The organism is Legionella nigrisilvae (assembly GCF_977063395.2).
In genome coordinates, this window is record NZ_CDRUGZ020000023.1 from 115,343 (window position 1) to 230,685 (window position 115,343).

Consider the following 115,343-nt stretch of genomic DNA (forward strand, 5'->3'; position numbering starts at 1 on the left):
CAAGTTCAGACACTTGCACACCTATTGGCCCTAAAGCCAACCACCGTCGGCTGCCATTAACTGACCGACCTATTCCGGGAATCAACACAATGACTAACATAAACAAACAAATTAGCAACATCGGCATGCTGATTCGTTCCCAAACACTACTATCTGTCCTAATCACGATAAGAGCAATCATTAGACCCGCAAATAAATAACATGCTTGGCGAATCAGAAAATGAAATGGTTGGTGGAAATATTTGGTAGAAATCATGACCGAACTTGAGGCCACCATCATCAGCCCGATGATCAGCAAACCGATAACCACACTAATTAGCCATTTATCATAAAGCGAAATAGGTCTACTTACAGGTTTGCCTCGTTGATTCACATGTCTTGGCCGCATTGATTACAATCCATTTACTAAAGACGCAAACGATTCACCGCGATGATTAAAATCACGGAACATATCTAAACTGGCACATGCAGGAGACAATAAAACAACATCGCCCGGTTTTGCCTGTGACTTAGCTACAACTACAGCATTATCCAAAGAAGAAGCGCGCGAAATAGGTACTACATTAGCTAATGCAGCTTCAATCTTATCTGCATCTTCACCAATTAAAATAATAGATCTTACATAATCAGCTATAGGTTGGGCCAGTTCACTAAAATCAGCGCCCTTTCCTTGCCCACCGGCAATAAGTACAATCTTACCTTCCATAGAACCTCCTATTCCATTAATAGCAGATATAGTTGCACCAATATTCGTCCCTTTAGAATCATTAATCCAGTCTACGCCATCGAGAGTTCGCACCCATTGGGATCGATGCGGCAAACCCGTGAAAGAACTTAACACCTTGATGATATGATGATGTGAAATTCCTGCAGCATCCGCTAAAGCAGAAGCAGCAAGCGCATTAAGCCAATTATGAACTCCTTTGATTAATACAGACTCAACAGGCAAAATGCAAGTACTACCTTTTGCCAAATACATTTTATCTTTTTGGGTAATCAAACCCCAATTGTTTTTTTCAGGAGCATCAACGCCAAAAGAAATATGATTCACTCCTGAAGTTGGAATAGTATAATGATCACCACGATTAAACAAAGCAACTTGTGCTTGATGATACACTCGTTGTTTCGCTTGTGCATAAGCTTCCATTGTATGATGTCTATCTAAATGATCAGGAGATACATTCAGAATGGTAGCTGCGATTGGTGCTAAAGAATAAGTTAAGTCCAATTGAAAGCTGGACAATTCCAGAACCCACAAATCGTATTGATGCTCGTCATCAAGCATATCAAGAACTGGCGTCCCTATATTTCCGGCCACAGCAACTTTGAATCCTGCTGCCTTTGCCATTTCTCCTACTAAAGTAGTCACCGTTGATTTTCCATTAGTTCCAGTAATTGCGATCACTGGAGCATGAATCTCTCGAGCCAAACACTCAATATCACCATAAACAGGGATACCTATTTGCATGGCTTTTTTTAAAAAAGGTATCTCCAACGGCAAGCCGGGGCTTGCAATTATATCTGACAGTTGGGTTAGTACTTCATCAGGGATATGCTGAGTATAAACAAGAACATCGGGGAATTCTTTTGTGAATTCAGCCACACTTGGAGCTTGTGCACGCGTATCAAATGCAATAAAAGGTTTATTTTTTCTACGTAAATATCGCGCTACCGATATTCCAGTTTTACCCAAACCTGCAACTAAATACAAAGGAGAATTCATGAATGCACCTTTTTATCGAAGTTTTAAAGTGGCTAACCCGCATAGCACAAAAACAACAGTAATAATCCAGAATCTGACAATTATCTTAGGCTCTGACCATCCTTTTAATTCAAAATGATGATGTAACGGTGCCATTCTGAATAAGCGTTTACCATGAGTATATTTAAAATAACCTACCTGTAAAATGACCGAAATTGTCTCGATGACAAATAAGCCACCCATCATTAATAAAACCAGTTCTTCTCTAATGACTACTGCGACAATACCCAAAGCAGCCCCTAAAGCTAAAGAGCCCACATCGCCCATAAATAACTGAGCAGGATAACTATTGTACCAAAGAAATCCAAGTCCTGCGCCCACAATCGAAGAGCAAAAAATGGTTAATTCTCCGGTATTTGGAACATAAGGTATACCCAGATAAGGTGCATAAACCGAATTGCCAGAGGCATAAGTAAAAATCCCCAAAGCACCTGCAACCATGACGATAGGCATAATCGCCAAACCATCCAATCCATCAGTCAAATTTACTGCATTGGAGCTTCCCACAATTACAAAATAACCTAAAACAGGAAAGAGAATACCTAAACCTATCGTTAACGATTTAAAAAAAGGAACGGTTAATTGAGTATGGACCGGTAATGTAGCATGCATGTATAAATAAATTACAGCAATAAGCGCAATGACTGATTGCCAAAAATACTTCCAACGTGCAGGCAATCCTTTACTATTTTTTAATACCAATTTGCGGTAATCATCAACCCAGCCTACTACCCCATTTGCCAGAGTCACCAAAAGCACAAGCCATAAGCTGGATTGTTGCAAATCACCCCAAAGCAAACAACTTACCGTGATTGCCAATAAGATTAAAACTCCTCCCATAGTGGGAGTTCCTGCTTTGGATAAATGTGATTGAGGACCATCATCTCGTACCATCTGACCAATCTGTAAGCCTCGCAACCAACGAATCATCGCAGGTCCACACAATAAACCCACTAAAAGTGCAGTTAGAGAAGCTAAAATGGATCTGAAAGTCAGGTATTGAAAAACTCTTAACGCATGATATTGCCCTTGAAATAGCTGCGTTAGCCAGTAGAGCATAATTGTTCCTCTTGGTTAACCCAATTATGGGTTTGTGTTAAATATCGTCCAATAGAATAATGGGCCAAAAAAGCGGCCAAGCATACCACAAACCTACATACCATTCAGCATCATACAAAAAAAATTTCTTTGCTTTTTTATCATCATATAGACAGGTCGCTAGAACTCCTCAATCTAGCAGTTGGTGCACAATTTTTTCCATTGCACTGGCTCGAGACCCTTTCACCAAAACAACAACATCTGGGGCTAATTTTTCTACTAGATTGTGCACCAGTAACTCTTGGCTGGAAAAATGCTCACCTCCGACACCAAACGACTCAGCCGCCAATTTGCTGTAAGAGCCACAACTTAGTAACTGATCAATTCCTAATCGTCGCGCTGCAAATCCAACTTCCTGATGGTGCTGAGTTGCCCAAGTCCCCAATTCCCCCATATCGCCAAACACAAAGATTTTTTTATCAGGACGTTCTGCCAATACTTCTAAAGCGGCTAGAACAGAACGTAAATTTGCATTATATGTATCATCGATTATTGTTGATTGATTTTTTCCTTTAAGAACTGTCAAACGTCCTTTTACACCGCCAAAGCTATTTAGCCCCTGTTGAATCTCTTTTATGGCAATTCCAACTGCATAACAGCAAGCTGCAGCAGCTAGCGCATTGCGAACATTATGCAAGCCAGGAATTTTTAAATGAATATCGGCCTGTCCATTAGGTACAATTAAAGAAAATTGACCACAACCTTGCTCATCTAGAACAACATCTTGAGCATAGATATCAGCAGGGTGATCTAGAGAAAAACGAAGAACCTTTTTCTCAATCAATAATTCATCCCAAAAATGAGCATAAGCATCATCATCATTAACTACTGCTACACCGGCAAGAGATAAACCTTGATGTATTTCTCCTTTGGCGCGAGCCACACCATCTATAGAACCAAATCCTTCCACATGGGCTGGAGCTATATTGTTAATTAATGTCACATCGGGATGAACAATTGCAACAGTGTGTGCGATTTCACCAGGGTGATTTGCACCCAGCTCAAAAACTGCATAACGGTGTTGGTTATTTAATTGTAAAATGCTCAGGGGAGCACCAATATGATTATTGAAGTTTCCCTTAGTAGCATGAGAAGGAGGGGGTAAAATGGCAGCAATCATTTCTTTGGTTGTTGTTTTTCCATTAGATCCAGTCAAAGCGATGACAGGGCAATGGATATTTTGTCGATGCGCTGCCGCTATTTTAGCTAATGCTTGTATGGGATCTGCAACAACAAATTGCGGTATACGTACTCCATCTACAGCATGACTTACTATGGCAGCGACTGCACCTCGAGTTTCTGCTTCTTTTACAAAGTCGTGTCCATCAAAACGCTCACCACAAATGGCAATAAACAAACTTCCTGGCTTGAGTTCACGAGTATCTGTAGAAATTCCAGTAAGTTCAGTATTAATCTGACATGGTTGGGCAAGTAATGCAGCAACAGTATTTAGGTTCATAGTATTCAGACATAGCTAAAAGTCTAGTGTACTAAGACTTGTGCTTAGAGTTCAAGTGGGTAATAACAGTAAAAAAAGTTTAATTTTTTTTCCTTACCAAACGCTATCTTGGATGCGGGTGTACCATGTAGGTTTCAAGAAAATGAGTAGCGTATCAATTCCCGGATTCATCTAGACACCCGGGCTAAATGAGGCCTATCCAGCAGCAAATTCAAAATGAGACTGATTAATTTGTAATAGGCGATAATAGCGAGCAATACGATCTTCAGTTAAGGGTTTACGCTGATCATCCAGTAAGTGCGCATCCAAACCTTCACTTAATTGCCTTGCTGTTTCTAACATCACTGTAAATCGTTCCATATCGATACCGGGATTTTTTGAGGAGTGCATGTACAAACAAAGACCACGCACACTAAAGGCACCAATATTTTGTAAATCAAAAACGCCTGTCGCAGTTGCAGCTGCCAAACTACATAAAACAGGGCCTTGACCATTAGAAAATTGATGGCGGTGAAATAATTGTCCTTCGCCAAAACGTAAACCGGCAGCTAAAACGGTTTGTAATAATTCATATCCAGCGAATTGTCTGTTTTCTTTTGCCAGCAAAAACATCATCAAAGTAGGCTGATGATCTGTTTGACCTTTCGTCTCAACTTCTATTTTAGGCGTGGATTTTGACTCAATTTCTATCTTTAGTTTATGGTCCTCTTCATCATCCAAAGGCATTAAACGGGGCTGTGATGGCTTTGTAGTCGTTTTCTTTGTTAATTGTAAATTCTTATCCACTTCAATTTTATTCTCCATTGCCGCAGCATTAACCTTACGCACAGCAATAATGTCATCAGTATAATTTTGTGTGCTATCGGAAGTCCTTTCTGGTGTTCCCAAATTAGGTTGATAACGTTCTGGACTTAAGCTCTGTCTTCGAGCTTTCATTAAGCGCCCAATTGCTACGATAACGCCAATTAACAACAGGACATTAAGAATTAAGCTCCAATTTGCCTGCATCATTTACTCCATAGCCAAAGCTTGTGTTACATCAACCGCAACCAAGCGAGATACTCCAGGTTCACGCATAGTTACCCCAATCAAATGATCTGCCAATTCCATTGTAACTTTATTATGTGTAATAAAAAGAAACTGTACGAATTGTGACATCTCTTTCACTAAAGCGCAAAAACGCCCCACGTTTACATCATCTAAAGGTGCATCCACTTCATCTAACATACAAAAAGGCGAAGGATTTAACTGAAAAATAGCAAAAACTAATGCTACCGCAGTCATTGCCTTCTCTCCCCCGGATAACAAATGAATGGTACTGTTTCGTTTTCCAGGAGGTTGTGCCATTACTACAATACCAGCTTCCAACAGGTTATCACAAGTCAATTCCAGCTGCGCTCTCCCCCCGCCAAATAAACGCGGAAATAGGGCTTTGAATGAAGAGTTGACTTGATCAAAGGTATTTTCCAAACGTGAGCGGGTTTCTTTATCCATTTTTTCAATGGCAGTTTCCAGTGTTGCCAACGCTTGATTTAAATCATTATATTGCTCATCCAAATACACTTTACGCTGTTGTTCTGCAGTAAATTCTTCAATTGCAGCAAGGTTAATAGCCCCTAAGCGTTTTATTTTTTCAGAAAGAGCAATTAATTCATCTTCCCGCATAACCTGAGTGATCTCAGCAGGAATCAACTCAAGTAATGAGGATGCTTGTAAACCTAATTCATCAAGCGATTCATGTACGGAGCTAGCACGCACAGCCAAAGCCTGCTCTTCCATTCGAGCTTGGCTTATTTGTTCTTGGATCCGTTTTACCTCGAAATCACAGTTTAAAATATTTTTCTCACATTCTTCAAGCTCCATCCTTAATTGTGAGGACTGCTCCCTACTTAGAGTCAATTGCAATTCTACTTCATTATGTTTTTGTAACAGTACACTCAATTGTTCGTTGAGCTCTTCTCCTGGACCTTCTGTTTGCAGGCAAAGCATTGCTAAATGTTCCAGCCGCTCCTCCAAAATATTCAACCGCTCTTGTTCTCGCTGAATACGATCGTTTATTTGCTGTATTTTATTTCGCTCTCTATCATATTCCAGTTCTGCCTGATGGAGCATAACGCGAGACTCTTCTACTTGTTTATTTCTTAGAGCCAAAGTGTGTACCCATTCTTGTTTTTCACGTAGGCAATGCTCATGTTGTTGCTCATACTCTCGACATTGTTCTTCTAAAGAATGTAATTTCGCTTTTATATCATATTCTTCTGCAGCCATTGCTTCCAAAGTTAGAGTTAACTCTTCGCACTCGGAGGCAAGTGCTAGTGCTTGTTGTTCTGCATGAATAATGGCTTGTTCATTTGCGCTTCTTGCCACACTATTTACTCTTAATGCCTCATTACTGGCATTTACATTGAGCTGTTGTAATTCGATTTCCTTTAAACTTCGTTGGACCTGCAGATGGGTCTCATCACGTTCGGTCCTTAAAATCGCAATTTTTTGTTGTTGCTCCTCAACAACTAGAGATAAATCAGAGATTTTTTGTTGTCTTGCCAATAAGCCTAACTCATCCTGAGTTTCTGGAATAACAAATTTCACCCAGCCCCTTCCCAACCAAAAACCGTCGGGAGTTATAATTGACTCATACTCGGCTAATTCAAGTAACCAGCTCAATGCCTCATCAATATCTTCGGCAGTGTAAATATGTTCCAAGGGGGATGCATGTGCGGGAATATCACCTTTTATTTTATCTATGAGACGTGGGTGAGCCCCAGATTGAAGCTCTTTTTTTCTCAGAGTGACAATGTGTTCGCCTTGCCGTTCACAAATTGCTCGCTGCGGCCATAGTTCATCAAAAGTTTCTAGGACATAGGCATGTAGTGCTTCATTAAGCACACGCTCACAAGCAGATTGCCATTTGGGCTCCACCTGTAAAACATCCATTAATCGAGGTTTTTCTGACCATTCCTTAATTGTATTCTTGTTGCTTTGCATACCTTGTTTTGCGGCACGCTGGGCTGCCATCAATGCGGCATATTCACTATTTGCATGATGGAAATCATCTTGTAATCCATGTAAGTTTTGTTCTACATCTTGTAATTGGGCGCGTAACCGTTCGGCATTCTCATGACTTTGTTTGAGTTGAAGCTGATCAAACTCTTGATCTGCAATTAATTTAATATGTTGAATCTGTAAATTTTCTCGAGTTTGTTGTAAATCTGCTACGGAAATTCGTTCTTGCTCTAATTGAAGTTTTTCTAATCTTAATAGGGTTTGCTGATGTTTCTCCTCCAGATGCTGTGCTTTAACTTGTGCTACTTGAAATTCCCTTTTTAGGGTACTTCCTTGTGTCTGAGCCTCTTGCCAACGAAGTTCCCATTCTGTCTGTTGTTTTTGCGTATCTAGCCAATTCGTTTCTTGTTCTTTAAACTGATTCTTTAATTGCTCAAGTTTCTTTTCTAAATCGCATGCATGCTGTTGACTATGCGCTAACTCTTCTCTATCGTGTTTGTGTTGTTCCGTAGCAACCCGCCAATCCTCTTGCATTTGCTGTTGATCTTGCTCCAAACGTTTTTTTTCACGTGTCTGCTGTTGTATGGTCTCTTCCAAACGTGCTATTTCAGTTCCCAACTGATAGAAGCTCGCTTGAATTTGCTGCGATTGGGCATCTGCATCATGCAGAGTTTCATTCAAAATGATCCGGTCTTTATTTGCTTTTGCTAATGCACTTTGCTGATGTTCGTAGCCCACTGCTAATTCTTGTATTTGGCGTTGTTTTATTTCTTGTTGGGCAATAAAATCTCGCCATTTTAGCGCTAAAATTTCTGCACGACATAACCGCTCTTCATCTTTAAGAATAAGATAACGTTCCGCCGCTTTAGCTTGACGCTCTAAGCGTTGTAATTGTTTGTCTAGTTCTTCTCGGATATCGGCAACACGAGTTAGATTCTCACGCGTATGTTCAATACGTTGTAAGGTCTCGCGTCGTCGCTCTTTATATTTGGAAACACCTGCCGCTTCCTCGAGGTGCGCTCTTAGATCTTCCGGTCTGGCTTCAATCAGCTGAGAAATAGTACCCTGACCAATGATTGAATAACCACGAGCTCCAGCTCCTGTACCAAGAAAAATATCGGTTATGTCTTTACGCCGACAACGACTGCCATTCAAATAATAAGAAGAATCACCATCACGAGTTACAACGCGCTTTACAGCGATTTCGCCATAACTCGCGAAAGGACCGGCCAAACGCCCAAGACTATTATCGAAAACCAGTTCAACCGAAGCCTGGCCTACAGATTTACGATTAGAAGAACCATTAAAAATCACATCGGCCATAGATTCACCCCGCAAGTTTCGTGCGGAACTTTCTCCCATGACCCAACGTACAGCATCGATAATATTCGATTTTCCACAACCATTAGGTCCAACAACTGCAACCAATTGGCTCGGAAAATGAACCACTGTAGGATCCACAAAAGATTTGAAACCGGCTAGTTTTAATTGCTTCAAATGCATAGGTCGGGGCAATTTAAAAAAAATAAGCTGGCATTATAACTGAGGATGAGCAGGCTATCCACATAAGTACAAAACCTCTTTCCAATTAAGACCGGATGAAAATAACTTAGATCTATGTAGCGATTACCTAAAGGCTAATTGACAAACAAATGAACAAGGATATAATTTGGGCATTTAGTAAAAATGGATAGATAATGAAGCGTGTACTCAATAAATCACTCTCCCTCCTTATACTCAGCACTGCTTTTCTTTTTTCAAATCCAATTTTTTCAGATCCACCGAATCTTACTTTAGTAAAAAATGAACTCAAAAATTATTATGATTCAGGCCTATATCAAAAAGAGTTAACTCAAGAGATAAAAAAAGCCCAAAATTATATTGATCAACAAGCCGAAATCAATCAAAAAGAAAAATCACCTAAAAAGCTTGCTTTAATTCTAGACATCGATGAAACCAGTTTATCGAATTATCAATATATGATTAAACGTGATTTTGGTGGGAACCGGGAAGCATATCATCAAGACATAATGGCTGCTAATGCTCCAGCGATTGAGCCTATGCTCACTTTATATCGAGATGCACAAGACCATGGTATAGAAGTATTCTTTGTTACCGGTAGAAATGAATCTGAACGCAAGGCCACGGAAGAAAATTTGCAAAAAGCAGGTTATACTGGATGGTCCGGTCTGTATTTGCGGCCTATGAACTATTCCTCAAAATCAATTATTCCCTTTAAATCCAATACCCGAAAGATGCTCACTGAAAAAGGCTACATCATTGTGGCATCGATAGGAGATCAATATAGTGATCTTAAAGGTGGGTATGCGCAAAAGATATTTAAGTTACCCAACCCCTTTTATTATTTACCGTAGGTATTTGACTATATGCTGCACCGCAGGCGAATAAAGCCGGTTATTCATAGTTTTTTAGAACTATCAGGTACAATTTCATTTGTATCCTGATGGACTATATCTTTTAAAACAAGTGACATTAACAATTGAATTTGTTGCTCATACATTTCTCGATCATATCCTCCTTCTAATCCCCAATATAATTTTTCGATGCAGCTTTTATTCTCTTGATATAATCTGAATAAACTCTCATAAAAATAGGTTAAGTCGGTTTCGTTAAAACGAGTTTTTCGTGCTTCAGCAGTCCCCATTAACTGACCGTCAACAAATTTCCCACAATAAGCTGTTTCCGCTTCATGAGAATCCCAACCTGTAGGTAAAAATAGAGCTACTTTCTGCTGATTGGTTTTCGCTTGTTTGATTTGTTCTTCAATTTTTTCTAATGCAAAAACTAAAGCTGGATGTACTAAACCGGGTTTGCGTACGGTACTACTTAAATCTACTGCAAAATATTCGAAACTTCCTCGTTGCCACGCCTGAATTTTTTGTCCTACATCTGTTGCACTCTGTTTAAAGGTTTTAGTAATAAATGCATTATCTTGTTGGGGATAAACCCTGGAGTCAAAAATATCAATATGGCATATATCCATATCTGAAGCAGAATTCATCAAAATATAACATAGGCCATTGTCTCGATTTACGTCAGTTCCAACAATAATATGTTTCAATGGTTTACTCGATAAATGCTCCAGATATTTAATTAGAACCGCTGACTTATTTAAAATACAAAAACCACTACCCTCGTCACTGTATGCATGATGCGTCGGCAAGCCAAAAGAAAAGTGTATTTTTCCCGAATTAAATAAAGTCATCGCAATATCTTTGATTAATACCTCAAACGTTCCAGGGGTAATGATGATATCTGGAGATAATTGTTTCCATCCTTTTTTTTGCGCTTGGATGCAGTAAATAATAATTTGTTCAAGATATTTTAATGGGTGTACTGCTAATAGAGCCTGGAGTATTTCATCTTCTTCGGGAAATTGCGCAAGAAGTGCCAGAGCGATTTCTGCATCCCCCTTTTTTATTGCAGTAAATAATTGTGTCCAGTGTTTCGGTAGGTTTACAAAATTAGTGGTAGCTACGGGTAAGGATGAGTCTGCTGATTGAATTTTTGTAATTACCTCGGTCATATGTTGGAGACGTTCAAATTGATCTTCGTCCGCACCTGCCGGCATGGCATGCATTTGATTTATATCTTGGGGGGAGGGAATTTGAATACAACATTCTTGAGCGTTATGCGTACTAGGAGAAACCTTAGGTCCAAAAAAATATTTATGCTTCATCTTCATTAATCCATATGAAAGTAAGGAGCAAAAGAGTTTCTGCTCCAAGCGAAACTCCTTTAATTTTTATTAGATTATAGCGTATAGGGGCATGATGCAATGAAGCGGGGCAATTAATTTAAGGCAACAGCACTATAAGGATAAGGTGGTGGTGCATCATAGCTCTCCATCCCATCTTTAATCTCTATAAGTTCTTGAGATAAACCTTTACGCCTTCCTGATTCAATAGCTTTAGGGCCCGCAAAGAAGGTTAATCCAACTCCAGAGGCTGCTGCTAGAGTAGAGGCAATTCCGAAAGCAAGCTCTGTTTCTAATAAGCTAAGTCCTAATGAAATACCCCAGGCACTTAGAACAGAGCTCGAGCCACAAGTAGTGATAAAACCAGCTATACTAGAGCAAATGAGCAGAGCACCCAATACAATAAGTAGACCACCTAAAACTTGTTTACCCGTAGAGTTGCTTCCCGATGTATAAGCAGCGATATCTCCTAAACGTTGCGCTAGTTGTTTATCTGTAGGATTAACTAAAGCGGAATTTAAAATAAGAACAGTTCGCCCATAAAAATGATAATCAATGTCTTCATGCTTTTGCTTTTTTAATTTTACTTCGGCATCAATTAAATTGACTGCATTGATGATGTGTTTTTGAAGCGCGGTAGGCTTTAAGAGCTTATTCTGACTAATATATGCCAATCCATTGTTCAGGATTTCTTCTTCCAAAATAGGCAAAAAGTATTCTTGAATTGCAAAACATCCTGGTGCACTTTGTTTATTACTTTCAAACCAGGCAGTCGCACTATAACCAGTCCATAATGGATATGGTAAATCTCCATGTTGCGCAATATGAGTACTTTCAATAAGGCTCCCTAAAACCTTCTCAAACTCGGCATCTTTTTTTTCATTTTTTACGTTGGTGTACATATCCCATAAGAAACCACACAAACGAAGATAATTACTCCGATGGACTTGATTCAAATAGTCAGGATCGCTTACTCCGGGATATATCGTCAATTGATTCAAATACCGCACAGCTATCAAGCAAATACGTACCTGAGGAGAAAGGTCAAACAGGTGCGTGTCTTCGTAATTAGCCAATGCATCCCAAATTCTATTACTCAAATCCTGCACCGATTTCATTGGATTTTCTTGCAACGTTTCTAAAAATAACTGTGCTGCAGGAATATGCTCATTTAACCATGCTCGGCGAGAAAAAAGGTTCTGCAACAACTCCTGGGTTTCAATTATTGCTTGCTCATGAGGAATCATCTTGTGTTCGAGGATATTACGCTCCTCTTGCAAACGGCTTAACTCCAGTTGCAACTCAAAGGTTTCTAGTACCTGAATATTCTCTCCATAATAATGAATCTTGGGACGCATTAAATCCTGAGCCAGCACCATATCCATAGAAACCTGATGCTCTATTAAGGAAATACGTAAATTCAAAGACCGCAATTGTTCTTCATAGGGATGAAGTTGTTGCCTCTGGCTTTCAACGAATTGTAAATTCTCTGAGATTTGTTGTTCGAGTGGGGTTAATTCTTTTTGCCAGGATAGGAGATCAGCGTGATTGTAAACAACTGGGTTAGCTGTAGGCATAATGATTCTCACATGTGGGTTACATTAGAAGCGCATTCGATTATACACGGTGGGAACTATTGATTCAATTATTGCATTTTATACTCATAGTAAGTTCTAACTTATTGATTGTAAATGCAAAAAATTGGTTAGAAACCTTACCCATTTTCCACTTCCTCCATGCATCCACTAATATATTGGGCCTAAACAAAGTGCTCCTTATTTATTTCATTCAACTTACTTTTTAATCAGAATGGATCACTAGAAATCACCATTAAAATCAAAAATTACTTTTTTATTTATTCCAGAAAGTACCAATTTATGTCTTATAAAAAAATGTGTATTATGTGGCTCCATTAAATCATCGATAAAAGGAGTTTTGATGAGGTTTATCCAAATTTTCTCAGCTTTGGGATTGATGGCATTAGCTTGTCTACCCACTCCACTCCATGCTATTTCTGCTGCTGAAGTTAAACAGCTTTATGAAGAAGCAACTTTAACATTTGATAATGTTTTTATCGGTGATTCCATTACATTTCTGGGTTTATGGCCTGAACTGTTGAACCATAGAACAATTGGTAACCGTGGAATTGGTGGGGACACTACAAACGGTTTATATGAAAGAATGGGTAATATTTTAACAACAAATCCTAAACGTGTATTCATAATGATAGGGCTAAATGACGCCTACCAAGACAGGACCCCTGTAGATTATATGTTTCTAAATTATAAAAAAATTGTCGATTTATTAATAAATAATAATATAAATGTTGTTATAACTTCAACTGTAATTTGCAATCAAGTTCTTTCAGAAAAATGCCGTAATGCATTACCTAAGATTAATGAGCTTAATAAACGTTTACAGTCTCTGACCCAAGATTATAGAATTCCTTACCTGGATTTAAACTCATTGTTGTCCGGAAAAAACGGGCTTGACGAAAAGTTTACCTCCGATGGAGTCCATTTGAATTTGAATGCTTATAAAATATGGGCAGGGCTCGTAGCTCCTTATATCCTATAGTAGTTTTTTATTAAACTTAGGATGGTTGAAAGGAGCCTATTGGCAGTTTATTCAGAATTAAAAGAACATATGTATCGAAAAGATCTTAATCAAAATAACCTCCCCAATCCTGGCGAGGCAAAGATCATAATTTTATCAAAATTCAAATCACTACTTATAAGCATCCGAAATAATAACCATCCGCTAACTTTCTTTAAAACATTCACCAGGATATAGCATGCCCCCTAGGGAACCGATACAATGGAAACAGTTTCTAAAATTTCTAAGGACATCGGTTGAGCACCCAAAAAACTTTTGGACCTTATTTTTTCCCATTTATGTTACTCACAGCTATTTTGCTTGGAGGCCTCACAGGTTATTTTTGGGGGCCAGCTACTCTCTATTTAAAACCTTTTGGGGAAATTTTTCTTAACCTAATTTTTACGGCAATTGTCCCTTTAGTTTTTTTTAGTATTTCTTCCGCGATTGCACGCATGGGCTCAATGGGAAAACTCGGTAAGATCTCTTTTTATATGGCGATTGTATTTGTTTTTACCGGAATCATAGCAGCAGTTTATGCTCTTTTTATTGTCAGCCTATTTCCTCCCGCTGAAGGAGTCACATTAACACTTCATGCTCAAGAAAAAACCTCTGAATTAAGTTTTCTCAATCAAATTGCTGATATTTTTACGGTTCCTGAGTTTAGCAAACTTCTTTCCCAGCAGCATATTTTGGCACTTATTGTATTTTCAATTCTCGTAGGCCTAGCGGCATCGAATACCAATAATAAAGAGACCATATTTATAGATTTTTTGAAAGCGGGTGAAGAAATTTTCATGCGTGTTTTTTCTTTGGTAATGTATTACGCACCATTGGGTTTTTTTGCTTACTTTGCAGTTTTAGTCCATGACCTAGGTCCTCAATTGATGACTAATTACCTGCGAATTGGAGTTCTTTATTATACATCCGGCATGATTTATTTTATCCTTGCTTCGACAGCATTTGCCTATTTAGCTGGAAAAACTCAAGGTATAAAATTATTTTGGAGTAACATTTTTTTACCCGTAGTTACTGCAATTGCCACATGCAGCAGTGCCGCGAGCATTCCTGCTAATTTGCTGGCCGCAAAAAAAATGCGAGTTGCTCCTGAAGTTTATGAAACTGTAATTCCTTTGGGTACCATTATTCATAAAGATGGCTCAGTAATCGGTGGGGTGTTCAAGATCGCTTTTTTGTTTGGAATCTTCCACTTAAATTTTTCAAGTCCCAGTGTACTGCTAACCGCCTTAGGAATTTCATTATTAGTTGGTACGGTAATGGGCGCAATTCCAAGCGGAGGCATGCTTGGTGAATTACTTATCCTCAATGTTTATGGATTTCCTCCTTCAGTTTTAATAGCAATAGCGGCAATTAGTATTATCATTGATCCACTTGCAACAATGCTTAATGTAACATGTAATACAATAAGTAGTATGATGGTTGCACGTTTTGTGGAAGGAAAAACATGGTTAACTTAACGTATTGAAGGTAAATTATGAATCAATCCTACAAAAAATTATGGCGCTCTCGTAGAGATCGAAAAATTGCTGGCGTATGTGGTGGTTTAGGGGTCTATTTTGGCGTCGATCCTGTATGGGTAAGAATTATTTTTGTTATTTTTTTCCTCCTAGGTGGTGCTGCATTTATTGCCTATATTCTGTTATGGCTTCTCATTCCTTTAGAGCCTGAAGACTGGCAGGATGCATAAACCCGTATGCGACCTGTAAGGCTTGATAAGGAGTTTTTTTCTTTGTTTTTTACATTAGACTAATCAGATTGGATTTTTAGTTCTAGGTAAGCCTGTACCCACTTCTATGAAGTTAAGTTTAATCGTTCCCACGCAGAAGTAAATCTATTCTTAAAACACTATCTCTATCCAGAAAGGGTTTTCGCGTTTGTGGGAACAATCGATTTTTCCATAACTTCATGCCCGTAAGGTGCTTAAACCCTATCTAATCAGTTATTTGCAGTTCATTGTTGTGTAAAACAAAAGACAATGCATTTAAAATCGCTGCAATCCGAAGTACAGATTGTACTGCAACTTTATTTAACTCATGTTCCAACAATTGCTTCACATGTGAGTGAATGCACATTCCACAACCATTGATTGCGGATACTGCCAAAGCGAATAACTCAAAATCCGCTTTAGGTACCCCAGGATTTAACATGGCATTCATACGTAAATTAGCAGGCATTGCTGCAAGTTCCTTATTTTCTGCTAAATGGATAGCTCGATAATAGATATTATTCATTGCCATTAAAGCAGCTGCGGTTTTTACAGCCTGCTCTAATTCCACAGTAATGTATGATGAACCTTCTGTTTTGATGGCATCGATAATATGATTATCTTTTAAAGTATAAGCTACAGATAATGCAACTCCATAAAACTGGGCCTCGGTTAAACCTGATTGAGTCACATTACCAAATAAACTGCTCACATTAAGACGAATATCTTTAGCAAAATCAGGTATCATTTGTTTCAATTGTTCTATAGACATAGTACTCTCCTTTGCAGAAGTTCTTATCGATAAGAACTTCTGGATTTTGCTCAGGTTATAATGTTTCACCGCCAATAGGACGATTACAAGGACATAATTCGTCGGTTTGCAAGGCATCCAAAATACGCAATATTTCTTGAGGATTACGTCCAACGTTTAATGAATTAACACTCACGTGTTGAATCACATTATTCGGATCAATAATAAATGTTGCCCTTAAAGCGCAACCACTTTCCTCATCCCTAATACCTAAACCATCAGTTAATTTTCCGTGGACATCTGCAAAACTGTATTGATCTAACTGATGTAAATCCTTATGTTCTCTTCGCCACGCCAATTTAACAAACTCATTATCAGTACTTCCCCCGAGTACTACTGCATCTCTATCGTTAAATTCGTTATTTAATTTTGCAAACTCCACAATTTCTGTTGGGCATACGAAAGTAAAATCTTTAGGATAGAAAAATAGTATTTTCCATTTTCCTGGAAAACTTTGTTCAGTAATCTCTTCAAAAGCACTTACACCATTTTCTTCATGATTATTAAAACCAGGCTTAGCTGCAACAACAGAAAATTCTGGAATTTTTTGACCAACAGTTAACATACCATTCTCCTCATTCATTTCGTTCAGTTAAATTATAGTTATGGTATATAATTATTTAAAATGAATAAAACAGATAACTTTAATCGGAAAAATCGATGAGTAGATTAATAAGTCTCAAACAACTCCATTACCTTATCACTCTATATGATCACCAACATTTTGGCCGAGCTGCGGCTGCTTGTTTTATTAGTCAATCAACCTTAAGCGCAGCCATTACCAGTCTTGAAGAAACTTTGGAAGCTCAATTACTGGAGCGAGATCATAAAACATTTATATTCACCCCCTTAGGAGAAGAAATAGTCCGTCGCAGTCGATTTATTATTGAACAAAGTAATGATTTAGTGGACTACGCACGGAATCAGGGAAAAGTAATGCAAGGACCATTTTATTTGGGAGTAATTCCAACCATTGCCCCATTTATTTTAAGTGATTTACAAAATTTGTGTCAGCAACTTTATCCTGAACTTATTTTATTTATCAGGGAAGACACTACGGACAATGTTTTAGACGATTTAAGTAAAGGAAAACTTGATCTTGTTATTTTAGCACTTCCCTATCCTACCCAAGAATTCAAGACACATGTCTTATGCAAAGATTATTTTAAAATGGTCTTACCAAAAAGCTGGTCCAATAAAGAATTAGACAAAGAAATCAGTCAATTACCGGAAAATAGTATTTTTCTTCTGGAAAAAGAACACTGTTTAACAGGACATGCTTTACAAGCATGCCAATTAAAAGAAAGTAAACAAATTAATCGTTTCTTTGCTACTAGTCTGCATACTTTAATTCAAATGGTGAGTCACCAGCCCGGCATTACCTTTTTGCCTAACCTTGCAATTAACAGCGGAATTCTTACAAGTACTGATTTAGTCTCACTTCCTTTAAAAGGGGCTCACGCCTATAGAGAAATTGGTGTGGCCTGGCGCTCAACTTCCCATAAAAAACACGATTACACGCTATTAACAAAGTTAATTAAACAAATTGTTGTGGCAAAATGTGTCGATGCGATTGAAAAGCCTTCTGAACATACTCCCAATATATTATAGTATCCCACAATCATGGAGAACATTATGCGTAAATACTTAACTTTGAACCTTTTTATTCTTTCCCTTTCAACATCAATAAGTTCCTATGCTGAGGAACAAAACACGGTTCGCATTCCCCAGCTATCAAATAAAGAAGTCTCAATATGGACAACCGTTATCCATCCGAATCAAAAACATATTCTAAAAATGCATCGACATGACCATAATCGAGTCATTGTTGCCTTAGATGATGGGCTGCTCAAAGTAGTAAACAATAAAGGAAAAGAACATTTCTTAAAATTGGAAAAAGATAAAGCATATTATCTGTCTAAAGACGTACCGGGGGAATTACACACTGATGAAAACATGAGTAATCATCCGATAAAAGTTGTGGTCATTGAATTAAACAAATAAACGGTTTCGCAAAAGGAACGAAACCGTCCAATGCGCTTTATGATCTTTTAATAAGATTTTTATTCTGAAAACCACAATGATGACTATGGTGGACAGGCAATAAAACACCCAATTTTTGATAGGTTTGAAATTGGGTTTGAGCCCAGAGGGTACTTATCTTAGCATTGACGCGATTTCTTTTTTCTACCAAGCTCGATATATCACTCCATTTTGCATTTGGACTAGCTAATTTGCCTTTTATTTGCATACTTAGAGCTCGTTTTTCTTTAATTAATGGTGCCATTTGGGTGCGAAAAGTATTTTTAATTTTAGCCAACTCTGAGCGTTGCTCCGGGGTTAACAGCTTACCAACATGCTGTTTATAATGGCCTGTGTGATTTATCGAAACTGTCGCACCCGATGCCGCTGGTTGTGCTATTGCAATAGAGGTACTTAATACACTAAAAGCTAAACTATTAATTAAAAGGAAACGTTTTACGTTCATTTTATTTTCTCCTATTAGGTTTTCACAGATAGTGTAAGGAGACAATGTAATAGGAATATGACAAATGCACTGTTTGTTGTAACAACTCTGTTACAATGCTGAACATAGGTCGGTTTGCTGTTATAATAAAGCCGGCATAGTCATAACCTTAAACGTTATATTTTTTAAATTCTGCTTCCAGTACTTAGACTAAATTTCTTTTATCTGGTGATTCATGAGCACAAGAAAAAGCCACATATTGATTATTGATGATGATCAAGAAATTACGCATTTGATTAATGATTACTTGATTAAAAATGGTTTTCGCACCACCTGGACCTTGAATGGCTTAAACATCAAACAGCTATTAAGAGAACATAATTTTGATTTAATTATTTTAGATATCATGCTCCCAGGCATTGATGGATTAAATTTATGTCAAACAATTCGTCAAACTCATAGCATGCCCATAATCATGCTCAGCGCAGCAAACAGTATTGCAGATCGGGTTGCCGGCCTGGAGTTAGGCGCAGATGATTATATTTCCAAACCCTTCAGCTCTCGTGAATTACTCGCACGGATCAAAGCCCAATTAAGAAGAACGCAAGGCGAATTGGAACAGGATCGTAAAAAACTAACTCCACTACAACAAATTCATTTTGATAATTGGATACTTGATCGCAATACTCACTCATTAATCGATAAAGAATCTGTAGCCATCCCATTAAGTCATCGAGAATATGAGCTATTGATTATTTTCTTAGAACACCCTGGTCGAATTCTGAGCCGCGATCAATTGATGGACTTATTGTACGACAAAGACTGTGATTCGCAAGATAGAACAATTGATGTACTTATAGGCCGTTTGCGTAAAAAAATTGAGCTCGATCCGCGTAATCCACGCTCCTTATTAACGATTCGAGGAGGAGGCTATCAATTCAAAACTAAGGTTAATTTGGTATGACGCAATTAACCAAAACCGCAAAAAAAACCCTCATCGGATTAATTCTTGGTAACTTATTAATAATTTTTTCCCTCATGCAGCTAGGGAAATATTATTATGAAAACATCCGTTCGCCTCTTCCTCCTAAAGCAGTGCACTCATTGATTCATCTCGTCACCTTATTACAAAAAAATCCACAATCCATATGGCCCTTGATCTTACGAAATCAAAGTATTTCTTGGGCTGAAATAACTTTATCTCCTAAACCCTTGCATGATAAAAATGCATTGGTAACATTAAAAGCTCCGGTGCTTTTTAACTTAATCAAACAAAATAAAAAATTAGAATTCTCGGTTTTTATAAAAGAGAATAATTGGTTAAATATTAAGGTTATCTCTTTTTTTCCCGTCCAAGCAAACTCAGTGGTCAGCCTGTTTCTTATCTTAATTGGCGCGTTACTCTTCATCAATTATTGGGCCGTACGAACACTCAACCAACCCATTCATACCCTAATTCAAAGCCTTAATTACAGTGAGCACCAAGAAAATTGGTTACCTATCCCAGTGACTGGAAACCAGGATCAAAAAACTATTTTTAAGAAAATTAATGACTTACAAGAAAAAGTGAACAAGCTTTTAGCAAATCGAACTCGAGTAGTTACTGCAATTTCGCATGATCTGCGCACCCCATTAACTCGTTTAAAATTACGTGCTGAATATTTGGAGGATGATCCCAATTACAACAAAATAATGTCGGATATTAATGAGATGGAACTTATGATTCGTGAAACTCTAGATTATTTCCGGGACGTCAATGTTGAGGAAAAGCCCCAACTTTTTGACTTGGTAGCTCTGCTTTCATCACTGAAAGATGATGCGCTAGAACTAAGCTATGATGTCAGTTTTACTAGTGAACCCACGAAGCTGGTCTATTATGGTACGGTGAATTTATTAAAACGGGCGTTCAATAATTTAATTAATAATGCAGTTCATTATGGTTATAAGGCAATGATTCACCTAAATTCCCTAGCTAATAAAATAGAAATTACAATTACCGACCAGGGCCCAGGATTAGCGGAAGCCGATCTAGAACATGTTTTCTTGCCTTTTTACCGAGGTGAATATTCGCGTTCACGCAGTACCGGAGGCACCGGACTTGGATTAACTATTGCTAGAGAAATTATTCAAATGCATCAAGGCGATATTACCTTGACGAATAATTTACAAGGAGGCTTAAAAGTCATTGTAACTTTACCCATGAGAACAAATTAAAATTTGCGCATTCCGAAAAGATACTACCTCCCTAATGCAGTTAATGAGCTTCAGGAGATGGTATCGTCTTATAATGAAATAATTCACAATATTAAAGGCTGAAGAGCCCTCTTGCCAAACTCATGATGACTGCTCAGAAGAACACGTCATCTCAAATCCAGTAAGGGATCTCCAGTAAGTAGTATATCCTGCGCTAAGATATCAAATTAAATTCGCAGCCCCTTCCAGACGTGTCTTAAGTAAGAACAGTATTATATTTTTCTTCTCATTGGGTAGGGAATTGGATTGTACCAAACCCAAACAATATTCAGCGAAGGCTGCAAGTTTTTGCTGGTTTGTCTGTGTCGATTCCTCCAACATATGAGTTTTTCTATAATTATTTTCCAACTCGTTAGCAACAACATCCATCATCTTCGAATCCGGATTTTTTATTTTTTCTATCCCCGCTTGTTTACTAACTTCCGCAATTTGTTCTAAAAGATCGCTAACTTGTTCCGAGGTCACTTCGTTCGCTTGATTCGATTTGTTCGCAATGGACTTTAAGTCATTTCGATGCGTACTTTCCCAATATTCCCTATCGCCCTGGAATGCAATTACAGTCATCAGCACTCGAGAATCAATGTTTTTTTGATTAAATAACGCCCGGTCAGTAATATTAAAAGTCCAATCATTCTTCAGTCTAAAAAAGGGTCGATACAGAGTAGCCATTTGTCTATCGGTTACTGGATCATAGATTGTGAATGTCGTCCCCCAGAAGTTCATACTCGCCTTAGCCAATTTTGTATACCCGTCTGGTCCATAAACATCAAAGGTAGGAAAAAAGGCAAATAATCGTTCATCAGCAGCTCCAATAAAATTTTCATAATTATCGTACACATCAAAATGGGCAGTCAGCGAAAGAAATCTTGAGCGCGCATAAGCTAACTTATTATCAAAAGGATCAAAAAATTCATACGTTAATAACAGACTAAAGAACTTTCTATATAAAGTACCTAATTTTCGTGTTTTTGTTTCAATGTCATAGCTAGTGGTTAAACTGATCCAATGTTCTTTAATGAACATTTCATCTGGAATTTCCGTATTTATTTGGGCAAAACTTGTATTAATACCTATGAATAGTGAAAACAAAATAGCGACTGCATTGTTCATATAAAACTTCATCCTATGCTTCCTTTTTTATTATTTTTATTCGTTCCAGAATGAATTGAATACTGCATTTCATTCAAGATTCAGAAGGTTGATTATAGGGAAGTTCTCTTAAGAGAATATTAATTGCATGATGCTGTTTGATATAAGAATAATATTATTCTCTTAGCGGAGTGGGATTTTAAAAGAATCCCGTACAAATGCCAACTTAATACGGGATTACATTAAGCATAAAAAGATAAAAAGAGGAAAAGTCCAACTCAAGTTAATTTTGCAGGTAAACTCTTCACATCAGGATTTTTTGAATACGCTTCAAGAATTTCATTAATTAATTGTTCTACAATACTTTCTTTCAGTTCTTCTTCAATCAAACCCATTTTTTCTTTCATACTATTCAGCCGAGTTTCTAATTCTTTGGCAACTGAACCATTAGGAAAAAGTGCGGCCAAAACACGCCTAGCTTCCCCAGGGCCAAGATGACGATATAAGTGGTTTCTCACCGTAGCATCTTCAGCCGTGGTACTAAATGCCCAAAGTTCTACTGGCCCTAAGGTCAAGGTAAGCAACTGAACATTCACACCAGTTTTAGTAGCATATTGAGCTAAAAACGTTCCCCCACCTTGTCGTGGACCATGGACTCGGTTTCGTAAAGCAGTTTTTGCAGTATCCGAGAGTCCAAATATTGCAGTTGTTTTTTCAATCGCTTGTGAAGGTCCTGCATCCATGATGTAAATTGCAGTGGCAAAATCGATCATTACCGGATCAAAGTCATCAACTGACTGGGATAACAAGGCGATTTGTACTTTCCATTTACGTCCTTCCCGCATATCGATAATAACTTGTTCACGCACTGCAGCAGATTTGGAAGTACGATGGAACTCGTCATAAACAATACGTTTGTGATCTTCACGAATTTCTTGCACTCTTTCTTTATGATATTCCTTGTATTGCTCCGGGATATTATTTAGGCTCTCTTCAGTTAAATAATAATGTCTTGCCAACACATAACGTGCCAACATATACATAACCGCCGTCTGTCTGTCTGCGGCATCACCACCACTTTTTGCAACTTCATCGAGATCAAGCGATACTACCCGTGCATCACCAATATCAAAGGCACTCACACGTGATAAGATAGGATATTCCCGAACTGCAGCAGAGATCATTCGAGAAAACGCGTTAATTAAGGACTCACCAGTCGGTGCCGTTATTCGTTCATATAAATCTTCAATAGAGGGGGTACGACAAATGGATGCAGCATCAGCCAATAAAGGCATCGCATAGCGTTGAGCCAACATCGCCTCATGAACAAATCCTGCTGAATAAAGTGAGTCAGTTACTTCCCACCACGTTGATTTTGAATCACGAATAAAACCAATTTCTTCTAATATACTGTCAATAAATTCCTCAATCCCAGGGGAATACGGGGCAGGATTATACTCATCAGCCAAACTTTTATATAATTCATCTACGACCATACCCGCAAGATCGGGCATACCATCGTAGGGCCTTTCTGCCCCAAGCGGCGTAGTGAGTAACGTTATAAAGTTCACTAAAAAAGCACGTTCTAATGCAGTAGGATAACGACATCCTAATTGGGTATCAAAAGGATTAATGGAATACTCAGGGGTCATCCTTAAGCGATGATAAGCAACCAAATGACGTTTTGATGCGGGAAGCGCCTCTTTGAGTAGAGAGATAAGTCCACTACTTGAAGGTCCAATATCAATAATCGCAATACGTGGTAAACGTAACAATCCACCCGACAAGCATAATGCTAAATTAATCGCATTGGATAAAACTGACTTACCAGAACCAGGACGTGCATAAACCAAATCAATCCAAGTAGTTTGTTCTGTAGATCCAGGTTGAAATGGCCAAGGCTTACCATCCGGTGTTCTAAAAAGCAATGCGCCTTTTGTCCAAGGTGAAGCAGGACGAGTAATAGGTAATATAGAGATTACCGAACTGAGGGGAGCGACTGTAGGTACTGCAGTACTATTGAGCGTAGCTCCTAACATTGTGGAAACAAAACCACCAAAAGGGTCACCACAAATTTCAGAAACATCAGTTGATCCCCAGCCTTCAATTGCTTTTACTAACTCAGAACTACGTTGACGCAATAATGGCATTCTGTCTTCAGGTGCCCAAGTTGTAGCCACAACCCGCAAGCGTACTAGAGATTCATCCGTATTAAGCTGTATATATTTTAATAAATTTACTGAATCACTGATCAAACGATTTTGGGCAGAACTAAAAGTAAGAATCGCAGCCAGCATCCCTTTGAGCTTAATCGTGGCAAGCCCTTCACTTTCAATTAAGAAAGAAATTCGCCAAGGAACATGGGAAGGAAGTATGCGGGAAAATAACTGAATAAATGGTCTGAGATCCTTAGGAAATAAATCGATGTAGGTTGATGAATAAATCTTATCTCCAACCCTCACTGTGCGTAAGTCTAATACTTCAGCGTCACGAGGGAATACTTGTTTTGCCAATGATGGCCATAATAAATCAGAAGCATCGCCTTCAAAACTGTTTATTTCTCTAATTGTAACCTTATCTCCAGGCAAACTTGGGCGCCAATCATCAGCAGTATAATCTGGATCTGCAGTCATGCGAATTGCATGGATGGCATCATGAACCTCCAATAATTTGACAAACACATGATGCGAATCCATATCATTCACCACCGATCGCACATATGCGTCATGGGTGTCACGTAACTCTGGAATTGCGGCATAGATAGTCTGGCTGTTCTTAAAAGGTGGAGCCTTCATATCTTTAATCATCTTCATTTTAGTTTTGTTAGCAATTTTTAATTGCTCTGATGTTAAATTGAAGGGGCGTGTGAACAGCACAAAATATACGCGTTCTTCCGCGCACCAGGATGCCATATAATCAACTCGTTCTTGAAACAAGTCTTCTAAATTCAGTTCCAGTCGTTTGGCAGTAGCCGTAGCGGGTTGATAGGTATCTTGGATCAATTTCTTTATGTTTTGTTTATCATGACTAAAATAAACCTGCAAAGCATGTCCTGGACGCCCCATAGCAGCTTGAAATGAATTGGTTAGACCTGCAACCAAATTATCAAATTCAGCATTTCCTACAAGGGCTGATACGCCTTCAACCTTCAAAACTGATACTAAGGAGCCATCGTGATTAACCAACACTGTTGGACTATCAGCTGTTTCTAAATCAATATATGATTCTGTTGTTTGCTTGAGCGATGTACTTAGCCAGGCAAAGAAGGTATCTATTCCTTCAAAAAAAGATTCTGACCAATGCGCCATTCCGTTCCTCACATTAACTTGAAATTTCTTCTAATGCACTTGCAGCCCATTTTTCAATTTGTTTACGAAATTTGGCCCTTGATGGCAATAGAAGTATATCTTTAAATAATTGAGCTCTTCGCTCTTCGTCATTTACACCTGCATCAATCATTAACTGACCGAATATTGCAGGGTCGCTAGTTCCTTCACCAAATTTTTCTTCCACGAGTTGAGAACGAAACTTGAAAGCTCGATAAATATTTTGTGCACTGGATTTATACCCCGTATCATTAGTGATCGCACAAAATAGTACATGACATATGCTATTCAACTCAGCTTGGGTTAACTCAGGAAGATAGATTAAGGTACCTCCACCATATCCACCCACGCCAACAGATTCAACAAAAAAGCACTGGGCACAGAAACAACATGAGGTAACCAAGTTATCTAATTTGTTGTTAGCATAATTATTATCAATATTTACCACTTCTTGAAATAAGCGTGCTTGAAATCCACAAAACCTACACGTATACCTATCTCTTTGAAATACTTTTTGCTCGAACGACTTGAATCGCTCGTCTACCTTCCTGGCTGAATACAAACGCCATGAACCTGGCGTAGCCATTAATTTTAATTTGTTTTGTTCTAGATTAACTGCCATATTCTTAGGCTCACATTTATTACAATCAATTTTTGGCAATTATTCGTTTAACACTCATTAAAAGATCCTCTTCCCTTACGGGAGGAGGATCAGAAATGAATCTTACCATTATAAAGCAACTACTAAATTATTAGCCGCCGCTTGTATAAACTGTTCCGCTTGGGCCTGCAGTTTGACCACCACTACCGCCGAACATTGTTACTCCGGTTACCCCTAGAATAGAGGGAAGGAATAATAAGGCCGCAGCGATAAATACCAAAGCAATTGGTGTACCTATTGGAATCTGGGTGGGGTTATCTTTATGTTGTTTAAATTTCATAATAGCACCGATTGAGAATCCCAATCCAGCCAGATAAGAACCTGCAGTGATTAATTTGGTCAAATTTTCAAATGACCCAGTAATCGTTGAGGCCATCTTTCCTACAGACATCCCGCCTCCTGCTGCGGCCTCTGGACTTACCAAAGCCAATAAACTTAAACAAATAAAACTGCCTAACCAATATTTGTAGCTAGATTTACTAATGACTTTACTCTTCACCTTTTTCTCCCCAATTTTAAATTTACTCACAATTAAATCAAATTAATATCGTGCTTTGCCTTTCACGATGTCCCATATAAAGTATTATTAATCATCTCAATTGTACCTACAATGTTAATCGCTAATATCCCTCCAAACACGTGAACTAAACCTTTTCCTGTTCCTCCTGGTGGTTGTCCTTGCGAAGCAGAGCGTGCAATCAACACCCATCCTCTTACGAAGGCAACTAAACCGATGACCTGAATAATAATTGTCAAGGGTCTTCCCACAACACTTCCAGAACCGAATAAGGTATCAAGTGTCGTATTATTACCTCCGGTTGGAGCATACTGGAGAACATTTTGATAACCAAAAGTACTCACCATTAATGTTGAAAAAGCCGATGGAAAATAAATAAATAACGCGCCAACAAATAGATATACAATCGGTTCTTTCATACTCGTATTACTGGACATCATCGTACGAGCTTCACCATATGTCTTTAAACTATAGACTGCTTTGAACAAAAAAGCACAACCAATCAGATACGCACCTCCGGTAATAAGACGCTCTACAGGAATCAGCGAATTTGCAATATTATTTAATATATTAACTTGACCTGATATCCAGCAAGCTACACTTCCGCCCGTACATGTATCAGCCATACAACACCTCAACTATCTTCTTGACTAAATCTGATTACTCGCCCTGAACTGGTTAAGACCCTACCCTGCATCGAGTCAATAAGCTTAACAGTCCCATATCCTGCGATTTTTGTCCCTTCTCTTACTGTAAGTGTAGAACCATTTGTGCCAATTAGCCAAGCCCGACCAGGAATTACTGCATTTATATAATAATTTATTTGTGGGGCCACGTGTTGAATACGCACTACTCGCTTTACAGGTTTAGGTTTTGTACGTTCTATTAATACGTTAATTACTTCTGATTGTTTGACAACCTGATTATTTAAATCGGTAATCATTTGATTCAGTTTAGTAATCTGGGCATTCAATGCATTGACATTATTATTAACATTCCCCACTTGCTGGTTCATTGAACTAACCTCGGATTGAACCGATTGTTGACTGGCCTCAATAGATGCTACTTTTTGCTGTAGCGCCGCATTGCTCTCTTGGAGCGCCGAGGTTTGCGGAGATTGCTCTTGTACTACCGGTTTTGGTTGAATAGGTTCCTGTGGAATCTCAGTCACCGGTGGAGCCGGAGGCGGTGTGATTTCTGCTATAGGAGCAGGCGTTATGCTTTCCTTAGGAGGGGGAGGGCTTTTAGAAAACATGCCACCGATAAATTTATACATCAACATCGCAAAAACAATAACACCTACCGCAATTAAAGCATTTCGTTTGATATTCTTTTGGGGCCCCATTCCACCTGGACGTGCGGGAGCAGAGCTTTTTGTATCAAACTCTGAAGTATCTAATGATTCATTCTCAAGAGAATCTAATTCTTCGAATTTATATTCATCGTTTTGATCATTATCTGCCATTTTTACCTACCATCAAATTAAATAGATTTTATATCCTGAGTGAATAAGACCCCAACAGGAGTTCCTGCAAAAACCTCAACAGTTGTAGGTGTGTTAAATAATACTTGAGCTTGCTGCCCCCAAGTTTTACCCACGGTGGCTAAACCAATCACCGCATTTTCTAAAGTAGAACGACCTACACCATTGGCAATGGTTACGTTATTACCACCACCTGTACCACCTATGGTAACTGTAGTATTAGCAGACTGGAATGCATTACCAAAGCCCTCTAAAAATGAGGAAGCAAACAACGAGCCGTATCTTAATAAAAAGTGATGGTTTGTTTTACTTGAAAGAGCCGTTCTTGCTGTATTTGGATCAATTGCATAAGCTGAGATCGAAATCGTTTTTGGAGCGCCAGGAATTGACATGGAATTAAATGTAATGACCATTTTGTCGGCGTTGGAAGGTAAATTAAAGCTACCAATTAGTTTGGCTCCTTTAAGCCTACCTGCAACTATGGTTGCTAAAATCGGCCCTGGCTCATCACTATTAACTGAAGTATCGATTACAGCGAACAAAACATCACCTGTTTTAATCATATTTACTTCAGTAGTTGATGTGGTAGTCGTGGTCTGAGTAACAGTTGCTCCGGTACCAGGACCAATTCCTGCAGCTGCAGCAACTGCTTTATCTTCATTTCCTGAAGTGTAAGTCTGCGTGGGCACGTTTTTCCATTCTGAGATTAGTTGATTCGCCGCTGTTAACATGTCAGAACTTTTTTGCTGAATTTTTTGTTGATATTTTTGTTCAGCCAATTGCTGATTTTGTCTATTAATAATGTCTTGCAATTGTTGATTACTCGCGGCAGATCCTGGCGTTATAGTTCCTTCGGCTCCCCCTTGTCCTAGGGTAGGAACTCCGCCAACATTAAATGTACCTTGTTGGACATTTGGAGCACCCAAGCCAGCCACTTGGAAAGCATTTATTAACTCAGAAGGGCTGTAGCCAGCATTCTTTAAATCATCAGAGGTAAATCCTGCATTCGCTAAATCTTTAGCGCTATAACCCGCTGCCGCTAATTGTGCAGCTGTGAACCCGGCGTCTTTCAAATCTTTCGCACTAAAACCTGCTGCTCGTAGTTCTGCAGCTGAAAATCCTGCATCTTTAAGATCTTTAGCGCTAAAACCTGCGGCTCTTAATTCAGCAGCGGAAAATCCCGCATCCTTCAATTCTTTGGCACTAAACCCTGCATCTTTTAATTCTTGGGCAGTAAAACCAGCTGCTCTTAATTGTGCGGCTGTACATCCAGCATATTGTTTTATTGATGCAGCACTGACTCCTGCAGCTCGCTCCTTTTTTAACTGCTCAACACTACAACCTGCATTTTTTATACTATCCGGGGTCACCCCTGGAGGTAAAGTTGCTCCTGCTGCATTTATTTCCCCAGCAGAATAGCCCGCTTTCGCTAGTTGATCAGGTGTAAATCCGGCACTTAATAAATCTCCTGCAGAAAATCCTGCATTTTTTAATTCTTCAGCGGTAAAACCAGCATTTTTTAAATCCGCTGCACTAAATCCTGCATCTTTTAATTCCTTCGCATTAAAACCAGCTGCTTTTAACTGTGCGGCTGTAAATCCGGCATCCTTCAAATCCTTAGCACTAAAACCGGCATCTTTTAATTCTTTAGCGCTAAAACCTGCATCCTTCAATTCTTTCGCACTAAAACCCGCATCCTTTAATTCTTTAGCGCTAAAACCCGCATCTTTTAGGTCTTTAGCACTAAAACCCGCATTTTTTAGTTCAGCTGCTGTAAAACCGGCATCCTTAAGTTCTTTTGCAGTATAACCCGCATCTTTTAATGCTTTGGCGGAACATCCCAGGGTTTTTTTAATAGTTAAGGCACTAACCCCTGCTGCTCTTGCTTTTTTCAGTGATTCCACACTGCAATCTGCAACACGGCCAGCTGCGATGATATCTGCAGGACTCAATCCTGCATTTTGTAAATCTTTGGGGGTAAATCCCGCCGCAAGAAGTTGGGCCGGTGTATATCCCGCATCAAGTAAGGATTTAGCACCATACCCAGCATTTTTTAATGCTTCGGCACTACAGCCATTTAATTCTTTAATTTGTTTGGCAGAAACACCGGCGGCGAATAGTTTCTTCAGATTATCTGGATTACAACCCGCAGCTTTGATTTGCGCATCGGTCAACGGAATTGCACTACTGATTTGTTGTGGGGTAAAACCCGCATTTGCTAAATCTGCATCAGTAAAACCTGCAGCTTTTAATGCTTGAGCACTACAACCAGCATATTGTCTAATAAGGGCGGCGCTCACTCCCGCAGCCTTTTCCCTTTTTAAGGCATCAACATCACAGCCTGCTTTTTTTACATCATCAGAAGTAATACCTGGCGGCAATTCACCCTGGGCCGCCCTTATATCCGCCGCAGAATAGCCCGCCTTAGCAAGATCATCTGGCGTAAACCCAGCATTTAATAAATCCCTCGCGCTATATCCTGCAGCCTTCAATTCTTCCGGAGTAAAACCAGCTCGTTTTAGATCGGCCGCACTAAATCCGGCATCTCGCAACTCTTTAGCGGTAAATCCAGCAGCTTTTAATTGCGCTGCGCTACATCCACTGATGCGTCGAATTGCTGAGGCGGTCACTCCAGCTTTACGTAATTTAGTCAATGCATCTACACTACAACCTGCTTTTAATACGTCCGCAGCAGTCATCCCTGGTGGTAAACCACTTGCATTGGCGATTTCTTCTGGAGAATAACCAGCCCCTTTTAATTCATCATCAGAAAAACCAGCATCTTTAAGTTCTCGTGCAGTAAAACCCGCATTACGTAATTCGCAAGCATTATAACCACAGTCTCTTAAGCGTTCTGCATTATATCCTGCATCTTTGAGCTGTCTTGCATTGTATCCTGCAGCCTTTAGCTCTTTACAGGGGCAAACTTGATTCAAATCCTTTAAAGAATAACCATTATCTTTTAATTGGGCACAACTACACGCCTCTTTAAGATCGGATAATTGGGCTCCTTGGCTAACCACCTGATTAACCACTTTTTTTGAGCACCCCCCGTTTTGAAGTGCCTGCAGCCACAGACTTTTTTGAGACCCTTCTTCATTCTCTCGGGCTAAGGTAGCAAACCCTACGCCACTTTGCCCTCCTTGAGAACCGATAACGCCAACTCCCTCACCCAAAGCTTGGGTACGGATAATTGTAGGAATTGCACTTCCCCCAGTTTGCTCCGCTTTTTTGGCCTGATCAAGATTCTGCTCTTCCTGCAATTTGGCATATTGAGCCGTTGGATTGAGAACACCCGGGATAGACTGGATAGCTCCTGGTGTACTCCCAAGAGTAGCAACCGCTGAAGGACCGCTATTTATAGATCTCAATTTTATATAGCCTATCACCACAGCAATTAATAATAATGCCACTGTAAAAATGATAATCACTCGCGTACGCGTGTTTGAAAAAAGCGATTTTATATTTTCTTTTCTGCCAGCCATTTATAACCCTTCTACCTTGAGCTGCATGACCTTCCCATGCCAGGAAACTAATAACACCGGAGATTTTTGCATTTCATAAGCATGCGTCCCATCTGCGCTGGTCATACTTGCTAACCAGCCCGGCGACAATATAGTAAGATTTGTTCTAACATACATTCTGTCGTTAGCTAACCAAGCCCGCGCATCCCCTCCGGTGATACTTAATCGTTTACTTCCAGGAGGTGGTACACCATCTAAAACATGAAGAAGCAATTCACTTGCTGAGGGCGGAATCCCTGTTTCTAGGGGCATGCTTTTAGCATTTGGTCCATAACCTTGCACACGCAAATCAACTCGGTAATCAACAGCTTTTTGACCCGGTATAAGGGTCAACATCACCGGAGTATTCAAACCTCTCAAACGGACGGCCAAATTACCATAATTGTATAATTTTAGTGCTTGAATCATTATTGTATTGCTGGTTTTATCCCATTGAATATTAAATGAGTTTGGGTCTCCTAAATCATAAGCAGCAATTGGCCATGGAGCTCCTGATGAATCAAGAAAAACTAAGGAAGAAACAAACCCTTGCGCCAAACGAATGACAGGTGGGGTAGAGCCTGGAGATAAATTCACAAATTGAGAAGTTGCTGTAGGTTTTGGTGGTGTACCTACAGGTGAAGCTTTTGCATACTCCATAGTCTCATTTAATTGTTTTAAATGAACAATTTGTCCTGTATTCAAGGGATAAAGACTTTTTGTCATATCCTTATAGGCTTTATTATCAATAATCTCCTCATCATTGCGAGTAATGACCTCTGGAGCATTAGAATTATTGTTAGGAGTAGGTGGAGCAGTGGGTGCCGGGGGTTTATAAATATTATTCGCTAGAGGAATAGGAATATTTGCTTCTGGGCTTGGTGCTGAAGCTGGATTTTGGCCAAGAGGCTGATTTGGTCCTGCAGGAGGGTTCTGCCCTGCTTGCTGATTTTGTGCTGCGGGCTGATTTTGTGATAACCGCTGCTGCAATAAACGCAACTGTTGTAATGCCTGTTGCGCACTATCAGACTGATCCTGCGCATAAGAAGAACCAGGAACCCCATAAGCTATTCCGGAAAGCAAACAAAACTTTAAAAACCAGTTCAGCTTTTTCATTAAGACACTCCACCCGCGGCAGGTCCCACAACAAATTGCGATATACCTATTCCTCTAGGGGAATTCAAAGTAGATACACGTGTAATCAGCATAGTAACTACATTATTCTGTTGCGTAAACTCACTGGCACTCTGATAGGTTACTAATATTGGCATTTGGACTCGCCAAGAAAAACTGCCATTTAATACACCTTTTTGTAAGATAATGGGAGCGCGGGTTGCGACAGCCGAAACAATCAGCTTCTTGGCTTTGACTGCATCCAGGTTATTTGATTGTTGTAAAGCGCTTAAAAATTGATCCCAACCTTCAGGTGTAAAAAACCCAGATGAAGCCTGTAGTTCGTCTCTGTAATTCACGAAATTATAAGTAAAAGCTGCAATAGCTGCTTGGTTTGCCCATTGTAATACTGCAGAATCGGATTGGTTTGGTTCATTTAAAGGGAAAAGTGGTGTTATACGGCCATTTATACTCGTAGCAAAATACTTGGGCGCTGGCGGATGAGTAATCATATATACCAATAATGAAGCTAGAACTATATTGACAATAAGAGCTATTAACAATGCAAGCATTACTTTACGCTGGCTGTCTTTATAAAATTTGTTTCTTAGTGCGACAACTGTCAAGGCATCTTCAGCCATAATATCCTCTATTTATACTTATTGTGGTATCAATTTATCCTCACTCTCCGCTGGTGGATCAGGAGGAAGTAACGCATTAGGTGTATAATTCGGAGCCAAAAGAGGTTGCAACTGAATAGGGGGAGCTATTCCACTCGTTGCATAATAATCCCGCTCAGGTTCTGTTAAATGAAGGTAAGCGATCAAAACTCCAAAAATGCAATTCACTATTGAAGAGATAATTAAAGTAATTAATCCACGTCTAAAGGAGAGAACATAGAAATTTTTACTATTTTTTATCAATTCCCAAGTGTTACGACTCATTTTTTCCCCTATGCCACAGCTCGTCTAAATGTAATCTCTACCCTTGCATTAATTGAATTATCACCACCCTTAGTAAACCCAATAATAGGTTTATCACTACCCAAACCTTGTGTAAAGATAAAACGGCTATCTACCCCCTGAGACCAAAGGTATTCACTAACAACTCGCGATCGAGCTAAAGTCAACGCGTGTTCTCTTTGTGGAGAGACATATTTGTTACTGTAACTCGCCACATTAATTGCAATTTTTCGAAACTGTTTCAGGAATACAGCAATTTCATTGAGTAATGGGTAGGATTTCCATTTTAACCGTGGTGTTTCGGGTTCAAACAAATAATTAGCAGGAATACTGATCATATAATCCTGACCAATAGTAATTACTTTTACCCCTTTTTTATTTAATTTTTTAGCGAGTTTCATGATGGTAGCATCACAGGCACCAAGGACCTTACACGGATATTTAGGCTCCTCTTTATCCAGTGCCCAATAGTCACCTTTGCAGGCGGTCAACGTCAATAAGACAACCAATCCAACAGCCTGAATTAGATTAATACGTACTGATCTCACTCACTATCCTCATATTTCAAAATGACCATTTTAAAATGATTCTGACTGTAGTTCTGTTGTGTTCCATCTTTAAGAAAAGGATGCAAATCATTACGTTACAATGAATTCAATAAAATAGCTATTTTTTTAAAAATTTATTTATTGCTTTACATTTTTTTGAATAAAAACAGCGCCGATAGGCTCTTTTTTTTCCAAACGGTAAAATAGCCTTAGAAAGCTAAGTATTTATGAAATAGGGTTTTGTAATAATAAGTCTCAAGGTGTTCTAGCCATGTATCAACATGGCTAGCTTGCTTGCGAAGGCTCTGGGATTTAACAAAGCAGTGAAATCTAAATATTGCAGAAATAGTTTACTCTTCTTCACTTTTTTTCGCTGCTTTTTCACGTTCCGTAGCAATTTTTTCTGATAATGATCTAACCAGATCGGTTAACTCATTTGGAGCAATGAAATCTCTTTCCTCAGGCGGATAGCTGGTAGCCAATTGGAAATCCTTAATCAATTCATTTGCTACTGTCCCTGCATATTTATCCTTAGCTCCAGCTAAACGCTCAATATTCATCATCTGGTTACGTGTTTCATTAATGGGCAGTAAAGACTCAGAGAATGCGGCTTTATCACTAACCAATATCGGAGGCGCACCTTCATTTTCTCGTAGTGGGCTAAATATTGTTAATGCACCTTCGACTTCTTCTTCAATTAGATCTTCGACAGGCTCAGGCTCATTATGACCATGAAATGCAATCAAAGCAGAGACACCTCGCTCTATTGGCTCTTCTATGGGAGATTCTCGTAACAACTTAGAAATAAGCGTAATTTCTTCACTTTCTGCAGTTTTGTTAATTGATAAATCCCCGCTTTCCAATATGGCCTGAAAAGAAGTCAGTTGTTTTTGTAACTTCATTAAATAGTCGTCGGGTGGCGCTTCAACTTTCAAAAATTGATTCAGTTTCAATTTCTTCACAGGTTTTGGATTCGCATAAAACATACGAGCACGAACAATTTTTGACTTGAAGAATATATGTGCCTCACCTTCTGTTTGTTCTTTTAAATCCAAAAGATCCACACGTGCTCTCTTTTCAAAAGAAGAACTTTTACTATCCATATAGGTATTTGCTATGCTGGTATCTTTAGCCTGGAACGAATCCACTTTAGTCACATAGGCTTCCCCTGCTGTTTTGGTGAAGAAATCCCATGTTTCTGTTGGATCCTCCAATTTCATACATATTTTAATGTTCGTATTTGCACCGATTGATGCAGCTTCTTCTTTAGACGCCTTTTGGAATGCAGGTAAATCTTGCCCTGCGAAAATTGCAGAGAATCCCAGAGAACGCGCTTGTGCAGGGACAACTGCAAAGCCCTGAACTGCATAATACCCATACTCATCCAAAATGCACATATAAGGTGTAGGTGCATTCGTGGGCTTTCTCAAGATCACATCTCGATAATCCCCTTCAACGTCTTCTCCTAAACCTGCAGCCATCATTGCTTTTAATGAAGAAACAATAATCTTTCCAAGGTTAGACAACTCATCTGGAGATTTTTCTAAAGCGGGCAATAATACAACCAGAATCCTACGATTTAATACCACGTCCTTAAAATCTACCTCAGCCAAGTTCGTACGAACAATATGTCCATACGTATCCGCCAATGATGAAAACGCTCTAACCAACTGCATGGTAATAAAACCATGTTGTTCCAAAACCTGGGATACTTGCTTTCCTTTTTTCTCTTTATTGTAACCTGGCAAGGTACCTAAATAGTTACGTAAAGGGTCGGTAACCAGTTTTGGTATTTGTTCAATATTCACACTTTCTTGATTATCACGTGGGAAGATTTTATCAACAACGATGACTTCTAGCCGGTTTAAATCAAAATAGTTACGGATAGTATCCGCATCCAAGAGTATGGCACCTTCATCACGCATATAGACTAGAAGCCGCATCAAAGCTTCAACGAAGGCAATCGCACGACCCTTCCACATGTCTCCATCTCCGCCTCCTTTTGAGTCACCCATTAAACTTACTACAAGTTGGGTTAACATACTGGAAGAACCTTGAGAAAAAGGATTAAACGTATTAGACAGTCTTCGTTCTTGAGGACCAATAATGTCGCGGGCCCCAGTCATAAAGTTGATTAGAAGCAAATCGTCTTCACGCCCCATGCTCCGGACCATGGAAAAAACTTTTGCATAAAGTGAGTTATCCCCTTTGCCGTCCACATAAATGAAACCACTGCCTTGGACTAAAGCATTAAAAGCAAGAGAAACCAAACATTCCGTTTTACCGCTACCGGTTGAACCGAAGATTAATGCATGGGTACGCATATCATCATTAGCAAACCATAATTCATGGCCTGTTTTTCGATCGTTACCAAAAAAAGCGATGCCACGAGCCATATTAGGCTTGTTAACACCTGGCTTCATATCGTTGAAATCTTTTACTCTAGAAATTAGAGGAAGTCGGAATGGTAATTTTTGTTTCCGAGTATAACTGTAAAGAAAACTTCCAGCACCTACAAGCATTAAGAAAGTTGCGGCCTCGGAAAAATAATAAGACATCGCTGCTAGAGTAAAAAGTATAATCGAGATATTAGTTGGATCAGCGAAAAAATCCGCTAATCTCTGCGTCAAAGTCCGCGTATCCCTAAGTAAAAGGGTGGGATCTAACTCATGACGTGATTCGATACCACGCATCATGGCTCTAACTCCTGCATTTGTCGGGGTGTTAACTTAACTTCTTTTATGGCTATTTCCAAAGCTTTAATCGCCTCATCTATCATTGGCACCAAAGAACGCCGGCCCATTTCTTTCTCAGCTTTCCAGTGAGCGTACGGGCCTGCAACTTCTGAAAAAGGTGTTTGTCTACCAACACAATTAAGCATATACCATAAACGTCTATCAACCGGTCTTAACCATAAAAATTCCGAGCTCGGAACAACCCCATCATCCCGGGCTTTTTCTAGTAATGAAGCCATTACACTTAAAGTATAGGCGTGTTTTGTAACAACTTCCTGTATAATTTCTGTGTTTTTATATTTTTCTATTGTGGGTCTAGCAACAGAATAGTCAAGTTTTCCTGCAACATAAGTTCTATCTAAAGTTGTTAAAATATTATTTGCAGCATCTCTATCCCGATTAATACGAGCAAGGAAAACAGCAGCTAACGCGTAAGCTTGTGGTGAACAATGTTCAAAACCATCCCAATATGGGCCTAATTGTAGGGTAAAAACTCGTTTCGCATCCCCTCTTCGAATCCCTGCGGTCATCTCCTGGCCGGGTACAGGATTGTCTAATAATACATCTTCTTTTTTTAACAAATTGTATTTGCGCGCAAATTCCATGGGTGTTAGAGCCATGGCCCAAGGACCTTTATTTATATCTTGCTCGACTAAATCTTCTTTAACAATAGGCATAATTGCAGGCCAGTTAAATTGCTCTTGCTCACGTAATTTTTTCATATCATAAATTTTGCGAAACTTAAGAGTAATATTGGACTGATACAAAAGAACTGCCAAAACAAGTAATACAAGAACTACAGGATAACGCATGAAGTCACCCACAGCACGTGTAGTATCTACGAGTTGTTCCCAATTCACTGCATTGGGATCAATAGTTTGCATGATTTGAATCAAGCTTGCTAGTTGCTCACTATGAACAAAAAGATTAACTAGTTTTGCTTGCCAAATATTAATTTGAAAAACAACCATCACAATATACTGATGTCCCATTTTCCATATCAGAAACACAGTAATAAACAACAGTACCATGACCCATATTGGACCCATGCCACTATCTTGACCTTGTTGTTGCGGTTGTTGTGCCATTAATGATACTTCAAAATAATTTGTTTGCTTTAAGTATATACTGCTCTATGATAATTTTGCGAGAGATCCGCAAGTATATCTATGCTTTTATACCATGTTAAAACAGGATCACTGTTCTTTAATCAAACGACCACGTGAATATTTATAAACACCCGTTAGATGCACAAAACGAGTAATATTTTCTACGTCTAAAGATCTATCTTTTAACGTGAGCAATGGACTACCTAATCTATCATATAAGATTTTATCAGGAGCAAGAGAAATAATATCAGTTTTATTAATGTAAATCGCAACATATGCCTCGTTCTGCTTATTCTCTTTTGATTTAATTATGGCGACTACTTGTTCTTCATTAGTGTAGATTGGACGAGAAATCATTTGACGCGGCAAATTGGCAATTATCCTTTCCCAGGATGAAAGATTAGAACCATCCGATGAGTATAAAGAAACAAAAACTTCCTGCTGACCGCTTCGTAAAGCAAGGCGATTTGCTAAATGAGCATCAGAGCGAAGTTGCGCTTGGCTACGCGCATTAATTTTCTTAGCAAAATTATCGCGAATTCCAACTAAGCGATTACCAATTGACCTCAGAAAATTTGACTTATCCCAAGGCCCATTTTGAATCGCATAATCCAATGCTTTAAGAATCGCGTCATTATGCTCTTCGGTAAACGTTTCTTTTTTCATAAAAATCAAATATAACCTTATAAGAATGAAACACACTGCATAAAACAATGCAATATTAAGGAGTATAACAGTAATTTCGATTATATAAAAAAGATAAACTCACAAAGAGGCATGTAACCTCTTTGTGAATCGTACAAAAAAAAGATTAAAATTTATTTGAAGTTACTATTAACTCATTCCTAAGCGAGATCCACTTTCATTTTCAACTTCTTTGGCTGTATCTTGTTGCTTAGATTCTTGAAGTTGTTGCTTCGCTTCATGGAAAAGTGGGTTTGCAACTTGTGTTTGTTGTTTCTCTTCTTTGGATTGTAGCGCTTGCAACGCTTCAGGACCTTGAGTTATTACATTGTTTACGGCATTTAAATTATTTATTGCTGCTTCAAGAAAATCCAAGCCATCTTTACCTGTTGCTAAAGCCACTGCTCTCATTTTTAGAACAGTATCTTTTATGTTAGAGATTTCTTTAGCAGCAACTGTAGCAGCTGGCTCATCGCTTGGTCCGTGTTCTCCGTGAGCAAAAAAACTCTCTCTTTTCAAAAATCCCATCGCATCACCCCTAAAACATAAAAATCTTTAATAGATTTAGTGTACCAAAAAATATCGCTAATGTATTCTAAATCATCAGTGCTTTCGATTTCTTTACAATTTATTTTTAAAAGAGCACCTAGTCGTACATCAACTCATCCAAAGGGGTATAATCACGACTGGGCCCCCCTTGAATTAACTCATTTAATACGTCGGTCATACACAACAAACGTAAAACATTCGGTGTTACCTCATCAAAAATCACTCGGAGTCCTAACAAAGCACCTTCGGCCTCATCAAATGTCGCTCCTAATCCATAACCAAGACATAGGGAGCACAATTGATCCGCCCGTTTCGCAATAGCGGGTAATAACCCTGTATCTACAAAAACCTCATCATAACTCACAAATCGATCGTTAAGATAAAATTTTGCATTTAAACTGGCTGCAATAACTGACATGCATTTACTTATATCTCGTTCCATATTATCGCCACCACGGTTTTGAAGATTTAAGGGAGCCGGCCAAAACGCTTCTTATCCACCTTAAAAAAACAGGAACTGTAAAACCGTAATGCTCAATAATGCCAAAAAACACTGCAGAGATTAAAACCAAAACCCCTGTCCAAATCCTAATGTGCATTAAAAATAAAAAAATAGGGAAAGCTGCTCGAGCATCAACTATAAAAAATCGGGCACTTCGCGCAGAATCTCTCCAATGTGCAGTTTCAGCAAATCCAGCCATATTTCAAGCCTCAAAAATAATCACCTCTTTTGAAAAGTATATACCTAAACAAAGTCTTTATCACCTTGGTAGTTTGTAAAATATATAATATTTTTACTACAATTCGTCTATTTAATGAATACTATAGATGATGGCTTAACATTAAAAAAAAGTCCTCTCCAATAAAGAAGAGGAACTATAAGTACGGATGACGATTTTAATACGGATGACACTTTTATATTATTTTTTATCCATTGGGGAATGTCCTTTGGTAAATGACGCCCCTAAGATGTTGTTTAGGACGTGTTTCATTTCTAATTCCTCAGATGGTTTTTTTGCAGAGGGCGTTAATTGAGGCACAGCAAATTCTTGTGCAACTTCCTCTGTCTCCTGCGAGTTAGCTTCAGTACGGGTATTGCTTTGTCCGGCACCCAGTTTTCCTAACATTTTCGAAGTACTGTATTGACTCATCTGAATTCCTTCTATGACACCATAACTAATAAATTAGCATAAAGAACTTAAGGAATTATTAACACAATTATATTTTTTATAAAAAATACTATTGAGTAGTATGTCTATTTTACGTTATGTTAAAACAACCTATTAAAAAAATAGGTTCACTTGTCATTTATGGATGAATGCAATTGCTCAACTGACTCCAAAAGTCAAAGCGATTGAGAAACAATAGAGTCTTAAGCAATGGGACTCTAGAACAGGAGGAAATATGGCTAAAGGTGAAGTTAAATGGTTTAATAACGCCAAAGGTTGGGGGTTTATTATTCCAGAAAATGGCGGCGACGATATTTTTGTTCATTTCTCGTCGATTCATGGCACAGGCTACAAAACATTAGTTCCCGGGCAAACAGTCAATTACGATGTAGAACAAGGGGATAAAGGTTTGCATGCAGCTAATGTAATAGTACTTAGTGAAAATGCTAATACTGAAATGGCTTAATTAAGTTAACGCAGTATCATGTGGTGCTGCGTCCATTAGCCAAGAAAACGAGATAATTTTTCACAAATACTGAATTAAAAACTGTCTTCATGTATGATCACCTTATCCTCTTTAAGGTTAAGAATTGGCAATGAAGCATGGTTTGTTACTCATAAATCTTGGCACCCCTAAGAGTGCAGATACTTTATCTGTCGGGAGCTATTTACGCGAATTTCTTACTGATAAACGCGTCATCGATCTCCCTGTTTTACTTCGCTATGTGCTCGTTTATGCATTTATTTTACCTTTTCGTTCGCGACGCTCTGCCCATGCCTATCAATCCATATGGACTGAACAAGGTTCGCCTTTACTATTTCATAGCCAAAACTTAGTTAACCAATTGCAAAAAGAAGTGGGAGCCGAACACCTCATTGCTCTTGGCATGCGTTATGGAGAACCCTCTATTGAGAGTGCTTTGAATAAGTTAAAACATTGCGAATCCATTACTATTCTGCCTTTATACCCGCAATATTCATCCGCAGCTAGCGGCTCATCCATTGCGGAAGCGATGCGTATCATGAGCAGTTGGGAGCTTATTCCATCCATTCACATCATCCGTGATTTTTTTCAACATCCAGCGTACTTAAAAGCACAAGCCCAAATTATTAAAGCGTCTCTTGAAGAAGATTCCCATGTTCTTTTTAGCTACCATGGAATTCCTGAGCGCCAAATTACTAAAAGCAGCTGTAAGACTATTTGTATTGAATCCTGCCCTCTTTTAAGAGATGAAACTCAAGGTTGTTATAGAGCACAATGTTATGAAAACAGTCGTTTATTGGCCCAGGAATTGGGCTTATCTGCGAATAGCTACAGTACTGCGTTCCAATCAAGACTGGGCAAAACACCCTGGGTAAAACCTTATACGGATCAGATCCTAGCTGAATTGATTGCTCGAGGAATTAAAAAATTGATTGTTGTTTGTCCTTCTTTTGTAGCCGACTGTTTGGAAACACTCGAAGAAATAGGAATGCGGCTCAAACAACAATGGATAACACTTGGTGGTGAAGAATTAATTAACCTGCCTAGTATGAATGTCGACCCTTTATGGAGGAAGGCCATTATTACAATCGCGCATCTGCAACCCGCTTCTCAACCCAAGAGCCTCTTGTGAAGCCCCAGCTAATCGTTGCCAATATCTGGGGTATCCTCGTTTCTAAATTGAAGATTATTGGATTATCAAGCACTCTGCTTATTGCTTTGGGTGTTTACTTTACATTCTATTATCAGACGTCCAAAGCTCCAGCCTCATCACTTAAAATAGTGGAGACCGTGACGGTTTCTCCGTCAACAATTGAAAAAAAGATAAAGCTTATTGGCATCATACGCCCTAAGCATGCTGCAGTTCTTATTGCCAAAGGATCGGGAGTGCTTGATATACTCATGAACTCAGGACAAATAGTCCAAAAAGGTGACTTAATTGCCAAAATAACTAATCCAGACATTGAAAGAAGCTATCAACTCTCTAAAGAAACAGAACGATTGGAAAACACTCAATATCAACGGCTTAAAAATTTACAACAAACAGGATTTGTTAGTGCACGAGAAGTAGAGGAGAAAAAGAGAATCTGGATTGATTCGCAAAAAGAAAAAGCAAAGACCAAAATTGAATTAAAAAATATGCGTTTTTATGCTCCATTCGATGGCGTTATTGGTGCATTTAAAATTAAAGAAGGGGCACAGGTAACTGACGGCGCGGCGGTAGTTACCATCTACGATCCGGATTCGTTAAGCGTTGAAATTGATATTCCTTGTACGAATATTCATTCAATCGATGAAAACCAGCCTATTTATATATTAGGAACACGGTATCATTTAAGTCATGTACAAAAAATGATTGATGATGAAACCCATATGTGCCCAGCGGATGTTGATATCCAATGCACTCATTGCTTAGTAGGAGCCAGCGTATCCACCCAATTGGTTGTGAATAAAAAAACAGAGGCCTTAGTTATTCCTACGCAAGCTTTATTTCTCAAAAAAGGTACAACTCATGTTTATAAGGTCGTGGATAAAAAAATTGAACTTGTAGCCGTCAAAACAGGGTTACAAGAGCAAGATAAGGTTGAGATTATTTCAGGATTAAAATCTGGAGATCAAATAGTAAGCAAAAGTCCCGAGCGATTATATTCGGGACTGGAAGTCTCAATTTATAAAGGCTAAGTATCCTCTTATGAAATTTACAAGCTATTTCTTAAAGCATCCCGTGATTGCAATTATACTTAATTCCATGGTTCTGCTTCTGGGAATACTGTGTTTTAATTCGTTACCTTTGAGAGAATATCCCAATATCAGTTTCCCGGTTATTACAATAAATACCACTTATCCCAATGCTAGCCCTGAATTAGTCGAATCAGTTGTAACTAATGCCCTCGAGGATCAGCTTGCTGGGGTAGAAGGATTAGAACTAATGACGTCACGTTCTAACCCAGGAAACTCATATATTACTTTAAGATTTCGTCCAGGGACCTCCATGGACAAAGCGTTGAATGCCGCTCATGAAGCCGCACGGTTGGCACAACTTCCATCATCAGTAAAATCACCTGTTATTGAACGTCAGCGCCAGGCGGATGGCTTGCCTTTTATAGGAATTGCCCTGGAGTCTTCTTCGTTAAATTTTGGAGAGCTCACCCATTATGCCAATTTGAATCTAAAAAATACGCTCCGTAGCCTTAAAGGAGTTGCCTCAGTTGATGTATGGGGGCAACCTTTTACTTATACTATTCAATTAGATCAGAAAAAATTATATACATTCGGCATCAATGTTGATGAGGTTGCCAATGCGATTGCTAATAACCATTTATCGCTACCAGCAGGTAGTTATCAAGACAAGATTCCTACTACACTTGATTTTGAATTGAAAACTCCGGAAGATTATGAAAATCTAGTAATCAAAACTCAAAATCATCATCCAGTTTTTCTCAAGTCATTAGCAAAAATTCAATTAACTACCGACACCAGCCAATTTCGAGTTAAAGTCAACGGGCATTCAGGATTAGTACTTGCAATTAATCGCGCGAGTGATGCAAATCCAATTGAGGTATCTCAAAGTGTCCGTAAAGAACTCAACATCTTAAAAAAAAGTTTACCTGATGACATCAAGACTAAAATCATAATTGATCAATCGGAATTTATTAAGGCTTCCCTTAAAAACATTCAATCTTCTATCATTGAATCAATTTGCTTAGTCTTAGTGATCATTTTCATTTTTCTGCGAACTATACGCGCTACACTTATTCCTTTAATTGCAATTCCGATTTCTCTTTTGGGTTCTTTATTGTTTTTGAAAATTGCAGGCTTTAGTATAAATCAAATGACGCTTCTTGCGATGGTATTGGCTGTTGGTTTAGTAGTGGATGATGCCATTATTGTTCTTGAGAATATATGGCGTCATATTGAAGACAATTTATCTCCTATGGAAGCCGCACTTAAAGGCTCCAAACAAATAGGTTTTGCCATTGTCGCGATGACATTAACTTTAACGAGCGTTTATGCCCCTATCGCTTTAATTGACGGCATGATCGGTCAATTGTTCATTGAATTTGCAGTCGCCCTAGCAGGAAGTGTATTCATCTCAGGAATGGTAGCATTAACCCTTTCACCTTTGATGTGCGCTACATTCTTGCATAAAAATACCAAACACCTATGGCCAGGGATTGATAGGTTCCTAAATAGCCTTGCTCAGTATTACTATAAATTACTTAATATTATCATCCATCGGAAAAAAACTACCCTTTTTATCCTATTCCTTTCATTGAGTTTGAGCCTGCTCTTTTACAAAATAATGCCTGGTGAAACGGCCCCGAAAGAAGATCGTGGCTTGATAGGTATTTACACTCCACCGTTATCCGGAGATAACTTAGACACCCTAGAAGTCAATACCAAACTCGTGCAAAAATTTGTAGGTAAAGTGCCCGAAGCAAAAAATACATTAACCTTTTTAGGAAGTTGGGGTAGTAGTATTGTTATGCCTTTAAAATCTCATCAACAAAGAACTCGTTCAGCCGAGCAGATTGTTCATTCATTAAAACCTAAAACTGAGCGACTACCCTCAGTCGATGCTTCGGTTTGGAGCTGGGACTCAGGATTACCTGGAGTAGAAGATGCACGTAATAACTCTGAACTGGAACTCGTTATTTCAACCACCGAGAATTTCCGCCAATTATTTGAAGCAACAGAACGCTTGAAAAAGATACTGGATCGAAGCAAAACATTTGCTTCTACTCGTTATGATTTGCGTCTCGATTCGATGGGATACTCAATAAATATAGATAAAAACACCTTAGCCCAATTAGGATTGACTCCCGCGCAATTAGCTAAAACCGTTGAAGTTTTTTTCAGCAGTGATAAGTCCTTATCATTTCAAAAAGATGGGGTCTCTTACAATCTAACCTTGCAGGGATCATCCAAACCCTGGACCCTAGATGAACTTTATCTTACAACGCCCTCTGGAAAACGCATTTCATTAGGTTCAGTGGCTCAAATGAAAAGACGTGCTCAGCCCACCGCATTAGAGCATGTCAATCAAATGCGTTCGACAACTTTATATGCCCAATTACCTGAAAAACAATCCTTTAAAAAAGGAATGAATGAGCTCTTGGAGCTTGCTAAAGAAAACCTCCCCAACCAGTATAAATTAAGTTGGGGTGGTGCCGCCAAAGCTTATAATGAATCGTCGCATACGATGGTTTTGTTATTTGCTTTAGCGATACTCTTTATTTATGCCATTCTCGCAGCCCAATTTGAAAATTTTATTTACCCACTCATCATTTTACTCACCGTACCCCTGGCTTCTTTTGGTGCGCTCTTCTTTGCTTATTTATTTGGACAATCTCTAAATATTTTTACCCAAGTCGGTTTAGTCACATTAGTTGGACTAATCAGTAAACATGGTATTTTGATCGTAGAATTTGCTAATCAATTGCAAAAAGAGGGAAGTTCATTAGCAGATGCGATAAAGAAATCGTGCTCATTAAGGCTGCGCCCCATTCTTATGACTACTGGAGCCATGGTTTTTGGTGCTATTCCGTTGGTACTTTCACATGATGCTGGCGCCGAAGCCCGGCATGCAATAGGTACAGTGCTTATAGGGGGCTTATGCATTGGTACATTATTTACTTTATTTGTGCTTCCTGCTGTCTACTTCATGATCTCAAATATCATAAAAAAACCTGAGAAATTCTAATTAGTGTTAGTCAGGGTATTGCAGAATTAAAAGTCTAGGAAAACTTTAACCGCCTAGGTTAAGCTTCTTTATCAAGGCTACCGAATCCTATCAACACTTCTTAAATTTTCTATACTCTGAATTATCAATTTAATGTACTATGAAATCGTTCGACTTTTATAGGAGATTATGTTGAAAAGGATCTGTTTTTTAATGATATTTTTTGTTTCTCAAGCAATAAGCTCTGTATTTAGTTCAGAGGATATCCAAAAACTAAGACAACATTTTTATGCCAATATCCAATCTAATGGAGCAATAGTAGCCGCTCCCTCAAAACAAAATCCAGATTATTATTATGATTGGGTTCGTGACTCAGCGATAGCCATGAGCTTGATTGAAACCTGGTACGAATCCTCTCATGCCATTGGATACAAAGAACGTTTATTTAACTATATTTCTTGGACTCAAAAACTTCAGCATCAATATGATCCATTACCGGGGCAAGATATATTGGGAGAACCTAAATTTTATATTAATGGTTCGCCGTTTGATGGTTCTTGGGGCAGGCCACAAAATGATGGTCCAGCTTTAAGAGCATCGGTTCTAATTCGTTTTGCGCAACAATTGTTAGATGATAATGAATCAGAATATGTACTGGCGAATCTTTATAATAGTAGTTTGGATCCAAATTCAATGGGCGTCATTAAAATGGATTTGGAATATACCGCTCATCACTGGTCTGATAAAAATTATGATCTGTGGGAAGAAGTATTTGGAGATCATTTCTTTACTGCCATGACTCAGCAAAAAGCACTTCATGAAGGGGCTGCTCTTGCTCGTCGGCTCAATGACAAGGAAGCAGCTCTTTATTATGACCAACAAGCAAAACTAATAGGTCAGCGTCTCAATGCGCATTTGGATCCAGTACATAAAACAATTCAAGCAACACTTTTGCCCCATCCAGGTCCACAAAAGGCTTTAGAGCTTGATTCATCTATAATTTTGGGTATTTTATTTAATCCACAAACAGAGGGTGATTTAGCGCCAGATAGTTTATATGTCCAAAATACAGTTGAAGCGTTATACAAACAATTTAATTCAATCTTCCCAATTAATAACAACCATTCAGGAGAAATTTTATTTGGACGTTATCCTGGAGATACCTACGATGGATATCAAACCAATAGCATGGGTAACCCCTGGTTTATTTTAACAGCAACTATGGCTGAATATTACTATACGCTTGCTGATAATTTACCTTTAACCAAAATCAATCAACCTGCAATCATAAAACACATTCAAGTGGGTGATAATTATCTGAAACTTATAAAAAATTATGGCAAAGACATGAAATTAAGTGAGCAAATTAATTTAACTACCGGAGTCCAACAAGGTGCGCCATCTCTAACTTGGAGTTATGTTGCTGTTTTACGTGCCATTGATTTAAGAGATAAACTAACTAATAAGTTAAAATAATTTCAAGAAACTTTTCACTAGCCAACGGTCTTTTCAAAGCCCTATGGCTAGTTTTTTATTTCCTTTTAGGTAGAAGCGTAATAAGAGGGTTCTTCTTTGTCTGTATCTTCAATCGGAAATGTCTCTTCGCGTCCTAACATACGTAGTGGCTTGCCTGACATAATATAATTCTCAATTTGCTCCAAGCTAATGTTTTTTGTTTCAGGCATATAAAAATAGGTATAAATAAGACCTAGAAGACAAATCACCGCATACACAGCAAAAGTGTATTCAATACCCAACATTTTTTCTAAAAGAGGGAAACTAAAAATGACAATTGTATTAAAAGTCCAGTTACTCATAGCGGAGAAACCCATTCCCACGCCACGAACGTGTAAAGGAAATATTTCAGCCATCGCAATATGGGGTATTGGCCCCACACTCACCGCAAAAGAGAAAATATAAAGAATCAGACAAAGAACTGATAAGTAAGGTAACCAAGGGATTTGATATACTGAAAACATACATAAAAACAAGAGGCTGAAACACATGCCGGAGAAACCAAATAGCAGGAGTTTACGCCGACCTATTTTATCAACACTAAGCATAGCTATTACTGTCACCAGTAAATTAACAAGACCAATACCAATGGTTGCCAAGATTTGTCCCGCGACACTATTCATTCCTAAATTTTTGAAAATTTCAGGTGCAAAATAGATAACTACATTAATTCCGCTCAACTGTTGTAGACAAAATAGCATGGTGCCTAGCATCAAAACTGGTAATAAGGGGCTTTTAAACAACAATAGCCAACTTCCCTTTTTAGGTTCATTAGCCAAAGTCCTTTCGATATCCAACAGCTCATGCTCGATTGAATGACTTTTACGTAATTTTTTTAAAGCCTTGGATGCTGCCTCACGACGTCCCACACTGCATAACCACCTAGGAGACTCTGGCATGAGTAAAATTCCAATGCATAAGACCAGGGCAGGAAAAGCACTTGAAGCAAACATGGCACGCCAATCATTGTTTTCAAGAAATAAATAATTGACTGAATAAGAGCAGACGATTCCTACTGTCATTGCCAATTGGTAAATAGCAACGACTGCTCCTCTTGTTTCATAAGTTGCTGTTTCTGCCAAATACAAGGGGGCCATTACTGAAGCCATACCAATTGCTAAGCCAAGAACTAATCGTGAAATAATAAGTATAGTAATTGAATCAGCAAATCCAGCTCCTAAAGCTCCTAAAAAAAACAAGACTCCGGAAAAAGACAGTAAGGTGCGACGACCGAAACGCTTCACCCCTTTTGATGCCGTAATCGCACCAATTAACATGGATCCGAACAAGGCACCAAAGGGCAATGCTGAGGCCATCACCCCAACATGAGTAGCCGTTAAGCCAAAATGATTTTTAACCAATTCTATAGAACCTGCAATGATTCCTTCATCATAGCCAAACAAAAAACCCGCGACCGAACCGATAATTGCAACAACCCATGTCATATTTAACTCCTTGATCGATAATCCCAAATTGGGTGTAAATACCTTATTCCCAATTTATCGGGCTATTCTTTATCTACTCCCATCCTCGTACACTGTGACGCGCCGAAAGAGATAAATCAGTAATTAATGCCCAATCACCTTTTTTAATCGCTTCTTCGGGAACTATCCAGGAACCTCCAACACAGGAAACATTTGGCAGTGCCAGATAATCAGAAAAATTCTTCTCATTAATCCCTCCTGTTGGACAAAATTTAGCTTGCGGGAAAGGACCATGCATCGCTTGTAACATATTGGCTCCCCCCGCAGCAGTTGCAGGAAAAAATTTAAAATGGGTATAGCCCAAAATTAATCCTTCCATTAATTCCGATACACTCGACACACCAGGTATTAATGGGATATTGGAAGTACATCCCGCAGTTAAAAGGGCTTGGGTTTTTCCGGGGCTTAGGGCAAATTTTGCACCCATATCTGCAACGTGTTTTAGTTGTTCGGGAGTAGTTACAGTTCCAACTCCAATTAAAGCTTCGGGGAAAGTTTTTAGGAGTAATTCAACGGCCTCTAAGGCAATTGGCGTTCTAAGTGCGACTTCAATTATATGGATACCCCCTGCAAATAACGCTGTAGCTAAAGGCAGAGCGTCCTCTATTTGTTTAATTACAACAACCGGGATAACAGGTGATGTGGAAAAAATAATTTCCGGCCGCACCAGCCAATTTGGAAACGACATGAAGCTCTCCTTGTAGTCGATTGCAGCCTAAATGAAGTAAGTGTAATTCTAGAAATAAGACTTATCCGATATTCTAATTTTCATCTAAGCCACGATTGTTTTAAATAAACTGCAGCCCCCAATATCCCGGGTTGCTCGGCAGTAATCACATAGGTCGGGATTTTCGCATTGAAATCGCTAAAACGCCCTTTTTCTTCAAAACAAGATCGAAAATCACTGCCATGCAACAAGGTAATTAATCGTGGTACGATACCACCCGCAATGTAAACACCCCCAAAGGCAGCAAAAATTAATGCTAAGTCACCAGCAAAAGAACCTAAAATTTCGAAGAATTGCGCTACGGTCGCTTCAGCAATGGTACATTGTTGTGCTAAAGCCAACGCAATTATTTCTGATGCGGAAACTAGACCTATTTCCCTTTGATGCAAACTAGCCAGTGCTTCGTATAAATTTTCTAAACCCTGCCCTGATAATAAGCGCTCATAGGATACATGCTCATATTTTCGTCTGAGATAACGATAAATAAACCATTCTTGCTCTGTTTTTGCACCCCAACTAATGTGCCCTCCCTCTCCTGCATGAGCAGAATATCCTTCCTGAGTTGACACCAGAAATGCCACCCCAAGTCCGGTTCCAGCCCCCAAGATCGCCCTGGTTCCATTTTGTTCTGCAGTCCCTCTTCCTATTTGGAGAATTTGTTGGGTGGTTAAAACAGGTAAACTCATTGCAATGGCATTGAAGTCATTCAAAACCTTAAGCACTGTCAGCCCTAATTTTTGCTTGACTTCATTAATAGAAAAACGCCAATGTGCGTTGGTCATACAAATCACATCCCCAAGCACCGGACAAGCAATCGCGAGGGCAGCTTGCTTTATTTCATCCAAACCATGTTGTGATTTATAGGCTGAAAACAGGGATTCAAAACTAGGATATGCAGCGCATGAGTAAATTTCAATTTTATCCATAAGCAGATTATTTAAATTGACACGACTGAAGCGTGCAAAAGTTCCACCGATATCTGCAACGATCGCATAATCTTTTAAACCATCACTCATAACACGTCTCTTTTCCCTGAAACAAACTACATGCTCCCTGCTCAGCTCCGGTGAATTGGGATCTTAAACTGCTAAATAGTTCTCTACCCATGCCAAGATAAGAGCCCATTTCAGTTAAAACTGCTTTCGTTCTTAATTCCAGCTCATGATCTGTAACTAATAATTGCAGTACCCCTTGTTCGGCATCAATTAAAATCATATCCCCAGTTTCAATTCGACAAAGTACTTCATTATCTAATGCCTCAGGTGTGACATGAATCGCAGCAGGAACTTTACCTGAAGCACCAGACATCCGGCCATCAGTCACTAAAGCAACTTGAAAACCTTTATCCATGAGCACACCCAGTTTGGGTGTTAATTGATGTAATTCGGGCATTCCACAGGCTTTAGGTCCCTGAAAGCGCACTACTACCACGCAATCTTTATTTAAATCGCCTTTTTGGAACATCTGTGCAAACTCCTCCTGACTGGAACATACCACTGCGGGCGCTTCAATTTTACTTTTCCCAGCAGCAAGCCCTGAAGTTTTAATTACCGCCCGTCCAATATTTCCACTTAATACTTGCAAGCCACCTTGAGCTTTAAAAGGAGTTTTAGCAGAAGTTAATACACTTTCATCATTTGAACTAGAAGGGCCAGGAGCCCATAACAATTGCTCATTATCTAATAAAGGTTGTTGGGTATATTGCTGCAAACCAAAACCCATCACTGTATGAACATCCTCATGGAGCAATTTTGCATCCAGTAAGGTATGGATAAAATAGGCCATACCACCCGCTCGTTGGAAGTGATTGATGTCTGCATATCCATTCGGGTAAATCTTGGCTATTAAAGGAGTTACGGCAGACAATTGAGCAAAGTCATCCCAATTAATCGAATACCCTGCTATAGCCGCTATGGCAATTAAATGCATAGTATGATTCGTTGAACCGCCAGAAGCCAATAATGCCACAATGCCATTGACAATATTTTTTACATCCATCAATTTGCCTATGGGCATATAATGATTAGTTAAATCCGTTAAGGAAAGAATTTGTTGTGCCGCAGCCCAGGTTAGTGCATCACGTAAAGGCGTACCCGGATTGATAAATGATGAACCGGGAAGCTGCAATCCCATGGTTTCAATAATCAGTTGGTTGGAGTTAGCAGTGCCATAAAAAGTGCAGGTGCCTGCAGAATGATATGAAGCCGCTTCTGCCTCAAGCAATGCATTTTTATCTACTTTCCCTTCAGCATACAATTGACGAATACGCGCTTTCTCTTGGTTTGATATGCCTGAAGGCATAGGGCCTGCGGGTATAAAAATGAAAGGTAAATGACCAAAGCTCAAAGCTGCCATCAGCAATCCCGGAACAATTTTATCGCAAATACCGAGCATAAGGCCGCCATCAAACATATTATGAGACAAACCTATGGCTGTTGACATGGCAATTACATCTCGGCTTAATAAGCTTAATTCCATGCCACTTTGTCCTTGGGTAATTCCATCACACATTGCCGGAACGCCTGTAGCAAATTGTGCTACGCCACCCGCAGCAGAAATAGCTTTTTTGATTAACGAGGGATAATTCAGATAAGGTTGATGCGCTGAAAGCATGTCATTATAAGACGAAACAATAGCAATATTTGCGTTAGTCATCCCCCTCAGCTTGGCTTTATCCTGTTTCGCACACGCAGCAAAACCATGGGCTAAATTACCGCAATGGAGCACACTGCGATGAGGGCCTTTAATACGTAATTGTTCTATATGCTTTAAATACAAATCTCTGCTACTTATACTCCGTTCACGGATTCGGTCCGTAACTTGAGCTACAACCGGGTGCATTTTTCTTCCTTAAGGTGCGTATAGCACCTGAACATTTGCATCAAAGTTATTTAAAAAAGCACTCACTGGCATTACCATAGAATCATGCTCTGCCATTGCTTGATGCAATACAGTCAATTTCTTCTGACCTAATAAATGTAAAAAGATAACGCGACTATTTAATAATCTTTTTTTAGATAAGCTTATGCGTTGATGAGGGGCAGTCTTTGGGCTAATTCGAAGCACTGCTGCAGCGTTATCATCCAACCCCATACCCAGTTCATCAGAGCAAGGAAACAAAGAGGCGACATGCCCATCCTCACCCATCCCTAAAATCACCGCATCAAACGTAGGTAGAGAGGCAATCATTTGCTGTGTTTGTTCTAAAGTACAATCTTCATTGTATAAACTCAAAAAATGAGCTTTAGCTGCCTGATGCTGCAGTAAAAAATTTCGGACTAAACGGTCATTTCGATCGGAATCATGAGCAGGCACACAACGCTCATCGGTCAAAGTGATTGTAATTTTATCCCATGGGAGATCCGTTTTAGACAAAGCTTTAAATAAATCAATAGGAGTTTTTCCACCCGAGACCACTAAATAAGCGTGGCCACGTTGCTCCACTGCATATCTAAGAATACCTTTTATCTGCTCGACCAAATCCTCTGTTAAGATAGACGCTTCACTAAAACTACGTAACTGCATTTTGCTCCCCCCATACATGCGCCTTACCATTATATAAACGAATTACTTCTAAAGGCCCCCAAGTTCCTGCAGGATAAGTATAAAGTGGGGTCTCCTGCCTTTCCCATGCTTGCCCAATTTCATCAATCCATTTCCAAGCTTGTTCTACTTCTTCACGACTTACAAACAGATATTGATGACCTAGCATCACCTCCAACAATAAGCGCTCATAAGCATCGGCAATTCTTTGCGAGTTAAAGAGATGATTAAAATTTAAGTCCAGCTTACTATCTCGTAATTGCATAGTTTCACTAAGACCAGGGATTTTATTCATCATTCGTAATTCTACTCCTTCATCGGGTTGCAAACGAATGATAAGTTGATTAGGAGACAATTCTTGTTTTAATTGTTTAAAAACATTATATGGTTGTGGTTTAAAGTAAATCACTACCTCACTTTGTTTTTTTGATAATCGCTTACCGGTTAATAAATAAAAAGGGACACCAGACCAGCGCCAGTTATCTATAAATGCCTTGATTGCAACAAAAGTTTCAGTAGTTGAATTTTTATGGGCGCCTTCTTCATTCAGATACCCAGGTATTTGTTGGCCCTTAATCACGTTTCCCACATACTGCGCACGCACCGTGTGCTCCTGGGCATGTACAGGAGAAATAGGTCGCAATGATTTTAATACCTTTAACTTTTCACTACGAATACATTCAGCAGAGAGACTCATTGGTGGTTCCATTGCCACAAGAGCTAGAATTTGTAAGAGATGATTTTGCAACATATCCCTTACTTGACCCGATTTATCATAATAAGACCATCGTCCTTCCACGCCTACTTCTTCTGCTACGCTAATTTCAACTTTATCAATAGCTTGATGATCCCAATTTGAAGAAAATATCGCATTTGCAAAACGAAGTACTAGGAGATTCAATACTGTTTCTTTACCCAAATAATGATCAATTCGATAAATTTGATCTTCGGCAAAAAAATGGGCCACCTCATTATTAATTACTATGGATGAAGGTAAATCATGACCAATTGGTTTTTCTAAAACCACTCGTGAGGGTTGTTTGGTTAAACCAATACTTGACAGACCTTGGCATGTTTGAGCATAAAGTGTCGGAGGAATTGCAAAATAAGAGATTGCGATTCGCTCCTCGGGACTTACATAATCTAATATCCTCGAATAATCTTGGGGTTGTGTGAGATCAATCTGGCAATAAGTCATCTTATGAATGAGACGTGACCAAACCTGTTCATCCAGTTCTTCATTGATAAAAGCTTGTACTTTAGATTTTATTAACCCGGTATAGTCAGTTAATGTGAAGGAATCCCGAGCGCATCCAATAATTCGGGTATTGGCATGAAGCAAATTGGCGCGTTCGAGTTGATACAAGGCGGGAAATAGCTTACGACATGACAAATCCCCCAAAGCACCAAATATAATTAAATCACAAGGATATTTTACAGCAACTTCTTCGATCATGTTTGTCCCAAACAATCCTTTTTTGAGGTTCAATACTAAATTGAAAGATTGTGCAGATCAACACAAATCAAAGCTTATCCTGAGAAAAGGAGTTTCACGGAAAAGCCTTTGGGGCCAAATGTTTTTGGGACAATCATTGCAAAACCTGATTTTTATGCTATATGAAATAAATAAGATAGCCGTTCGCTTCGCCTGCTTCATTGGCTTAGCTATGAGGCGATGACTAGAGGAGTAATTAGATGTATTTTACCCTAAATCGTTATTAGGAGAAGCCGATGCTTAATAAGAGATTTTCTGAAAGATTAAATAAAGAACTTGACAATATTGGTGCACCCGAATCAAGTGCAGAACGTATTGAAGTATTATCGAAGCTGGTTAAAATCCCAAGGTTTAAGGCGGAAGCATTGCTTAACGGCGCCACTAACCCAGATGAAAAATTACTCAATGCATTAGCCCAAGAATTCGAGGTAAGTGCTGATTGGTTGGTCGGTAAAAGTGATTCGTCTCATTAATGTATTTATTCGACTTTATGCGCGCATAAACACATATTGTCTATAATTAGAGCTACATGTTTGTAATTATGGGGTATTTGTATTATGCGAGCACCAATAGATGCCTCAACTATCGAAATTGAAAATTAGCTTCTTCTATTAAGAAGTGATCCTTGTGGAAAGAAAATCCTCACTCCTAAAACAATGGACGTGGTCAATAAATTTACGAAAATGCTTGATGCCGCCAAAGTTGAACTCGAAAATGCCCCCTCGTTCTATGGTGCTCATCCAGATACTTCCTTTTTTAAAAGAAAGTATCGTGAAGTAATAAAGGGGAATCGTGAGCAAGAGGAAGAAAATTCCGATATTTCATATCGCTAAACGACGAGCCGTGAAGCGGCTTAACCATGGAACCGATCATTCACACTGATCGGTTTTGCATGTTTCTCAATGTACTCAAAAATTTTGCCAGCTATATTAATTCCAGTGGCTTTTTCCACACCTTCAAGACCGGGGGAGGAATTAATTTCTAAGACTAAAGGTCCATGATTCGATCGAATTAAATCGACACCCGCAACCTTTAATCCCATTGTTTTAGCAGCACTAACTGCAATAGAACGCTCTTGTGGGGATAACTTTACTTTGACCGCTTTTCCACCTTGATGAACATTGGCCCGGAACTCCCCCTCTTTCGCTTGTCGTTTCACCGCCGCAATTACTTTTTCTCCGACAACAAAACAGCGAATATCGACGCCACGTGACTCCTCAATAAATTCTTGTACCAAAATGTTGGCATGCATTTCTTTAAAAGCATTAATAATACTCACCGCTGATTGATGACTATCTGCGAGAATAACCCCTTTCCCCTGAGTTCCTTCCAATAATTTAATAACTAATGGAGCACCCCCAACCATACGAACTAGGTCTTCAGTATCATCCGGTGATTGGGCAAAGCTTGTTAAGGGCATAGGGATTCCTTTGCGGGCTAATAACTGTAATGAGCGGAATTTATCACGCGAGCGGGCTATGGCTAAGGATTCATTTAAAGCATACATACCCATAGTTTCCATATGACGCAAAACTGCTGTACCGTAATAAGTATTCGATGCACCAATTCTTGGAATGACTGCATCAAAATGAGGCAAGGGTGACCCTCCTCTATAATGAACCTTAGGGCAGGAAGCGGCGACATTCATGTAACAATATAAAGGATTAATAATTCTAATCTCATGGCCAGCAGCTTCTCCCTCTGCTTTCAGACGCTTGTGAGAGTACAAATGTGGATTTGTGGCCAATATTGCAATTTTCATGAAAAACGCTTTCCTCAATTTTTTTATTATTCTAGAAATTTCGAGCCTTTTTACAACTCGCTCGTATAAATAAAGCCTAGTCCAAAAATGTAAAAATCACCTTGGAGCAACAAAATATATTTCAAAAAAATGTTCCCTTAAGAAACCAACAACAGATAATCCTGCGCTAATAAATCTGCATGATGCGGCGTGGTAAAAAATGCATTAAGTTCTCCGTGGGGATTGAACAGCATCAAAGCACCACTATGCTGAATATCATAATTTGTGGCATCATTAGTTCCCCTTTCAATTACTTTTGCATAAGCAATTCCCATTTCTCGAGTCATTAACTTAATGGATTCCTCATCTCCTCGGGCCCCATAAAAATTAGGATTGAATGAAGTGACATAATGTCCTAGTTTTTCTTGATTATCACGCTCAGGATCAATTGAAATCATCACGACGTGCGGCAAATTCTTTACACCCTTCTCTTCAAGAATGCGATACATTTTGGATAATTCGGCCATAGTAGTGGGACAAACATAACCACAGTTTGTAAAACCAAAAAACATTAAAGTCCATTTCCCTTTTAAGCTCTTATTGCTAAATGGTTTTTCATCCATTCCTGTTAAATTAAACTGATTCACTTGTCTTGGATTTTCAAGGTAAGTACCATGAAATGAAGACACATCTATTTTTTTCTTAAAATGAAAATGCTGACCTACAAAAATTCCTGAAAACAATCCTGCAAGAGCCAGCAAAACAACTACAGTAAAGGTAACACTTTTAGCCTTTAAACTCATTTTACCCCCTTATAGGAACATACATGGAATAAGTCTCATAAACAGCTTTCACAAAAATTACTGTTCTTGGAACTTATTTCATACCTATTCCTTATAGATAATGATCGATCAATAAAAAAACAAACAATAACATCAAATACACGATTGAAAATCTAAATGTTTGCATTGCAACAACAGGTTTATCGGTACGATATAATTTATGCGACCAAAATAAAAATCGCGCACCCAGCACTAAAGCCCCTATTAAATAAAATAAGCCACTCATCCCTACAACAAAAGGCAATACACTCACTACAAGCAATAAGATGGTATATAAATAAACACTCAATTTAGTAAACGCAATCCCATGGGTGACCGGTAACATGGGAATTTGAGCATGCTGATACTCTTCGTAACGATAAATAGCCAGAGCCCAAAAATGTGGAGGTGTCCATATAAAAATAATTAATACCAGCAATAAAGCTTGAGGATCCAATTGATTTGTCACAGCAGTCCAACCCAGCAACGGTGGTGCAGCTCCAGCTAATCCACCGATGACTATGTTTTGGGAGGTGGCTCTTTTTAAGTAACCTGTATAAATACCAGCATAGCCTATGAGGGTAATAAACGTAAGGCACGCAGTGAGTTGATTTACAAATATCACCAAAATTGTCAGCCCAAGAGTACCCATGATTAAAGCAAACCATAAAGCTTGCTTTACAGAAACCTGTCCACTCGCTACAGGTCTTTTTTTGGTTCTGGCCATAATGGCATCAATTCGTTTATCTACCAAATGATTAATTGCAGCCGCACTTCCTGCACACAGTCCAATACCAAGCAGAGAAAAAATCAGCAGCGACATACTAACCCAGCCAGGAGCAGCCAGATACATTCCGACAACTACCGTCAATAACATAAGTAGTACAACTCGAGGTTTGCATAACTCAAGGTAATCACGCCAAGTAGCTGACGAAGATTGAACTACATGCTCAGCGTGCATCATTTTGCCCCTTACGCGTTAAATGCAGCGTACTAAATAAGGTTGCCAGTAATAGCGCAGCAACCCCATTATGGGCTACAGCAACACTAATTGGCAGTAAATAAATTACATTTAAAATTCCTAAAGTAAATTGAACCAATACTAATAAAGACAACACTACAGCTGCGGTTTTAAGATAATTAAAGCTGCTTCTGCATAGAATCAATAAGGAGAGTACCAGAATATAAACTGCGGTTATTATTGCCCCTAATCGGTGGATAAATTGAATTGTTACTCTTACATCATGATCGAGTACCCCTCCTTGATAATTAGCTCCCACTGGCGAAAATAAATTAAATCCTTCTGCGAAATGTAGATCAGGTAACCATTCACCATTACACATAGGGAATCCAATACATGAGATCCCAGCATAATTTGAACTAACCCAACCGCCTAATGCGATTTGCAAGAACACAATAAGCACCCCGATTCGTAACCAAGGACGCCATTGTGATAAATCATGTCCCTTTATTGAGCTAATTTGTAATCGAAAACGACTTAAGCATGCAACGATCAGCATACCGCCTAAAAGGTGTCCCATAACGACTACTGGTAACAACTTCAAGGTTACTGTCCACATCCCCAAAGCAGCTTGAAAGAAAACTAAGATAATTAGTGCAGCGGGCAAATGCCAAGACAAATTGTTACCCTGCAAACGCTTGCGTGCTACATAAAAACCTATAAAAAAAATTAACAAAGCTAAAGAACCAGCAGCATAACGATGAGCCATCTCCGTCCATGCCTTTCTAGATTCGATGGGAATTTGTGGGTATTGAGTTTGTGCAGCCTGCAATTTGTCCGTAGCACTTGGAAGAACCATCTGGCCATAACAACCAGGCCAATCCGGACAACCTAAGCCTGCATCACTCAAGCGCGTATATGCCCCGAGCATAACTACGAATAAAGACAAAAGCACAGCAAATGACACTACATACCGTAATAATTTATTCTGCATTAGATTAATCACTCTTTTCTGTTGTATTGAGCAATAACTTCAAATCTTTGTATACATCATTAGGGTTTACCTGAGATGCATAACTGAGTATTAAATAATTACCTGGATCAGCTATAAATACTTTATTTTCAGGCAAGAAAGCCTCTTTATTAAATTGATCTGCAGATAATTTTGCCACTTTAAAATCTATTTCCTTTAAATAGGCTTGTTGCTTTGGTGATAAGGGAGGTGCTTTATCACTGAGAAGAAGCCATTGATCCACCTGGTATAATTTGCGTCCTAACGCCAGACGAATTCGAGCGAGTATATCGAGCTGCTTCATACACTCTTGATCACAAGCCTCTGAACTCCAAAAGACGATACGCCATTTGGATTTTCCTTCCAAGGCATTCACCATTATTGGTGGATTCAGCAATGTCCCTTTATTAACCCGAGTAGCGCCCAACCAAGAAGGATGCTGGTAAAATAAATAAGCCGCTACGCCGGGGGTGACGAATATTACAACCAACAACACTAAAATATAATATTTACTGGCTTGTTTTTTCATTTTTTTTCTTCAGATTTAAGGCTACAAATATAATAAGTATTACCAATGCCATAGCAAACCACTGCAAAGCATAAGCTAAATGCCGCTGCGGAGGCATGGATACCGTTTCCCATTCACGCACAAATCCATTTGTGTCTTGCTTGTCGAGGCGAATAATAAACGGAGCGACTGATTTTTGCAAAACTTGGCTGATCAATTGATCATCTACACGCTCCAAAATGATCGTATTATTCCCTTTTTCTTCTATAGCCGGCCCTAAAACCCATTGATTTTTACTGGGAAAATAGACTGTTCCTTGTAATTCGATTATTCCTTTGGGGATTTGAATGTTTGGAAGAATTCGCCGTGTCAGTTCACCATGAACCCATCCGCGATCAATTACAATTATAGATCCATCGGACAATTGGAAGGGAGATAAAACATCGTAACCAAATTGATGTTTGTAATGTTGATTATCCAATAAAAATATTTGCGGCAGATAATGACCTTTTAAGGAGAGTCGTTCATATTGCACTGGCAGTTCTTTCTTTACCGCCCAAGGAACTGGGTTTTGCTTCTCTTGGTTTTTTTGTGCCACAATCATTTTTGTTTTTTCATCTGCACGATGGATTTGCCAGAACCCAAGGCGAACGAATAAAGAAAAAACTAGGATTGCCAGAATTGACATCGGCCAGCTTGGGGTGAAACGAAATTTAAAACAGGTTAAACTAGGCATCATTAATTAATTGTTTAAATGTTAGTCATAATTTGACGGCAATTTCGGGAGTATAACAAATGATCACTAAAATTATCATCATCTGTGTAATGATTATCATTGCTGGGTCTTTGGCAAGTGGTCTTATCTTCCTAATTCGAGACCCAGGAAACTCCAAACGTACCGTTAAAGCATTAACGATAAGAATAAGTATTTCAGTAGGTTTATTTATATTTTTATTAATTGCTTTTAAACTGGGTTTAATTAAGCCTCATGGCATTTGATTGGAAGGATAAATTATGCGTATTGTATTAATCAGTTTCCTATTTCTGTGTCAGTGCATCCATGCAGACACCATAAAAAATTACATGAGTATCGCTGATAATATTCCTCAGATGGAAGTTAAAGCAGATCCTCAAGCGCAAGCATGGGCTCGCTCTGCTCGCCATGTCTTAACAATAACGTGCGAAAGTATTGCAGAAACGATGATTCAAGCCAATGAAGTCGCAAAAAATCAAGGAAATCCTATTTTTTGCTTGCCACCAGGGGTACAGCTTAGTGCATTTACGCTTTGTGAATTGATTCAGCAGACATATAAAGAAATCTCAAGCCAGCAAAGTGATAAAGATTCCATGACCGTTTCTCAAGTAGCCTGGTTAGGAGCAAGTAAACACTATCCTTGTCAACAAAATACAGCGGCAAAAAATGAAATGCTTCATGTTTCCGCAGCGCTTGGACAACCCTCCTCACAAAAATAATAAGCCCTTCTTTTTACATGAGTAAGGATTAATTCGCATTGATTTAATCCTTATTCAAAATATTAATTACTAATGTCGCGAATTTCTCTGAGATAACTTAACAAACTGTGCTTTTTTTAACACCCCTCCAAAACTTCTTTCAAAGTTGGACGCCCTAGGGTTTTCATTACTTTTAAATTTTAAAAAAATAATGATATATATCATAAAGATTAGCCAACTTGCTGTACGTGAAAGGATAAAATATGATTCCTCCAAACAAGCCAGAAAATGAGGCGGAACGCTTAGCAACACTTTATAAATTACACATACTCGATACCGAGAAAGAGGAACGTTTCGATAGAGTAACGCGTATTGCATGCAAACTTTTTGAGGTCCCTATTTCGGTCATCTCATTTTTGGAATCTGAGCGTCAATGGATGAAATCCACGCAAGGATTTGACATAAAGGAGGCCAAGAGAAGAACATCATTTTGTGGTCATGTTATTCTTTCTGATGAAATTATGGTGGTCGAAGATGCAACCAAAGATGAACGATTTTATGATAATCCTTTTGTTCTTGGAAAACCAAATTTCAGATTTTATTTAGGCTGTCCTTTAAAAGTCAAAGGCTATAATGTGGGGGTAATTTGTCTAATCGATGACAAACCTCGAGCAAAAAGCGAAGTCGATGAAAATGTGGTTCACGATCTTGCTGAAATGGTGGAAATGGATCTGGAGCAATTACAGATTTCCATAACTGATGAATTAACAGGTTTATCTAATCGGAGGGGATTTTTAAAATTAGCCGGCTACTTATTTGAGAAATGTCAACGTGAAAATCAAATGTTTACCCTATTATTTTTTGATTTAGATAAATTCAAATTAATAAATGATCAATTTGGACATGCGGAAGGTGACAAAGTGTTAAAAATTTTCGCGAATGCTCTTCTCCAAAATTTTCGGTATCATGATGTTATAGGACGTTTAGGCGGTGATGAATTTTGTATATTTTGTTCGGGATTGAACCAAAACGATGTATCTGCAATTATTGACCGCTTAAAAAGCGTTTTAAAATGTGCACAATCCTCTAATTATAAGATTGAATTCAGTGCGGGGAGCATACAATATGATGCCAATAAACATCGAACCCTGAAGGATATGCTTGATCTAGCTGATTCTAAAATGTATGCAACTAAAAAAAGTAAGTGAAGTGGCATCAATGCACATCGATTGTTAAGAATGTTCCTTAATCTTTGGGCAAACTAGCCAAACAAAGGCCAAGATGCCCTTTGATAAATCAACTTAATTAAGCTTCAAGCATGTTAATTATCGCATTATTAATGTCAGGATATACACTAATTACAACAGCAGCTACTAACATAGCTACTCCTACATAACGAAATAGATAAGCGTTCCTGTGGGAAATTAATAAACCCACACCAACTCCAACGCCTAACAATAGAAGAGAGGAAAATAATGTGCCTAGAATAAATAAGGGCAAATTATATACACCCACCCCACCTGAAGTCATCATTTCATTACCTTGGAATATAGTAAACAGAGCAACTAAACCTATGGTTAGAAGTAGTGAGACGCTCGGACGCAAAGAAAGCAACCCCGCACACACAATAAGAGATGCCAGGATACCATACTCTAACAAAGGTATAGACACTCCAGAAAGGTTTAATATCCCACCTAATACCATAGCAACAGCAAATATCAAAGGTATGCTCCACAAAGCTCGTCCACCAATTTGTGCCGCAATTAGCCCCACTGCCAACGTAAATAACATGTGGTCTACCCCATGAATGGGCATACTCAAACCTTGGACAAAAGGTTCATTTCTCATAAATTCAGCATGATGTGCAAACGCTAACGATGGAACACAAAAAACCAAAAAGATGCCAAAAATTGTGCACCATGAACTGCATTTAATTTTCAACATTTCAATTCTCCCTTTCCCCAAAAAAAAAATTTATAATTTAGTATAGTCCATCCGTGAGCATATAATAAAATTAGTGATTGAAGATTATGACAATAATCTTAATTAAGGATTGTATGAATTGTGTACAAATGATTTAAATAGGTCTGCACTTAGTTGATAAAATCTTTTATAAATCCCCTCATCCGTTTTTTAATCATCGAGAAAATTGCTTATGAATAATTAAGTAGACTTTTTCTTTCAAGCCTGGACTCTATTGAGTTGATCCAGGCTAAAAGCAATTGACCTCATATTATTTACTAAATTCTTCAAATGCTTCTAAAGCTTCTGCAGCATACATTAAAGATGGACCCCCACCCATGTAAACTGCCATACCTAAAGTTTCCAAGAACTCTTGGCGTGTTGTTTGTAATTTAATTAAAGCTTGCGCATGAAATCCTATGCAACCATCACATTGTTTCGCAACAGCCAGAGCCATAGCAATTAATTCTTTAGTTTTTTTATCGAGTACACCGTCTTTAGTTGCTGCTTGCGCAAGAGCTGAGAATCCAGACATTACTTCTGGCATTTCTTTACGCATTTTGGCTAATTGAGTACTAATATCTTTGGTAACCTGAGAATATTTATCTGACATTTAAAAAAGCTCCTTTTAGTAATCACTCATTCTCTCTATCATTTTCTTTGTTATTCACCAACAAACAAGTCAATGTTTCGTTTGAGTAATTATTTTATTAATGAATGCCGAAAAGGCACTCTAAGGTCTATTTATATTTCTACCCCAATTGGCGAAATGTAAACAGACCCTAAATTTACCGCATAACTCTGATTAGAAAAAGATTATTGATTAAGAAACAGCTCGATTTAACGTTTCTTTCGCTAAAGTCAGGCGACGCTCAACCTCACCTAACTCTGCTTTTAAATGCAAAATTGCACTGGAATTATGGCTATGTCGAAGGTGCTCCAAAGCTTTACTCATCGCATGTTGTTGCTCTAAAAGCGTATTAATTTCAAATTCAAGATCATTGATCCATTGTTGTCTAGTACTCAACATTTTTATGCCAAAGGAAACGTTTTCTCCTGACTTTTTTTTGCCTTGATGCATTTGACATAAGACAACCAAGATGTTTATTTTTTGTCTAATTCGCTCTGCCAAATATAAAGCACTCCGCTTGTTTTGTTGTTTGGATAATGCATGAATGTCCGCTTTAATTTCTGCGATACAGGCTACACCATTTGCTTCTTTATCTAAACGAAATACCCCTCTGGGTAGGCGATGAATGGAGAAAAAGGAACCCAGCTCGTTAATTTTCCATTCCAATTCAGGTAATCGTGCCATTAACTGGCTCAGCAATTCATTAGATTCTGTAATGTCCATGGTGCTTTGTCCTTACATCTCCCTTCACAGAGGCCAGGAAATTCTGCAAAAATCTTAATCTGGAACAGCCGCATCCAATATTGGTGTTTTTCCTCGCAACCAGGAACTTACAAATGGTGGTGAACACATGAGAATTAAACCACCAATTAATGTCAACTCGTAGCGTGCCATACCACCTACATTAATTCCTTCTGGTGGAATAAAACTCACGGCTAAAGTAGCACATACACCCACAATACCTACACCCGCTACAAATAACATACCTATTATACCGCCAGGAATTGCAAATGGTCGAGGATGGTGGGGCTCAGCAATCCGCAATTTAATTGCTGCGGCAAACATAATAAAATACATCAGCATATACAATTGAGCAGCTAAAGCAGTTAGCAACCAATAAGATCCATTCACACTAGGCATAAATAAGAATAAACCTGACAGAACAGTGACAATGCTGGCCTGAGTGAAGAGCATTACAATCGGTGCACCTTTTTCATTCGTACGTTGGAAATATTCAGGTAAATTACCGTCTTCTGCAGCAACCAATAATCCTTTTGTGGGGGCAATTATCCAGTTACTCACACCACCAAGCCCACCTAAAACCAACATTACAGCGACTACAGGCATCATCCAATACATGTGATAACTGGAAAAAAATGCTTCAAATGCTTGCATAATTCCTGCTACTAAATTGATGTCCTTGCCGGGCAAAACAATTGCAATAGCCAAAGAACCTAGAATTAGGGTACTTAAAATAATTCCTACTGAGTAAATTAATACTTTGGGAAAAGCATGTTGTGGATTATCTACATCATTTGCATGAACGGTAGCGATTTCAATACCACAAAAAGACATGATGATCGCAGTTAAAGAGACCCACATAGACTTATCAGCTAAATGAGGTACGATACTTGGAGTATCAAATTGAATTTGCAACGGATTACCCTGGGTAACCCAAAAAGCCCCAAGGCCAATAATCAACGACATGGGTAATAATAAACCTGCAAGAGAACACAGATTACTGAATACAGCTGAAGATTTCATTCCCCGCAAATTTAATATCGTAGCTCCCCAAAATGAACTAACGATTACTGCCCAAAGAAAATAAGGATTACTTGTCAATGCAGGATTAATTAAATAACCAATAGTGCCTGCGACGAAAGATAATATCGTTGGGTACCAAATTACATTTTCTATCCATTGCAACCAAATGGCTAAAAAACCCATCTTTTTCCCAAACGCTTGTTTAACCCAAATGTAAATCCCTCCTTGTTTGGCCCACCCTGAAGCCAATTCTGCTGAAACCAAAGCAGTTGGGATTAGAAAAAATAAAGCACCTAAAACAAAATAAAAAATTAATTGACTGCCAAATAAGGCCGTAGCAGGCAAATTTCGTATACTATCCACAGAACCAACTGTTATCATAGTCAGACTGAAAATTGTCAGTGAATGTTTTTTCTCGATCATCGCATTCCTTCAGTGCAGTTTTGGGGCGTGCAGAAGCTACATTATATTAAAAATTAGCTTAAGGAACCCTTAATAATCGGGCAATAATTAAACAAAATGTTCCTTGATTTTATTTACTAGCCCATAGATTTTTAGCTTGCTCTGTAAAATAGCATGATTTAATAAGAAAATCTCTGCATTTTTTCCTGTCTTAATGTACCAAATTATTAGCTCAAGCCAGAAAAGCGAACACACTCAATTCCCGTTTTAAAATAAAAAATAAAAAGTTCTAAAATACTTACCACACACCGAGAGATTGAATAAAGAGAAACGACCTAATTAAAACAATAATTATTAACTAATATTAAAATTAGATCATGGATGGGAGAGTTTCATATCCTAGCTTCTCTGTGCTATAGTTCCTATTTTTTTCGGGTAATAGATCATGTTTGAAACCTTAACCGAACGGTTGACCCGCTCCTTCAAAAGTCTACGAGGGCAGAGTCGATTAACTGAAGATAATGTACAACAGGCTCTGCGTGAGGTCAGGATGTCACTGCTGGAAGCAGACGTCGCCTTACCTGTCATTAAAGAATTTATCGAAGAAGTAAAACAAAAAGCTTTAGGACAGACAGTCTTAACTGAGTTAAATCCCGATCAGGCTTTTGTTAAAATCGTTCATGATGAATTAATTCATATCATGGGTGATGAACGTGCTGAGCTTAACTTTAAAACTCAACCCCCAGCTGTATTCCTAATGGCAGGATTACAAGGCTCAGGAAAAACGACCAGTACTGCGAAACTCGCACGATACTTAAAAGAATCTGAAAACAAAAAAGTAATGGTGGCCAGCGTCGACGTTTATCGACCCGCTGCAATACAACAGCTCAAAATATTAGCAGAACAAATAGATGTCACTTTCTTTCCCGCAGAAGCCAACGAGCAACCACTAAGTATTGCTAAAAAAGCGCTTGATACCGCAAAAAAACAATATATGGATGTATTGTTGATTGATACTGCAGGTCGTCTGCACATCGATGCCGACATGATGACGGAAATTAAAGCCTTACATCAAGAAATAAACCCAATTGAAACACTGTTTGTTGTAGACAGCATGACCGGACAAGATGCTGCGAATACAGCAAAAGCCTTTCATGAAGCCTTACCTTTAACAGGAGTCATTCTCACTAAAACAGATGGCGATGCGCGTGGCGGTGCCGCTCTCTCAGTAAAACAAATTACGGGACAACCTATCAAGTTTATTGGTAGTGGTGAAAAAGTAGAAGCTTTGGAGCCATTTCATCCCGAGCGAATTGCCTCCAGAATCCTTGGCATGGGTGATATTCTTACTCTGATTGAAGAAGTCGAACGGAAAGCAGACAAACAAGCGAGTGAAAAACTAGCTAAAAAGTTGAAAAAAGGCAAAAGTTTTGATCTAGAAGACTTCAAACAACAACTGCTGCAAATGAATAATATGGGCGGTATTGCTGGTATGATGAGTAAACTACCCGGCGTCAGTCAAATGATGCCGCAACAAGCAATGAAACAGGTCAGTGACAAAGCTATGGCACAAACTATTGCTATTATCAATTCCATGACCCCAAAAGAACGTCGTATCCCCAAACTTATTGTGGGTTCACGCAAGAAACGAATTGCATTGGGTTCAGGGACACAAATACAAGATGTAAACAAATTATTAAAACAATTTGAACAAATGCAAAAAATGATGAAAAAATTTACAAAACCTGGTGGAATGCAAAAAATGATGCGTGGACTCGGTGGTATGGCAGGATTAAAAGGCATATTACCGGATGATTTTAAATAATTCGCAAGAATTACTTCACATGGTGAATTAATTTTCGTACAATACACGGCATTTTTACGTAACCACTCTAAAGTAGAGGAAAATAATGGTCGTTATACGTTTATCAAGAGGTGGCGCCAAAAAGCGTCCGTTTTATCATATGGTCGTTACTGACAGCCGCAAACGCCGCGATGGTAGTTATATTGAGCGTATTGGTTATTTCAACCCTGTAGCTCGTGGACAAGAAGTGCGTCTGCATATCGATGCAGAAAAATTGAGCCACTGGCAAAAAGTAGGGGCACAGTTATCTGATCGCGTCAGCGCTTTGATAAAAGAATTTAATAAGAAAGGCGAAGCTGCTTAATAAAGTGAATAATCAGGAAAGCTGGATAATAATTGCCCGTTTTGGGCGGCCTCATGGTGTTAAAGGTTTTGTTACGGTTCACTCCTTTACAGAACCTCGTGATAATGTTCTAAAGTATGCAAATTGGCATGCGTTTATTAATAATAAATGGCAACCAATCAAATTGTTGCATGCCGAAGTACAAAATAAATCCATCATAGTCCAAGTTGAAGGTTATCCTGAGCGCGAAGTTGTAGCTCAGCTCACTAATATAGAAATTGCAGTGCAACAGGAACAATTGGCAAAACTGGAACCTGGTGAATATTACTGGCATCAACTTATAGGTATGAATGTGATCAACCAACAAGGAGAATCTTTTGGGAAGGTCATTGAAATAATCCCTACAGGTGCAAATGACGTGCTGGTCGTAGAAGGTACTAAAAGACTGTTAATACCTTACCTGCCTGGAAAATTTGTATTAGATGTGGATTCCACCCAGCAGATAATCACTGTTGATTGGGATATGGATTTTTAAGCGGTGCTTCATTTCGGTGTAATTAGCTTAATACCTGAAATACTTAATGCCTTAAATTACGGTATTACAGGAAGAGCCATTGAGCAAGGCTTAGTTAAAATTGATTGCTGGAACCCAAGAGATTGGTCTTCCAGGCCCTACAGGCAAGTTGATGACAAGCCTTATGGGGGTGGCCCGGGAATGGTAATGATGTATGAGCCCTTGAAAGGGGCCATTATGCAGGCACGTAGTCAAATGCCGAGTCATTGTAAAACGATTTACCTGAGTCCTCAGGGCAAGGTAATTCGACAAAATGACTTGAATCAAGTGGCAAATGACAAACAACCACTGCTCTTTATTGCTGGGCGATATGAAGGAATTGATGAGCGTATTCTTCAAAATTATGTAGATGAAGAATGGTCTCTTGGCGATTTTGTTTTAAGTGGTGGTGAGCTCGCCGCTACGGTGTTTATCGATGCTATTATTCGTTTAATACCGGGGAGCCTAGGGCATCTTGGTTCCGCAGAACAAGATTCATTTATGAATGGTTTACTGGATTGCCCGCATTATACACGACCAGCAACCATTGAAGGATTAGAGGTGCCGCCTGTTTTATTAGGTGGTCACCATAGAGATATAGAACTGTGGCGGCGAAAGCAATCTCTAGGTAAAACCTGGCTTAAACGCCCAGATTTACTTGAAAAAATACAGTTAAGTGAAACAGACAAGCAATTGCTTGCTGAGTTTAAGTATGAACACGGTGATTCCTAAAGGATGAACCAATTTGAGGAGTAGTCCATGACTAATATTATTGACCAACTAAATGCTGAGCAAATGCAAGGCAAGGAAATCCCAGATTTCAATCCTGGTGATACTGTTTTGGTTCAGGTGAAAGTAATTGAAGGTACCCGTGAGCGTTTACAGGCTTTTGAAGGTATTGTTATTGCAAAACGTAATCGTGGTTTAAACTCTGCATTCACTGTTCGTAAGATTTCACACGGTGTTGGTGTTGAGCGTGTATTCCAAACTTACAGTCCGATTGTTGATAGTATTACTGTAAAAAGACGTGGTGATGTTCGTCGCGCCAAACTTTACTATTTACGTAATTTAGCTGGTCGCGCAGCTCGCATCAAAGAAAAGTTACCTGGTAAGAAAGCGGATTAATACTTAATTCCCTGAACACATAATCCCCGTACAGCGGGGATTATTCTTATTGTCTTCATGTTAAGAAAAAAAATCTTAATCATACAGATAGATTTAATCCAAAGTTTTTCTAAAAAGCAAAATTGCTGAAATAACAATCAGAAACATAAACAATAAAATGGGCCAAATATCAGGCCAGAGAATGCTCAAATCGGCGCCTTTCAACATAATATTACGTGTGATTCTTAAAAAATGTGTTAGCGGAATCACTTGGCCGATGTTTTGCGCCCAAAGTGGCATCCCACTAAATGGAAACAAAAATCCAGAAATCATAACTGCAACCAAAATATAAGCATTAGTTGAGGCTACAGCTTGGAATTGAGTCTTGGCGAAGGCAGAAATCGCTAATCCCATTGCTAAACTTCCAATCGAGTAAGGTGCCATTATCGAAAGATAAAGTAAGAAGCTTCCATGAAAAGGCACCGAAAAGACAAAAACCGCAATGATCAGGAGCATAAATAAGATAAGATAGCCCACTATAAAATGGGGGATAACTTTACCTAAAATTATATTTGCTGCGCTTAGTGGTGTAATTAACAGTGTTTCGAAAGTCCCTACCTCATATTCAGCAGTGATTGACATGGCAGTAAGAAGCGTAAGTGTTGTGAACATAAGTACCGAAATTAAACCAGGGACAATATTATATTGTGAAAATCCTTCAGGATTAAATTTAGGGTGTATATCAAATTTAAAAGGTGTTTGCTGGGAAGAAAGATAGTTTAAAGAACCAGACAAATCACGTTCAAACAATTGTGCTGGAAGAGCAACTGCTGCTCGAAATGCATTGGAGATTGCTACTGGGTCAGAAGCGTCCGCTTCAATAAGGACATGAGGTTTTTCTCCTCTTATTAGACTCTTTGAAAAATTGGGAGGAATATTGATAACAAAAAGCCCCTTTCCACTTTGTAAAAAATTCTCTGCTTCTTTTTCATTATGAGCAAGATGATTTAAGGAAAAATATCCTGTATGTTTAAAACCTTCTAATAATGATCGCGTAAAGGTATTACTCTCAGAGGATACAACTGTTGTTGGCAAATATTTGGGATTGGTATTAATCATAAAACCGAATAACAGTATTTGCATGATAGGAACTAAAAATAAAAACAAAAAAGTAGAAATATTTCGTTTGATTTGTATAAACTCTTTTTTAGCAACTGATAGGACACGATAAAATTCTATTTTTATCATCTATGATCTCTGCTCACCGAATGTAGAAAGCCAAACAAATACATCTTCCAATGATGACTCAATTATTCTTCCATTAAAAAATTCATTTTCGATATAAGGCTTTATTACTTCAAACAACTCCTCCTTATTTTTACTACTCACATGGAGGGTATTATGGAATCTTAAAACTTGATCAACTCCCTCAATAGCTTCTAATTGATGGGATAACATTGCAATATTCCTTCCCTTTATTTCCCAAGTAGTCAAATTTACAGAATTTAAAATTTCTTCAATCGTTCCTGACATAAGGGTTTGACCATAACACATGTATGCAATTTTATTACATTTATCCACTTCATCTAAATTGTGTGAACTTAATAAAATAGTAATTCCTTCCTGTGATAATTGATGCATTAATTCCCAAAACTCTCGTCTCGCCTTAGGATCAATATTGGCGGTTGGTTCATCCAATAATAACAATAAAGGATCATGTAATAAGGAAACGGCTAGTGATAAGCGTTGTTTCCAGCCACCAGATAAGGTACCTGCGATCTGATTTTTGTATTGTTCCAAATCAAATTTATGCAAGTATTTTTCGATTTGATTTTTTCTATCAACAACACCATAAACTTCAGAGAAAAACATCATATTTTCGTAAACAGTTAGATCCTTATAGAGACCAAAGTTTTGCGACATATAGCCAACAAGAGCTTTAATCTGACGGGATTCTTTTACAATATCAAACCCTACACACTCACCAGAACCGGAATCAGGAGTAATAAGTCCACACAACATTCTCAAAGAAGTAGTTTTTCCGGCGCCATTTGGTCCCAGGAATCCATATATATCACCATACTCCACTTTAAGATTTAGATTTTTTACCGCCTGATATTTATTGAATTTTTTTGTCAAATTGCTTACATCGATAATATAATTGCTTTTATCCATAAAAATACCTATTAAATAACTCCACCCATACTCAATTATGAAACTGTTGAAGCTTCAGAAGGTTCCCTACTTCTTTCCCGAAATTTTTAAAAGAATTTTTTGTAAAAAAGATGAGCGGGGAATGGTTATGAATTTTTTAACAATCTCAGCTTCTATAACCAATAATTCGCTATCAATTTTTGCAAATGCCGACTCTTTTCTTTTCATATCCGTCATAAATTCAGAATCTCCAAACATTTGGTTTAGACTAATTTCACTAGAGCTACTGTTTTTAAAACTAAGGAGAACTACCTCCCCTTTAAGTAGGTAATAGCATGCATTCGCGACATCCCCTACTTGATACAAGTAGGAACCTCCAGGAACCTTAATATTTTTTGCAGTTTTCACCATCGTCTGTACCTTCTCATGTGAGAAATTGCTAAAGAGATGGTGGGCTCTTATAAACTGAATTAAAAGAAATTCTTCACTTAACTTTTTCAAATTAGGATATTTTATATGGGGTTGTTTCAAAAAACTCAGAAAATCAGGAAGACTGATTTTAAGTAAATGCATAGAGGTTAGTGATTTTACCGTTGCCGTGTGAAGTCCGGTATGTGAAACAAATCCTTCTGAGGATAAACCGATGATATCCCCTTTACTTAACTCAGCAATACGCATAGTTTGCATGGTTCCCAATGAATGGACCGCTCTGACAACCTCAGCGCTTCCTGAAACAATCAGAAAAATACAAGCAATAGGTTCACCTTCAATCACAAGTATTTGCTCTGCTGCAGCAAATTCAGATTTTGCATATCCAATGAGCTGATGCGCATCTTCTCGATTGAGAAGACAAAAAAGAGGATGTTGTTGAATGAAATCCTCATACTGCTCAAAGTTTTTTTTCATAAATTTATCTGTTCTCTCAAGATTGGCACCAAAACTTATTAATCTAACGTTCTTCTAAAAAGTACGATTCCAAAAAAAATAATAATTACTGAAAACACAATTATAGGCCAGGTATCAGGCCATAAAATATCGAACCCTGCCCCTTTCAACATGCTATTTCGGGTGATCCTTAAAAAATGGGTCAATGGAATAATTTGGCTTATTGTTTGCGCCCAGGGAGGTACTCCCGTAAATGGAAATAAAAAGCCAGAAACCATAATTGCGACGAGACCATACGCGTTGGTTAAGCCTACAGCTGCAAATTGTGTCCGCGTAACCGCTGAAATAGCGAGACCTGTGCCCAAACTGGAAATAGAATAAGGCGCTAAAAGTAATAGAAATAAAAAAAAGCTACCATGGAAAGGAATAGAGAAAATGAAATACGCGATTATTAACAATATAAAAAAAAGAAAATACCCTAAAATAAAATAGGGTAGAACTTTCCCAAAAATAATATGTGCGGGTGTTAAGGGGGTTATTAATAATGTTTCGAAGGTTCCTCGCTCAAATTCTGAGTTTATAGATACAGCAGTTAAAACGGTCAACGTTGAAAAGATTAATAATGCAATTAATCCGGGTATGGTATTGTACTGGGATATATTTTCTGGGTTGTATTTAGATTGGATATCGAAAATAAATGGGGCATCCTTAGAAGCTAAATAACTGAGAGAGCCTTGTAGTTCATGTTCAAATACTTTAGACGGTAATTCAGAGGCCGCTCGGAACGCATTTGAAACGGCTACAGGATCGGATGCGTCAGCTTCGATTAATACATGCGGATGTCTTCCCCGAATCAAATCACGGGTAAAATGAGGCGGTATGTTGATAACGAAAAGAACGGAGCCACTAAGTAACAGTCGCTCTGCTTTTTTTTCATCTTCGGTTATTGTTTGAATTGAAAAATAATTTGTATTTTTTAGGCCCTGCAATAAAGCGCGGGTGAACGAGGTATTCTCAGAAGTAATGACCACGGTTGGAAGATGGCGGGGATTGGTGTTAATGATGGCACCAAACAATAATATTTGAACAACTGGAATGATAATTAGCCATGAGAAAATCAAAATATCTCGTCTAATTTGAATAATTTCTTTCTTAGCAACCGACCAGATACGAAGAAATTCATTTTTAATCATTTATCGTCCTTGAATGAGAACTAAAAATACTCATTTTTCTCAAACAGATTTCTGAAATTTTGAAAAAACATCTACAAAAGATAAGATCTATATATTGGTAATCATCTTTACCCCGTGTGTTCTGTGATTTGGTCACCGAATTTAAAAGGGAGGTTAAGCTTTAAATGTTGAGTTATTAATCAAATCGAAGGCCGCGAAACAAATCGCAGAAAAAATGTACGACGATTGTCAACACACCTTATTTTCTTGATATAAATCTTAATCAATTATAGTGTATCGTATCTTAATATTATCCTGACTAACAAGCTATGATCGTGAAGATTTAACAGCTTGTTTAGAACAATATAGACATGTTCATCAACAGAATGTAAGGAACAACTTAACTAATCCCGACTGCGTGACTGATGAATTACTGATAACAGTGCTGTGTTTATTTCTTCGGATACATATTGTCAGAAGTTACTATTTGGTGGTAAGTTTTTTTATTCCTGCCCATTGAATCGATAAATTCGTTTAAGATCAAAATAATATGCAAAAATTCATTCCAAGATGGTTGTTTTTTCTTATGATTTGCGCCCAGCTTTTGGGTTGTAAGGAGAAGAACAATTCATTGCAAGGATATGTTGATGCTGATTATACCTATATATCAAGCAATTTTTCAGGAAATCTTATCAGCCTGGATGCTCGAAAAGGTACTGCAATAAAAAAAGGAGAGCTGTTGTTCACACTGGATGGACAGCCACAGCAATCCCAACTCGAGAAAGCGCAAGCAAATCTTACCCAAGCCTTAGCACAAATCAAAGTAAAACAAGCAGATCTTGACTTTCAAAATAAGTTATTGATTCGATATAAAAAATTACTAAAATCAGGCGGGGTCAGTCTTGAACAACTCGAAGAAGTAAAAAACAATTATCTTAATGCTCAAGCATTATTAATTTCCCAACAGGCATTGGTCGAGTCGTCGAGGGCAGAACTAACCCAAGCGAAATGGAGTGAATCAAACAAAAAGAAATTCTCCTCTATTTCAGGGTACGTTTACGATACTTATTTTACTGTCGGTGAGTTAGTATTATCAGGTCGTCCAGTATTATCTATTGTTACACCTGAAAATCTAAAGGTTATTTTTTATATTCCCGAGCCTTTATTATCTAAATTAAAATTAAAAAATGAAGTCAGCATTAGCTGTGATGGATGTAGTGATACATACCTTGCGACTGTAAGCTATATTTCTTCAAAAACTGAATATACCCCCCCTTACATATTTAGTGAAAGTTCAAGAACAAAATTCGTTTATCGAGTCGAGGCAAAACCCGTTAAAGAAGCATTGAATGATTTACATCCGGGCCAGCCAGTTAGCATCAACTTGATTTATAATCGTTAAAAGCGAAGTATTCGCCATAATGAAGTTAATTCGTTATATAAGAAGATGAAATGCAAAAAATTTATTTATTTTTATGCACAATAATACTTACAAGTTGTAAGGTGGGACCCAATTTTCATTCACCAGATGCCCCCCAAACGCCACACTATAACAATGGGTCTGTGAAAACAAAAACTGTCGGCGCCCCTAGCAGGGCCGGTCGACCGCAACAATTTATCTTTAGAAAAAATATATCCAAATCATGGTGGGAACTATTTCATTCAAAAGAACTAAATTCCTTTATTGAACAAGGATTAAAAAATAATCCATCCATAGCAATGAGCAAAGCCAATTTGCGCAAAGCTCAAGCCAATTTGCTTGCTGAAGCAGGACCTAACTTATTTCCTACTGTGGATACCCAATTTTTAGGAAGTCGTGAAAGAAATAGTCTACTCGCCACGGGCATCAATCTTACTCCGACCCCAGGAACAACGCTCCCATTTTCCTCAGTAAATACTTTTGATCTGTACAATGCCTCAGTTAGTGTGAGGTATAATCTAGACTTATTTGGCGGTAATCAGCGTCAGCTAGAAGCTTTAAAAGCAGCAATAGATTATGAACACTTCGAATTGGAGGCTACTTATTTAACATTAACCGCAAATATAGTTACCACAGGCATCACAATTGCATCCTTGCAAGAACAAGTTAAAACCACAAAAGAACTTATTGAATGTCAAAAAAAACTGGTGAAACTTGAAAATGATAACTACCTTCTTGGCCATACTTCCCGAGTAGACTTACTCAATAGCAAAAATCGACTTAAAGAAACCCAAGCGCAACTTCCTGTCCTCAAAAATGATTTGGCAAAAAAACATAATGCTCTTGCAGTGTTAACAGGCTCATTACCGAGTGAAACAGAACTTTTTGACCTTACGCTGCAAAATATCCAGTTACCCATAGATCTGCCAGTGACTCTTCCCTCACTTTTAGTCAAACAAAGACCGGATATAAAATCCTCTGAGTCATTATTGCATAAAGCAAGTGCTGAAATTGGTGTGGCTACTGCGAATCTCTTCCCCAAATTAAATCTAGGAGCTACTTATGCGTGGTACTCAACTGCACTTAGTACTTTATTCAATCCTGCAAATAATGTATGGAACTACGGCGGACAAATAGCGCAAACCCTTCTTAAAGGTGGGTCGCTACGTGCAAAACGAAAAATCGCAATTGCAGTATATGATTATGAACTCGCAAGGTACAAAAAAGTAGTACTAGATGCATTTCAACAGGTTGCAGATGTATTACATGCTCTGGAGTTCGACGCCGAACTGTTGCGTGAACGGGCAACTTCAGAAATTAATACCCATGAACATTTTAAAATAGTGAGAATGCAATACCAACTCGGTAAAGTGAACTATTTGTCGGTATTAAGAGCAAAAGAGGCTTATCTAAAAATTCATCTTAAAGTAATTCAGGCTGAAACGGCTCGTTATAATGACACAGCAGCGCTTTTTCAATCATTAGGTGGAGGATGGTGGAATAAAGGATAAATATCTAGCGTTTTTTTAATTGGAACTCGTATTCACCACTTTTTCTTCTTACAGTTGGAGAAGTACGCAATTTCGCCAAATTTAATTTCATTAAAATTGAAATATAAAACCACCCCAGATCAAATTCCGTATTTAGATAAGAAAGCTTGGCAGAGGAAGGATTGTGATGGTGATTATTGTGTAATTCCTCTCCATTTAACAAAATCCCTATATGCATTAAATTTCGCGAATTATCCTTAGTATCAAAGTTTCGATACCCACATTTATGAGTAAGGGCGGCAAATGCCCCAAATAATACCGTAGTAATTGCAAAAATATTTATATCCCACATTACCATTCCCCACAAACCAAAGAGCACGATATATAATGATAAAAAAAGTACCAATCCTAGAGATTGAAATTTAGTAAAAAGAAATTGCTCCAGTGCATCGTTATCGGAGATGGTTCCATATTTTTCTATCAGTGATGAAGGATTGCATTGGGCACAAATTTCAAATCCACTCAGGAATAGATTAAATGTCCCCTTATATATTGGACTATGTGGATCAAGTGGTAAATCTGCTTTTTGATGATGTAAGCGATGAATGGAAACCCATTCAGCTCGATTTAGCCCTGTAGCAAGCCAGAGCCAAAATCGGCAAAAATATCTTATTGGCAGTACGAGTTCAACCGACCGATGCGTTTCGCATCGATGTAAATAAATACTAAAGACAACAATGGTTATATGATAAACAATAAAGCAAAATATTAATTTTCCTTCCCACCCCAGGTCCCAAATCCCATAAATAAGTAACTGATTGTTGAAAATAAGACAAAAAAGCAAATAAACAATAAGGAATGACGATACTAATAAAACATCTTTGGATATTATCCTTGGATTTGAAATCTTCATTACAACCTCTCAACCCCTACATGAAACAAATCTGAGTTATACTTATGCCTTTATATTTACATTTTTTTCGCCTAAAGCTTTCATTACTTCAGTACCTGTCTTTAACTCCGGTGGAACTTTGTTAAGATGATGAATTATTTTTACCTTCTCTAAGAAACATAATAAATAATAAGTGATATCTATTTGCCACCAGCGAAATCCTTGGCGTGATGATCGTGGGTAATAGTGATGATTGTTATGCCAACCTTCGCCCAAAGTAATTAAAGCCAGCAGAAAATTATTCCGACTTTCATCTCCTGTCTCAAACGTTTTCGTACCCCATACATGGCAAAGTGAATTGATAGAAAAAGTAGCATGGAAGAGGATAATTGTTGAAATAATCCCCCAAATAACTAACTGTGGGCCATTAGTTTGAAGCTGAGGATAATAATGAGCTAAAAAGCTACCTATAAAATAAAGTATGAATAATAAACAGATAGGGACCACATTATCATAACGATTCAACCAGTATAATTCAGGATATTTTGCAAAATCCTGTATCGCTTTGTAGTCTGTTTTAAAGTTGTCTGAATAAAAAATCCATCCCACATGACTCCACAAAAGACCATGTTGTACTGGAGAATGTGGATCTTGTGATTTCTCTGTATAGCGATGATGATGACGATGATGACTTGCCCACCAAAGCGGTCCTCGTTGTACCGCTGCCGCACCTATTACAGCAAATATAAATTGCCAAAACCGATTAGTTTTAAAGGTCTTATGTGAAAAATAACGATGGTAAAACCCAGTTATTGCAAACATTCTAAAAAAATAAAGGAACATAGCAGTAATTACGGCTGTAATGCTCCACCCAACCCAAAACACTGCTAAACAGCACAAATGAAGAAGTACAAAGATGAAAACACGCGCCCAATGTATCGTACCTTGCTGTAAATGATTCTCTTTAAGACTCGTATCAAACCATCCATGTATGGAGAATATTAACGATTTGAATTTCATTTTTACCTCTGGAAACGAAAATTCGTTATCTATAAGGAATATGAAATAGGTATGAGATTTGATATTTTCTATAAACAGCAAAATAGTTCATATCTAAGATGAACACGCTTTACGTCACTGAAAATATAATCTCAGAGCTACAGCATAAACTTCGCACCCTAACTTAGCTCATATATTTCCATAATGTATATAATTGTAGCAAATATTCATTGGTTAGCATTTGAGTGCAAGTAAAAAGTACAAAAAATTACTGAATCTTAACTAAATTCGCCTTAGGTAAATTAATTCACTGGAAATGATTGCGGGTTTTTATAATAAATCGACAGTTTTTTGGTCATCCAACCATTATCGGGAAATGTCGTTCCCGGTACCTCCCAAACCCCCGTTGCAAAAGCACCAGCTCCCCACAAAATTGCAAAAACATGTGCGTCAACTGCCTTTTTCAATTGCACATTATTATTATGAGCCCAATTAAAATGGTTTAATACCAAACAACGAGTAGCATTTTTTCCAGCACATAAACTATACCCTTTAGGTAAATTAGCAATATCTTGATTAATCCAAGAAGCACTATTGCTTAAATCGGGTTGCAACCTTGAATCGCCGAAAAAATATACAGGAGCAGAGCCTTCTTCATGAGCCTCAAGAAGAGGCTCATCCTGAGTTGGGATATGGGCAGCAGGTATTTGCCATAACATTGCCGGTATGTAGCTTTTTCCTGCTTGCCTTCCTAGACCTTCGCTAATTTGTTTCGACATTGTTAGGAAATTTTGCCAGGCAGCATCATTATAAAACGTTGCCTGATTCATGAGTAAATTTGGGTATTTACTGCTGTAATCATCGGCACCATATCGATCAAAATAAATAAAATCAGGTTTATAGGTACTGGTGAATAACTCAAAACTTTTCAAGTCAGCCAGAACCCTATCCACATAAGGTTTCACAGCAGTTGACCCCCGATGAATCCACCACCCCCCTTCTGGAACTGCCGAAATATTTTCATGTACTCCCAGAGCGACATGAGGTCCAAAATGCTTCGCCATCCAGTTTTGAGCCTGTAACCAACCATTAAAATTATCTGAGAAATCAGGTAGGTCAGGGCTTTGGGTTGCTGAGGTACAAAGAGGCATCACATATTCGTTAACGCATGTGGCAAACGCTTGTCCGGCAGTATAGTTATCCGTTTTAGTTTTAAGCCAAATAAGTAAATCATTTGGGTTGCCGTTAATTAGGACCGGTTTATTATCCCACCCATAAGTGCAAAGAGGTGTTTGAGTAGGAGTGAAGTTAACTTTTTTACTCATCATACAATAAGCGTTGGAAACAGCCTGGGCTACGGGTATGTATAAAGATTTAACTGCTTCGACACGATTTGTATTTCCTAAGTAACCCAGCATATCTGGGTTCAATAAAATAGTGCCATACGTTCCAGTATTGCTATAAGCATTAGATTCTAATGTTTTAGACAAAAACATGAGATTAAAAAAATGCTTTGTTAAATCATCTAAGTTAGTAATGCTATCCGGATTCCAACCACCACTTAGTTGCCAACCGTATTCAACTAAAACAGGATTAACCGCATGACCAGTCTTGGCTTTTATATTTTTAGCCATGTTAATCATGTTCCAAATTTTATAGGGAGTTTCTACTTTTCCAGGATCACCGTCGCCCCCTGAACCATTGTATGTAAATACAGCATCAACACGAATATTTGTCGGCTCTTGCGGAGCACCATTCGTTATAGTTCCCATAGCTAGGTAGTTTGGCCAACCGGAAACAATATAATTGCCTGTATTTTGACCAAAAGAAAAGGAAGATAGGCTCATTGCAAAAACAAACAAAAAGCTCAAACTCATTTTTGTCATTGTATAGCTCCTAAATTATTCATCAGACTCTAAAAACGATGGGGTTACACTATTGCTGATTTTACTGATTGGACTGATGCTTGGAAAAAAACGAATTATACCACAACAGACCATAATGTTCACAAACAACACCTAACAAACAAAAAACAACCAATTTTAATGATCGATATTGCAGATATACTATTGAATTGAAAAATGTCGTTGCGGCTCGACTTAAAACGACGGGTCAGTGTGTCAATCCTTAAAAATAAAGCCCGCAGGAGGCAAAATTACTCACCTATGTCTTCACTCCATAGCGTTCTATTTTGAGCAATGAAGTCTCGCATCATGGTTATACATTCTTTATCTTGTAAAACCTCAAGTTTTATACCATGTGATGTTAATAATGATTCTTCCCCCATAAAGGTTTGATTTTCTCCAATCACAACATGAGGAACTTTATAAAGAAGTATAGCTCCGCTACACATGGGGCAAGGCGAAAGAGTGGTGTATAAAATGGATTGCTCATAAACTTTAGCTTGCTGTCTCCCCGCATTCTCTAATGCATCCATTTCAGCATGTAATATGCTGCTTCCTTTTTGAACCCGTTGATTATGTCCGCGCCCAATGATCTCGCCTTGGTGAACAAGCACGGCACCAATGGGTATTCCTCCCTGAGCGAGGCTTTGACGCGCTTCTTCTATCGCTGCTTCAAGATATCGTTGATGAGGCCCCGACATGGTAATCCCTGCAATGACAGTAATATTAGGAATATTCTCCAGGATTTAATCATTATAAACAAGAATATAATTTTGGAAAAAATAATCTGAGCCTATTGTGCCGCAGTTGTATCAAATCACTTACTTAGTAGCATTTATGATACATTAACCGTAGAGCAGGAAGAGAAAAAAATCCATCACCATCGAATAAATCGAAAACGCAAAATTTGTTGGCCAAAACCGGAAGGACACAGGGAATAATATAACTCAATAGATTGAGCATCACATAACCCTTTTCAAGCCTTGTTTGCGGGATTAACGAAGCCTACATCCGAGATGGATCTCAAAGAAGTAGGCAGAAAGAAATTCACATTAAGAGATTGTGCATGAGCCGCTATTGTTTGGCAAACAAACTGGTGCGCGGTTGACTACTTTCGTTCGTGTAGGAGCAGGTGTTGGCGTTGGTTGAAAGAAGTGTGGCTGATATTCCGCGGCGGTCGGTAAGGGTTGGGATTTTCCTTCCATTTCTTGTTGACTCACATGATTGCTTGTTGCATTCGAAACAGGAGTGCTGTGTAATTGCCTATCGGCTTTTTTTGGGGCAGGTTTAGCTGTTTTATCTTCGGTATTAGTCGATGCAGGCTTCACGGAAGGAAAATTATTTACAAGGCTTCGATTAAAAATAAACGGTTTCTGAAAAATTGTCCATTCCGCATGTTCAGTAATGTGCTTTAATGCATATAAATGTATTTCATCATTTATTTCTTTATAATGGGCAAAAAACTCAGTCCGGGAATAACACGTATATTCGTTACTTTCCTTACGTGCCTGTGCAAAAACATTATTGAGGTCTTCCTCACTTTTAAAAACCCTATTCTTGTATTTATACTCCCAACTGCCAGGATGGGTATTTGAAGATATTGTTTCATTTCCAACACCTTCAGGAAATGATATTTGTTTAACGTAATCTGTATTTTGAAAGAACCGTTGCAGCTCTTCTTCAACCAGCGCATAACCCTTCATTACCAGCCTATAACGAAATCCAGAAATATTAGGGAGTGTTAAAATCGTGTACAAGTCGGGATTTGAAAATTCTTCTTTTGTTTGGCCTACGGCTTTCTTCCAAACAACATCACTCGAAGCAATGTTCTGCCAATCTTTACAGACTAACTCTAAATTTGCTAAATCTCTTGGGCCTAAAAATGTCATTATATGCTCTACAATCTCTGCGGGTATCTCGGGTAACTGATCTTCAGATTTCTCTTGCATGATGGTCCTCTTTATGGTGTTGATTAACAATTGCCATATGATACATGATTAATATTAAGTCAAAATTAACAGGTAATGGCCTCCCCTCCCCAAAATAACCAGTGCAAAATTTGTTAAAAAATACTCAAAAGCAAGGTAATCAGTGGTGCTGTAGCACCAAGTAAAGAATGACTTAGGTTAAAAATACAGTAAAACCACTTGCTCGCTTTTCTAGTGGTAATAGTTCAAGCGTGCTTTTAATACATTTCCAATAAAAATAGAGATAATAATCATCGAAACACTGAAAGCAGGAGTAAGGTACCTGCAGCAATATTTTCTTATCCATGCTAGTTGCTGACCAATACCTCACTTATTGCCCATAAGTCACTGTGAAGCTCTATAATGCTCATCTCTTAAAATCTCGATAAACCTAATTTAGAGTGTGGAGATTTTCACAAGCGAATTCTTTATATAACAGAATTTTCAGCAAGCCAGGTTGTAAAGGCTTGTCTCTAAGTCAAAAGTTGAAAATCTTGGGGGAAAGTCATATTGAATACATAGAATTAAAATGACCCTAAAAAATGCGCAGCATAGACGCCTATGTTAGCATTTTTCAGAGCCAAACAGTATTTGGTCAGTTACATCTATTGAAAATGGAGGGCTAAACTAGTTTGGTTCATTTTGCTTCACCACATCAACATCTGCAGATGCATAAAAGAGCTTAAGTTCTTTTATTTTTTGCTTATTTTTAAAAAGTCATCCCCACCCGTTGAGCTAATTCATCCTGGGCTTTTGGTGTTTCTGCTACCTTCGCTTTGCGAAGTTCTCCAACAGCTGGATAAGAAAAGAGAATGCCTGAATCATGACCAGGTAATAATACAGTCATAGAACATACCGCATCCTCAACCTTACCAAAATAATTACCCAATGCTTCACTTCCCACTGCTTTATAACGAAGTGAATGCATTGCATCTGAATAGTCCTTAGTATCCTTCGGATTTGCTGTGGAGAGATATTCTTTTGTTGGCCAAAACAAAGGATAAAAATCAAAATATCCCTGCGTTAGTATAAGATTGCCCTCCCTGCTCTTAGGACCTCTATAATAATCCAAGAGAGGCTGTACCACAGCACGAACATCTTCTGCAAGAAATGGTGATCGAAAATCGGATATGACGACCGTAACATCGTTTTGGAGCAAATCAGTAATTGGCTCTTTGATTATCGCAGCCACTGAACTATCAAAACTCATCCTTAAATATTTTTTATCGTCAGTATTAACACTAGCTGCCTTCACATGTTGAGTACGACCTGTTACACGGACTATTAATTCTAATTCCTCTTCATCTGCCACATGATATGTATCAGTACACTTTGATTTCAACAAATTAAAGTCATCTTGATTAGAATTCTGTGGATTAAGTTTACAAATATGAAAATCCTTAGGTGATGCATAATAAAGGTCGCCATTGTACAAAATAACGGCATTTTTATTTTCTAATACTTTGTCCATTCCGTTCTTAAAATTGAATTTTGTTGGATCAACAGACACTTTAAGAAGTCCGCAAGGAAAATCACCTGGATAACATATATCAATATTTATAATTAAGTGTTTGCTCTCTGAATCAAAGACGATATTTTGGGCATAGGAATCACTTGGAGTAGGTCCGGATCCAATGGTGATAATAACTTGCTTAACATCGGCTCCAACATTGTTTAAATATCCCAATAATTGAGCTTTATTCTCCATATCTACTTTATCTTCTCGAGTGAATCTATACATATCGACACCTGTAAATTAGTTAATATTTTTAGAGGATGATTAATGCCCCCTGATGGGGCGCTATTGTACATTATAAGAACAATAATTCCAACAAAAATATTATATGAACAACAAAAGATCACACTTTATTGAAGCACAAACCGAACTTCATTTAGCAGGTTTTGTATTTTTTGTGATCAAAGATTTACGTACAGTCAACTCAAGTTTCATAAGAATTCTTTATCCGATGAGATGCTACATTTTTAAATTGGAATCAGGCGAATCAATCGAGTTAAAGATTATAGCTTCCCCGGAAATTACTTCACTAAGCGACTTCTCACCTGAGACGATATTAAAAAAGCTAATCCCTATGCTGGTTATTTTTCTCCAAGTATGTTCCAGGGTGGAAGGAGGAGCGATTCTGTCTAACTGCTCTATTTCTCCTTTTCCAGGATGCAATTCACGAAGTGAGTTAACGTAGGTTGCAATAACTTTAGATACTTCAGGTGTTAGTTCCGTTTGTTCATATAAATAGCTGAGAAAACGTTTTGCCAAACTCAATCGTGTAGCATAAAGTTCATCATCTTTTATTTTTATACGTTGTAAATGCAAAATATAATCTTCAAGGAGATATCTTGGTTGCGTAATCGCGTGAATTTTTTGAAATGCATCGGCTGACTCTTTTTCGTCAATATCTTCTACCCACTTATAAAAGCGAGTCTGCATCTCTTCTAATAATTCTTCATACATAAATGGATTCAACTGGTTTAGATTTTTTTCAATAAACTCCTTTATTTCGTCTCGTGGAGTTTCTTTTTTGGGGAGTTCAATTTTCTCCCATTTAAGGTTCTGAAAAACCATACATACAAATAAAGCAAACGTAATTGATTTGAGTGAATAGTCTAATTTTCCTTGCAAAGGCTTAGCTTCCAATTCATATACTGCTTGTAAGAGAGCTAACTTTTGAGCGTCTACTTCTAAATAACCATTATGCAACCATTCAAAGATCAAAAAATTGACTGTGTCATCTGCATCTAAGAGTTTATATTTTTGAGAAATAAAATCGGTCCAACCTAAAAATAGTAAATATTTTCCTTCGCGCAGGGCTTTAATATATTCCGAACTGGATGAGAGCATGACGATCCTTGACTGCTTTTTTAGAATATTATCCTATACTTAAAAAACATAAACATGCAAATGGTGCACACTATGAAAAGGAAATGGTATGTAGCTATTGCTGTATCTCTCTTGCCCTTTAGTTTCGCTTTCGCAAATTGCGATTTAACCCAGTTTCGCTGGGAATGTGACTTGCCGGTGAAAGTTAAACCCAGGCCAGGAGCGACCTCCCTCGTCTACTGTGGTAACTCCTATGGTTACCTCACCAAACAGGAATACGATATACTAGCCCGCTACCAACGTGCGAATGTTAATATGGTTTTGGATATTAATGGCGAATACATAGACAGCCCTTGTATCGGAGCACAGAGATAGTAAAATAGCTCAGATTAACTCCTTCATTTAGGAATGACAGCCTGGGCGCGCGCAGCAAAACCCAGGTTTTCCTGAAGCTAACTTTCCCGGGTTCCACTGCGCGGCACCCCAGGCTACACGTATATTATTTAGATGATCATTGAACTCGATGGTATTCCAATAGAAATATCAAGAAAAAAAATTAAAAATATGAATCTACGCATTTACCCCCCTGACGGCTTAGTTAAAGTAAGTGTTCCTCTTCGATTCAGTGAACAACTTATAAGACAAAGTCTTGAATCTAAAAGTGCATGGATTCATAAACAAAGAGAGAGAATTCGTAACCGTGCTGTTTTGGAAGCATGTACTTTTGAAACAGGATCAACAATAGTATTTAGAGGAAACAAATATTTATTAATCATCGAAGAACATTATGGTCCTGCACAAATTAAAATCCAAAATGAATTGATCTACTGTTATACCCAACCCAACAGCACTCCCACTCAAATACAAACCCTGATTGAGGGGTGGTATAAGCAGCAAATGCAAAGATTATTGCCTGAGCTCATTCATCGTTGGGAAGCTATTGTTGGAGTTAAAGTAGCTGAGTGGGGGATCCGAAAAATGAAAACACGTTGGGGTTCCTGCAATACCAGAGCAGCACGTATTTGGTTAAATCTTAATCTTATTAAAAAACCACCGATTTGTCTTGAATATGTTCTTGTTCATGAGTTAGTTCATCTGTTAGAACCTAGTCATAATCAACGATTTTATGGGTTAATGAGTAAATTTATGCCACAATGGCGCGAATATGAATATCACCTTGAGGGGCGTATACTTTGATTGATACCGAACAACTGATCAATGACCTTTGTAAGCAAGGATTTTGTATTATTGATGGCTTTCTTGAGCAAACGCAATGCCAATCATTACGCACAACCGCCCAAAAATTATACGAACAGGGATTATTTCGTGGTGCCAAAATTGGTCTGAAACTTGGATCACATAAAAATGAGTCCGTTCGTACTGATGAAATTTTGTGGCTGGAAGAGAATGAAACCGATCCAGCAATCCAATTCTTTTTAAAACGAATGAAACAATTGGCTCAAATATTAAACCAGTCCTTGTTTTTAGGGATACATGAATTTGAAACGCACTTCGCTGCATATCAACCCGGTACTTATTATAAAAAACATGTGGATCAATTCGCGGCCCAAAAAACCCGCAAAATATCATGCGTATATTATTTAAATCCGCACTGGACCCCTGATTTTGGAGGTGAGTTAAAATTGTACAATACAGAGGATCAATTAATTCAGAATGTGTTGCCATTAGAGAATCGCTTCATATGTTTCAACAGTGAATTGCCCCATGAAGTATGTGTTACTCATCAACCTCGATACAGCATTACTGGCTGGATGAAAACACCTGCCCACTTTATATTAACCAAAGGTGCATTCTCCAATTTCCAAAAAACGGGATGAAGAAAGTGATTAGATAGATAATTAGAATCTAACCTTGTTCGTGAAACAAGATTATTGTGTATAATGATATTTTCATTCTCATTTGATCTTCTATGCATGCCTTAGACATTAAACAATTATTCAAAACCTATGCTAATGGGGTACAAGCATTAAAAGGCATTGATTTAACCATAAATAAGGGTGATTTTTTTGCTTTACTAGGTGCCAACGGTGCTGGAAAGTCGACAACCATTGGTCTAATTACATCTTTACTCAATAAAACCTCAGGTAGTATCAGTATCCATGGTTATGATTTGGAAAAAGAGCCTGCGAAAGCCAAATCCTGTTTGGGTCTTGTCCCCCAAGAAATCAATCTAAATATTTTTGAAAATTGCGAACAAATTCTTCTAAATCAAGCAGGATACTACGGGATTTCACGAAAGAATGCGCAACCTCGAGTTGAAACTCTTTTGCAACAATTAGGTCTTTGGGAAAAAAGAAACTCCATAACACGACACTTATCTGGAGGAATGAAACGTCGACTCATGATTGCCAGGGCTTTAGTACATCAGCCCAAAGTACTCATTCTAGATGAGCCTACCGCAGGAGTAGACATAGAAATTAGACATAGTATGTGGGAGTTTCTCACCCGAACTAATGCAGAAGGCACAACGATTATCCTCACCACCCACTATCTAGAAGAAGCAGAGCAATTATGTAAAAATATTGCCATCATAAATGAAGGGGAAATTATAAAAAATACCTCGATGAAAGCTTTACTTCAAACCTTGCGCCATCAAACGTTTATTTTCAATACAGAAATTCGTATCGATACTCTACCCGACTTATTTCCCTTTAAGCCCACATTGGTTGATAGTACTACAATAGAACTTCGGGTGGACAATAATTTGAATTTAAACGATGCATTTGCTCTGTTCACCAAAAATGGAATAAAAATTCATAGTATGCGAAATAAAACCAATCGCTTGGAAGAACTCTTTTTGGATCTTATAAAAAATGGCCATTAAACAACAAGTTGTTGCATTATATACTTTGGTGAGGCGCGAGTTGGTTCGTATGTTTCGTATAGCAAGCCAAGTATTTTTACCCCCTGTGATTACAACTACGCTTTACTTTCTCATTTTTGGTAGCTTAATCGGCCCCCGTATCGGCTCCATCCAAGGAGTCAGTTATCCGATGTTTATTGCTCCTGGATTGATCATGATGTCCGTTATTGTTAACTCTTACGGGAATGTATCTTCCTCTCTTTACAGCGTTCGCTTTCAAAAAAGTATCGAAGAAATGCTTGTGAGTCCGATGCGTAACAGCCTCTTGCTCCTCGGCTATGTCTTGGGTGGGGTATTTAGAGGCTTAATTGTCGCAATATTGGTTTACATCATTGCAAGTTTTTTCTTAACCATTGAATTAAGTCACTTACCAATGACCTTACTTGTTGTATTGCTGGTGTCTGCTGTATTTTCATTAGCCGGTTTCACCAATGCGATGGTGGCGCGAAATTTTGATGATATTATGATTGTTCCAACATTTATACTCACGCCGCTCACCTATTTAGGTGGTGTATTTTATAGTATCAATATGCTGCCAGAATTTTGGCAGAAGATATCTCTGCTAAATCCTATTTTGTATATGGTTAATGCATTGCGACAAGCAATGATTGGCCAAAGCGAGGTGGATATCTCTTTAGCAATGGGAATTATTTGCCTCATGTTGGTGTTACTCACCTTTCTCAACATGTTTTTATTAAAAAGAGGGGTCGGGTTTCGCGAATAATTATGGATGTCCACCTAACAGCCTAGATGAGCGAAGCGTTATCCGATTTTTAGTTGATGCCCGTCCCTTTTATTTAGACTTAAAACCCAAAGCCTGTAAACGTTGTTCCACTGAAGGGTGGGTTGCAAAAGCATTACTTAACGATTTCACAGGATCAATATCGGATGGATCAAAAAGATAGGAAGCCTGCCTCACCTGCTCATGGGGTGTATTCCCATATTCCGCTGAATACTGTTCAGCGTGTTGTTGATGATCATCATTAATTTTGAGCAATGCCCGGGCTAAAGGTTCGTTATCCCGCATTAACTCCACACAGCCCGCATCAGCCATATATTCACGGGTTCGACTTAAGAATAGAGTTAATAAAATAGTAAGTAACGGTAACACATAACGAAGAATTATAATCACCATTAACAAACGGTTGTCCTCCCGTTTACCATCACGCTTAAAGACTGCGGAATAAAATAGGATATCTATTACGATCAAAAGAATATTACTCAAAATTGCAACGGTTAGCGTTAATTTAATATCATAGTGACGAATGTGACTTAGTTCATGGGCCATTACTGCTTGTAATTCTGCCCTGTCCAGTTTTTCCATTAAACCGCGAGTAATGGCAACCATTGCTGATCGTTCACTATACCCGCTCGCGAAAGCATTCATATAATCCGCTTCGATAATAAAAACTTTAGGCATGTACTGCAAACCTGCAGCAACTTTCATTTCTTCAACTACATTATACAGTTGTTGTTCTCGTAAATCCCGAGCAGTTTGTGGGGTAATTTCATGATATTCCGTACCTAATAACATAATTCGATCATAAAATGCATAAGTTATTAATAATGACACCACGGCAATACCAACCATTATAAGAGTGGCGTAGGGAATCACGCGCAGATGGATCAACGCGTTAAAGCATTGCTGCAAAGTCACTTGGGGATAGGTAGATTGCAAAATAAATAAATCAGCAATGAAGCCCACACCAAAAAAAATTGCAACAAAAAAAGTAATAACTCCATAGGTTTTACGTTGATTCAACCGTATTTGTTCGCGCCAATTTCCTACGCCACCATGATAGTCTTCAAGTTCCATATTCTAGACTCAAAATTTTACGGTATAGTCTTCTTTAGCTTGAATCTGCTCTTCAGGAAGTCCCCAATAAACAAAATCTTTATCTAGAGCGGAAGGAAAAAAAGATACCACCATAGATTCAAAGAAGGATTTCTTTTTAGCATTATAACGCTCTATGCCATCATTATAAGCCTGCTTGGAATATGCTAATTTATTTTCAGTATTAACAATTTCTTCCTGCAATTGCATGACATTTTGACTTGCTTTCAGATCAGGGTAATTTTCAAATACCACATTGAGCCCAGATGCAATTTGAGAAATTTGATTTTCCGCAGCAATACGGCCCTCTTCATCTCCCACAGCTTTAGCAGCTTGCGCCTGATTACGTAAAGCAACTACATCCTTTAATGTAGTTTTTTCGTAATCCATATATTTCTTTACCGCTTCAATGAGCGATTCAAAAACTTTAAATCGGCGGTCCAACTGGATATCTATTTGCTTTTTGTCGTTATTAATCGCCTCGATTAAGTGAATTAAGGTGTTATAAACACTAATAGCCCATAAGAATAAAAGTACTACAATAATAATAAGGGCAATCAAAAATGTACTCATTTTTCATCCTATGTAAAATTTTCTACAATTTAGTTATAGATCGAAAACACCAAAAAAAATAGTGAAATGACTGAGTAATTTTTTGCAAAGCCAAAACATACGAGTACAGTTAATGAATAAAAGTCAAATTGGATGGTGTGTCCACTTCTTAGCATATTATCTGTGTTGGATAGCTTGTTTCTATTTTGCAGCACAAAATAATGTATTGCTCGGAACAATAATTGGTCTTCTGATTATTGCGGTGCAAATCGCCTGGCAATCAATTAATCGATTACCTTATTTAAATGCTCTTTATTTTGCACTTCTTATCGGAGTAATTGGCTCACTGACGGATACCATTTGGCTGCATCAAAATTTTATTTACTTTAAAGCAAATCCCTTTAGCTCTTATTTTACAGCCCCATGGATGATTTGTATTTGGTTAAGTTTTGGATTAAATCTTATTATTCTTAATGAAAAATTTACTCGTTACTATCTCATTTGGTTCCTACTCATTCTTTTTATGATGCCTTTTGCTTATAAAATTGGCGAAACCTGTAATATCGTTGTGATCGAAAAAAGTTATCCCTTTTATTTTTTTGTAGGAATTACTTGGGCCTTCCTCTTACCTGCTAGCTTTTATTTATATCATTATTTAAATAAACCCAACATTGTGAACTCATGACCTCAAGCTGTACCATCATCGCGCATCCAAAATAGGCTTCAAAAATTGTCCTGTATAAGAACGTTCACATGCTGCAACTTGCTCAGGTGTTCCAGTTGCCACAATGCGGCCCCCTTTGCTTCCCCCCTCAGGTCCAAGATCAATAATCCAATCTGCAGTCTTAATCACATCCAGATTATGTTCAATAATCACCACCGTATTCCCTTGCTCCCGTAAACGAAATAATACAGCTAATAACTGCTTGGTATCGTGAAAATGTAATCCGGTAGTCGGTTCATCAAGGATATAGAGGGTACTTCCAGTATCCCGTTTCGACAATTCCCGAGATAATTTAATTCTCTGAGCTTCCCCACCAGAAAGTGTGGTGGCACTTTGTCCCAATTTAATATAGGACAAACCAACATCCATCAAGGTCTGACACTTTCTGGCCAATACAGGAATGGCTGCAAAAAATTGACTTGCATCCTCAACAGTCATTTCTAAGACTTCATGAATGTTTTTGCCTTTATACTGAATATCAAGAGTTTCTCGATTATAACGTTTTCCCTTGCACACATCGCATGATACATAAATATCAGGTAAAAAGTGCATTTCAACTTTAATCAAACCATCTCCCTGACACGCTTCACAACGCCCACCGCGAACGTTAAAACTAAACCGTCCGGGCTGATACCCTCTTGCTCGAGATTCCGGAGTTGCTGCAAATAACTCCCGAATATGAGTAAAGATACCTGTATACGTAGCTGGATTAGAACGCGGGGTCCTCCCAATCGGACTTTGGTCAATATCAATTACTTTATCGCATAAATTCAAACCCAAAATTTCTTTGGCTGATCCTGGAGTAAATAAACTTGCTCTATTTAACAGATTGGCCGCACTCGGATATAAAGTATCATTTATCAGACTTGATTTTCCCGATCCTGAAACTCCAGTAATACATGTAAGTAACCCTAAGGGAATACTAACATCGACATCAACTAAGTTGTTGCAAACCACTCCTTTGAGATGAATCATTTTTTCGGAGTTAACGGGCAAGCGTCTAGTAGGAATTGCAATGGATTGCTTTCCAGATAAATATTGACCTGTTAAGGACGCTGGTGCTTCCATAATTTCTTGTGGTGTACCCCTTGCAACAATTTCACCACCATGTACCCCAGCCCCTGGACCTATATCCAAGACAAAATCAGCACTGCGGATTGCATCCTCATCATGCTCGACCACAATAACCGTGTTTCCAAGATTTCGTAGGTGCATTAAGGTCTTTAATAATCGGTCATTATCTCTTTGGTGCAATCCAATTGAAGGTTCGTCCAAAATATACATCACCCCAACCAATCCAGAACCAATCTGGCTGGCTAAACGAATGCGTTGCGCCTCTCCCCCGGATAAGGTTTCAGCACTGCGAGCTAATGAAAGGTAATCCAAGCCGACATTGACCAGGAATCCTAATCGCTCCACAATCTCTTTATTAATTTTGGCTGCAATTTCACCTTTATATCCTGTCATCCGCAGATCTTTAAAAAATGCATAAGCTTTTTCGATCGAATACGCCGTAATTTCGGACAGATTTTTATCATCAATAAATACATGCCGTGCTTCTTCACGTAATCGTGCACCATGGCAACTCTGGCATGGACGAGAAGATAAATACTTTGCAAGCTCCTCACGTATCATTCCTGACTCAGATTCACGATAACGACGTTGCATATTAGGAATAATCCCTTCAAAAGAGTGCCGTTTTACGGTATATCCCCCATTAGGACGATGATAATGAAAATCTATCACCTCGCGTCCACTACCATACAAAACAATCTGGCGAATCTCTTCGGACAAATCACAAAATGCAGTTTGGACATCAAAACGATAATGCCCAGCCAGCGACTCAAGCATTGAGAAATAATAAGTCGTTTTTTTATCCCAGCCGCGTATAGCACCTTCAGCCAAACTGGCCGTTTGATCGTGCACAACCCGTTCCGGATCAAAAAACTGATCAACCCCTAATCCATCACATGCAGGGCAAGCACCCACTGGATTATTAAATGAAAAAAGTCTAGGTTCTAACTCACTGAGACTGTATCCACATTCAGGACATGCAAATTTAGAAGAAAAAACAAGATCATCAAATTGATTATCCATTGAAGCCACTATGACGAGGCCTTCTGCTAAATTTAACGCATTTTCAAAGGATTCACTTAAGCGCTGAGCGATATCGGGTCTCACCTTAAAACGATCTATTACGACTTCAATCGTATGTTTCGTTCGTAAACCCAGCTTAGGAGGAGAGTCCAACTCATATAATTCTCCATCAATACGAGCACGTACATAACCTTGAGCTTGCAATTGTTGTAACAGCTGAACCTGCTCACCTTTTCGCTCACGCACTACTGGAGCCAAAATCATTACTTTACTGTCAGTGGGTAAAGCCAAAACATGATCGACCATTTGGCTAATGGTTTGTGCATGCAGACTAACATGATGCGTCGGACAACGGGGCTCCCCCACCCGAGCGTAGAGTAGCCGCAAATAATCATATATTTCGGTAATAGTTCCTACTGTAGAACGAGGGTTATGGGAAGTGGCTTTTTGCTCAATGGAAATCGCCGGTGATAAGCCCTCTATCGAATCGACATCGGGCTTCTCCATCATAGACAAAAATTGACGTGCATAAGCAGATAAAGACTCAACATAACGACGTTGCCCTTCTGCATATAAGGTATCAAAAGCTAAAGAGGATTTCCCGGAACCTGATAAACCCGTAATTACAATTAATTTATCACGAGGTAAATCCAAGTCGAGGTTTTTTAAGTTGTGGGTTCTTGCACCACGTATGGTGATAGTATGCATAAAACTCGGTAATTTGGTTTAAAAAAGTTATGGTTTAGTTTTTAAATTTTTCGGTTACAAACTATACAATTATACGTCAAAAAGGCGTGTACAGCATCAAAAACCGCAATTTTATAGTACACATTTTTTATTTACAGATTATACTACAATAAAAAAATTTAAGTTCTTCATTTTAAAAAAGGATTTTAAATATGGAAGCTCTTTTGCCAAGGATCTTATTATGGCTCATACTTTTCATATCGCCCTTGACTCTTTATGCACAAAATAAGGAGGAAATTAGTCAATGGGTCAAACAAATCCTATTGAATACTTTATCCCTAGATTACACCTATAAAGCAAGTGATGATTCAGAGTTACGTAAAAATTATACTGCCAATGCCTGGGATGCTTTATCCAATTTCTTAGGCAATTATTTGGATGTCATTCGCGAGAACCAACTTACACTCCATCCTATCTTTATTACAGAACCTTACGTCGTAGAACAAGGTATGGCTCTGGGAGTCCATTTTTGGCGCGTGAATGAAGTTGTTTCAATTCCTGAATTAAAAGTTACAATTTCATTTTCGTTAATAGTGATTGAAGCCAATCCTCAACCCGATGGAGGTGGGCGTTTACTCATCCAGAGCATGGATATGATTAAAAAGGACAATTCATGAAGCTATTAACTCGTTTTAAACTGTTTCTCTGGAAATTTAGCCATTTTAAAGTTCGCATGATCGGTTATTTAAAACCCCGGTTACTCCAATTGACCGATAATGAAATTATTATTTGCTTGCCTTTAAATCGACGGAGTCGTAACCATTTAAATTCAATGTACTTTGGTGCATTGTGTGTCGGGGCTGACTTAGCTGGGGGTTTACATGGTTTTTATCATGCGGCGCAAAAACAGCTTAAAGTTTCTCTTGTTTTTAAATCATTTCAAGCACAATTTTTACATCGTCCAGAATCGGATGTCTATTTTATTTGTCGTGAAGGGGCAAAAGTCAAAGCCATGATAGAAGAAGCGAAACAAACGGGAGCACGTATTACTCAGCCCATTCAGATTAAAGCCTATACAGATTTCCCTGACCTTAAAGAGTCTGTTGCAGAATTTGTTTTAGAATTGTCATTAAAAGTACGTCCCTAATTAATCTGTTTTTTTTAATAGTAAGGACACGAGTAATCATTGATTTATCTCCTAGAACAGACGAAAATATTACCAAACTGTGATATTATTAGTTTCGACTTATATACTAACAGTCAATACTTTATGAATTCATTAGGCTATCTGTAATGATATTTGAAGAATATGTAAAATTATTAGAGTCATTCAAACAAAACCAGATTTCTAAGGTACTGGAACAAATTGACACTAAAATTTTTGAAATTCTCTACAGCAAGCATGTTAGTCCTCGAATAATTCCTTATTTTCCTCGCTACGAACTTTGTTTCATGTCCGATGAAACCGTATTAGAACCCGGAAAGTTATATATTAGAGAACTCAAAGGAAAAATTGCTTATTCAGTTCTCACTCCAGACAACCAAACCATCAAAGATGCTGTTTTGGAAGAACTGGATGCGCCATCCCCTTTTAAATACACCATCGCTCCCATGAGCAGGGTGGTAAAACCGCAAGCAGGTTTTTTTTATGTCCGCATGGTTGCAACGGGTCTTGAATATACGGTCATAGACCCCACTGGTAAATTAATAGTTGATGTAATTAAAAAAGAAGAATTAAAAATTAATTTAGGCTCAAATTTTACCCCTAAAGATCTAGAGCCCTTTATGCCTGAAATTCTTAACATTACATCAAAAAGAAATCATACGCTTCCTTTTACCCTGGATACTTTAAGAGCGCGAGTACTGTCAGCGACTTCGAGAAGAGGCCATACGAAGTGGGCTCCCTTTACTAATTATTCTCTTGATCCGGATAATATTTCCCAAATTAAGAAACTAATCAACGCTCTTCATTATGGACGCCTGACTTTTTTAGATTTGGAAAATATCGATGTCAGAGACGTAAAACGAAGTTTTACGGATCTGAAATTACTCTACGGTAAAACAGTAGATCTGGCTTATGAAGCCAGTTACTTACTCACTCATTTAGATGTTGACCTAAGAGATATGTTTCAGGAAGAACTTTCTCTTATTCTGCCTTTATTCAGTCAAATACAAGTTTTTGCAGAAAAATATGCTCACGAGAACCAATCAATCGTAAAAGCACTCGATCCCTTGCCTTTAGCGTACAAAGCAGGGACCGTGGCAGGAATTGCTGTAGATCAAATGCGTCCAGCCGGGGGGGATGTAGATTATAACTTCCTTGCTCAATTCAGTGCAGTGTTGCCGAGCTATATCGATACATTAACCAACTACATAAAACAATTTTCCTCTGAAATTAAAGAGTCCGAAGAAAAACTAAATAAAGAAAAACTGGACGAATTACAAAATGCAGCACTTAATCTATTAAATGAGATCGAAAATTTAAAGGGAAACAGCATTTTTGTTTCACTTAAATTTTTAAATTACATTCATATCATTCGCAATGTAATTACTTTATCTATGAGCTCGTTAGAACAAATAGGCGAACTCAGTGAATCTTCCCAAGACGTTCTGCGTGATAAATTAGCCCAACTTAAATACAACGTATTACCTGGTTTATTTAGTTTGGTTGATAAAATTGAAGACAATGCCATGCTTAAGCCAGGGACTTTGTCTGTTCCTTTAATGGAAAAAGTCAAAGCTCTTTATGAACAACTTCTTTATCTCCCTAAGAAAGCAATTGATTTTAAAACCAAAGGAGAAGAGTTACTTGAGATAGAAGATTACCGATTTATCGAATTAAGATTGGAAATGGTCTATAAAAGGATTGATAAAGCCAACAAAGCCTTATACAAAATTCAAAAAGCCCAGGATGCCTGTAAGAGTTTTTTTGAACTGCTAAATAATCCTGCTTATCAAAACCTTCGTTTATACCAACTCCCTCCTGAGATAAAGCAAGTCCTTATAAAACACTATAAGCTTCTTAAGCCTTATATGAATCAACTCGATATTGATTTAAATGAACTCATCATCTCGAAACTCACAGGACCTGAAAAAGAAGAGTGGTCCTCATATATAGGAAAGCCTTTACGTTTTGTAAGAAGACAACTGCCAGCAGACCATGTAAGTTTTGTTTTGGCAAAAAAAGACGCGTTGACCGATTTAATTACTAAAGATGAAAACAGCCAACTCTTTCATATTAATTTAAATAAAGACTTAGTTGATTCAGTACTTAAGAAAGCGAATTTAGCTTTATTCCCTTTTAGAGAAAAAACAAATGTATACTCTCTCGATGAATCAATACCATTACAGGTCGAACAAGAAAAGGATAAGAAATCCAGGCTCTCAAAAGCAGAGTTTCAACGAGTCCAAGATGCTTATTTGCGTTTTGCACATATCATTAAACAACAAATAAAAGCAAAGCCTGAATGCTATGAAAAAACTCTAGATTTAAGCTTATTAAATGATAACTTAAAAGAAGAATGCCAACAGTTATTTAAAGTATTTCAACCTTACTTAACTTCAATCATTTTGCCTGAATTTAATGACACAGAAAAAAAGAAAGTATTTCAACCTTATTTAAGTTCAATTATCACTTCTGAAGTTAAACGATCGGCAAAAAATCTTGACCGCTATTTAACGGCTTTATTTGCAAAACAGCCGGTCAAAGATATTCCATCTACGGAACTTTTTCTAGGACTCGATAAAAATATTCAAACCTTCTTCGATCATATTAATTTCGAATGGTTCAACAAAAATGAGTTTCAAAAAATCCTGACAGCATACTCTCGTTTTGCTCAGATAATAAAAAAACAGATCGAGGAAAAACCACAACTTTACGGTAATAACTTATTATTAACAAGCCTGGATGAGAGCGATAAAGAGCAGTGTCGGGAGTTATATGCAATCTTCCAACCGTTTTTCAAATTTGCCATTCCACCACATCTTCGAGAATCCGCTCAAAGTTTTGAGAATTTCTTAACTGCTTTACTAGCAAATAAACCCGTAGAAATTTTAGAAGCTCCCCCTCCATCTTTATTTCTACAATTAGACAAGCACGTCCAAGATGTTTTTGCTAAATGGCAAGATAAAAATCAATTATATTATGATTTTGCAAAAGGAAGATTTCTTGAAGAAAAAGAATCAACAGCACTGAGAAGCAAACGTGCTGAAGATGAAAAACTGCATTTTAAAACTGTTGATGGCGATAATTTACTGCAAAATCCTGAGCAACTCAGTGCGGACCAGGCGCTTGAAGTCTATCAATGGTATCGAAATAAGCACACCAAATTCCTGGTAGTTCAAAATGCTTATATTCAATTTATCACTTTGCTTAGAAAGGAAATCCGTACCAAGCCACAGATTAAAGGAAATATGTTACTCCTAAATCGTCTTGATCCCAAAGTAATCGATCAATGCCGTAATTTATATAACATTTTCCAACCCTTCTTTATTTGTGCCGCACCTCCTGAAATGAAAAAGGACGTTCTTAAGTTTGATAAGTATTTGATTGCAATCTTATCGAATAAAAAGGTCGCGATGAAGAAAGCACCATCCGTTAGAATGTTCTTGGATTTCGATATGCAATTTCAAGAATTCTTTGCAGGCATTACTAATAAATGGAATCAAAAAACCCAATGGTTTTATAATTTAGCACAGAAAAAATTCACTCTTGAAAACAATATAGCAGAACTTAAACCTTACCCCAAAACGGGCAGAGAACACTACGTCATTCAGCATACTAATTATTCCAAGTGCATTCATGAATTTAGACTATCCTTGCTTGGGGTAACTCAAATATTTAATACAGCAATGCGAGATGCATTAACCCCTCATGCTTCCGAAAAATCAAAGCCGAAGGTGATAGATATTTCACCCACAGGGATATTGAGTCAAGCGATGCAAACTGTTTTTCCCCCATCTTCACTGCCCTTCCCGGAGATGGAGGATAAAAACCAGAGATTAGCTCAAAGCCGACAAGTTTGTGCTTTAAAAGACATATTTAACAGTTTATTCCATTTAGAAGGAATTGTTCTTGAGTTAGAAAATTTAAATAATCAAAGTGCTAAAAGCCGATATGTTTATTATTTATTACAAGCTTACGGCCATCTCAACGAAATCATTAAGTCATCAAAGCGGTTGGCTGCTGATCCACATTTAGGATTTATAGCTCGTGATTTACTTGCTAAAGCACAAGATCTTTATGCAACGTTCCAAGAGCACTCTGATGCCTACCAGGTAAGTCCCGATCAGGTACCCTATGGATCAACAACCGTACAATACAATCCCCTCTGGTATGTTTTAAATGCCTTTTATATTAGCCCAAAGCATATTCGCGCTTTAAAAAATACCAATTTCTTAACCACCGAAGAACTTAATGAACTTCATCTGCGAGCCAGAAAAGCAACTTCATTTATAGAAGGTCTCATCAATAATTCCAACTCATATTTTAAACTGTTCCTGCAAACTCCTCGTATGATTTACCTGTACCAGGAACTTACTACCAAACTCAATGAATTTACCAGTACTTCTCACGATGGAATTATGGATAATCTAGAGAAGATACAATCTACAGTAATCACCCCAATGCTTCTTGAAGCAGATCTCTGGGAAGACCGATTAGGATTCGCTCCAGGAACACTATCAGGCCCATTAAGACAAATAACTAATGAATTCTTTAAGGGTCTGTTACATCCAATGGATTTAAAATCCAAAACACGTATTGCTTTGGTGTGTGATGAAGAACCGCTGAACCAAAGGACTAACATAACCAGAAAAAAGATCACCAATGTAACCAAATTTCTAAAAAAAATAGATAAAGAATATCAAGATATAGAAAATCTATATCATTGGTATCGTATAGTTACTACCCCAATTGAAGCCTTTGACCTGAATTCCCCATCCCTTTCTAAAGAAGATTTGGATAAAGCGAAAATCGAGTTGCATGCTGCTTATAAAAAAGCACTTCCAAAACTGGCCAAACTAAAGTTGGATAAGAAAGTTGAGATTGCGCCAAGCCAATATCCAGAAGATCATAAACTTGATGAACTTTGTAATTTCGGACTAAAAGCTTATGACCCTCATTTTACCGAAGTCGAGGCGTTAATTGTTGCAAGCCATCATTATTATCTTGGTCTAAAAGCAACACATCGAATGCGATTAGATACCTTAAATGAGAAATTATGTTATCTTCAGAGTTTAGTTCCAATCCAGAAAGATGAGAAGCTGACTTTTATTGAACAATATACTACAGAAACGTTTGATAAAAACCTAGAAGCCATGTGCAACGATCAGATTGGTTTACAATATACTGATACGGAATACAGGGAAGAACTTAAGGCTTATTTACTTAAACTAAAAACCGAAATCATTACTCAGTCAAAAACTGCTGAAGATATTGAGCTAAGCATCAAAAAATTGTTGCGAACTGAAGTCAATAAATTTGAGAAAAAGTACTGTGTGGACTATTGTCAGCTTGATGAAGTACTGGTGGCTTTGGCTCAATTTAAAATTTATTTCAAAGAGTCCCGGATTGCGATTAAAAAGGGAAGCTCTTTATTCGAAAGTAAAGAGACTTTAAATCAAAAATCAAAACGTATTAATGATTTAAATAAAATCGCTACGAATACCAACTTAGAAATTCCTGAGCGTTTACGACAAATAAGTTCTCAAGTAGTTAAAGATCCTAATTTTGAACGAGTTATCCTGTCCCATCAACATGCCAATACCTTTAGTTTTACCTACTTAAAAATGTGTCTGATCTCACTTTTGGAAGCATTACATTTATATACTCCAACCCGACAGAAACTTCTTAACCAGATCAATGATGCTGTAAAAAGGCCTCCTGAAATGGCAGAATTGACTAAGCGTTTTGGGCTATTTTCTTCATCACAAACCACTAAAGAAATTGAAGCAAAACGATATGAAGCACCCGCTATGCCAGTTAACCTTCCCTAATCTCACTTGCAAATTAATTTTTTACTAAAATTATCATCCTAAAGATTCTTCCTCATCTAAATGTTCAACTGAAACTTTTTTTGAATGATCCTCTGCCAACCAAAGATACATTGAAGGAACCACAAAAAGAGTAAACAAAGTACCAATTGATATACCCATTGCGATAACTAAACCAATGTTATATCGACTTGCAGCACCGGCACCTGTTGCAAAAATTAAAGGGATGACTCCTAAAACCATGGCCGAGGTGGTCATTAGGATAGGACGCAAACGTATTGCCGCAGCCGCTTTAATCGCATCTAATTTTCTTTGTCCATTGGCTTGTAAATCATTGGCAAATTGTACAATTAAAATTCCATGCTTACTGATAAGGCCAATTAAGGTAACCAAACCCACTTCGCTATAAATATTAAGGCTCGCTTCCCCTATCCCTAAACTCACAAAAATCATCGCCCCACATATCGACATGGGCACACTAATCAGAACAATAAATGGATCACGGAAACTTTCAAATAAAGCGGCTAATGATAAAAAGATAATAATAAGCGCGAAGAAAAAAGTGATGATCAGATTAGCACCTTCTTGAATAAATTGTCGTGATTGAGATGCATAATCTATGTAATATCCCTGCGGTAAAACTTCTTTGGCAATATTTTCAAAAGTTTCCAATGCCTTACCCATTGATACACCGGGAAAAGCCACGGCTGAAATTGTTGCTGAATTGAGTTGTTGAAAATGATTTAACGATTCAGGGACAATTTGACGTTGCAAACTAGCCACAGTAGAAAGCGGGATTGAGTCTCCGGAGGCAGTTTTAATATAATAATTTAATATTTGATCCGCATTTAAACGATTGTCCCTCATCACTTGGGGAATCACTTGATAGGAACGGCCTGTATAATTAAAATAGTTTATATATCCCTCACTGAGCGCCGCTCCGAACACATTCCCAATGTCTTGCATGGTTAAACCAAACTGAGAAATTTTATCGCGATCTAATTTAATCTTTGTTTGAAGTTGATCGATTTTAAGATCCGGATTAATGTAAGCAAAAATACCTGAAGCATAAGCTTTCTCCAAAATTTGTTGTAGAACCTCGTTTAACTTATCGAAGCTTTCAGTCGTATTTATAACAAATTGAATTGGAAGTCCGCTTCCTCCCCCTGGTAATGAAGGGAGTTGAAATGCAGCCACTTTAGCACCGGTAATTTTATCGAGCTCTTGTTGTACTAATGGTTGGATCTGGTTCGATGTTCGTTGACGTTGATCCCAAGGTTTCAAAACCATCCCAATAATGGAGGTATTTAGACCTTGAAATCCATCGACTTGAAAAACGTGATCCGTTTCAGGATATTTTTTAAAAATTTCATTTACCGCATTGGCATAAAGCTGTGTTTGAGCTAACGATGAATTGGCTGAAGCCGTAACCTGGGCAATGATAATTCCCAAATCTTCTTGTGGCGCCAACTCAGAATCTGAAGTAATAAAAAGAAAATAATTACTGAAAAGGATGATCACTGCAAAGACAATAACTACTGGAAGATGATTTAATGTGGCTGATAAAACTCGCTCATAAGATTTCTCAAGTTTTGTGAAGAGATTATCAATGTAGGTCATCAAGCGCCCTTTAGTATTCCCCTCTCCTATTTTAAGAAATTTAGAACACATCATTGGAGATAAAGTTAATGCAATTACAGCAGAAATAGTAACTGCGCCTGCCAGTGAAAATGCAAACTCTGTGAATAAAGCGCCAGTCAACCCACCCATAAATCCTACCGGCAAATAAACTGCAATTAAAACTACTGTAATTGCAATAATTGGATTTGCTAATTCTCGTGCTCCCAATAAAGCCGCCTTATACCTTGTCTTTCCTTCCTCGATATGACGTTGCACGTTTTCTACCACAATAATCGCATCATCAACTACTAAGCCTATTGCAAGTACTAAAGCTAATAAGGTGAGCAGGTTAATTGAATACCCAAGAATGAGCATAATCCAAAAGGCACCAACTAGGGATAGGGGAATAGTAACCATTGGAATTACAACAGACCGAATCGAACCAAGAAAGATAAAAATAACCGCAGTGACGATAAAAAATGCTTCTAATAAAGACAAGATGACTTCATGGATGGAGGAATTAACGAATAAGCTTGCATCGTATACGATTTTTCCTTGTAATCCTTGAGGTAATTGCTCCTGAATTATCGGAAATACTTTTTTAATATCATCAATTACTGTTAAAAGGTTTGCTGAGGGTGCCACCACGATACCAATGTATACTGCTGTCCTCCCATCAAAACTGACCGACGAATTATAATTTTGTGCTCCTAGGTCCACTTTGGCCACATCTTCCAAACGAATGATTGCTCCATTTTGAGCTTTAATTACCATCTTCTTGAATTGATTGACATCATTTAAATCAGTACTCGCAGTTAGGTTTTGAACGAACATTTGACCATCAGTTCGACCTACTGCGGAAATAAAATCATTATTTGCAAGAGCAGTACCGATTTCAGCAGCAGAAATGCCATAGCCGGCCAACTTTACCGGATCCAGCCAGGCACGCAAAGCAAAAGTTTGATCCCCCAGAATTGCTGCATTTTGTACGCCATTAACTGCCTGGAGTTTAGGTTGCACCACACGAATTAAATAATCGGTAATTTTATTGATTGGTAATTCATCACTGTAAAACCCTATATACATAGAATCAATGGTTTGCCCCACCGACACAGTAATCACTGGTTGCTGTGAATTTTTAGGGAGCTGATTCAGTACTGCATTCACTTTGGTAGTGATATCGGACAACGCTTTTAGAGGGTCATAATTCAATAAAAGATTTACTGTAATCGTGCTGGTGCTCGGAGAACTAACAGAGGTCATATAATCAATACCATTAGCTTGGGCAATAGAGTTCTCTAATGGGGTAGTGATAAACCCAGCAATCACATCAGGGTCAGCTCCAGTATAGGCTGTGGTTACAGTGACAATGGCATTTTGGGTAAATGGATACTGCATAATAGGCAATGAATTAATAGAGCGTAAGCCCATTGCTAAAAGCATCAAACTAATCACTGTAGCCAGTACAGGTCTTTTAATAAAAATATCCGTAAACCGCATTCTTACAATCCTTGATTATTTTTCTTCTCTTAGTTCATCGTTCGTCTGGATGAACGTAGGCTAGATAACTCATTAGGCTTTATTCCCGTTATTTTTCACGTACCTTTGGGGATGCTTCATTACTTGGCTGTATTTTATTGTTTATGATGATTTGGCTGCCGTTCTTAAGCTTTAATTGGCCACTGGTCACAACAACATCTCCTGGATGTAACCCTTTTAAAATGGCAATCTGATCCCCTCGGGTGTCTCCCACAGTCACGAAAATTTGTTTTACAACAAGAATTGGTTGATTATTTTTGTCTTTTTTACCACTGTCTTTGACCAGAAACACAATATCCCCATAAGGATTAAAGGTAATCGCCGATTGCGGTAAGGTGAGATAGTTTTGTTTCTCACCGGTGAGAACCTCGACTCGAGTAAACATACCCGGTTTCAATTTCAAATCAGGATTAGGGAGTGTCGCCTCTACTCGAACATTCCGCGTAGCACTATCTACAATAGGCTCGATGGTAGTAATTTTTCCTTGAAAAATTTTATCCGGAAATGTATCAGTCACCACTTTGACTGTTTGTCCAAATTCTAATTTCCCTAAGACTTGTTGGGGTAAATAAAAATCCACATAAATTGGATCTAAGGACTGTAGTGTAGTCACAGCATCCCCTACATTAAGATACTGTCCTGGGTTAATGTTATTAATACCTAATTGACCAGAAAAAGGAGCACGTATTGTCTTTTTTTCTACTGTAGCGGTTTGTTGTGCAACTTGAGCCTGTAAATTCTTCAGATTCCACTCGTCAGCATCTACGGTTTGTTTACTTACTGCATGCACCATATATTGGGCCTTATCGCGTTTATAGGTAATTTTTGCCAATTCAACTTGTGCCTGTAATGAGTGCAATAGTCCCAGTTCAGTACCCGCATTCAATTGTACCAAAACTGTGCCTTCTTTGACCGTTGACCCTGGAGTGAAATAAATCGTTTGTACCATACCTGCAAGTTCTGTAGTGACATTCACACCAAGACGAGCTCGTATACTTCCTACTGCCTTCAAGGCGGGCTGCCACAATGAAGGCTCAACTTTCATCGTAGACACTGTAACTGGAGGGGATTTCATTTGCAGAAAAAATTGGTTTCTCATGTAATTACCAAACGCCTTCCAGCCAAAAATCAGTCCAAAAAGAACCCCCAAGGAAATCAACATAATGATCATTTGTTTTTTCAAAAAAATTTCTTTCATCATAGACACTCTTTGACACACCAAGGTTTATGCCACCAGCCACCACCTAAGGCCTGGAATAAGGCGGCTGTATCACTATAACGCACAGCCTGGGCTTGAATACGACTAATCCGCGTCTGTTGGTACTGCTGTTGTGCGTTTAATAAATTAATGTAACTAACGCCACCTAAACGATATTGTTTTATAGTAAGATTTAATGCAGCGCGCGCTGCATTTTCAGCCCTTATCTGTGCTTGCAAAGTACGCGCATCAGTTTCTATCCCTCTTAAAACATCTGCTACATTTTGAAAAGCTTGCAATATCGTTTGTTTGTATTGAGCTGCCGTTTGTTGATACGCAGCGATTGCGGAACGTCGTTGCGCCCATAAAGCGCCACCATGAAACAGGGGTTGCATTACCTGGCCCGTTAGAGCCCAGACCTCATTTTTTTTAGTAAAAAGACGTGAAAATGAGGTATTAAGCCATCCCTCATTAGCGCTAATGGTAAATTGCGGGAATAGATTGGCTGTTGCCACTCCAATTTGAGCACAAGCTTGATGAAGTAATGCTTCAGAGGCACGCACATCAGGACGCTGACGAACAAGATTTGAAGGCAAGCTTACAGGCAACTCTGTAGGTAATTTTAAACGGTCCAACCGAACCATGGGTAAAGGAACCTCTGGGAAAGTGCCTACGAGCGTAGATAAAGCATGTTTGGCCTGGGATAAGCTTTTTTGGAGTGGGGGCAAAGTTGCTTTTGTTTGTTCCAGTAATGTTTCTTGGGTCAATACATTTTCTCTGGAAACAGCACCTAAACGATACTGGTTATTTAAAACATTAAGAAGCCCCTGTTCTGCTTTGATCAAATCAACTGTTGCTTCAATTTGTGCTTGGTAGGATGCAACTGCTACTGCAGTGGTAACGATATTAGAAGTCAGGGTCAAATAAGTAGCAATTACTTGAAATTGCTGGTAATCAACCTGAGCTTTTAATGCTTCAATTTGACGACGGGCCCCCCCAAAAACATCTAGGGTGTAGGATAAATTAAATGAAGTATAAACCAGATTAAACGTAAGACTGTCACCTGGAATACCAATTTGCACCCCCGAATATCGCTGCCTTTGTACCATCTGAGATGCATCTATTGAGGGCCACATTGAATTGCCAATTTGAACTTTAAGATTTTCCTGGGCTTCCCGCAAAGCTGCTGAAGCAGAAGCTAAATTGGGACTATTCGTTAGTCCCATATGAATTAATTGATTAATCTCAGGTGAATGGTAAAGTTCCCACCATAGAATAGGAATATCTTTATTGGTAAGAAATGTTTGTGCTTGGCCCCCTGCACCAGAAGTACTTACAGTTTTTTGGGGTAAGGGCTTTTCGGTATATTTTTGGACCTTTGGTGGTTTTGGTGTATGAAAATTAGGACCAACCATACAAGAAGTTTGCAATACTGTACTTAATGAAATCAGTATAAAAACTTTTATATGTCGTCTCAAATCAAACACTAACCACAATCCTTTGCCAAGCATCCAATGAATATTGATTAATTTATCATGGATCCGAGTGGGTTGACAGTTTTAGTGAATAGAATTGCTAATTTATTTGAATAAAAAATAATCACAACGTATAATGTGAGCCACTTTATTGGTCTCTTTTCAAAATCCTATAAGTGGAGTAATGAAGGAATTAAAATATGCCTGCTGTAAAAATCACAGGGATGGGATGTTATTTACCCAGAAACAAAGTTCTTTCCACAGAATTAGATGTACAACTTAATTTACCCCCAGGTAGTGTACAAAAAAAATCGGGGCTAATTTCGCGGTACTTTGCTTCACCGGATGAGACAACTTCTTATATGGGAGCACAAGCAGCATTAATTGCCATCGAGCAAGCAAATATTCCATTAACCGATATTGATGCCATCATCAGTGCCTGCGGCGTAGGTGAACAAGCAATTCCTTGTACTGCAGCATTAATCCAAAAACAATTGGGATTAGAGCAATCAGGAACAGCCTGTTTTGATGTAAATAGTACGTGTTTAAGTTTTATTAGTGCTCTTGATATCGCATCGTATTTAATCGAGGGGGATCGATACAAACGTATTCTAATTATTTCTAGTGATATTGCTTCGGCAGGGTTGAATTGGCAAGATATGGAAACCTGTACCATTTTCGGTGATGGCGCCGCTGCCTGTGTTCTTGAAAAAAGCAATGGAACTAATCGAATCCTCTCATCACATCTTGAAACGCATAGTATTGGTTCTACGTTTTGTCAATTAGAGGCCGGGGGAACGCGTTTACCTGCTAAAAATCCCCTCCAGCATATCGAACAAAGTCTATTTTATATGGAAGGTAAAAAAGTATTTAAATTAGCTTCCAAATTATTAGAAAATCTCATGGAAAATCTTTTTAGAAAAACCAATCTTAATATGAATGATATTAATTGGTTTGTCCCGCACCAGGCAAGTCTGCTCGCGATGCATCACGTGCAGAAAAGATTACACATTCCCCCTGAAAAATTCGTTTCTATTTATCCGTATCATGGAAATCAAATTGCAGCATCCATACCAACTGCACTATATTCTTTAATACATAGCAAAAAGTTACAGCGTGGGCAATTAGTGTTACTAATGGGGACTGGAGCAGGCCTAGCAGCTGGCGGGATCATCTTGGAGTACTAATATGGTTTGTGTTGTGACAGGAGCAACGGGCTGTCTAGGGTTGAATTTGACTCAACGATTGATTCAAGATGGGCATGAGGTAATTGCCTTAGGACGCAATGAGCGGCTTGGCAAAATCATTGCGCAATCTGGTGCCCAATTTATAACGGTCGATTTGCTTAATCGAGAAAAGTTAAAAAAAATAACTCAAAATGCTCGCAGTATTTTTCATTGTGCGGCTCTTTCTAGTCCCTGGGGTCGTTACAAAGATTTTTATAATGCCAATGTGTTAGGCACGCAACATATAATTGAAGCAACGTCCCCAAATACACGGTTAGTTCATGTTTCATCGCCCAGTATTTATTTTAATTTCACAGAACAACATGATATTAAAGAAGATGCACCCTTACCTACAAAACCAGCCAATTATTATATACAAACCAAATTACTAGCTGAAGCGCTCATAGATAAGGCCTTTCAAGAAAAAAGGCTTAATGTGATTACGATACGTCCACGTGCAATTTTTGGTCCTTATGATCGTTCCATTTTACCGCGTATCCTTCAAAACGAAAAAAAAGGGATCCTGCCTATTATTGGAAAGGGAACCAATGTGATTGACATTACTTATGTTGAAAATGTGGTGGAGAGTTTGATTTTAGCTGCACAAGCAAAGCAGCAATTTTGCGGTAACAAATACAATATAACTAATAATGAACCGCGAACGTTAATAACTATTTTATCGGAACTTTTTAGAGCTTTACAAAAGCCATTTATACCCAAATTTATCCCTTACCCTATTGCAAAAATATATGCTACATGTATGGAACAACTCTATAGTTTACCCTTTATTCAAAAAGAACCACGTTTAACTCGATACAGTGCAGCTGTTTTATGTATGGGACAAACATTAAATATTGAAGCGGCCCAAAAGGATTTAGGTTATCAATCAAAGATTACCATTAATCAAGGAATTGAACGTTTTACAGAGTGGTATCAAAGATTATGATAGAGTATCAATTATTTGAAGTTGGTTTTTGCAAACATTGTGCGCGAATGACCTTAAAGAATGCTCCTTGGAAACTTAAGGAATACCCTGCCTTATGTGCTCTAATCAAACATCCAACACAAGGGTATATTTTATTCGATACGGGGTACAGCGACCGATTTTACAAATTAACCCAAAAATTTCCTTTTTCCCTTTACAGACATTTAACGCCAGTACGATTAAAAAAATCACTTAAGGAGCAATTAGCGGAAAATAATATTAATGCTTCAGAGATTAAAGGGATTGTGATCTCACATTTCCATGCAGACCATATTGGTGGGTTAATAGATTTTCCAAATGCACAATTTTTCTGTCATCCTGATGCAATAAACGATATCCATCATAAAAAAGGGATAAAAGCATTAATACAGGGATTCTTACCTGGATTACTCCCTAAAGACTTTTATGAACGTCTGGTTTTATTAAAAGACGAGGTCGAGCTGCATCCTGGCTTATTACCCTTTACAACTGGATTTGATCTCTTTAATGATGAACAGCTCATTGCCATCCCCTTACCCGGACACGCTAAGGGACAAATAGGTTTATACCTTAAAGCAACGCAGGAAACTTTTTTTATTGCAGACAGTTGTTGGCATCAAGAAACCTTTAAAGAATTGATTTTTCCAAGTAATCTTACTTATTTAATCCACGATAATAAGGAAGCATATCAACAAACCATCCATAAATTACACCAACTTTTTAAAAATAATAATAGAATGGATATAATTCCCTCTCATTGTCCGCACCTACGCGAGCGCCTTGCAGGGAATCTAACATGATACTCAGGCTTTTATATTATTATTTTAAAACCCACTCTCTGCGAAAGCGATTTAAATCACGAGCCCAACTGTTGGCTTATCAGCAAAAGCAATTCAAAAAGCTCATTAAAACAACCTTATATAAATCTCCTTTTTATCAACCCTATTTGGATAAACCTTTTAATGAATGGCCCATCATTAATAAAAAAATAATGATGGAACATTTTGATGAAATAAATACGAGGAATATAAAGAAAAACCAAGCATTGGCATTGGCTTTAAACGCAGAAAGTACTCGGGATTTTTCTCTCTTAATCAATGGGGTTGCCGTTGGACTTTCTTCTGGGACTTCAGGAAATCGCGGTTTATTTCTTGTCGATAAAAAAGAGAGGGATGCCTGGGCGGGTATTCTATTGGCTAAAGCCTTGCCTCATGGCTTAAAAAGAAAGGAGCGCATTGCTTTTTTTCTTAGGGCAAATAGTAAACTCTATACTACCCTCAGCAAGAGCAAAAAGATTCAATTTCATTTTTTTGATTTACTCGAAAATTTCGAAACTCATATCGATCGTCTAAATGAAATACAACCTACCATTGTATCAGCACCCAGCTCCGTATTACTGGCTTTAGTAAAGGAAAAACAACATTTATCCATTACCCCTGAAAAAATATTTGCTGTAGCTGAAGTTTTGGAACAACGTGATGAAGCACTTATCAGTAGTGCTTTTAATTGCCAGGTCTCGCAAGTCTATCAATGCACCGAAGGATTTTTGGCCATTAGTGACAAAAACAGTAATCATTTATTGATGAATGAAGAATATTTAATTATTGAAAAAGAATGGCTGGATGAAAAACGCTTTGTACCGGTAATTACGGATTTAATGCGAACCACTCAACCCATTATTCGCTATCGTTTAGATGACGTACTTATTGAAGAGCAATCAAATGGTGTATTCACCCGGTTAGCAAGTATTGAAGGCCGAGAAGGTGATATTTGTTATGCTACCCAGAATGATAAAGTATTCCCCCTCTTTGCCGATATCATCCGCCAGAAAATGGCATCTTTTGCTTTTGATTTCGAAGATTACACCATCCAACAACAAGCTTTAGATCAATTTACAATTCAAATCACCCCTGATTTATCCGATAAGGAGGCATTAATCCGTCATCTAAATGAACTATTTCATTCGCAAAATTATGATATTCCTAAATGGCAATGGCAGCCGTTTATAAAAAAAGAGCTTGGTTCGAAAAACCGTAGAATCCAAGCACTACCTGAAATCGTATCCTTTCTATAACGCCTCATAGAAAAAGTTCTCGAAGGATTAAACTTCAGAATTTACTCCGTAAAATGATGTTTTTTAAACAGGTAGAACTCCCCCTAGGGGGAGTCGAAAGAAATTATCGTGCTGCTCTTTGAATATCTTTACCCACATGGGATACGTCTTTGCCAAAACCATGAACAGTACCACAAGAACTTAATGCTCCAAGTGTTGCAAGACAAACGCCAATTATCATTATTTTTTTCAGAATGTTCATCTTTTTTCCCCTATTTTTATTTTTAATATGATTTCTTCTGTTTATTATTTTAGACCATATTTTTAGAACTTAGAAATTAATCAATGATTTTTAACTGATAATATCCTTAATGTTTTTTTTAAAAATATTGATGCAGTATTTGATTCTTTGCCAGTGAAAAGATATAAATTGTGATTTTACTCCATTAATTGCTCTCATTTTGAATGTTCTCCCTCCGATCAGCTAGCGTGTCAACTTTTGCGAATTTTCGGTAGTAGTCGGCACCTCCATCTGTGTCACTTTATGGAATCATAGAGAGGCATTGCATTAAAACTATTAGGTGGAACAGATAACTGCTTATATCCTTTAGTACAACAATCACTCGATCAGTTAATTCATTGGAAATATCTGGGACTCTAAGCATTCGGGGTTCTCTATGGTACGATCATCAAGCAAGGCTTTATCCTTGCTTCAGACTGCGCCTGGAGTTTAATACTCCCTTCTGGCATGATTTGTCTTGCTCAGCCAACCTATTTACGCTCCTGCGTAAGGATTGCAGCAGAGTGATTGTTTTTGAGCCAATACTTCCCTATAATCGCCCTCGGCTCTAAATAATAAATAATAAAAAAGGTGTTCTGAAATGAAAAAATGGATTCTACTGGCAACAACCAGCTTAATGATGATGAATGCTCATGCAGATAAATCTTGGTGTGGATATAAAGATTATTTCCGTTTAAGCGATACGTCCCATCCTGGTATCTATGTGGTTAGCGGGTTTAATGATGCAGATGTGATGCTTCATATAATTGGACCACGTAGTTTTGAGATTTTAGACGGCTTTGCCTGTCGTTCTGGTTATGCTCATGTTACTGTTGCGTATGACTCAGATAATTGGTGTGTTCTTGATATTAAAGACGGTCCATTAATGAATCATCCAGTTGTTAGTGCTTCTTGTAATGGAATTCGCTATATTGATACTGTATACGATGGCATGGGCAGTTACTCATATACAATTAATCTGGATTAATTATTATTCTTGTGATGAAGAAATAAGGGAAGAGCTTAAAGTTATCTAAGTCTGTGGGCTCTTTCCTTCCAGTTTCAATATACCAATTGTTTCATACCGTTCTATCTTATTTTTTCTTGCCCATATCTATAGACCAACCACCGCCTAAGGCTTTAATCAACTGAATACTTGCAATTTGACGGCGAGTGTGGATATTAACTAATGCAAGTTTTGATTGTAGTGCAGTATTTTCAGCGACCACAACTTGCAGGAACGTAACCAACCCTCCTTTGTATCGGTATACTTCTTGATCCCAAGCACGTTTTGCTGCACGAGCTGCGACTTTTTGACTTCGATATTCCTGATCGAGCTGGTGAATCGCAATCAGATTATCTTCCACTTCTTGGAATGCAGTTAACACAGTTTGCCGATAAGTAGCAACTGTCTCAAAATACTGGGCTTTGGCTTGATTTAATAACCCGCGTAATCGACCCCCATCAAAAATGGTTACTTGTGCTACAGGCTGCGTTAAAGTCAATAAACTCAACGGCCCCAAGGACCAAAAAAGACTAGGTTTTGAAATGAGATTCGCAAGACTTTTGCTTTGGAAACCCATACTACCAGTTAGGTCAATCACTGGGAAAAAAGCAGCTCGGGCAACACCAATTTTTGCATTTGCCGCTTGGACTCGTGCTTCAGCAGCAACAATATCAGGTCTTCTCTCTAGAAGGGTTGAAGGGACATTAGGAGCAATTTCCAAAAAAATCTTAGGGGATGGAGCTGGTGGTAAAGAAAAATTACTAGGTATTTCCCCAATCAATACTGCGATGGCATGTTCAAGTTGAGCTCGCTGTAATCGCATGTCTGCTGCCATGGTTTTTGCATTTTCAAGTTGGGTTTCTGCTTCATCCACATCGGGTATGGGTGCAGCACCACCTCGATAACGATTTTTTGTTAAATAAAGAGCTTTTTGATATGCAATAACGGTAGTATCCAAGATACGCTGTGCCTCATCACTCCCTCTTAACGCAAAATAATTATTCGCAAGTTCTGCTTGTAAACTCAAACGAACAGAAGCGGCATCAGCCGCACTTGCCGTGGCATTACGTTCACTTGCAATGACCGAATTACGAACACTACCCCATGCGTCAAGCTCATAAGAAAGGAACCCCCCAACTAAAAATTGGTTAAATACAGGAGTAGATACTGGATTCGCTACCGTTCGTGAATTTTGCTGGCGATCCGCATTGAATAATCCCTGGAGAGTGGGGAAAAAATATGACCTCGCTACTTGGACCAATGAAATTGCTTCTTGAAAGTGAGCATAAGCCAATTTTAAATTCTGGTTGGCTACATTCAGTTGGCTTTCTAAATTATTTAAAACAGGATCATTAAAGGCTTGCCACCAAGCCTCGGGAGATACAATTTGAGGTGTCGATTTAATTTCAACCCATTTTCCTGGCTCCTTAAAATGTTCAGGCATAGGCATCATGGGGCGATGGTATGTTGGAGCGAAAGAACAACCCATTAATGCAAAAATAAGTGCACCAGCACCAAACAATTTTTTCATGAAACAACTCGCACAGATTCACCATTCCTAATGGCATCAGGAGGATTAAGCACAACTCGATCACCTGGCAATACTCCTGTAGCAATTTCAACTGTTGCGCCGAAATCTCGTCGAAGCGTAACTGATTTTAAGACAATTTTATTATCTTTATTCAAAGTCGCAACTTGTAATCCTTGAGCCTGAAACAGCAAAGTATTGACAGGAAGGATCACCGTTTTCGGAGGAATATCTAAAGTAAACCAAACTTCAGTATACCCACCTGGCAATAATTCCTTATTTTTATTGGGTGAAATAAATTGAGCAAGCAAAGTACGCGTATTAGGATCAATGGCTTGCGCTGTTTCAAACAATTTGGCGGAAAAGACTTGCTTCGGGTGCTCTGCAAAATGGAGATCTACCGTCATATTAGGTTTAATTCGTGAAGAGTAATACTGAGGAATTTTGACATAAATTCTCAATGGACTTGTTTGGGCAATACGAAATAGAGGTTTCGCTGTTGAACTGCTCCCAGCGTTAATTAAATCACCAATATCGGTAGCACGATCCGTGATAACCCCATCAAAAGGAGCGATTACACGTTCAAAACCGACTAATTCTTGTAATCGTTGCAAATTAGCTTTAGCAGCAAACATCGCAGCCTCTAAGGCCGCAGCTGTACTTACTTTTTCATCAGTCTCTTGTTGAGATACAGATTCTGTTTTTACTAAATGAAGCCAACGTTTTGCTGTAATCTGGGCCAATTGATTGTTTGCTATTGCAGTCTTCAAATCGGCCCTCGCTTGACGTTCCTGCGCATCAACCTCTGGTGTTTCAATGACCGCAAGCAAATCACCTTTTTTAACGTGACTGCCAATATCTACATACCATTTTTTTATATAACCATTAGTTCGTGCATAAATAGGTGACTCGTGCCAAGCTTGAACATTACCGGGTAAAATAATTTTATCAACCCCCTTTTCTTGTTGGGCTGTCATCACTCGTACTACAGGAACCGCATCCGCAAGAGTCTCATTACGTAAATGAATTGCTGCATAAATACGTAAAACTATTATCACTGAAAGGATGAATAAAAAAACGGTTATTGCAATAATAAGCCTTCTGTGTTTATGGTCCTGTACATATGATCGAATGGA

General features: G+C 38.2%; 104 protein-coding genes (2 of these 104 running past the window's edge). 39 read left to right on the forward strand and 65 right to left on the reverse strand.

Annotated elements, in window-relative coordinates:
* The 6 genes from ftsW to smc all read right to left on the reverse strand — a co-directional run.
* A protein-coding gene (gene ftsW / locus ACWTE2_RS15575) for a putative lipid II flippase FtsW (RefSeq protein WP_182391526.1) crosses the window boundary here: on the reverse strand, positions 1-388 show its 5' portion. It extends 788 nt beyond the left edge of the window; only the first 388 of its 1,176 coding nucleotides appear in the window; the start codon lies at positions 386-388; the stop codon falls past the left edge of the window.
* 3 nt (positions 389-391) lie between these two features.
* On the reverse strand, positions 392-1,723 hold the full coding sequence (gene murD, locus ACWTE2_RS15580; RefSeq protein ID WP_454786064.1) for a UDP-N-acetylmuramoyl-L-alanine--D-glutamate ligase: 1,332 nt from the start codon (positions 1,721-1,723) through the stop codon (positions 392-394).
* Between the two features lie 12 nt (positions 1,724-1,735).
* Positions 1,736-2,821: a phospho-N-acetylmuramoyl-pentapeptide-transferase gene (gene mraY, locus ACWTE2_RS15585; protein ID WP_182391528.1), complete on the reverse strand. Its 1,086-nt coding sequence runs from the start codon at positions 2,819-2,821 to the stop codon at positions 1,736-1,738.
* Positions 2,822-2,990: 169 nt separating this feature from the next.
* The gene (locus ACWTE2_RS15590; RefSeq protein ID WP_454786065.1) at positions 2,991-4,319 is read right to left on the reverse strand and encodes a UDP-N-acetylmuramoyl-tripeptide--D-alanyl-D-alanine ligase; all 1,329 of its coding nucleotides are present in this window, start codon (positions 4,317-4,319) and stop codon (positions 2,991-2,993) included.
* 195 nt (positions 4,320-4,514) lie between these two features.
* Positions 4,515-5,327, reverse strand: a complete 813-nt coding sequence (locus tag ACWTE2_RS15595) for a cell division protein ZipA C-terminal FtsZ-binding domain-containing protein (protein ID WP_454786159.1) — start codon at positions 5,325-5,327, stop codon at positions 4,515-4,517.
* A 3-nt stretch (positions 5,328-5,330) separates the two neighbouring features.
* Positions 5,331-8,825 carry a chromosome segregation protein SMC gene (smc, locus tag ACWTE2_RS15600; RefSeq protein WP_454786066.1) on the reverse strand — a complete coding sequence of 1,165 codons (3,495 nt, stop codon included), beginning with the start codon at positions 8,823-8,825 and terminating at the stop codon, positions 5,331-5,333.
* A gap of 194 nt (positions 8,826-9,019) precedes the next feature.
* Here smc and ACWTE2_RS15605 point away from each other — a divergent pair, with 194 nt between their 5' ends.
* Positions 9,020-9,697 carry an HAD family acid phosphatase gene (locus ACWTE2_RS15605; RefSeq protein ID WP_182391531.1) on the forward strand — a complete coding sequence of 226 codons (678 nt, stop codon included), beginning with the start codon at positions 9,020-9,022 and terminating at the stop codon, positions 9,695-9,697.
* Between the two features lie 44 nt (positions 9,698-9,741).
* Here the strand turns inward: ACWTE2_RS15605 and ACWTE2_RS15610 are convergent, their stop codons facing one another.
* Positions 9,742-11,022, reverse strand: coding sequence for an acetylpolyamine aminohydrolase (locus ACWTE2_RS15610; RefSeq protein ID WP_454786067.1), 1,281 nt, complete (start codon positions 11,020-11,022; stop codon positions 9,742-9,744).
* A 113-nt stretch (positions 11,023-11,135) separates the two neighbouring features.
* Positions 11,136-12,617 (reverse strand): hypothetical protein, encoded by a 1,482-nt coding sequence (locus ACWTE2_RS15615; protein ID WP_454786068.1) that lies wholly within the window; start codon positions 12,615-12,617, stop codon positions 11,136-11,138.
* A 361-nt stretch (positions 12,618-12,978) separates the two neighbouring features.
* Here ACWTE2_RS15615 and ACWTE2_RS15620 point away from each other — a divergent pair, with 361 nt between their 5' ends.
* From ACWTE2_RS15620 to ACWTE2_RS15630, 3 genes are all read left to right on the forward strand, one after another.
* Positions 12,979-13,617, forward strand: a complete 639-nt coding sequence (locus tag ACWTE2_RS15620) for a GDSL-type esterase/lipase family protein (protein ID WP_454786069.1) — start codon at positions 12,979-12,981, stop codon at positions 13,615-13,617.
* 317 nt (positions 13,618-13,934) lie between these two features.
* Positions 13,935-15,113, forward strand: a complete 1,179-nt coding sequence (locus tag ACWTE2_RS15625; RefSeq protein WP_454786160.1) for a dicarboxylate/amino acid:cation symporter — start codon at positions 13,935-13,937, stop codon at positions 15,111-15,113.
* Positions 15,114-15,130: 17 nt separating this feature from the next.
* Positions 15,131-15,343 carry a PspC domain-containing protein gene (locus ACWTE2_RS15630; RefSeq protein ID WP_454786070.1) on the forward strand — a complete coding sequence of 71 codons (213 nt, stop codon included), beginning with the start codon at positions 15,131-15,133 and terminating at the stop codon, positions 15,341-15,343.
* A 244-nt stretch (positions 15,344-15,587) separates the two neighbouring features.
* Here the strand turns inward: ACWTE2_RS15630 and ACWTE2_RS15635 are convergent, their stop codons facing one another.
* Together ACWTE2_RS15635 and ACWTE2_RS15640 are read right to left on the reverse strand one after the other, a co-directional pair.
* Entirely contained in the window at positions 15,588-16,133 is a 546-nt protein-coding gene (locus ACWTE2_RS15635; RefSeq protein ID WP_454786071.1) for a carboxymuconolactone decarboxylase family protein, read from the reverse strand.
* Between the two features lie 55 nt (positions 16,134-16,188).
* Positions 16,189-16,737 (reverse strand): peroxiredoxin, encoded by a 549-nt coding sequence (locus ACWTE2_RS15640; protein ID WP_182391537.1) that lies wholly within the window; start codon positions 16,735-16,737, stop codon positions 16,189-16,191.
* A 95-nt stretch (positions 16,738-16,832) separates the two neighbouring features.
* Between ACWTE2_RS15640 and ACWTE2_RS15645 the strand changes: the two genes are divergently transcribed.
* Both ACWTE2_RS15645 and ACWTE2_RS15650 read left to right on the forward strand, forming a co-directional pair.
* Entirely contained in the window at positions 16,833-17,783 is a 951-nt protein-coding gene (locus ACWTE2_RS15645) for a hydrogen peroxide-inducible genes activator (RefSeq protein ID WP_454786072.1), read from the forward strand.
* A 24-nt stretch (positions 17,784-17,807) separates the two neighbouring features.
* The gene (locus tag ACWTE2_RS15650) at positions 17,808-18,176 is read left to right on the forward strand and encodes a cupin domain-containing protein (protein WP_454786073.1); all 369 of its coding nucleotides are present in this window, start codon (positions 17,808-17,810) and stop codon (positions 18,174-18,176) included.
* 37 nt (positions 18,177-18,213) lie between these two features.
* Here ACWTE2_RS15650 and ACWTE2_RS15655 read toward each other — a convergent pair whose 3' ends face one another.
* Positions 18,214-18,660, reverse strand: coding sequence for a Spy/CpxP family protein refolding chaperone (locus ACWTE2_RS15655; RefSeq protein ID WP_454786074.1), 447 nt, complete (start codon positions 18,658-18,660; stop codon positions 18,214-18,216).
* A 214-nt stretch (positions 18,661-18,874) separates the two neighbouring features.
* Between ACWTE2_RS15655 and ACWTE2_RS15660 the strand changes: the two genes are divergently transcribed.
* The gene (locus ACWTE2_RS15660) at positions 18,875-19,603 is read left to right on the forward strand and encodes a response regulator transcription factor (protein ID WP_182391541.1); all 729 of its coding nucleotides are present in this window, start codon (positions 18,875-18,877) and stop codon (positions 19,601-19,603) included.
* Entirely contained in the window at positions 19,600-20,853 is a 1,254-nt protein-coding gene (locus ACWTE2_RS15665) for a sensor histidine kinase (RefSeq protein WP_454786075.1), read from the forward strand. Before ACWTE2_RS15660 ends, ACWTE2_RS15665 begins: the two co-directional genes overlap by 4 nt.
* 201 nt (positions 20,854-21,054) lie before the next feature.
* On the opposite strand, the gene ACWTE2_RS15670 is transcribed toward ACWTE2_RS15665, so the two are convergent.
* The 18 genes from ACWTE2_RS15670 to ACWTE2_RS15755 form a co-directional block, all read right to left on the reverse strand.
* Complete coding sequence (locus tag ACWTE2_RS15670; protein WP_454786076.1) at positions 21,055-22,014, reverse strand: LURP-one-related/scramblase family protein; 960 nt, start codon at positions 22,012-22,014, stop codon at positions 21,055-21,057.
* A gap of 245 nt (positions 22,015-22,259) precedes the next feature.
* Positions 22,260-25,289, reverse strand: a complete 3,030-nt coding sequence (locus tag ACWTE2_RS15675) for a type IV secretion protein IcmB (protein WP_454786077.1) — start codon at positions 25,287-25,289, stop codon at positions 22,260-22,262.
* Positions 25,290-25,302: 13 nt separating this feature from the next.
* Positions 25,303-25,929: a type IVB secretion system protein IcmJDotN gene (icmJ, locus tag ACWTE2_RS15680; RefSeq protein WP_182391544.1), complete on the reverse strand. Its 627-nt coding sequence runs from the start codon at positions 25,927-25,929 to the stop codon at positions 25,303-25,305.
* A gap of 130 nt (positions 25,930-26,059) precedes the next feature.
* Positions 26,060-26,467, reverse strand: a complete 408-nt coding sequence (locus ACWTE2_RS15685; protein ID WP_182391545.1) for a type IV secretion protein IcmD — start codon at positions 26,465-26,467, stop codon at positions 26,060-26,062.
* A 62-nt stretch (positions 26,468-26,529) separates the two neighbouring features.
* Positions 26,530-27,111 (reverse strand): type IV secretion protein IcmC, encoded by a 582-nt coding sequence (locus ACWTE2_RS15690; RefSeq protein ID WP_182391546.1) that lies wholly within the window; start codon positions 27,109-27,111, stop codon positions 26,530-26,532.
* A gap of 8 nt (positions 27,112-27,119) precedes the next feature.
* Entirely contained in the window at positions 27,120-27,950 is an 831-nt protein-coding gene (icmG, locus tag ACWTE2_RS15695) for a type IVB secretion system protein IcmG/DotF (RefSeq protein ID WP_454786078.1), read from the reverse strand.
* 17 nt (positions 27,951-27,967) lie between these two features.
* Positions 27,968-31,453 (reverse strand): type IVB secretion system protein DotG/IcmE, encoded by a 3,486-nt coding sequence (dotG, locus tag ACWTE2_RS15700; protein WP_454786079.1) that lies wholly within the window; start codon positions 31,451-31,453, stop codon positions 27,968-27,970.
* Positions 31,454-32,587, reverse strand: coding sequence for a DotH/IcmK family type IV secretion protein (locus tag ACWTE2_RS15705; protein ID WP_454786080.1), 1,134 nt, complete (start codon positions 32,585-32,587; stop codon positions 31,454-31,456).
* Positions 32,587-33,225 carry a type IVB secretion system apparatus protein IcmL/DotI gene (locus ACWTE2_RS15710; protein WP_058466659.1) on the reverse strand — a complete coding sequence of 213 codons (639 nt, stop codon included), beginning with the start codon at positions 33,223-33,225 and terminating at the stop codon, positions 32,587-32,589. The genes ACWTE2_RS15705 and ACWTE2_RS15710 overlap by 1 nt, the downstream gene beginning before the upstream one ends.
* An 18-nt stretch (positions 33,226-33,243) precedes the next feature.
* The gene (gene icmM, locus ACWTE2_RS15715; protein WP_182391550.1) at positions 33,244-33,528 is read right to left on the reverse strand and encodes a type IVB secretion system protein IcmM/DotJ; all 285 of its coding nucleotides are present in this window, start codon (positions 33,526-33,528) and stop codon (positions 33,244-33,246) included.
* Positions 33,529-33,536: 8 nt separating this feature from the next.
* On the reverse strand, positions 33,537-34,094 hold the full coding sequence (gene icmN / locus ACWTE2_RS15720) for a type IVB secretion system protein IcmN/DotK (protein ID WP_454786081.1): 558 nt from the start codon (positions 34,092-34,094) through the stop codon (positions 33,537-33,539).
* Positions 34,095-34,444: 350 nt separating this feature from the next.
* Positions 34,445-36,790 (reverse strand): TraM recognition domain-containing protein, encoded by a 2,346-nt coding sequence (locus ACWTE2_RS15725; protein WP_454786082.1) that lies wholly within the window; start codon positions 36,788-36,790, stop codon positions 34,445-34,447.
* Positions 36,787-37,917, reverse strand: a complete 1,131-nt coding sequence (gene icmP / locus ACWTE2_RS15730) for a type IVB secretion system coupling complex protein DotM/IcmP (RefSeq protein WP_182391553.1) — start codon at positions 37,915-37,917, stop codon at positions 36,787-36,789. The genes ACWTE2_RS15725 and icmP overlap by 4 nt, the downstream gene beginning before the upstream one ends.
* Positions 37,918-38,025: 108 nt before the next feature.
* Complete coding sequence (icmQ, locus tag ACWTE2_RS15735) at positions 38,026-38,604, reverse strand: Dot/Icm secretion system protein IcmQ (protein WP_182391554.1); 579 nt, start codon at positions 38,602-38,604, stop codon at positions 38,026-38,028.
* 168 nt (positions 38,605-38,772) lie between these two features.
* Positions 38,773-39,150, reverse strand: a complete 378-nt coding sequence (locus tag ACWTE2_RS15740; protein ID WP_454786083.1) for a hypothetical protein — start codon at positions 39,148-39,150, stop codon at positions 38,773-38,775.
* Positions 39,151-39,268: 118 nt separating this feature from the next.
* Entirely contained in the window at positions 39,269-39,613 is a 345-nt protein-coding gene (locus ACWTE2_RS15745) for a type IV secretion IcmS family protein (protein WP_182391556.1), read from the reverse strand.
* Between the two features lies 1 nt (position 39,614).
* The gene (gene icmT / locus ACWTE2_RS15750) at positions 39,615-39,872 is read right to left on the reverse strand and encodes an IcmT/TraK family protein (protein ID WP_220470997.1); all 258 of its coding nucleotides are present in this window, start codon (positions 39,870-39,872) and stop codon (positions 39,615-39,617) included.
* A gap of 219 nt (positions 39,873-40,091) precedes the next feature.
* The gene (locus tag ACWTE2_RS15755; protein ID WP_182391557.1) at positions 40,092-40,322 is read right to left on the reverse strand and encodes a hypothetical protein; all 231 of its coding nucleotides are present in this window, start codon (positions 40,320-40,322) and stop codon (positions 40,092-40,094) included.
* A 253-nt stretch (positions 40,323-40,575) separates the two neighbouring features.
* Between ACWTE2_RS15755 and ACWTE2_RS15760 the strand changes: the two genes are divergently transcribed.
* From ACWTE2_RS15760 to ACWTE2_RS15780, 5 genes are all read left to right on the forward strand, one after another.
* On the forward strand, positions 40,576-40,806 hold the full coding sequence (locus ACWTE2_RS15760) for a cold-shock protein (protein WP_182391558.1): 231 nt from the start codon (positions 40,576-40,578) through the stop codon (positions 40,804-40,806).
* Between the two features lie 130 nt (positions 40,807-40,936).
* Positions 40,937-41,956, forward strand: a complete 1,020-nt coding sequence (gene hemH / locus ACWTE2_RS15765; protein WP_454786084.1) for a ferrochelatase — start codon at positions 40,937-40,939, stop codon at positions 41,954-41,956.
* Positions 41,953-43,005, forward strand: a complete 1,053-nt coding sequence (locus ACWTE2_RS15770; protein ID WP_454786085.1) for an efflux RND transporter periplasmic adaptor subunit — start codon at positions 41,953-41,955, stop codon at positions 43,003-43,005. The genes hemH and ACWTE2_RS15770 overlap by 4 nt, the downstream gene beginning before the upstream one ends.
* A 10-nt stretch (positions 43,006-43,015) precedes the next feature.
* Complete coding sequence (locus ACWTE2_RS15775) at positions 43,016-46,027, forward strand: efflux RND transporter permease subunit (protein WP_454786086.1); 3,012 nt, start codon at positions 43,016-43,018, stop codon at positions 46,025-46,027.
* Positions 46,028-46,219: 192 nt separating this feature from the next.
* A complete protein-coding gene (locus ACWTE2_RS15780) occupies positions 46,220-47,482 on the forward strand; it encodes a glycoside hydrolase family 15 protein (RefSeq protein WP_454786087.1) in 1,263 nt (420 codons plus the stop codon).
* Positions 47,483-47,547: 65 nt separating this feature from the next.
* On the opposite strand, the gene ACWTE2_RS15785 is transcribed toward ACWTE2_RS15780, so the two are convergent.
* From ACWTE2_RS15785 to zwf, 6 genes are all read right to left on the reverse strand, one after another.
* Positions 47,548-48,966, reverse strand: a complete 1,419-nt coding sequence (locus tag ACWTE2_RS15785; protein ID WP_454786088.1) for a sugar porter family MFS transporter — start codon at positions 48,964-48,966, stop codon at positions 47,548-47,550.
* Between the two features lie 73 nt (positions 48,967-49,039).
* Positions 49,040-49,693, reverse strand: a complete 654-nt coding sequence (locus ACWTE2_RS15790) for a bifunctional 4-hydroxy-2-oxoglutarate aldolase/2-dehydro-3-deoxy-phosphogluconate aldolase (protein ID WP_454786089.1) — start codon at positions 49,691-49,693, stop codon at positions 49,040-49,042.
* Positions 49,694-49,773: 80 nt separating this feature from the next.
* Positions 49,774-50,748 carry a glucokinase gene (gene glk / locus ACWTE2_RS15795; RefSeq protein ID WP_454786090.1) on the reverse strand — a complete coding sequence of 325 codons (975 nt, stop codon included), beginning with the start codon at positions 50,746-50,748 and terminating at the stop codon, positions 49,774-49,776.
* Positions 50,741-52,573 (reverse strand): phosphogluconate dehydratase, encoded by a 1,833-nt coding sequence (edd, locus tag ACWTE2_RS15800; protein ID WP_454786091.1) that lies wholly within the window; start codon positions 52,571-52,573, stop codon positions 50,741-50,743. The genes glk and edd overlap by 8 nt, the downstream gene beginning before the upstream one ends.
* A 9-nt stretch (positions 52,574-52,582) precedes the next feature.
* The gene (gene pgl, locus ACWTE2_RS15805) at positions 52,583-53,257 is read right to left on the reverse strand and encodes a 6-phosphogluconolactonase (protein ID WP_454786092.1); all 675 of its coding nucleotides are present in this window, start codon (positions 53,255-53,257) and stop codon (positions 52,583-52,585) included.
* Positions 53,244-54,731 carry a glucose-6-phosphate dehydrogenase gene (zwf, locus tag ACWTE2_RS15810; protein WP_454786093.1) on the reverse strand — a complete coding sequence of 496 codons (1,488 nt, stop codon included), beginning with the start codon at positions 54,729-54,731 and terminating at the stop codon, positions 53,244-53,246. The genes pgl and zwf overlap by 14 nt, the downstream gene beginning before the upstream one ends.
* A gap of 275 nt (positions 54,732-55,006) precedes the next feature.
* Here zwf and ACWTE2_RS15815 point away from each other — a divergent pair, with 275 nt between their 5' ends.
* On the forward strand, positions 55,007-55,243 hold the full coding sequence (locus ACWTE2_RS15815) for a hypothetical protein (protein ID WP_182391570.1): 237 nt from the start codon (positions 55,007-55,009) through the stop codon (positions 55,241-55,243).
* A 189-nt stretch (positions 55,244-55,432) separates the two neighbouring features.
* Positions 55,433-55,603 carry a hypothetical protein gene (locus tag ACWTE2_RS15820; RefSeq protein ID WP_483099552.1) on the forward strand — a complete coding sequence of 57 codons (171 nt, stop codon included), beginning with the start codon at positions 55,433-55,435 and terminating at the stop codon, positions 55,601-55,603.
* A 20-nt stretch (positions 55,604-55,623) separates the two neighbouring features.
* On the opposite strand, the gene rimK is transcribed toward ACWTE2_RS15820, so the two are convergent.
* From rimK to ACWTE2_RS15850, 6 genes are all read right to left on the reverse strand, one after another.
* Positions 55,624-56,532: a 30S ribosomal protein S6--L-glutamate ligase gene (gene rimK / locus ACWTE2_RS15825; RefSeq protein WP_182391572.1), complete on the reverse strand. Its 909-nt coding sequence runs from the start codon at positions 56,530-56,532 to the stop codon at positions 55,624-55,626.
* Positions 56,533-56,669: 137 nt separating this feature from the next.
* Positions 56,670-57,314 carry an SCO family protein gene (locus ACWTE2_RS15830; RefSeq protein WP_454786094.1) on the reverse strand — a complete coding sequence of 215 codons (645 nt, stop codon included), beginning with the start codon at positions 57,312-57,314 and terminating at the stop codon, positions 56,670-56,672.
* Between the two features lie 91 nt (positions 57,315-57,405).
* A complete protein-coding gene (gene cyoE, locus ACWTE2_RS15835) occupies positions 57,406-58,293 on the reverse strand; it encodes a heme o synthase (protein ID WP_454786161.1) in 888 nt (295 codons plus the stop codon).
* Complete coding sequence (locus ACWTE2_RS15840) at positions 58,283-59,287, reverse strand: COX15/CtaA family protein (RefSeq protein WP_454786095.1); 1,005 nt, start codon at positions 59,285-59,287, stop codon at positions 58,283-58,285. Before ACWTE2_RS15840 ends, cyoE begins: the two co-directional genes overlap by 11 nt.
* A gap of 4 nt (positions 59,288-59,291) precedes the next feature.
* Positions 59,292-59,834, reverse strand: a complete 543-nt coding sequence (locus ACWTE2_RS15845; protein WP_454786096.1) for a hypothetical protein — start codon at positions 59,832-59,834, stop codon at positions 59,292-59,294.
* Positions 59,815-60,549, reverse strand: coding sequence for an SURF1 family protein (locus tag ACWTE2_RS15850; RefSeq protein WP_454786162.1), 735 nt, complete (start codon positions 60,547-60,549; stop codon positions 59,815-59,817). Before ACWTE2_RS15850 ends, ACWTE2_RS15845 begins: the two co-directional genes overlap by 20 nt.
* Positions 60,550-60,608: 59 nt before the next feature.
* Between ACWTE2_RS15850 and ACWTE2_RS15855 the strand changes: the two genes are divergently transcribed.
* From ACWTE2_RS15855 to ACWTE2_RS15865, 3 genes are all read left to right on the forward strand, one after another.
* Positions 60,609-60,812: a twin transmembrane helix small protein gene (locus ACWTE2_RS15855; RefSeq protein ID WP_454786097.1), complete on the forward strand. Its 204-nt coding sequence runs from the start codon at positions 60,609-60,611 to the stop codon at positions 60,810-60,812.
* Positions 60,813-60,827: 15 nt separating this feature from the next.
* The gene (locus ACWTE2_RS15860) at positions 60,828-61,286 is read left to right on the forward strand and encodes a phosphatase (protein WP_182391577.1); all 459 of its coding nucleotides are present in this window, start codon (positions 60,828-60,830) and stop codon (positions 61,284-61,286) included.
* A 242-nt stretch (positions 61,287-61,528) separates the two neighbouring features.
* Positions 61,529-62,473, forward strand: coding sequence for a sensor domain-containing diguanylate cyclase (locus tag ACWTE2_RS15865; protein WP_454786098.1), 945 nt, complete (start codon positions 61,529-61,531; stop codon positions 62,471-62,473).
* Positions 62,474-62,570: 97 nt separating this feature from the next.
* On the opposite strand, the gene ACWTE2_RS15870 is transcribed toward ACWTE2_RS15865, so the two are convergent.
* The 4 genes from ACWTE2_RS15870 to ACWTE2_RS15885 form a co-directional block, all read right to left on the reverse strand.
* Positions 62,571-63,209 (reverse strand): HupE/UreJ family protein, encoded by a 639-nt coding sequence (locus ACWTE2_RS15870; RefSeq protein WP_454786099.1) that lies wholly within the window; start codon positions 63,207-63,209, stop codon positions 62,571-62,573.
* A gap of 289 nt (positions 63,210-63,498) precedes the next feature.
* On the reverse strand, positions 63,499-63,840 hold the full coding sequence (locus tag ACWTE2_RS15875; protein WP_182391580.1) for a carboxymuconolactone decarboxylase family protein: 342 nt from the start codon (positions 63,838-63,840) through the stop codon (positions 63,499-63,501).
* A gap of 210 nt (positions 63,841-64,050) precedes the next feature.
* Positions 64,051-64,581 (reverse strand): hypothetical protein, encoded by a 531-nt coding sequence (locus tag ACWTE2_RS15880; protein ID WP_454786100.1) that lies wholly within the window; start codon positions 64,579-64,581, stop codon positions 64,051-64,053.
* Positions 64,582-64,635: 54 nt separating this feature from the next.
* The gene (locus ACWTE2_RS15885; protein ID WP_182391582.1) at positions 64,636-66,045 is read right to left on the reverse strand and encodes an amino acid permease; all 1,410 of its coding nucleotides are present in this window, start codon (positions 66,043-66,045) and stop codon (positions 64,636-64,638) included.
* Between the two features lie 424 nt (positions 66,046-66,469).
* Between ACWTE2_RS15885 and ffh the strand changes: the two genes are divergently transcribed.
* From ffh to rplS, 5 genes are all read left to right on the forward strand, one after another.
* Positions 66,470-67,849: a signal recognition particle protein gene (ffh, locus tag ACWTE2_RS15890; RefSeq protein ID WP_182391583.1), complete on the forward strand. Its 1,380-nt coding sequence runs from the start codon at positions 66,470-66,472 to the stop codon at positions 67,847-67,849.
* A gap of 85 nt (positions 67,850-67,934) precedes the next feature.
* Positions 67,935-68,192, forward strand: coding sequence for a 30S ribosomal protein S16 (rpsP, locus tag ACWTE2_RS15895; protein WP_182391584.1), 258 nt, complete (start codon positions 67,935-67,937; stop codon positions 68,190-68,192).
* 4 nt (positions 68,193-68,196) lie between these two features.
* Positions 68,197-68,706, forward strand: coding sequence for a ribosome maturation factor RimM (gene rimM, locus ACWTE2_RS15900; protein ID WP_182391585.1), 510 nt, complete (start codon positions 68,197-68,199; stop codon positions 68,704-68,706).
* A gap of 3 nt (positions 68,707-68,709) precedes the next feature.
* Positions 68,710-69,456, forward strand: coding sequence for a tRNA (guanosine(37)-N1)-methyltransferase TrmD (trmD, locus tag ACWTE2_RS15905; protein WP_182391586.1), 747 nt, complete (start codon positions 68,710-68,712; stop codon positions 69,454-69,456).
* Between the two features lie 27 nt (positions 69,457-69,483).
* Positions 69,484-69,849, forward strand: coding sequence for a 50S ribosomal protein L19 (rplS, locus tag ACWTE2_RS15910; RefSeq protein ID WP_182391587.1), 366 nt, complete (start codon positions 69,484-69,486; stop codon positions 69,847-69,849).
* Between the two features lie 93 nt (positions 69,850-69,942).
* On the opposite strand, the gene ACWTE2_RS15915 is transcribed toward rplS, so the two are convergent.
* The 4 genes from ACWTE2_RS15915 to ACWTE2_RS15930 all read right to left on the reverse strand — a co-directional run bounded on the left by ACWTE2_RS15915 (position 69,943) and on the right by ACWTE2_RS15930 (position 74,060).
* Positions 69,943-71,076 carry an ABC transporter permease gene (locus ACWTE2_RS15915; protein WP_454786101.1) on the reverse strand — a complete coding sequence of 378 codons (1,134 nt, stop codon included), beginning with the start codon at positions 71,074-71,076 and terminating at the stop codon, positions 69,943-69,945.
* The gene (locus tag ACWTE2_RS15920) at positions 71,077-72,003 is read right to left on the reverse strand and encodes an ABC transporter ATP-binding protein (RefSeq protein WP_454786102.1); all 927 of its coding nucleotides are present in this window, start codon (positions 72,001-72,003) and stop codon (positions 71,077-71,079) included.
* A gap of 66 nt (positions 72,004-72,069) precedes the next feature.
* Complete coding sequence (locus ACWTE2_RS15925; protein WP_454786103.1) at positions 72,070-72,888, reverse strand: cyclic nucleotide-binding domain-containing protein; 819 nt, start codon at positions 72,886-72,888, stop codon at positions 72,070-72,072.
* A 38-nt stretch (positions 72,889-72,926) separates the two neighbouring features.
* Positions 72,927-74,060, reverse strand: a complete 1,134-nt coding sequence (locus ACWTE2_RS15930; RefSeq protein WP_454786104.1) for an ABC transporter permease — start codon at positions 74,058-74,060, stop codon at positions 72,927-72,929.
* Between the two features lie 529 nt (positions 74,061-74,589).
* On the opposite strand from ACWTE2_RS15930, the gene ACWTE2_RS15935 reads away from it, so the two are divergent.
* Both ACWTE2_RS15935 and ACWTE2_RS15940 read left to right on the forward strand, forming a co-directional pair.
* Positions 74,590-75,441 carry an HlyD family secretion protein gene (locus tag ACWTE2_RS15935; protein ID WP_454786105.1) on the forward strand — a complete coding sequence of 284 codons (852 nt, stop codon included), beginning with the start codon at positions 74,590-74,592 and terminating at the stop codon, positions 75,439-75,441.
* Between the two features lie 50 nt (positions 75,442-75,491).
* Positions 75,492-76,970, forward strand: a complete 1,479-nt coding sequence (locus ACWTE2_RS15940; RefSeq protein WP_454786106.1) for an efflux transporter outer membrane subunit — start codon at positions 75,492-75,494, stop codon at positions 76,968-76,970.
* A gap of 4 nt (positions 76,971-76,974) precedes the next feature.
* Here ACWTE2_RS15940 and ACWTE2_RS15945 read toward each other — a convergent pair whose 3' ends face one another.
* The 7 genes from ACWTE2_RS15945 to ACWTE2_RS15975 all read right to left on the reverse strand — a co-directional run bounded on the left by ACWTE2_RS15945 (position 76,975) and on the right by ACWTE2_RS15975 (position 85,568).
* Positions 76,975-77,862: an acyl-CoA desaturase gene (locus ACWTE2_RS15945; protein ID WP_454786107.1), complete on the reverse strand. Its 888-nt coding sequence runs from the start codon at positions 77,860-77,862 to the stop codon at positions 76,975-76,977.
* 42 nt (positions 77,863-77,904) lie between these two features.
* Positions 77,905-78,861, reverse strand: a complete 957-nt coding sequence (locus ACWTE2_RS15950; protein ID WP_454786108.1) for an acyl-CoA desaturase — start codon at positions 78,859-78,861, stop codon at positions 77,905-77,907.
* Between the two features lie 281 nt (positions 78,862-79,142).
* Positions 79,143-80,726: a hypothetical protein gene (locus ACWTE2_RS15955; protein WP_454786109.1), complete on the reverse strand. Its 1,584-nt coding sequence runs from the start codon at positions 80,724-80,726 to the stop codon at positions 79,143-79,145.
* A gap of 269 nt (positions 80,727-80,995) precedes the next feature.
* Entirely contained in the window at positions 80,996-81,445 is a 450-nt protein-coding gene (locus tag ACWTE2_RS15960; RefSeq protein WP_454786110.1) for a nucleoside deaminase, read from the reverse strand.
* A gap of 351 nt (positions 81,446-81,796) precedes the next feature.
* Positions 81,797-82,693: an F-box protein gene (locus ACWTE2_RS15965; protein WP_454786111.1), complete on the reverse strand. Its 897-nt coding sequence runs from the start codon at positions 82,691-82,693 to the stop codon at positions 81,797-81,799.
* Between the two features lie 727 nt (positions 82,694-83,420).
* On the reverse strand, positions 83,421-84,452 hold the full coding sequence (locus tag ACWTE2_RS15970) for a hypothetical protein (protein ID WP_454786112.1): 1,032 nt from the start codon (positions 84,450-84,452) through the stop codon (positions 83,421-83,423).
* Between the two features lie 234 nt (positions 84,453-84,686).
* Positions 84,687-85,568: a helical bundle domain-containing protein gene (locus ACWTE2_RS15975; RefSeq protein WP_454786113.1), complete on the reverse strand. Its 882-nt coding sequence runs from the start codon at positions 85,566-85,568 to the stop codon at positions 84,687-84,689.
* Positions 85,569-85,640: 72 nt separating this feature from the next.
* Between ACWTE2_RS15975 and ACWTE2_RS15980 the strand changes: the two genes are divergently transcribed.
* From ACWTE2_RS15980 to ACWTE2_RS16000, 5 genes are all read left to right on the forward strand, one after another.
* On the forward strand, positions 85,641-85,922 hold the full coding sequence (locus tag ACWTE2_RS15980) for a hypothetical protein (RefSeq protein WP_454786114.1): 282 nt from the start codon (positions 85,641-85,643) through the stop codon (positions 85,920-85,922).
* A 132-nt stretch (positions 85,923-86,054) separates the two neighbouring features.
* On the forward strand, positions 86,055-86,744 hold the full coding sequence (locus ACWTE2_RS15985; RefSeq protein WP_454786115.1) for a M48 family metallopeptidase: 690 nt from the start codon (positions 86,055-86,057) through the stop codon (positions 86,742-86,744).
* A complete protein-coding gene (locus tag ACWTE2_RS15990) occupies positions 86,741-87,385 on the forward strand; it encodes a 2OG-Fe(II) oxygenase (RefSeq protein WP_454786116.1) in 645 nt (214 codons plus the stop codon). The genes ACWTE2_RS15985 and ACWTE2_RS15990 overlap by 4 nt, the downstream gene beginning before the upstream one ends.
* A gap of 92 nt (positions 87,386-87,477) precedes the next feature.
* Entirely contained in the window at positions 87,478-88,392 is a 915-nt protein-coding gene (locus ACWTE2_RS15995) for an ABC transporter ATP-binding protein (RefSeq protein ID WP_454786117.1), read from the forward strand.
* Positions 88,382-89,155 carry an ABC transporter permease gene (locus tag ACWTE2_RS16000; protein ID WP_454786118.1) on the forward strand — a complete coding sequence of 258 codons (774 nt, stop codon included), beginning with the start codon at positions 88,382-88,384 and terminating at the stop codon, positions 89,153-89,155. Before ACWTE2_RS15995 ends, ACWTE2_RS16000 begins: the two co-directional genes overlap by 11 nt.
* A 69-nt stretch (positions 89,156-89,224) precedes the next feature.
* Here ACWTE2_RS16000 and htpX read toward each other — a convergent pair whose 3' ends face one another.
* Together htpX and ACWTE2_RS16010 are read right to left on the reverse strand one after the other, a co-directional pair.
* Positions 89,225-90,247 carry a zinc metalloprotease HtpX gene (htpX, locus tag ACWTE2_RS16005; RefSeq protein WP_454786119.1) on the reverse strand — a complete coding sequence of 341 codons (1,023 nt, stop codon included), beginning with the start codon at positions 90,245-90,247 and terminating at the stop codon, positions 89,225-89,227.
* A 9-nt stretch (positions 90,248-90,256) separates the two neighbouring features.
* Positions 90,257-90,838 (reverse strand): LemA family protein, encoded by a 582-nt coding sequence (locus ACWTE2_RS16010; protein ID WP_182391607.1) that lies wholly within the window; start codon positions 90,836-90,838, stop codon positions 90,257-90,259.
* A gap of 112 nt (positions 90,839-90,950) precedes the next feature.
* Between ACWTE2_RS16010 and ACWTE2_RS16015 the strand changes: the two genes are divergently transcribed.
* On the forward strand, positions 90,951-91,502 hold the full coding sequence (locus tag ACWTE2_RS16015) for a DUF2878 family protein (RefSeq protein ID WP_454786120.1): 552 nt from the start codon (positions 90,951-90,953) through the stop codon (positions 91,500-91,502).
* A 15-nt stretch (positions 91,503-91,517) separates the two neighbouring features.
* On the opposite strand, the gene uvrA is transcribed toward ACWTE2_RS16015, so the two are convergent.
* Positions 91,518-94,346 carry an excinuclease ABC subunit UvrA gene (gene uvrA, locus ACWTE2_RS16020; RefSeq protein WP_454786121.1) on the reverse strand — a complete coding sequence of 943 codons (2,829 nt, stop codon included), beginning with the start codon at positions 94,344-94,346 and terminating at the stop codon, positions 91,518-91,520.
* 191 nt (positions 94,347-94,537) lie between these two features.
* Between uvrA and ACWTE2_RS16025 the strand changes: the two genes are divergently transcribed.
* From ACWTE2_RS16025 to ACWTE2_RS16035, 3 genes are all read left to right on the forward strand, one after another.
* On the forward strand, positions 94,538-95,002 hold the full coding sequence (locus ACWTE2_RS16025; protein WP_454786122.1) for a hypothetical protein: 465 nt from the start codon (positions 94,538-94,540) through the stop codon (positions 95,000-95,002).
* Entirely contained in the window at positions 94,999-95,472 is a 474-nt protein-coding gene (locus ACWTE2_RS16030) for a hotdog family protein (protein WP_182391611.1), read from the forward strand. The genes ACWTE2_RS16025 and ACWTE2_RS16030 overlap by 4 nt, the downstream gene beginning before the upstream one ends.
* Positions 95,473-95,618: 146 nt before the next feature.
* The gene (locus tag ACWTE2_RS16035; RefSeq protein ID WP_454786123.1) at positions 95,619-101,321 is read left to right on the forward strand and encodes an SdhA; all 5,703 of its coding nucleotides are present in this window, start codon (positions 95,619-95,621) and stop codon (positions 101,319-101,321) included.
* A gap of 33 nt (positions 101,322-101,354) precedes the next feature.
* Here the strand turns inward: ACWTE2_RS16035 and ACWTE2_RS16040 are convergent, their stop codons facing one another.
* The 3 genes from ACWTE2_RS16040 to ACWTE2_RS16050 all read right to left on the reverse strand — a co-directional run bounded on the left by ACWTE2_RS16040 (position 101,355) and on the right by ACWTE2_RS16050 (position 107,162).
* Complete coding sequence (locus ACWTE2_RS16040; RefSeq protein ID WP_454786124.1) at positions 101,355-104,438, reverse strand: efflux RND transporter permease subunit; 3,084 nt, start codon at positions 104,436-104,438, stop codon at positions 101,355-101,357.
* A gap of 88 nt (positions 104,439-104,526) precedes the next feature.
* A complete protein-coding gene (locus tag ACWTE2_RS16045; protein ID WP_454786163.1) occupies positions 104,527-105,675 on the reverse strand; it encodes an efflux RND transporter periplasmic adaptor subunit in 1,149 nt (382 codons plus the stop codon).
* The gene (locus tag ACWTE2_RS16050; RefSeq protein ID WP_454786125.1) at positions 105,675-107,162 is read right to left on the reverse strand and encodes an efflux transporter outer membrane subunit; all 1,488 of its coding nucleotides are present in this window, start codon (positions 107,160-107,162) and stop codon (positions 105,675-105,677) included. The genes ACWTE2_RS16045 and ACWTE2_RS16050 overlap by 1 nt, the downstream gene beginning before the upstream one ends.
* 188 nt (positions 107,163-107,350) lie before the next feature.
* Here ACWTE2_RS16050 and ACWTE2_RS16055 point away from each other — a divergent pair, with 188 nt between their 5' ends.
* The 4 genes from ACWTE2_RS16055 to ACWTE2_RS16070 are packed head-to-tail and all read left to right on the forward strand — an operon-like array spanning position 107,351 to position 111,414.
* A complete protein-coding gene (locus tag ACWTE2_RS16055; protein WP_454786126.1) occupies positions 107,351-108,337 on the forward strand; it encodes a beta-ketoacyl-ACP synthase III in 987 nt (328 codons plus the stop codon).
* Position 108,338: 1 nt separating this feature from the next.
* Positions 108,339-109,322 (forward strand): NAD-dependent epimerase/dehydratase family protein, encoded by a 984-nt coding sequence (locus tag ACWTE2_RS16060; RefSeq protein WP_454786127.1) that lies wholly within the window; start codon positions 108,339-108,341, stop codon positions 109,320-109,322.
* A complete protein-coding gene (locus tag ACWTE2_RS16065) occupies positions 109,319-110,140 on the forward strand; it encodes an MBL fold metallo-hydrolase (protein WP_454786128.1) in 822 nt (273 codons plus the stop codon). Before ACWTE2_RS16060 ends, ACWTE2_RS16065 begins: the two co-directional genes overlap by 4 nt.
* Positions 110,137-111,414: a F390 synthetase-related protein gene (locus ACWTE2_RS16070; RefSeq protein WP_454786129.1), complete on the forward strand. Its 1,278-nt coding sequence runs from the start codon at positions 110,137-110,139 to the stop codon at positions 111,412-111,414. Before ACWTE2_RS16065 ends, ACWTE2_RS16070 begins: the two co-directional genes overlap by 4 nt.
* Before the next feature lie 103 nt (positions 111,415-111,517).
* On the opposite strand, the gene ACWTE2_RS16075 is transcribed toward ACWTE2_RS16070, so the two are convergent.
* A complete protein-coding gene (locus tag ACWTE2_RS16075; protein ID WP_182391619.1) occupies positions 111,518-111,655 on the reverse strand; it encodes an entericidin A/B family lipoprotein in 138 nt (45 codons plus the stop codon).
* Positions 111,656-112,274: 619 nt separating this feature from the next.
* On the opposite strand from ACWTE2_RS16075, the gene ACWTE2_RS16080 reads away from it, so the two are divergent.
* Positions 112,275-112,661 carry a hypothetical protein gene (locus ACWTE2_RS16080; RefSeq protein ID WP_454786130.1) on the forward strand — a complete coding sequence of 129 codons (387 nt, stop codon included), beginning with the start codon at positions 112,275-112,277 and terminating at the stop codon, positions 112,659-112,661.
* Between the two features lie 106 nt (positions 112,662-112,767).
* Here the strand turns inward: ACWTE2_RS16080 and ACWTE2_RS16085 are convergent, their stop codons facing one another.
* Together ACWTE2_RS16085 and ACWTE2_RS16090 are read right to left on the reverse strand one after the other, a co-directional pair.
* Positions 112,768-114,210, reverse strand: coding sequence for an efflux transporter outer membrane subunit (locus ACWTE2_RS16085; protein ID WP_454786131.1), 1,443 nt, complete (start codon positions 114,208-114,210; stop codon positions 112,768-112,770).
* Positions 114,207-115,343 carry the 3' portion of an efflux RND transporter periplasmic adaptor subunit gene (locus ACWTE2_RS16090; RefSeq protein ID WP_454786132.1) on the reverse strand. The gene runs 9 nt beyond the window's last position, so only the last 1,137 of its 1,146 coding nucleotides appear in the window; the start codon falls outside the window, past its right edge — the gene reads right to left on this strand; its stop codon occupies positions 114,207-114,209. Before ACWTE2_RS16090 ends, ACWTE2_RS16085 begins: the two co-directional genes overlap by 4 nt.

Excerpts from the sequence above, each read along its gene's own strand:
- ACWTE2_RS16070 (WP_454786129.1), top strand. The coding sequence starts at position 110,137 with ATGATACTCAGGCTTTTATATTATTATTTTAAAACCCACTCTCTGCGA.
- zwf (WP_454786093.1), bottom strand. The coding sequence starts at position 54,731 with ATGATCGAAGAAGTTGCTGTAAAATATCCTTGTGATTTAATTATATTT.
- icmJ (WP_182391544.1), bottom strand. The coding sequence starts at position 25,929 with ATGGCAGTTAATCTAGAACAAAACAAATTAAAATTAATGGCTACGCCA.
- ACWTE2_RS15660 (WP_182391541.1), top strand. The coding sequence starts at position 18,875 with ATGAGCACAAGAAAAAGCCACATATTGATTATTGATGATGATCAAGAA.
- ACWTE2_RS15590 (WP_454786065.1), bottom strand. The coding sequence starts at position 4,319 with ATGAACCTAAATACTGTTGCTGCATTACTTGCCCAACCATGTCAGATT.
- murD (WP_454786064.1), bottom strand. The coding sequence starts at position 1,723 with ATGAATTCTCCTTTGTATTTAGTTGCAGGTTTGGGTAAAACTGGAATA.
- ACWTE2_RS15705 (WP_454786080.1), bottom strand. The coding sequence starts at position 32,587 with ATGAAAAAGCTGAACTGGTTTTTAAAGTTTTGTTTGCTTTCCGGAATA.
- ACWTE2_RS15955 (WP_454786109.1), bottom strand. The coding sequence starts at position 80,726 with ATGACAAAAATGAGTTTGAGCTTTTTGTTTGTTTTTGCAATGAGCCTA.
- icmT (WP_220470997.1), bottom strand. The coding sequence starts at position 39,872 with ATGGCTGGATTTGCTGAAACTGCACATTGGAGAGATTCTGCGCGAAGT.
- ACWTE2_RS16035 (WP_454786123.1), top strand. The coding sequence starts at position 95,619 with ATGATATTTGAAGAATATGTAAAATTATTAGAGTCATTCAAACAAAAC.
- ACWTE2_RS16000 (WP_454786118.1), top strand. The coding sequence starts at position 88,382 with ATGGCCATTAAACAACAAGTTGTTGCATTATATACTTTGGTGAGGCGC.
- icmQ (WP_182391554.1), bottom strand. The coding sequence starts at position 38,604 with ATGAAAAAAGAAACGTTTACCGAAGAGCATAATGACGCGATTCTTAAA.
- smc (WP_454786066.1), bottom strand. The coding sequence starts at position 8,825 with ATGCATTTGAAGCAATTAAAACTAGCCGGTTTCAAATCTTTTGTGGAT.
- ACWTE2_RS15970 (WP_454786112.1), bottom strand. The coding sequence starts at position 84,452 with ATGTATAGATTCACTCGAGAAGATAAAGTAGATATGGAGAATAAAGCT.
- ACWTE2_RS15675 (WP_454786077.1), bottom strand. The coding sequence starts at position 25,289 with ATGGCGCATTGGTCAGAATCTTTTTTTGAAGGAATAGATACCTTCTTT.
- ffh (WP_182391583.1), top strand. The coding sequence starts at position 66,470 with ATGTTTGAAACCTTAACCGAACGGTTGACCCGCTCCTTCAAAAGTCTA.
- ACWTE2_RS16025 (WP_454786122.1), top strand. The coding sequence starts at position 94,538 with ATGGAAGCTCTTTTGCCAAGGATCTTATTATGGCTCATACTTTTCATA.
- ACWTE2_RS16045 (WP_454786163.1), bottom strand. The coding sequence starts at position 105,675 with ATGAAAGAAATTTTTTTGAAAAAACAAATGATCATTATGTTGATTTCC.
- ACWTE2_RS15975 (WP_454786113.1), bottom strand. The coding sequence starts at position 85,568 with ATGCTCTCATCCAGTTCGGAATATATTAAAGCCCTGCGCGAAGGAAAA.
- ACWTE2_RS15790 (WP_454786089.1), bottom strand. The coding sequence starts at position 49,693 with ATGTCGTTTCCAAATTGGCTGGTGCGGCCGGAAATTATTTTTTCCACA.
- rpsP (WP_182391584.1), top strand. The coding sequence starts at position 67,935 with ATGGTCGTTATACGTTTATCAAGAGGTGGCGCCAAAAAGCGTCCGTTT.
- mraY (WP_182391528.1), bottom strand. The coding sequence starts at position 2,821 with ATGCTCTACTGGCTAACGCAGCTATTTCAAGGGCAATATCATGCGTTA.
- ACWTE2_RS15915 (WP_454786101.1), bottom strand. The coding sequence starts at position 71,076 with ATGATAAAAATAGAATTTTATCGTGTCCTATCAGTTGCTAAAAAAGAG.
- ACWTE2_RS15740 (WP_454786083.1), bottom strand. The coding sequence starts at position 39,150 with ATGGGATTTTTGAAAAGAGAGAGTTTTTTTGCTCACGGAGAACACGGA.
- ACWTE2_RS15945 (WP_454786107.1), bottom strand. The coding sequence starts at position 77,862 with ATGAAGATTTCAAATCCAAGGATAATATCCAAAGATGTTTTATTAGTA.
- ACWTE2_RS15840 (WP_454786095.1), bottom strand. The coding sequence starts at position 59,287 with ATGCAGAATAAATTATTACGGTATGTAGTGTCATTTGCTGTGCTTTTG.
- ACWTE2_RS15610 (WP_454786067.1), bottom strand. The coding sequence starts at position 11,022 with ATGAAGCATAAATATTTTTTTGGACCTAAGGTTTCTCCTAGTACGCAT.
- pgl (WP_454786092.1), bottom strand. The coding sequence starts at position 53,257 with ATGCAGTTACGTAGTTTTAGTGAAGCGTCTATCTTAACAGAGGATTTG.
- ACWTE2_RS15865 (WP_454786098.1), top strand. The coding sequence starts at position 61,529 with ATGATTCCTCCAAACAAGCCAGAAAATGAGGCGGAACGCTTAGCAACA.
- ACWTE2_RS15960 (WP_454786110.1), bottom strand. The coding sequence starts at position 81,445 with ATGTCGGGGCCTCATCAACGATATCTTGAAGCAGCGATAGAAGAAGCG.
- ACWTE2_RS15755 (WP_182391557.1), bottom strand. The coding sequence starts at position 40,322 with ATGAGTCAATACAGTACTTCGAAAATGTTAGGAAAACTGGGTGCCGGA.
- ACWTE2_RS15935 (WP_454786105.1), top strand. The coding sequence starts at position 74,590 with ATGCAAAAATTCATTCCAAGATGGTTGTTTTTTCTTATGATTTGCGCC.
- ACWTE2_RS15860 (WP_182391577.1), top strand. The coding sequence starts at position 60,828 with ATGCGTATTGTATTAATCAGTTTCCTATTTCTGTGTCAGTGCATCCAT.
- ACWTE2_RS15940 (WP_454786106.1), top strand. The coding sequence starts at position 75,492 with ATGCAAAAAATTTATTTATTTTTATGCACAATAATACTTACAAGTTGT.
- ACWTE2_RS15830 (WP_454786094.1), bottom strand. The coding sequence starts at position 57,314 with ATGAGTTTAAAGGCTAAAAGTGTTACCTTTACTGTAGTTGTTTTGCTG.
- hemH (WP_454786084.1), top strand. The coding sequence starts at position 40,937 with ATGAAGCATGGTTTGTTACTCATAAATCTTGGCACCCCTAAGAGTGCA.
- ACWTE2_RS15645 (WP_454786072.1), top strand. The coding sequence starts at position 16,833 with ATGAGTAGATTAATAAGTCTCAAACAACTCCATTACCTTATCACTCTA.
- ACWTE2_RS15640 (WP_182391537.1), bottom strand. The coding sequence starts at position 16,737 with ATGTTAACTGTTGGTCAAAAAATTCCAGAATTTTCTGTTGTTGCAGCT.
- ACWTE2_RS16060 (WP_454786127.1), top strand. The coding sequence starts at position 108,339 with ATGGTTTGTGTTGTGACAGGAGCAACGGGCTGTCTAGGGTTGAATTTG.
- ACWTE2_RS15665 (WP_454786075.1), top strand. The coding sequence starts at position 19,600 with ATGACGCAATTAACCAAAACCGCAAAAAAAACCCTCATCGGATTAATT.
- ACWTE2_RS15925 (WP_454786103.1), bottom strand. The coding sequence starts at position 72,888 with ATGAAAAAAAACTTTGAGCAGTATGAGGATTTCATTCAACAACATCCT.
- ACWTE2_RS15930 (WP_454786104.1), bottom strand. The coding sequence starts at position 74,060 with ATGATTAAAAATGAATTTCTTCGTATCTGGTCGGTTGCTAAGAAAGAA.
- ACWTE2_RS15780 (WP_454786087.1), top strand. The coding sequence starts at position 46,220 with ATGATATTTTTTGTTTCTCAAGCAATAAGCTCTGTATTTAGTTCAGAG.
- ACWTE2_RS15725 (WP_454786082.1), bottom strand. The coding sequence starts at position 36,790 with ATGATGCGTGGTATCGAATCACGTCATGAGTTAGATCCCACCCTTTTA.
- ACWTE2_RS15690 (WP_182391546.1), bottom strand. The coding sequence starts at position 27,111 with ATGGCTGATACATGTACGGGCGGAAGTGTAGCTTGCTGGATATCAGGT.
- ACWTE2_RS15785 (WP_454786088.1), bottom strand. The coding sequence starts at position 48,966 with ATGACATGGGTTGTTGCAATTATCGGTTCGGTCGCGGGTTTTTTGTTT.
- ACWTE2_RS16010 (WP_182391607.1), bottom strand. The coding sequence starts at position 90,838 with ATGAGTACATTTTTGATTGCCCTTATTATTATTGTAGTACTTTTATTC.
- ACWTE2_RS16055 (WP_454786126.1), top strand. The coding sequence starts at position 107,351 with ATGCCTGCTGTAAAAATCACAGGGATGGGATGTTATTTACCCAGAAAC.
- ACWTE2_RS15875 (WP_182391580.1), bottom strand. The coding sequence starts at position 63,840 with ATGTCAGATAAATATTCTCAGGTTACCAAAGATATTAGTACTCAATTA.
- ACWTE2_RS15745 (WP_182391556.1), bottom strand. The coding sequence starts at position 39,613 with ATGGAACGAGATATAAGTAAATGCATGTCAGTTATTGCAGCCAGTTTA.
- rimK (WP_182391572.1), bottom strand. The coding sequence starts at position 56,532 with ATGAAAATTGCAATATTGGCCACAAATCCACATTTGTACTCTCACAAG.
- dotG (WP_454786079.1), bottom strand. The coding sequence starts at position 31,453 with ATGGCTGGCAGAAAAGAAAATATAAAATCGCTTTTTTCAAACACGCGT.
- ACWTE2_RS16075 (WP_182391619.1), bottom strand. The coding sequence starts at position 111,655 with ATGAACATTCTGAAAAAAATAATGATAATTGGCGTTTGTCTTGCAACA.
- ACWTE2_RS16015 (WP_454786120.1), top strand. The coding sequence starts at position 90,951 with ATGAATAAAAGTCAAATTGGATGGTGTGTCCACTTCTTAGCATATTAT.
- icmM (WP_182391550.1), bottom strand. The coding sequence starts at position 33,528 with ATGAGTCGTAACACTTGGGAATTGATAAAAAATAGTAAAAATTTCTAT.
- ACWTE2_RS15595 (WP_454786159.1), bottom strand. The coding sequence starts at position 5,327 with ATGCAGGCAAATTGGAGCTTAATTCTTAATGTCCTGTTGTTAATTGGC.
- ACWTE2_RS16080 (WP_454786130.1), top strand. The coding sequence starts at position 112,275 with ATGAAAAAATGGATTCTACTGGCAACAACCAGCTTAATGATGATGAAT.
- ACWTE2_RS15855 (WP_454786097.1), top strand. The coding sequence starts at position 60,609 with ATGATCACTAAAATTATCATCATCTGTGTAATGATTATCATTGCTGGG.
- ACWTE2_RS15630 (WP_454786070.1), top strand. The coding sequence starts at position 15,131 with ATGAATCAATCCTACAAAAAATTATGGCGCTCTCGTAGAGATCGAAAA.
- ACWTE2_RS15845 (WP_454786096.1), bottom strand. The coding sequence starts at position 59,834 with ATGAAAAAACAAGCCAGTAAATATTATATTTTAGTGTTGTTGGTTGTA.
- ACWTE2_RS15620 (WP_454786069.1), top strand. The coding sequence starts at position 12,979 with ATGAGGTTTATCCAAATTTTCTCAGCTTTGGGATTGATGGCATTAGCT.
- ACWTE2_RS15710 (WP_058466659.1), bottom strand. The coding sequence starts at position 33,225 with ATGGCTGAAGATGCCTTGACAGTTGTCGCACTAAGAAACAAATTTTAT.
- ACWTE2_RS16040 (WP_454786124.1), bottom strand. The coding sequence starts at position 104,438 with ATGCGGTTTACGGATATTTTTATTAAAAGACCTGTACTGGCTACAGTG.
- ACWTE2_RS15760 (WP_182391558.1), top strand. The coding sequence starts at position 40,576 with ATGGCTAAAGGTGAAGTTAAATGGTTTAATAACGCCAAAGGTTGGGGG.
- ACWTE2_RS16065 (WP_454786128.1), top strand. The coding sequence starts at position 109,319 with ATGATAGAGTATCAATTATTTGAAGTTGGTTTTTGCAAACATTGTGCG.
- ACWTE2_RS15635 (WP_454786071.1), bottom strand. The coding sequence starts at position 16,133 with ATGTCTATAGAACAATTGAAACAAATGATACCTGATTTTGCTAAAGAT.
- ACWTE2_RS15880 (WP_454786100.1), bottom strand. The coding sequence starts at position 64,581 with ATGGACATTACAGAATCTAATGAATTGCTGAGCCAGTTAATGGCACGA.
- ACWTE2_RS15885 (WP_182391582.1), bottom strand. The coding sequence starts at position 66,045 with ATGATCGAGAAAAAACATTCACTGACAATTTTCAGTCTGACTATGATA.
- ACWTE2_RS15985 (WP_454786115.1), top strand. The coding sequence starts at position 86,055 with ATGATCATTGAACTCGATGGTATTCCAATAGAAATATCAAGAAAAAAA.
- ACWTE2_RS15655 (WP_454786074.1), bottom strand. The coding sequence starts at position 18,660 with ATGAACGTAAAACGTTTCCTTTTAATTAATAGTTTAGCTTTTAGTGTA.
- rplS (WP_182391587.1), top strand. The coding sequence starts at position 69,484 with ATGACTAATATTATTGACCAACTAAATGCTGAGCAAATGCAAGGCAAG.
- ACWTE2_RS15965 (WP_454786111.1), bottom strand. The coding sequence starts at position 82,693 with ATGCAAGAGAAATCTGAAGATCAGTTACCCGAGATACCCGCAGAGATT.
- icmG (WP_454786078.1), bottom strand. The coding sequence starts at position 27,950 with ATGGCAGATAATGATCAAAACGATGAATATAAATTCGAAGAATTAGAT.
- ACWTE2_RS15775 (WP_454786086.1), top strand. The coding sequence starts at position 43,016 with ATGAAATTTACAAGCTATTTCTTAAAGCATCCCGTGATTGCAATTATA.
- ACWTE2_RS16085 (WP_454786131.1), bottom strand. The coding sequence starts at position 114,210 with ATGAAAAAATTGTTTGGTGCTGGTGCACTTATTTTTGCATTAATGGGT.
- ACWTE2_RS15615 (WP_454786068.1), bottom strand. The coding sequence starts at position 12,617 with ATGCCTACAGCTAACCCAGTTGTTTACAATCACGCTGATCTCCTATCC.
- icmP (WP_182391553.1), bottom strand. The coding sequence starts at position 37,917 with ATGGCACAACAACCGCAACAACAAGGTCAAGATAGTGGCATGGGTCCA.
- ACWTE2_RS16030 (WP_182391611.1), top strand. The coding sequence starts at position 94,999 with ATGAAGCTATTAACTCGTTTTAAACTGTTTCTCTGGAAATTTAGCCAT.
- ACWTE2_RS15815 (WP_182391570.1), top strand. The coding sequence starts at position 55,007 with ATGCTTAATAAGAGATTTTCTGAAAGATTAAATAAAGAACTTGACAAT.
- ACWTE2_RS15950 (WP_454786108.1), bottom strand. The coding sequence starts at position 78,861 with ATGAAATTCAAATCGTTAATATTCTCCATACATGGATGGTTTGATACG.
- ACWTE2_RS15920 (WP_454786102.1), bottom strand. The coding sequence starts at position 72,003 with ATGGATAAAAGCAATTATATTATCGATGTAAGCAATTTGACAAAAAAA.
- ACWTE2_RS15625 (WP_454786160.1), top strand. The coding sequence starts at position 13,935 with ATGTTACTCACAGCTATTTTGCTTGGAGGCCTCACAGGTTATTTTTGG.
- ACWTE2_RS15995 (WP_454786117.1), top strand. The coding sequence starts at position 87,478 with ATGCATGCCTTAGACATTAAACAATTATTCAAAACCTATGCTAATGGG.
- cyoE (WP_454786161.1), bottom strand. The coding sequence starts at position 58,293 with ATGCACGCTGAGCATGTAGTTCAATCTTCGTCAGCTACTTGGCGTGAT.
- ACWTE2_RS15870 (WP_454786099.1), bottom strand. The coding sequence starts at position 63,209 with ATGTTGAAAATTAAATGCAGTTCATGGTGCACAATTTTTGGCATCTTT.
- ACWTE2_RS15670 (WP_454786076.1), bottom strand. The coding sequence starts at position 22,014 with ATGAAGTTTTATATGAACAATGCAGTCGCTATTTTGTTTTCACTATTC.
- ACWTE2_RS15605 (WP_182391531.1), top strand. The coding sequence starts at position 9,020 with ATGAAGCGTGTACTCAATAAATCACTCTCCCTCCTTATACTCAGCACT.
- ACWTE2_RS15850 (WP_454786162.1), bottom strand. The coding sequence starts at position 60,549 with ATGCCTAGTTTAACCTGTTTTAAATTTCGTTTCACCCCAAGCTGGCCG.
- ACWTE2_RS15650 (WP_454786073.1), top strand. The coding sequence starts at position 17,808 with ATGCGTAAATACTTAACTTTGAACCTTTTTATTCTTTCCCTTTCAACA.
- glk (WP_454786090.1), bottom strand. The coding sequence starts at position 50,748 with ATGAGTGATGGTTTAAAAGATTATGCGATCGTTGCAGATATCGGTGGA.
- edd (WP_454786091.1), bottom strand. The coding sequence starts at position 52,573 with ATGCACCCGGTTGTAGCTCAAGTTACGGACCGAATCCGTGAACGGAGT.
- htpX (WP_454786119.1), bottom strand. The coding sequence starts at position 90,247 with ATGGAACTTGAAGACTATCATGGTGGCGTAGGAAATTGGCGCGAACAA.
- uvrA (WP_454786121.1), bottom strand. The coding sequence starts at position 94,346 with ATGCATACTATCACCATACGTGGTGCAAGAACCCACAACTTAAAAAAC.
- ACWTE2_RS15980 (WP_454786114.1), top strand. The coding sequence starts at position 85,641 with ATGAAAAGGAAATGGTATGTAGCTATTGCTGTATCTCTCTTGCCCTTT.